This is a genomic window from Antarctobacter jejuensis (genome assembly GCF_052266595.1).
GTDB classification, from domain to species: domain Bacteria; phylum Pseudomonadota; class Alphaproteobacteria; order Rhodobacterales; family Rhodobacteraceae; genus Antarctobacter; species Antarctobacter jejuensis.
On sequence record NZ_JBQQXJ010000005.1, the window covers coordinates 110,093 to 225,435 of the forward strand.

The following is a 115,343-nucleotide window of genomic DNA, read 5'->3' on the forward strand; positions in this document are numbered from 1 at the left end:
CCACCGGCCACGAAACCAGAGCGTAGACCGGGCACGTTGGACCTTTTGCTGAGCGAATGAAAGCTGAGCACACGCTCCGGATCCGCCCCAATTTGCGCCGCCACCTCCAGCGCCCCGGTGGGCGGGGTGTCGCGGTAAAGCTCGGCATAGCACTCGTCGGCGAGAATCTGAAAGTCGTATTTTTCCGCCAGCCCGATCAGGCTGCGCCAATACGCGGCATCCGCCATGACCCCCTGCGGGTTGGCGGGCGAACAGATGTAGCACAGCGCAGTGCGCGCCAGAATATCCTCAGGCAAACCCGCGTAGTCCGGCAAATGCCCGGTCTCTGAGGTGGCAGGCACAAACACCGGCTCTGCCGCCGCCGAAATCGCCGAGATCATGTAGACTTGGTAAAACGGGTTCGGCATCAGCACGACAGGTGTGCCGCCCTTCACCTCTGGGCAAAGGGCCATGCCCGCGTTGTACAGCCCCTCACGGGTTCCGTTCAGGGTCAGCACCTGTGTTTCCGGATCGACACTGGCGCCATACCGACGCTGCAACCAGCCCGCGATGGCCCCGCGCAGCCCGGGCGTGCCTTCGTTCGGGGGATAGCGCCCAAAGTCGCCAGCGTGCTCGGTGATGATATCCGCAATCCACGACGGCGCCGGGTGCTTCGGCTCTCCGATGGACATGTGCAGCACCGGCCCGCCGGGTTCATGCGAATCCAACAGGGCCCGCAAACGCGGGAACGCATAGGCCGGAAGGTTCGAAAACCGTTCAGGGAACATAAGCCGATACTGCCTCAAGGGTGCGGGATCGTTTTTCGCCCCGCGGTTTGGCCGCAGGATACGGAATCCCGGGGGGTTCTGTCCAGAATCAAGGACCTGCAAGAAGGCGCTGTGGCGAGAAAGCCGCACACCTCCCGTTGGATGTGGTCAGTTCAGCGCCGCCTCGGCCGCCACAGCCAGCCGCAAAAGCCTGTGTTCTTCCATCGGACCGGCCATCAGGGACAGGCCACAGGACGGCACGCCGGTGGGCAGGGTGACGATTGCGCCGCCGATCAGGTTGCCGATGCGCGTATTGCGCAGGGTCCGCAGGTTCGCCGTAACGTAAACCTCGCCCAACTCCATCAGCGTCGCCGCCTTTTCCGGCAGGTTCGGCGCCGTGGGGCACAAAACGGCATCGAAACCGGCGGTCCGCTGCGCCCAGATGGCGCGCATCGCGTGCACGTTCTTCCACGCCGCAACATAATCGCTGGCCTTGTGCGCCGCCCCGGATTCAAACCGTTCGCGGATCGGCTTGAACATCAGGTCGGGCTGCGCGGTGATCTCCTTGCCCCACTCTGCCCAAGCTTCGGCGGTATACAGCATCGCGCTGTCCAGATGCGGCTGGTCGATTTCCGGGAAATCCAGCGGCTCGATCGTGGCGCCCGATGCGCGCAGTTTGTCCAGCGCCTCGGCATAGGCGCGGGCCGGGGCCTCATCCAGATCGTCCATCACGATGGTCTGCAGCGCGGCAAAGCGGCGCCCCCGCAGATCCGCGCCATTCAGGTCAGGTGCGGGCATGCCCTCCAGCGCCGACAGCATCAGCGCCGCATCTTCGACCGTGCGGCACAGCGGGCCGACGGTGTCGAGGCTGGTGATCAGCGGCACGACACCGTCCAGCGACAATCGGCCAGAGGTGGTCTTCAACCCGACAAGATCATTCCAGCAGGCCGGCAGCCGCACCGATCCCCCGGTATCGGACCCCACCGCAGTAGGGGCCAGCCTGAATGCCACAGAGGCCGCAGCACCAGAGGAAGAGCCCCCCGCCACAGCCTCGGGGTCATTCACGCAAGGAGAGGTTTCCGTCACCGGGTTCAGGCCCAGCCCCGAGAAGGCCAGTTCCGACAGATGCGTCTTGCCGAGGCAGACAAGGCCGTTCTGTGTGGCGGTCTGCAGCACCTTCGCATCCCGTTCCGGGACGCGCCCCTTCAGAAGCGCAGTTCCCGCCTCCGTGACCGTTCCGGCGGTGTCGTAGAGGTCCTTCCAGCTGATCGGCACACCGTCCAACGGATGCCGACGCAAACGATGCCCGGCGCGGACCTTAGCGGCCTCCGCCTCTGCCAATGCGCGTTCCGGCGTCAGCCGCGCATAAATCCGGTCCCGCATGGGGTGGGCGTTGATTTCGCTCAGATATTGTTCGGTCAGCTCGACCGGATCGATCTCACCCTTGGCAATGCCGCGTCCCAGATCGGCGGCGCTCATCTCGGTCCAGTTGGTCATGCGGCTTTCTCCTGTTCGGCGCGACGGTAGCGGCAGGCGGGCGCATGGACAATCCCGCGCGGGCGATCATATTGCCGGTCATGGAACATGATCTGATCATCGTCGGCGGCGGGCTGAACGGTCCCGCACTTGCACTGGCTGCGGCGCAGGCCGGGCTGCGCTCCTGTGTGCTGGACGCCCTGCCCATCGACACCCGCGCGGCAGAGGATTTCGACGGCCGGTCCTATGCCTTGGCCAAATCCTCGCAACGGATGCTGGACCGTCTGGGCCTCTGGGACGCGCTGGCAGATCACGCGCAACCGATGAATGAAATCAAGGTCTCGGACGGGCGCGTGGGCGATGCCAGCGTCTTTCTGGGCCTGCATTTCGACAGTGCCGAGATCGAAGAAGGCCCGATGGGCTACATGGTCGAGGACCGCTACCTGCGCCGCGCCCTTCTGGTCGCGCTGGCGGCTTCGGACCTGATCGACCACCGGGCAGAGGTGCTTGTGACCGGGCAAGAGGTTACCGCCGAGGGTGTCTCTGTCACACTGTCAAACGGAGATGTGCTGACCGGGCGGCTGCTGGTCGGGGCCGACGGCCAGAACAGCGGTGTCGCCACCCGCGCCGGGATCCGGCGGATGGGCTGGGGCTATGGGCAGACCGCGCTGGTCTGCGCCATTGCCCATGAAAAACCGCACAACGGCGTGGCGCATCAGCTTTTCCTGCCCGCCGGGCCGCTGGCGATCCTGCCGCTGACCGGCAACCGCTCATCCATCGTCTGGTCGGAAATAGAGGGCCGCGCGCAGGCGATCAACGCGCTGCCGGATGAGGAATACCTGCAGATCCTGCGCCCGCGCTTCGGCGATTTCCTTGGCGAGATCTCCCTCGCGGGTGCGCGCTTTACCTATCCGCTCAACCTGTCATTGGCGCGCCAGTTCGTGGCTGACCGTGTGGCGCTGGTGGGCGATGCCGCGCACCGGATGCATCCCATCGCAGGCCAGGGACTGAACGCCGGGTTGCGCGATGTGGCGGTGCTGGCCCATGTCATCACCCATGCCACCCGCCGGGGTGAGGATTTCGCCAGCCCCGGCGTTCTGGACCGCTACGCGCAGTGGCGGCGCTTCGACACGGCGGCGCTGGCCACCTCGACCGACATCTTCAACCGGCTGTTTTCCAACGACAACCCCCTCCTGCGCGCCGCCCGGGATCTGGGCATGGCGGCGGTCGGCGCCCTGCCCGGCCTGCGCCGCGGTTTCATCCGCGAGGCGGCGGGACTGACAGGCGACCTGCCCGATCTGATGCGGGGCTGAGACGGCAGAACGGGGCTTCCCCCCTCCCCTGCCCCCCTGCATAAATGGCGGCAACGGGAATTCGGGAGGACACCAATGGACACCAAATGCGCAATCGTGACCGGGGCCGCGCGCGGCATCGGTCTGGCCACGGCGGACCTGTTTCTGGAACAGGGCTGGAAGGTGGCGATGCTGGACCGCGACGGCGACGAACTGCTGAAACAGACCGCCACCCGCAAGAACGTGCTGCCATTGGTCCGCGACGTGTCGAACCCGCAGGACGTCAACGCCATGGTGCGCGAAACGCACGGCTGGGCGGGCCGCATCGACGCGCTGGTGAACAACGCGGGCGTGGCCGAATTTGGCCCGATCGAAGACTGCGACTTCGAGATGTGGCGCCGCGTCATGGCCACCAACCTTGACGGTGTGTTCCTCTGTTCGCAGGCGGCCATCCCCTACCTCAAGGAACACGGCGGTGCGATCCTCAACATCGCCTCGATCTCCGGCCTGCGGGCCTCGACCCTGCGGGTGGCCTACGGCACCTCAAAGGCGGGGGTGATCCAATTGACCAAACAGCACGCCGCGGAACTGGGCGAATTCAACATCCGCGTGAACTGCGTGGCCCCCGGCCCGGTCAAGACCAAGCTGTCGATGGCGGTGCATTCGCCCGAAATCATTCAGGCCTATCACGATACCATCCCGCTCAACCGCTACGGCAGCGAACGGGAACTGGCAGAGGTGATCGTCTTTCTGTGTTCGGACAAGGCGTCCTATGTCACCGGTCAGATCGTGGCCGTCGACGGCGGGTTTGATTCCACCGGCGTCGGGCTGCCTGCCCTGCGCACCGCGTCGGAATGATCGGCCAAGCCGGTCCGATGGACCGGCTTACCCTTCGCCCAGCTTCGGCGCGGCCCGGTCCAGAACCAGATCCGCGTCGGAAAACCGGAACGGCGACCGCACGCCTGCCACACCATCCGGCGCAATCTGCAATCCGCGCGCCACGACCTGCGGATCGGCAAAGACCTCGGCCATGTCGTTGATCGGCCCGGCGGGAACGCCCTCCGCCTCGCAGGCGGCCAGCAGATCGGCCTTGCTGCGCTGCGCCGTCGCCGCCGTCAGCCGCGCGATCATCGCCTCGCGGTTGGCCACCCGGTCGGCGTTGGAGGCGAACTCCGGCGCGTCCGCCATATCGCCCAGCCCCAGCAACCGGCACAGCCGCTGATACTGCGCGTCATTGCCCGTGGCGATGATGATATGCCCGTCCGAACAATCGAACACCTGATAAGGCGTCAGGTTCGGGTGATAGTTGCCCGTCCGCCCCGGCGGCGTGCCGGTGCTGAGATAGTTCAGCGCCTGATTGGCCATGGCCGACACCGCGCAATCCATCAGCGCCATGTCGATATGCTGCCCCTTGCCGGTGCGGCTGCGCTGATGCAGCGCCGCAAGGATGCCGCTTACCGAATAGAGCCCGGTGAACAGATCGGTGATCGCCACGCCCGCACGCTGCGGCTGGCCATCGGGATCGCCGGTGATCGACATGAAACCGGACATGCCCTGAATGATGTAATCGTAACCCGCGCGATGCGCATAGGGCCCGTCCTGCCCGAACCCGGTGATCGAACAATAGATCAGCCCCGGATTCACCGCGCTCAACGAAGCATAGTCCAGCCCGTATTTCGTCAGACCACCGACCTTGAAATTCTCGATCAGGATATCGGCCCCGGCCACCAGTTCGCGCATCCGTGCCTGCCCTTCGGCGCTGGCCAGATCGACAACCTCAGAGGATTTGCCCCGGTTGCAGGAATGGAAATAGGAGGCCGACCTGTCGCCCTCCCGTTCGATAAAGGGCGGACCCCAGCGGCGGGTGTCATCGCCCTGCGGGGCCTCAATCTTGATGACCTCGGCCCCCAGATCGGCCAGCGTCTGACCGGCCCAGGGGCCGGCCAGGATCCGCGCCAGTTCGATGACCCGCACACCTTCTAGCGGGCCGCGCGGTGCAGATGTCATTCCCCCAGCTTTTCGTCCAGAATGGCCGAGAAATCCGCATAGTTCATGTTCGAATATTTCTTGCCGTCGATGACAAAGGACGGGGTCGAGGTGATCTCATGTTCTGCCGCGTTCTGCTGGAACCATGCCACCAGAGAAGAGATCTTGTCGCTGTCGTTCAGGCAGGCGTCGATCTGCTCGGACTCCATGCCCGCCAGACGGCCGATCTTTTTCAGCTCGTCCACGATGGCGCCCTCGGACCCGGCGCGCGACCATTCGGCCTGCCCCTTATAGATCAGGTCGGTGATGCCAAAGAATTTCTCGGGGCCGCCACAGCGTGCGATCAGCGACGCCCAGACGCCGAACTTGTCGAAATAGACCTCGCGGTAGACGAACTTGACCTTGCCGGTGTCGACATAGTTGTCCTCCAGCTGCGGGATCAGGCTGGCATGGGCGCTGGCGCAATGCGGGCAGGTGTAAGAGGCGTATTCGATCACCTCGATCGGCGCGTTTTCATCGCCCTTGACCATTTCGACGATGGCCGAGGTATCCACCTCTGCACCCTGCGCCGAGGCCGCTCCGGGCAGGCGCACCTCTGCAGCACCGGAACCGCCCGTGCCTTGCGTGAAGTACCACGCACCGCCGCCAATCAGCGCCAGCGCAACCGCGCCCGCGGGAAGGATCTTGTTCATGTCGTTAGCCTTTTTTCTGTCGGTTCTGGCACCCGGGGCTACTCCCGGCCCGCCTTCGATATGACGTTTGCAGCCAGACGTTCAAGCGCCTGCCGCAAGCCCTCGTCTCCGACCCCCTCGGCCACGGCCTTGGCCTTGGCCTGTACTTCGGGGGCTGCCGCGGCCGCGCCGCGCGCCTTGGGACGGTGTTGAAAGTCGACCTTGCCTTCGGAAAATCCGCTGGCGGCGGTCTGCGTAATCCGCACCCGCGAAATCGCATTGTAGCCGTAGACCGCGTTGATCCGCGCGCGGATCTCTTCGCGGCGCATCTCCAGCAGCGGCGCCATCGCGCCCGTGGTCAGAACGGTCAGCGTGCCGCCGAACCCACCCTTGGAATAACTCACCTCGACAGGGCGCGCGATCCGGGCGATATCCGCGCCCGCGATCTCCTCCCAATGGGTCAGCACCCGGGTCTGCGCGAATCCCCGCCCCTCGGCGGCATGCCGGATCCGCCCCTGCAACAGCTTGGAGGCGCGCGAAAACCCGTATGTCGTCGTCTTGCGGTCGGCCACGTTTGACTCCCAATCCCGGAGGCTATTCTAGTGACCCAGCGGGGCGGCGCCAGCCCCCAACCGATCCGGAGTTTCACCCTTGCGTGATGAGCCCTCAGAAACACCCAGCGCAGCGGCCCTGCTGGACTGGTATGACCGCCATGCCCGCGCCCTGCCGTGGCGTGTGGGGCCGCAGGATCTGGCCCGGGGCATCCGCCCCGATCCCTACCGCGTCTGGCTGTCGGAGATCATGCTGCAGCAAACCACCGTCGCCGCGGTCAAGGATTATTTCCACGCATTCACAACACGTTGGCCAACGGTTCAGGCGCTCGCGGCTGCCGAGGATGCCGATGTCATGGCCGCCTGGGCAGGGCTTGGCTACTACGCCCGCGCGCGCAACCTGCTGAAATGCGCCCGCGTGGTGGCGCAGGACCATGCGGGCATCTTTCCCTCCGATCACGCCACCCTTCTGACCCTGCCGGGGATCGGCCCCTATACCGCTGCCGCCATATCCGCCATCGCCTTTGACGCGCCGGAAACCGTGGTCGACGGCAATGTAGAGCGCGTCATGGCGCGCATTTACGACGAACACACCCCCCTGCCCAAGGCCAAGCCGATCCTGACGGACTTCGCCGCCCGCCTGACCCCGGACAGTCGGCCGGGCTGTTACGCGCAGGCCGTGATGGACCTTGGCGCCACCATCTGCACGCCCAAACGCCCCGCCTGCGGCCTGTGCCCCTGGCGCCGCTCCTGCGCGGCATGGGCCAAGGGCACCGCCGCGGAACTGCCAAAGAAGGAGCCGAAGAAACGCAAACCCACCCGGCTTGGCATCGCCTACCTCGCCCGCCGGGTCGATGGCGCATGGCTGCTGGAGCGGCGCCCCGACAAGGGGCTGCTGGGCGGGATGCTGGGCTGGCCCGGCTCGGACTGGGGCGATGCCCCGGCCGAAGATCCGCCCATCCGCGCCGAATGGAAGACCGTGAACGGCGAGGCCCGCCACACCTTCACGCATTTTCACCTTCGCCTGACCGTCAAGACCGCGCTGGTCCCGATGGACCGCCAGCCCCATCGCGGAGAATTCATCGAATTGCCCGAGTTTCGCCCCTCCGACCTGCCTACGGTGATGCGCAAGGCCTTTGACCTCGCGCAAGGTGGCTGATCGCGCCTTGGGTCAGGGTGCAAGCGGCATTAGACTGAACCGGCATCAGATCGGAGCAACGCGATGATCCCCGCTAATCGGGTGGCCCAGCCCACCGCCGCCCTGCCCTTCTACCTGTCCTACCTGCTGATTCCGCTGGTCTGGGTCGCGGCCTCTCTGGGCGGCTGGTGGATCCTGCTGCCCATCGCCGCCACATGGTATCTGTTTTCGGCGCTGGATGCGGTTCTGGGCCTCAACACCGAAAATGCAGACCTGCAGACCACCGACGCGCAGCTGACATGGTACAAGATCATCACCGCCGCCTGGGTACCGCTGCAATTCGTGAACCTGTTTGCCCTGATCTGGGTCGTCAGCGACGCCCCGCTGACACCGCTGGAAAAATTCGGCGTCTTCTTTGGCGTCGGCGTCATGACCGGCACGGTCGGCATCAACTACAGCCACGAAATGATGCATCAGAAAAGCCGCATCGAACGCTTTCTTGGCGATCTGCTGCTGGCCATGGTGCTCTATTCGCACTTCCGCTCCGAACACCTGCTGGTGCATCACCGCTACGTCGGCACCCCGCGCGACCCGGTGACCGCGCGCTACAACGAAGGCTTCCACCGCTTTTACCCCCGCGTGTTGCGCCAAAGCCTGCTCAGCAGTTTTGCCGCCGAAAAGGCCATGCTGGCGCGCAAGAGCCTGCCCTGGCACCACCTGTCGAACCCGTTCTGGCGCTATTGGGGCCTGCAACTGATCATGCTGGCGCTGGCCATTGCCCTTGGCGGCGGCACCGGCCTCCTGCTGTTTCTCGTGCAGGCCGGGGTGGCGGTCTGGCAGCTGGAACTGGTCAACTACGTCGAACACTACGGCCTGACCCGCCGCCACCTGGGTGAGGGCAAATACGAACACGTCCTGCCCCGTCATTCATGGAACGCGGCGCACAAGGCGTCGAACTGGCTGCTGATCAACCTGCAACGCCATTCCGATCATCACTACAAACCGGACCGCCGATTTCCCCTGCTGCAGAACCACGCGCAGGAGGACGCCCCGCAACTGCCCTACGGCTATCCGATCATGACCATGGCCGCGATGGTGCCGCCGCTGTGGAGAAGGGTGATGAATCCCCGCGTCCGTGACTGGCGCAGGCGCTACTACCCGGACATTCAGGACTGGACCCCCTACAACAAGGGCGCAACGCCCCTGCCGCGCTGAGGGTCCCCCTCGCGGATCTTCCGTTCGATCAACGTGATGCAGAAATGGTCCCGCACCTGCTCCTCGGCCCGGACATTTGCACCTGCGATCAGCGTCTTGAGGAATTCGAGCATCTCGCCCGCCATTCAATGAACATCGTGCACGACGGTGGGGCAAAGATGCGCGGCTCCTATCCCGAGAGAACGATCCCATGCACGGAGGAAAACAGCGCCCGCACCATCAGGTCCGTGCGCGCGCCTTCAACCCGCGCAATCCCTCCTCGGCAATCCGTGCCTCGGCCAAGGCCACCGGCTTTTCCCATAGCGCCGCCTTGTGCACGGCCACCTTTCCCGCCATTGCCCCGCCCCGGTTGTGAACATCGTTCAGCGCCACCACCGCGACGGACGCTTCCACAAGCGGCGCAATCCGCTAGGCTGCGGACAACAGGAAAGGACAGCCCATGCAGATCACCCGCGCCGGAACCACCCCCTCGTCCAGGCCCAACCCAGACTACTTCACCGGCACGGTCCGTTTCGACCCGGTGATTTCCGCCCCCGCACCCGCCCGGGTCAATGCGCTGATCGTCACTTTTGAGCCCGGCGCCCGCACCGCATGGCACACCCACCCGCTGGGCCAGACCCTGCGCATCCTTTCCGGCCTCTGCCTCGCCCAGCGTGATGGCGGCCCGGTCATGGAACTGCGTCCCGGCGATACGGTCTGGTTCGAACCGGGGGAACGCCACTGGCACGGCGCCGCCCCCGACGTGGCCATGGCCCACCTCGCCATTCAGGAACAACAGGACGGCAGCGCCGCCGACTGGATGGAAAAGGTCTCGGACGCCGATTACAACGGCCCGCGCGACAGCTGAAAGGAACGCTCCCCCGGTCTTCTTTGGGCTTGAAATACCCTCGGGGGAGGCGCCGCAGGCGACGGGGGCAGCGCCCCCTTCCCCCGCCCAGGCCCGGGCCACCCGTGAGCAGGAGGGCCGCGGCGGCCCCCCCGGCCCCCCCGGCCCCGGGGCGGTCCCTCCCCCCCCGAGCCACCCCGCCGCAACCCCTCTGGCCGCCCTGACTGGCACCGCCACGCCTGCCACGCCACAAGGACGTCATGATCAGCACCCGCCGTCTTGAACGCGCGCTTGGCGATTACGCCCGCGCCCGCCTGCCCCGGGGTCTTTCAGACCTCCTGATGTTCCTCCTCAAGCAAGGCTGGGCCTGCCTCTTCGGCTTTCTCATGCTGGGCGGCCTTCTGGTCACGGACCGCTTCTGGCCCGACGACGCCCCCCTTGCCCGCTACGACCTCATGTTCCTCTACGCGCTCTCGCTGCAGATCGGTTTTTTGATCTTCCGGCTGGAAACACTGAAAGAGGCCAAGGTCATCCTGCTGTTCCACCTGACCGGCACCGCGATGGAGCTGTTCAAGGTCAACGCAGGCAGCTGGGCCTACCCCGAAGCGGCCTTCCTGAAATTCTACGGCGTGCCGCTGTTTTCCGGCTTCATGTATGCCGCCGTGGGCAGCTACATGGCCCGCGTTATCCGCATCTTCGACATGAAATTCGCGCCCTACCCGCCGTTCTGGACCACCGTCCTGCTCGCCGTGGCGATCTACGTGAACTTCTTCGCCCACCACTACCTGCCCGACGCGCGCTATGTCCTGATGGCCCTCACCCTGCTGCTGTTCCTCCGCACCCGCGTCTGGTTCACCCTCAACCGCACGCGCCGCTGGATGCCGCTGCCGCTCGCCGCTTTCCTGACCTCGATCTTCCTCTGGATCGCGGAAAACGTCGGCACCAACACCAATACATGGCTCTATTCGGGGCAAAGCACGCTGGACATCGTGCACCTGTCCAAGATGGGGTCCTGGTATCTCCTGCTCTACGTCAGCTTCGCCACCGTGACATTGATCCTGCGCGACGCGCTGTCTCCGGAACCGCTGAGCTTTACAGAACCAGCACCAGAACCACGATCGACACCGTAAGCACGCCGATCCCCGTCAGTTCGCGCGCCGTCACCTTCTCGCGGAAAAACAGCACAGAGGCCGCCAGCGACAGGATCAGCTCCACCTGTCCCAGCGCATAGACATAGGCCGCGGTCTGCAGGGTGAAGGCGGTGAACCACCCCATCGTCCCCGCCATCGACGTCAGCCCCAGCCAGACCGCCCGCCCCCGCGCCGCCCAGACCGCACGCAACTGCCCCGGCTCACGCAGATGCAGCCAGACCGCCATGCCAAGGGCCTGCATCAGCGTCACGCAGGCCAGCGACACCGCCGCCCGCAAGACCGGATCCTCGCTTGGCACCGCCAGCGTCGTCGCCCGATAGCCCACCCCGGCAATGGCAAAGAAGAACCCGGACCCCACGCCCAGCAGCACCGCGCGGCTCTTCAACCCGCGCCACAGCCCCGCCGCATCCGGCGTCCGCGACAGCAAGAGAACCCCCAGCAGGCCGATCCCGATCGCCAGCCAGCCCATCGGCGAAATCGCCTCGCCCAACAGGACCAGCCCCATCAGCGCCGTCTGAATCACCTCCGTCTTCTTGAAGGTGATGCCCACCGCGAAATTGCGCTCTCGAAAGGTCAGCACCACCAGCACCGTGGCAAGGATCTGCCCCAGCCCGCCAACCACGGCCCAGGCCAGAAAGGCACCGCCAAGATCCGGCAGATCGGCCCCCGTGACCCACAGGTAGCCCGCCAGAACCAGGGCCGCCGCAGGCGCGGCATAGGCAAAGCGCGCAAAGGTGCTGCCCGTGGCGCTCAGCGCGCCGCCGGCCAGCACCTTGTGCAGCATGAAGCGGATGGTTTGAAATCCCGCCGCCGCCAGCGTTGCGATAATCCACAGATCCATGCCGTCATGTGCGACAGGCGCGCTGCGGGCGCAAGCCCGGCTCACTCACCGGGATAAAGCGGATGCGGCACCGGGTCCTTGGCGCGCAGGAAATAGCGCCGGAACACCTCGCCGTAAGAGCCATAGCGATAGCCGCCGTTCCGGCTCAGATAGCGGTCGCGGTCCTGCCGGTACACGCGCGGCAGCCGGTACCACGGCACCATGGCATGCATGTGATGCACCACGTGCAGGTTGTTGTTGAGAAAGATCAGCGCCAATGGCCCACGATCCTCGATGATCACCGTGCGCGCCTGCGCGGCCTCATGGGCGCGATGCTCCAGAAAGGTGCGGATTTTCAGCACCGACAGCGCCAGATAGGTGCTCGCCAGCCAGGCCCAGACCGGCATGACCGCCACCGCCCAGATCCACCAGACCACCAGCAGCACCGCCGGCACATGCAGCGCCCAGCCCAGCATCACCCGCCGGTCCCCGCGCAGCGCCGCCCGCAGGTCCCACAGCACAAAGGCCAGCGTGCCGATCACCGGCCCCAACACCATCCGCCCGGCCAGCGTGTTGTTCAACCGCAACAGGCCACGCGCCCAGCGCGGCAACCGGCCCCAGACCTTGGGATCCATGAAATTGCTTTCCGGGTCGTCATAGGGATCGGTCAGGATCGCGTCGCGGTGATGCGCCAGATGGGTATCGCGGAACCGCAGATAGGGCACCACCAGTGACAGCGCCGGAAACACCAGCGCCGCGTTCCAGACAGGCGACCGGAACGGATGCCCGTGCAACATCTCATGGGTCAGCGACGAATGCAGCGCCGCGCCGATCACCACCAGCGCCATGCCAAGGGGCAGCCAGACCTCCGCCGCCCATGTGGTCCCCAGCGCCCAAAGCGCATAACAGACGCCCAGCAGACACAGCGTCGGCCACTCCAATCCGCGCAACCGCTCAACCATGCCGGCCCCAGCGGATCCCGGCCCAGACCCGTTCATAGACAAGATAGGTCAGGAACCCCAGCACGGCATTGATTGCCGCCATGCCGCCGCCCACCGCCAGCGATCCGGTAAAGGCAAAGCCGACCCCCACCATGACCACCAGTCCCAACAGGGTCCAAAGGATGGATTTCACCAAGGTGCGCGCGCGGGTTTCCATACTGCCTCCATTTCATTGACCTTTTGGCCAAAGGTAACGACGGCGTGCGCGGTGGGGTATTCTGCGTCTGGTTCACAATTCTCGGCAGACGTGATAATAATCACCAAATGATGGAAATTATCGACAAACGCCGCCGCGCCGCCCAGCTGCGCGCCCGTCTGGCAGAGGCGATGCAGCGGGCGGGGTCCAACCAGACCGCGCTGGCGCGCAGCATCGGGGTGGACCGCTCCACCATCTCGCAATTGCTCAAGGATGAGGGCGCGCGCCTGCCCAACGCGCATGTGGTCGGGGCCTGCGCGCAGGCGCTTGGCGTCTCGACCGATTGGCTGCTTGGCCTTTCGGAACGGCCCGAAAGCGCGGCGGACCTGCTCGCCACCTCCATGACCCTGACCGAAGCGCCCCGCGCCCTAGTCGACGAACAGATCTACCAATGGCACCGCGAGGCCGAAGGCTACAAGATCCGCCATGTGCCCGCCGCCCTGCCCGACATGTTCAAGACGCGCGCCGTGCTGGAATGGGAATACTCGCCACATCTGGGCAAGACGACCCAGCAGGCGATCAACGCCTCAGAGGACCGGCTGAACTGGATGCGCGCCTCGCAATCGGACTATGAAATCGCCCTGCCGGTTCATGAAATCGCGAATTTCGCCGCCGGAACCGGTTACTATTCCGACCTCCCGGCAGAGGACCGCCGCAGCCAGCTGGCGCAACTGGCCGACCTGTCAGAGGCGCTCTACCCCCGCCTGCGCGTCTACCTCTTCGACGCCCGCAGGCTCTATTCCGCCCCCGTCACCGTCTTTGGCCCGCTGCTGGCGGTGCTCTACCTCGGCCGCAACTACCTCGCCTTCCGCGACACCGAACGGGTCTCGGCGATCACCCAGCACTTCGACCATCTGGTCAAGGAGGCCAGCATCACCGCCCGCGCCCTGCCCGGCCACCTGCGCGCGCTGCAAGATCAACTCGCCCCCTGACCCAAGACCCAAGGCTCCGCCCCTGCGCGCGTCAGGGCTCCGCCCGTTCACAGTTCGATCTCTCCACTGGAGAGATCGTCGACCCAAGGGCCGAACCACTGTTCACTCCCCCGGAGAGTTTGCCGGTCTTCGACCGGATCGGTGCTCCCTTCGGGCCCGGGCTCCGCCCCTTGCTGATGCCGAAAAGAGACGGACGCGCGGGCAAGGCAAGGGGGCGCAGCCCCGCGCAAAGCGCGGCTTGCCCTTGCCTTGCACGGGCGGCTGTCTCAGGCATCAATCGGCAAGGGAGGGGTCTGGCGGGCGGGCCTGTTCACGGGTGAATCCTGAAGCGAAAACCTCACCCTCAAAAGGGTCGGCGGGCGGGCGATGCGGCCCAAAGGGCCGCGAGACCCGTCCCCGATCCACAGGCCTCAAAGGTTAGCAAAGGGTAAAATCGCCCTCGTAACCCCTTGATCCTGCATTCCCCCTAAGCTGTCCACGCGTGGACACACCAAATTCAATAGGGCATCGGATGCGCCTTGTGGACCGCATCCAACCGCTCCAGCACCTCTTCCGACAGCTCCACCTCGACCGCCCCCAACAGGTGCTCCAACTGCTCGAAAGTCGTCGCGCCAAAGATCGACGAGGCCACAAAGGACCGCTGCGCCGACCAGGCCAGGGCCATCAGCGCCGGATCAAGGCCAAAGTCCCGCGCCACCTCCAGATAGGCGGCCACAGCCTCGAACACCCGCTCGGTCCGCCGCCCGCCCATGCCCTCGTTCAACGACATGCGCGACCCCTCCGGCACCGCGCCGCCCTGATACTTCCCGGTCAGGAAACCCGCCCCCAGCGGCGAAAACGGCAGCAGCCCCACATCCTCGTAGGTCATCAACTCGGCCAGATCCGTATCGGCCATCCGGCACAGCAAGGAATATTCGTTCTGGATCGAGGCCACGCGCGGCCCACCCACGCGGTCGGCCGCCTCCAGCCACATCTGCGTGCCCCAGGCGCTTTCGTTCGACAGGCCAAAGGCCCGGATCGTCCCACGCTCCACCTCGGCCTGCAGCGCGCCCAGACAATCCTCCATATCCGCCACCACCTGCGCCCTGCTCCAGCCCGATTTCGCGGGATCATAGCGCCAGTTCTTGCGGAACATATAGCTGCCCCGGTTCGGCCAGTGGAACTGGTAGAGATCGATGTAATCGGTCTTGAGCCGTTTCAGTGAGCCTTCAACCGTCTCGCGGATCGACTTTGAAGAAATCGGCGCGCCGTCCCGCGCCTTGCTGCCCTCGCCGGAATGCTTGGTGGCAAGGACCCACTCTGCCCGCCGCCCCGAAGCCGCGAACCAGTCCCCGATGATCTCTTCTGTCCGGCCAATGGTTTCGGCCCGCACCGGGTTCACCGGGTACATCTCGGCAGTGTCCATGAAGTTGATGCCCGCCTCCAGCGCCCGGTCGATCTGACGGTGCGCCTCTTCCGGCGGGGTCTGGGTTCCATAAGTCATGGTGCCAAGGCAAAGCTCGGTCACCTGCAGGCCGCTGCGGCCCAGAGGGTTCATTTTCATGGGGGTGCCCCGTTTGATGATCGTTTCTGATGTTCGCTTCGGGGCGCAAGATGACACCCCCCGCCCGGATGGCAAGGGGGAGGCCGCCTGTCACGGACGGATGCGGACATGGTCCCCGAAACAGCAAATGCAGTCCGACAGGACGCATCCGCGGTATTGTGAGCGAACAGCCCCGGCCAGCATCTTGAGAACAAAATGAGAACAATCTACACTGATCAACATGACAATGGCCTCCGCTTCCGCCCTGCTGTCGCGCCGTCCGCACAGCCCACCCCCCGGCCTGCAGCTCTGGGGGGATATCACCCTGCCACTTGCGCGGGTGCATGAGATCTGCGGTCAGGCGCGGCGCCTGCTGGCGTTGAAAATCGCGGCGCAGGCAGAGGGGTCGGTGGTCTGGATCACCCGTCGCCACGGCACCGATCAACTGAACCCCTGCGGCATGGCCGGACTCCTCAATCCCGGCGACGTGCTGTTCGTCAGCGCCGACCGCCCCGATGACAGCCTCTGGGCGATGGAGGAGGCCCTGCGCAGCGGCGCGGTGCCGGTGGTGGTGGCCGATCTGGCCGAACCGCCCGGAATGACCCCGGTACGCCGGTTGCACCTTGCCGCCGAAACCGGCACCGGGGCGGGCCTGTTCCGGCCTGTAGGGCTGCTGCTGACACCGGGCAGCGGCGGTGCGCCGGGGATCGAAACGCGGCTGTCTTGCGATCCGGCCCATGCCCCGGGGCAGGAGGCCTGGAAAATCGAACGACTGCGCGCCCGGATGATGCCGCCGAAACGCTGGCGGCTGGCGCAGGAGCGGCTGACGCGCTGGACCGATCCGGCAGAGGCGTGACCCGCCCCTGCCCTGTCCCGGAGGAAAAGACCGAAACGACACAGAAAATGTCGCGAGCCCACCTGACATCCCGTTCCCGGTGACGCACAAGGGCAGCATGCGCCTGATCGTCTCCTTCGCCGCCCTGTTCCTTTCCGTCATTCTGCTGCAGCTCTCCTCGGGCGGCGTCGGTCCGTTGGACGCGCTGTCGGGACTGGCGCTGAACTTTTCGACACAGGAAATCGGTTTTCTCGGCTCGGCCCATTTCGCGGGCTTCTTCATCGGCTGCTGGTGGGCGCCGCGCCTGATGGGCGATGTCGGCCATTCCCGCGCCTATGCCGCCTTCACCGCGCTTGGGACCATCGGCATCCTGGGACATGTCCTCAGCGACGATCCCTATGTCTGGAGCGTTCTGCGCATCGGACAGGGCATCTGCGTGGCGGGGTGCTACACGGTGATCGAGGCATGGATGCACGCCAAGGTCACCAACGAGACCCGTGGCCGCGCCACCGGGGCCTACCGACTTGTCGACATCAGCGCATCGCTTTGCGCGCAGATGATCATCTCGATCCTGCCGCCCGCGCATTACATCAGCTACACGATTCTGGCGCTGATCTGCTGCGCGGCGCTGCTGCCGCTGACGCTGACCCGGCTGGTCCCGCCGGACATGCCCGACGCGCCGCGTCTGACGCCCGGTCTGGCATGGGCACGGTCGCCGCTGGCGGTGGCCGGTGTGCTGGTGGCCGCCTTGTCCAGCGCCTCTTTCCGAATGGTCGGCCCCCTCTACGGCACCGGCGTCGGGCTGGAGACCGGGCAAATCGCCCTGTTTCTGGCCTCTTTCGTGGCCGGAGGCGCGCTGGCGCAATACCCGGTCGGCTGGCTAGCCGACCGCTATGACCGGCGGCACGTGCTGATCTGGCTGTCGATCGCGGCGGTCGTGGCCTGCACGCTGACCGGGCTGGCCGCAGGCATGCCGACCGCGGCGATCATGCTGACGGCGGCCCTGTTCGGCCTGACCACCTTTCCGATTTTTTCCATTGCCGCCGCACACGCCCATGACTTTGCCGATGCCGAAGAGCGCGTCGCCCTGTCGGCCGCGCTGATGTTCTGGTACGCGGTCGGCGCGATTGCCGCCCCCTGGGTGGCCTCGGCCCTGATCGAGGCCTATGGCCCGCCCGCCCTGTTTGTCCTGATCGCCATCGGACATGCGGTGCTGGTGGTCTTTGGCTTGGTCCGGATGCGGACAGGCCGGACCAAGGCCAAAAGCACCCGTTATATCTATACGCCCCGATCCTCGTTCATGGTTGGGCGGCTGCTGTCGAACTTTCGTGACAACGGCGACAGGCGCAACTGACCGGCTTTGCCCGGAACTGGCGCCACGCCGCGCGACAGACGTAACGATCAGGATGCGTTTGCGACAAAGCCACCGTCCCTCTGGTCCTCGGGCGGCATGAGGGATAAACGATGCGCAAACCTCAGGACGGACAGGCGCGACACCAATGGCACGACATCTCATCACATCCGCCATTCCCTACATCAACGGCATCAAGCACCTTGGAAACCTCGTGGGCAGTCAGTTGCCCGCCGATCTCTATGCCCGCTACCTGCGCAAGCGCGGGCATGAGGTGCTGTTTCTTTGCGCGACCGATGAACACGGCACCCCCGCCGAACTGGCCGCCGCCAAGGCGGGCAAGCCGGTGGCCGAGTATTGCGCCGAGATGTGGGAAGTGCAGGCCAAGCTGGCCGAGGGGTTCCGCCTGTCGTTTGATCATTTCGGACGGTCGTCTTCCGAACAAAACCGCAAACTGACACAGCATTTCGCCAAGGTACTGGATGAACAGGGCCTGATCCGCGAAGTGTCCGAGACGCAGATGTATTCCAAGGCGGACGGGCGTTTCCTGCCCGACCGCTATATCGAGGGCACCTGCCCCAACTGCGGCTTCGAGAGCGCGCGCGGCGACCAGTGTGACAACTGCACCAAGCAGCTGGACCCGGTCGACCTGATCAACCCGCATTCGACGATCTCCGGCTCCACCGATCTGGAAATGCGCGAGACCAAGCATCTGTACCTGCGCCAATCCGCGATGAAGGACCAGATCGAGGAATGGATCGACACCCGCGAAGGCTGGCCCGTGCTGACCACCTCGATCGCCAAGAAATGGCTGAACGATGGTGACGGGTTGCAGGACCGGGGCATCACCCGTGACCTTGATTGGGGCGTGCCCGTGCAAAAGGGCGATGAACCTTGGCCCGGCATGGAGGGCAAGGTTTTCTACGTCTGGTTCGACGCGCCGATCGAATACATCGCCTGTGCACAGGAATGGGTCGACGCGGGCAAAGGCGACGACTGGGCGCGCTGGTGGCGCAATGACAAGGGCGCCGAGGACGTGCGCTATACCCAGTTCATGGGCAAGGACAACGTGCCCTTTCACACGCTGTCCTTCCCGGTCACGATCCTGGGCAGCGGCGAGCCATGGAAGCTGGTCGATTACATCAAGTCGTTCAACTACCTGAACTACGATGGCGGCCAGTTCAGCACGTCGCGCGGGCGCGGGGTGTTCATGGATCAGGCGCTGGAGATCCTGCCCGCCGATTACTGGCGCTGGTGGTTGCTGAGCCATGTGCCCGAGACCTCGGACAGCGAATTCACCTGGGAATCATTCCAGTCCGGCGTGAACAAGGACCTCGCCGACGTGCTGGGCAACTTCGCCAGCCGCGTGACCAAGTTCTGCCGCTCCAAGTTCTCCGAAGCGGTGCCCGAGGGTGGCACACCCGGTGAGGCAGAGGCCAAGCTGATCGCCGATCTGACGGCCAAGGTCCGCGAATACGAGGGCCACATGGAGGCGGTCGAGATCCGCAAGGCTGCCGCTGCCCTGCGCGCCGCATGGGTGCTGGGCAACGAATACCTGCAAGAGGTCGCGCCCTGGTCCACCTTCAAGACCGACCCGGAACAGGCAGCGATGCAGATTCGCCTCGCGCTGAACCTGATCCGGCTCTACGCGGTGATTTCCGATCCGTTCATCCCCGACGCCTGCGCCGACCTGCGCGCCGCCATGCAAAGCGACGATGACAGCTGGCCCACGGATATCGCTGCCGCGCTGGAGGTCATGCCCGCAGGCCACGCGTTCACCGTGCCGGACGTGACCTTCCGCAAGATCACGGATGCCGAACGCGAAGAATGGCAGGAACGCTTCGCCGGGACCCGCGCCTGAGCTTCGCGCGCCCGAACAGAGCAACCCGCAGCAACAAATACTGCTGCCGCCGCATCCATTTGCGGCGGCTGGCGATGCGCGCGGTGATGATCTCCTTTTCCGAAGGTTTCTGCGATGCGGCACGCGGGAGCGCGTGAACAAATAGAACGGTCATGTTTTCACCTTTGGAAGCATTGATTGTGATGCCGCCTCATAGGTGACGCAGTACATCCCTTGAAAACAGCGCTGAACTGCGCAAGCTGTCTTTCATGAATGAAACCCCTTTCAGCCTCGACGATCTGGCCGTCCTGGTCGAGGTCGCGCGCTGCGGCTCACTGTCAGAGGCGTCGCGCCAGTCCGATATACCGCTCCCGACCCTCTCGCGCCGCATGACCCGGCTAGAACAGCAATGCGGGCGCGCGCTGTTTCTGCGCGGCAAGGCCGGGTACACGCTGACCACCGAGGGCCGCGCGCTGGTCGAGCGGGTGGCGGGCCTGAACGCGATCCGGCGCAAGGCCGACCTGTGGCGGGATACGGCTGTGGGGCCGGTTCCGGTTCGCATTACGGCCGGGTTCTGGACCTCTCGATTCCTTGCCCAGCGGCTAAGTCCAGAGGGCGCGCCGCTCTGGCGTCCGGCCTTTCTGCCCTCGAATGCCAATCTGGACCTTGCCCACCGCGAGGCTGACATCGGCATCCGCAACCGCGCACCGGACTCGTCGCGTCTGGCGCGGCAGCGGCTGCGCCGCATCGGTTTTGCGATCTATGCGCGCGGGCCAGAGATCACGGGATTTGTCAGCCTGCCCACCGGGATTCCTGCCCCGCCCTCGCAGCGCTGGCTGCACGAAAACCACGAGGGCGAAATCACAACCACCGCCAGCGACCCGCGCCTGTGCCTCGACCTTGCGCTTGGCGGCTTTGGCAGAGTCGTCCTGCCCACCTTTGCCGGTGACGCCGAACCGGGCCTGATCCGCCTGTCGGACCCGATCCCGGAACTGGCTCATGAGGAATGGCTGGTCTCTCACCACGAGGCCCGTCACGATCCGCCCATCCGCGCCGCTTTGAACACCATCGCCGAGGCGCTGACCGAAGCCGACGGCTGATCCCGCGACTTGCCTTTGACCGGTTTTGCGCCAAGTCCGGCCCATGACTGAGAGGAAGAATAACACTGGCAAGCGCTATCTGACCTCTGGCCCGGTGAGTCGCGCGCTGTGGCGGGTGTCCGCCCCGATGAGCATTGGCATTCTCGGCGTTCTGTCGGTCGGGCTGGCAGACGCCGCCTTTCTGGCGCGGGCGGGCGATACGGCGCTGACCGCCATCGGGTTCATCTACCCGGCGATCGTGGCGCTGACCTCCCTGTCGATCGGACTAGGCGCGGGCACCTCAGCGGTGGTCAGTCAGACCCTTGGCCGTGACGGTGACGACGACAGCCGTGCCGCCCGTCTGGCGTTGCATTCGCTGATCTTTGCAACCCTGCTGGCCAGCGTGACCGCCCTGGCCTTTTTCCTTGCCGCGCCGTGGATTTTCGAACTTATGGGCGCGACGGGAGAGGTGAAAGAGGCGGTTCTGTCTTACGTACCGTGGTGGTGCATAAGTTTCGCGCCGATGGTCGCGGGGATGGGCCTGAACGCCGTCTTCCGTGCCGGGGGAGAGGCACATATCTCTGCCACGGTCATGACGGTGCAATCGCTGATCAACATAGCGCTCGACCCGATTTTCATCTTCGGGCTGGCCTTTGTGCCAGCGCTCGGCACCGAAGGCGCGGGCATCGCAACCTTCATCGCGCGGGTCCTCGGGTTTGCCGGCCTCTTGGCCTTTGCCCTGCGTAGCGGGCGGCTCTCGCTGTCGCGCGATTGCCTGACCGGAATCGGTGACAGCCTGCGCCGCATCGCGCGGATCGGAGGACCAGCAGCGGCTTCGAACGCGATCAATCCGCTGGGCCTGTCCCTGGTGACCTCTGCCGCCGCCACGCTGGGCGATGCCGCCGTTGCCGGGTTTGGCGCGGCCACCCGGGTGCAGTCTCTATTGTTCGTGCCCATGTTGGCACTGTCGGCGGGTATCGGCCCGGTTGTCGGGCAGGCCTGGGGCGCCGATCTCAGAGAGCGCGCGCAGCAGGCTGTGCGCCTGACCTTTACCCTTTGTCTGATCTACGGAGCGGCCCTGTCAGTAGTCCTGTTCCTGATCGCCGACCCTTTGGCGGGTCTCATGACCGGCGGCGGAGCCGCGCAACAGGATGCGGCCACCTATCTGCGCTGGGGCAGCCTCGGCTTTTTCGGCTACGGAATTCTTGTGACTGCCAATGCCGCGATGAATGCGCGCAACCGGGCGCTATGGTCCATGGCGCTGTCGGCCAGTCGAATTGCACTGGTCTACGTTCCGCTGGCGTGGGCAGGCGCGGCGCTGCTCGGATTTGCCGGGATCACCGGGGCTTTTGTGCTGGCCAACCTCTGGGCCGTGGCCGGGGCGGTCTTCCTGTGCCACAGGGCCGGTCTGCTTGCCGTGCCGCTGCCCGGTCACACCAATTCACGCAGGGTCGCCGCGCGCAATTGACAGCTACCCATGCGCTTGCTACCTCGCCGCCCTTATCCGACAAGAGGACCCCCATGGCACGCAAGCGCAAGGGCCGGGACATTTCCGGCTGGCTCATCGTTGACAAACCCGCCGGGCTGACCTCCACCGCTGTGGTCAACAAGGTCCGCTGGGCGCTGGACGCGAAGAAGGCCGGCCATGCCGGAACACTTGACCCCGAGGCGACCGGCGTGCTGGCCGTGGCCTTGGGTGAGGCGACCAAGACGGTGCCCTACATCACCGATGCACTAAAGGCGTACCGCTTTACCGTGCGCTTCGGTCAGGCGACCAACACCGACGACGCCGAGGGCGAGGTCATCGCCAGTTCCGATACGCGCCCCAGCGACGAGGACATCAAGGAGGCGCTCAATGGCTTCGTCGGAGAGATCATGCAGGTGCCGCCGCAGTTCTCCGCCGTCAAGATCGACGGCGAACGCGCCTACAAACGCGCCCGCGACGGCGAGGAAATGGAGATCGAGGCGCGCCCGCTCTGGGTCGAGGAACTGGTGCTGATCGACCGCCCGGATGCCGATCACGCGGAACTGGAAATGACCTGCGGCAAGGGCGGTTATGTCCGCTCCATCGCGCGCGATCTGGGCAAGGCCCTGGGCTGTTACGGTCACGTGCGCAACCTGCGCCGGATCTGGTCCGGTCCGTTCGAGGCTGAGAACGGGATCACGCTGGAACAGATTGATGCGCTGGCGCGCACGCCCGAACTGGATGCGCATTTGCTGCCGCTCGAAGTGGGCCTTGCGGACCTGCCGGAACTGAAATGCACCGCGCAGGGCGCCGCCCGCCTGCGTAACGGCAACCCGGGCATGGTGCTGGCCTCGGACGTGGAATACGGCGACGAGGCCTGGGCCTCTTTCGAGGGCAAACCGCTGGCCGTGGGCCGGTATCGCGCAGGCGAACTGCACCCCTCTCGGGTCTTCAACCTATCGGAATAAGCGCCCCAAGGGACGGTGGGTGGGGCGAATTGGGCCCAAAGGGACCAAGAGCGTCACCCTCCGTCACCCAAGCATCGACAACCATTTGCGCAGGGCCGTCACCGCTTCCGGTTCATCCAGAAACGGAATGTGCCCCCGTCCCTTGACCTCGACCGCGATCATGTCCGGTCGACGGTTCTGCATCTCGGCAAAGCATTCGGCCGTCAACAGATCCGAATTCTCGCCGCGCAGGGCACAGAGCGGCAAACCGGCAAATGCGTCGAACAAGGGCCAGAGATCCGGCGCGGGATTTGCCCCCCCTTCCAGAACCGCCTCGCGCAGCGCCGCGTCATAGGGCAGTTCAAGCCCCTCGGACGTCTGCACGAACAGGCGATCCGCCTCTTCCAGCCAGCGGCTCTCCGGCACACCGACAAATCCGGTCAACACCTCCGCCCGCCTCTGCGCCACCTCGGGCAGCGTCTTCTGCGGCGGTTTGCGGCCCAGATAGCCCTCGATGTATTTCAAGCCCGGCTCCGCAATCTCCGGCCCGATGTCATTCAGCGCCACACCCATCAGACGGTCCTTGGCCGACGCGGCCAGTACCATGGCGATCAGCCCCCCGCGTGAGGTGCCCAAAACAGCCGCTTTTTCGATCCCCAGATGATCCAGAAGTTCCAGCGCGTCGCGCCCCTCGACCGGGATCTGGTAAGTTTCCTTTGGCCCCCAATCGGATTGCCCCCGGCCGCGATAATCCAGACGGATCAGGCGCACCCCTTGCAGATGCGGGGCAACAAAGTCGAAATCCCGCCCGTCGCGGGTCAGCCCCGCAAGGCAGAGCAACGGCAGTCCTTCACCTTCGTCGCGGTAGAACAGGGACAATCCGTCCGAGGTTTCAAAACGCGGCATCACACAAGCTCCGGTATCGATGTCAGATCACTCAGGACATGGTCCGGCCTGGCCATCAGGCGGTCCATCGGCAGGCCCATCCGGTTGACCCAGGCGGTCTGAAACCCGTAGGCCGCCGCCGAACACGCATCCCAACCGTTCGATGAGACAAACAGCACCTCGTCCCGCGCACAGCCGAATTCCTCGGCCACAAGGTCATAAACCACGGCAGCAGGCTTAAAGATGCCCACCTGTTCCACCGACAAAAGCGCCTGCAGGAACTCCCCGATCGCGGCGCTGTCTACCGCGCCCTCCAGCATGTCGCGATTGCCATTGGACAGGATTGCCGACGCAACGCCCTGCGCCTTGAGACGGGCCAGCATCATCGGCACCTCGCGGTAGGCTGGCAATTCCCAGTACAGAGCCAAGAGCCGTTCGCGCAGTTCCGGATCGTCCAGACCGGCGCGTTCCATCGCCCAGTCCAACCCATCTTTTGTCACTTCCCAGAACGGCACATAGTCGCCCGTGACCGCCCGCAACCAGCTGTACTCCAACTGCTTGGCACGCCAGTCGGCGGCCAACTGCGGCCAGACCTCGGCCAGCTTGTTACGGCCCGGCTCCTCTGCCGCGACCCGGGCCGCCCCGGCCACGTCGAACAACGTGCCATAGGCATCGAAGATGCAAACCTTGATGGCCATAAACGCCCCCCTGTTTCGCTTTCGCGCCACCCTGACACGCCCCAACGGCCGCGAAAACCCCGATTACGGGCGGAAAAGCCGCAGATCCTCCTTTGCAATCCAGCAGGCACATGCCTAAATTGGTTGAAATCTCGAGCACCCGGAACGATCCCGGCCTCACCCAATCACCCCCCGACATGACAGGAGTTCCCATGACGCAGGTCAAGACCGGCGATACCGTATCCCTTCATTACACCGGCACCCTTGCCGACGGCACCACATTCGACAGCAGCGCAGGCCGTGACCCGCTGCAATTCGAGGTTGGCTCGGGCCAGATCATCCCGGGCCTCGACAAGGCGATCCCCGGCATGGCCGTCGGCGACAAGAAGACCGTCAACGTCCCTGCGGACGACGCCTATGGCCCGACAAACCCCGAAGCCAAGCAAGACGTCCCGCGCGGAGAGATCCCGCCGGAAATCCCGCTGGAACTGGGCATGCAGTTGCAGGTACAGGCCCCGAACGGTCAGGTTCTGCCGGTGACTGTGGTCGCCATGACCGAAGAGACCGTGACGATCGACGCCAACCACCCGCTGGCGGGCAAGGATCTGACCTTCGATATCGAACTGGTCGAAATCGCCTGAGGCGTCGCCACGCACTTTCATCGCCCTTTGAAGGGCAGATTTACGGGCCTGTTGTTGCAAATGACAGGCCCGTTTCATGACCACGGTTTCCCGCCTCCTCACATCACTGACCCTCATGTCTCTCTGGTCCGGCGTTGGCGGAAAGGTGGAGCAGGCTGACCCCGGACGGGTACGGTGACTGCGCGCTCTTGTTCGATGGGCCTATCGGCAAAGTCGTCCAGAAACCCCGCATCGATGGCGCAGGTCAGGTCACCTTTGCCGATAGGCTCGTCGACACGCCGTACTGAAGCGCGACAGGCCCTTTTCTATTCTTGCCCCTTCGCGCTACACCCTGCTTAACGGAGGGACAGTCACATGCAGATGGCACAATTCGGCGATCTTCGCCTGCACTACAGCGTCACCGGACCAGAGGACGGCACGCCCGTCGTCTTTGCCAACTCGCTGGGCACCGATTTCCGGCTCTGGGACAAGATCCTGCCGCTGCTGCCCACGGGCCTGCGCATCCTGCGGTTCGACAAGCGCGGCCATGGTCTATCGGACGTCCCGCAGGGGCCCTACAGTATGGGCGCGCTGATATCGGACACCGAAAAGCTGATGGAGCATGCCGGCTTCAAGGATGCCATCTTTGTCGGTCTCTCCATCGGAGGGATGATCGCGCAGGGGCTTGCGGCCAAACGGCTGGACCTTGTGCGCGCCATGGTGCTGTCCAACACAGGGGCAAAGATCGGCACCCGTGACATGTGGGCCGAACGGATCGCGGCGGTCAACAACGGTGGTCTGGCTTCTGTGGTCGGGCCGACAATGGATCGCTGGTTTTCCAAGCCGTTCCACGACGACCCCGAGTTTCCCGCATGGCGCAACATGTTCCTGCGCACCCCGGCTGAGGGCTGGACCGGCTGCGCCGCCGCCATTTCCGGCACGGACTTCATCACTTCCACCAGCGGGCTGCGCCTGCCGACGCTGGCCATCGCGGGCAGCGAGGACGGCTCTACCCCACCGGATTTGGTCTTTGAGACGGCGGACCTTGTTCCCGGATCGCAAAAGGAGCTGATCCGCGGCGCAGGCCACCTGCCCTGCGTGGAAAAGCCCGAGGAATACGCGTCGATCCTCACCGCCTTTCTCAAGGCGCAGGGCGCGGCCTGATCCCTTGGCCGATATCCTTCTGATCCACGGCGCGGCGCATGGCGCATGGTGCTGGCGCGACACCATTCCAGCGTTACAGGCGCTGGGGCATGACGTGCGCGCCATCGACCTTCCGTCGCACGGGCAAGACTCGACCCCGGTGAACGAGGTCACCCTTGATCTCTACGGGCAGGCGATCATCGACGCGCTGCAGGGGCCGACACATGTCGTCGGCCATTCCATGGGCGGCTACGCGATTACGCAGGCCGCCGAAATCGACCCGTCCCATATCCTGTCGCTGAGTTATGTCTGCGCCTATGACCCCTGGCCCGGTCTCAGCCTTGCCCAGATGCGGATGGAGGCCCCTGAGCAGCCGCTCCTGCCTGCGCTTCGCATGTCCGAGGACCGACGCAGCTTTACCATCGACCCAGACATGGCACCGGACCTTTTCTATCATGACTGCCCGCCGGAGGCGGTGGCCTTTGCGCTGGATCACCTGTGCCCGCAGGCCATTTCCGCGTCCTCAGTCCCGGTGACATTGTCCCAACGCTCGCAATCCCTTCCGCGCAACTACATCCTCTGCACGCAGGACTGCACCATTCCGCCGGTCTTTCAAAGGCGGATGGCAGACCGGTTCTCGCCAGGCAGGGTTGCGACGCTCGACAGTTCCCACTCTCCCTTCTTCTCGATGCCGGACGCGCTTGCCCGCGCCATCGACACTTTCGTGAAAGCCTGACACCCATGCCCGCAACCCCCTTTGACAGCGCCCACCTGACGCAGCTTTTCGCCACCGGGGATACCGCTCGCCTGTTCAGCGACACGGCTGAGATCCGCGCCATGATGCTGGTCGAGGGGGCACTGGCGCAGGCGCAGGGAGCCCAAGGCGTGATCCCGGAAACCTCTGCCGCCTTCATCCAGAGATGCAGCCTGGAATGCCAGATCGACCCGGCCGGATTGGCAGAGGCCACCGGGCAAAACGGCGTCAGTGTCCCGGCCTTTGTCACGGCCTTTCGAAAGGCGATGGAAGCGCCGGAACACGGGCAATACCTGCACTGGGGCGCGACCTCTCAGGACATTCTCGATACGGCGCTGATGCTACGCCTGCGTCAGGCGCTGTCCCAGCAGGAAGACCGCCTGCGTGCCACGCTCGCCGCCCTGGCACGTCTGGCGATAGCCCATGCGGAAACCCCGATGGCCGCCCGCACCTACGGCCAACACGCCACCCCGATGAGCTTTGGCGCGCAGGCCGCGGCCTGGGGCTGGCCGCTGCTGACCGCCTTGCAGGAGTTGCCGGTCCTGCGCAAATCGGCGCTTCTGGTGTCGCTGTCAGGCGCGGCGGGCACCGCCTCTGCACTGGGTCCAGATCCGGCGGGCCTGCGGGCGGCGATGGCCGCGAAACTGGGGCTCACCGATCCCGGCCGCAGCTGGCACAGCGACCGCACCCCGATCCTGAAGATCGCCGATTGGCTGACCCGCACCGCGCTGGCCGCCGGCAAAATGGGAGAGGACCTTGTCCGCGCCACGCAATCCGGCATCGGCGAAGTGCGGCTTGGCGGATCAGGCGCGTCCTCGACGATGCCGCAGAAACAGAACCCGGTCGTCCCCTCGGCCATGATCGCCCTGGCTCGCCATGCGCAGGGCGTGAATGCGACGCTGCAGGGCGCCGCCATCCACACCCAGCAACGCGATGGCGCGGCATGGTTCACCGAATGGCTGTGCCTGCCGCAACTGGTGCTGTCCGCCGCCGCGGCGATGACCCACGCGCAGGCCCAGGCCGAAACCCTGACGCCGGAGGCCGAGGTGATGGCACGGACACTGGACGCCACCGGCGGGCTGTTGATGGCAGAGGCCCTGTCCTTTGCTCTGGCGGATCACATGCCCCGCCCCGAGGCACAGGCCGTGACCAAGACGCTCTGCAAGACGGCTAGAGAAACCGGCCGACCGCTGGCAGAGGTGGCCCTCGCCGCCCATCCGGATCTGCCGCAGGCGCTGTTCGACCCGGTCACACAGATGGGCACCGCGCCGCAGGAGGCACGGGCCTTTGCCGCTGCGGTGTCGGACTTGCCCGATTGACCGACGCGGATTGTGCCGTAACGTAACACGACGCTCATAGGTCGCTTTCCGGCTTGCAGCGTGGCTCGTGCCTGCGCAGGCTCCCTCAAAAATCGGGGAGCCTTTTCAATGCCACGTATCCGCGCCGCGGTTTGCACCGCACATGACGCCCCGCTCCGGATCGAGGAGCTCGACCTTCGCGCCCCCGGCGCGGGCGAGGTCGAAGTGACGCTCGAAGCCGTCGCCATCTGCCACTCGGACATTTCCTATGCCGAAGGCGCATGGGGCGGGGATCTGCCCGCCGTCTACGGGCATGAGGCGGCCGGCCGCGTTTCTGCCATCGGTGGCGGCGTCACAGACCTCAAGGAAGGCGACCGCGTGGTTGTCACGCTGATCCGCGCCTGCGGAACCTGCCCGAACTGCGCGGGCGGCAAGCCCACCATCTGCATCGGTGACCGCACAACTGACGCCGTCCTCACGCGGCCGGACGGCACACCGGTCGCCTCTGCGATGTTCTGCGGGGCCTTTGCAGAACGCGTCGTCGTCGATCAAAGCCAGGTCGTCGTCATGCCCGAAGACATGCCGGCAGAGGCGGTCTGCCTTCTGGCCTGCGGCGTCATCACCGGCATCGGCGCGGTGATCAATGCCGGTAAGATGCGCCCGGGCGACGATGTCGTGGTTATCGGCGCGGGCGGCGTAGGCCTCAACGCCATTCAGGGCGCCCGTATCGGCGGCGCCCGCCGGATCGTCGCGGTCGACATGAGCGAGGAAAAGCTCGACATTGCCCGCGAATTCGGCGCCACCGACGGCGTGCTGGCCAGCGAAGAGGCCCCGTGGAAAACCGCGATGGACCTGATGGGACGCGGGGCCGATGTCGTCGCCGTGACCGTGGGTGCGATCCCGGCGTACGAACAGGCAATGCGCTATGTCGGCTGGGGTGGTCGCATGGTGATGGTTGGCATGCCGCATTCCGGGGCGACGGCCCGCTATGAGCCGGTGGTGCCCGCCTACATGGGGCAACAGATGGTCGGGTCGAAAATGGGCGACGTGGTGATCCAGCGCGATATTCCTTGGATGGCAGACCTTTACCGGCAGGGTCGGCTGAAACTGGATGAACTGGTGTCGGGGCGCTGGACGCTGGATCAGATCAACGAGGCCATCGCCGACACCAAGGGCGGCGGCGCACGGCGCAACGTGATCCTCTTCGACCCCGCTTGACCACGGCGCCCCGCCCCCGCTTCTTTGGTCTTCAGAATACCTCGGGGGACGCCGCAGGCGGGGGGCAGAGCCGCCACCGACCCGTTCAACGTCAGGAAACAGCCATGAAACTTCAGGACCTCGACGTCATCATCACGGCCCCTCCGGCGCCGGGCTGGGGCGGACGCTACTGGATCCTCGTCAAGCTGACCACCGATGACGGGATCACCGGCTGGGGCGAATGTTACGCCTCTTCGGTGGGCCCCGACGCCATGAAGGCCGTCATCAACGACGTCTTTGCCCGCTATTTCGAAGGCGAGAACCCGGAAAACATTGAGCGCATGTTCCGCCGCACCTATTCCTCCGGCTTTACCCAGCGGCCGGATTTGACGGTCATGGGGGCGTTTTCGGGGCTGGAAATCGCCTGCTGGGACATCCTCGGCAAGGCGCGGGGCCGCCCGGTCTGGGCGCTGATCGGCGGGCTGATGAACGAACGCATCCGCGCCTATACCTATCTATACCCGCTGCCCCGGCACAAAATGTCGGATTTCTGGACTTCACCGAAACTGGCCGCGGAATCCGCCCTGGATTGCGTCGACAGGGGCTATACTGCGGTCAAATTCGACCCGGCAGGCCCCTACACCATGCGCGGCGGCCACCAGCCCGGCATGCGCGACATTGCCCTCTCCGTCGCCTTTTGCAAGGCCATCCGAGAGGCGGTTGGCGACCGCGCCGACCTGCTGTTCGGCACCCACGGACAGTTCAACACCGCAGGCGCCATCCGGCTTGGGCAGGCGCTGGAACCCTACCTGCCGCTCTGGTTCGAGGAACCGATACCGCCCGACAATCTGCTCGAATTCGCCGAGGTCGCCCGCGCCGTCCGCATTCCTATCGCCACCGGCGAACGGCTGACCACCCGCGCCGAGTTTGCTGCCCTGCTCCGCACCGGCGGTGCCAAGATCCTGCAACCGGCGCTGGGGCGCGCGGGCGGCATCTGGGAGATGCGCAAACTGGCGGCCATGGCCGAAAGCTTCAACGCGGAAATGGCACCGCATCTTTATGCCGGTCCGGTGGAATGGGCCGCCAACATCCAGCTGGCCGCCGCTATCCCCAATCTCCTGATCGCGGAAACCATCGAAACACCGTTCCACGATGCGCTGATCAAGGGCTCGATCCGGGTGGAGGGCGGATTTGTGCCTGCGCCAACGGCCCCCGGCCTTGGCATCGAGATGGATGAGGAACTGGCCCGCGCTCATCCTTTTACAGGCGATGGCCTGCACCTTCAGATGCAGGATGCGCCCTGCGATTATGCAAATGGCAACGCGTTCGAAGGTGGTGCACCCGCAACCGAAGCATGACCTCGCAATTCCCATATGGCCGCGCTATATACTGAGGAAAACCAAGCGAGTCCCATGGAAGATCTGACCAAATTCCCGGCACCGCCGAGCGAGATGGAAACCAATGCCAAACACGCTGCGGCGTTTTTGAAGACCCTTGCGCATGAGGGGCGATTGATGATTCTGTGCCACCTCGGATCGGGTGAAAAGTCCGTGGGCGAGTTGGAGGATCTTCTTGGCATCCGGCAGGCAGCGGTCAGCCAGATGCTGGCCCGTTTGCGCGAAGAGGGTCTTGTCACCACCCGCCGCGAAGGCAAGACGATCTACTACAGCCTTGCCAATGACAACACCAGCCGGGTGATCGCGCTGCTTTACGACATGTTCTGCGCACAGGACGATGGCAGCTGCTGAGCGGCCCTTCACCGGCCCCGAGCTGTGCCAACTGACCGCCTGCGAGGCGGTCGACCTGCTGCGCCGGGGTGAGGTCAGCGCAGGTGAACTGGCGGATGCCAGCCTTGCCCGGATCGAACAGACATCCCATGCCGTCAACGCCACGGTGACGCCATGCCCGGACCGGGCGCGCGCCACCGCAAAACGGGCGGATGCGGGCAGCCTGCTGGCGGGTCTGCCCATCGCGATCAAGGATCTGACACCCGTTGCCGGAGTCCGCACGACCTTTGGCACCCCCGGCTTGGCGGATCATGTACCGGCCCAGTCCGATCCCCTGGTCCTGCGGCTGGAATCCCGGGGCGGCGTCGTCATCGGCAAAACCAACACGCCGGAGATGGGCGCAGGCGCCAACACCTTCAATCCGATCTTTGGCGCCACGCGCAATCCGTGGCACACCGTGATGAACGCGGGCGGATCGTCGGGCGGCGCGGCGGCAGGGCTGGCCACCGGCGAAGTCTGGCTGAGCCAAGGCTCGGACCTGGGCGGCTCGCTCCGCACGCCGGCCAGTTTCTGTGGCATCGTCGGCCTGCGCCCTTCGCCCGGCGTCGCGTCCAGCCCCGGCGGTCATGACCTATTCAACGTGATGGGCGTTGACGGCCCGATGGCCCGCACGGTCGAGGACTGCGCGCTGTTTCTGGATGCAATGGCGGGATGGGACGCGAGTTCGCCGCTGGCTTTCCCGGCCCCGGAACGCAGCTATCTTGAGAGTTGCCGGGCCAAAGCTGGAGAAATCCGTATCGCCTATGCGCCGGACCTTGGCGGGCTGGCGCCGGTGGAGCCGGAGATGCGCCGGATCCTTCAGGACGCCCTGACCGGACTGCAGGCGCCGGACGTTCAGGTGACAGAGGACAGCCCGAAGGCGACCGGCCTTGTCGACTGTTTCCGCACCTTTCGCGCCTTGGGCATGTGGACCAGTTTCAAGGCCACTCCTGCGCGCATCTCGGACCAGTACAAGCCCGCGCTGAAGGCCAACATCGCCGAGGGCGGTCGCCTGACCGTCGATGACATCGCGCAGGCCAACCTGACCCGCAGCCGCCTTTATGAAGTCATGCGACACTTCCTGAGCGTATATGACGTGCTCGCCTGCCCGGTGACCGGGATTGGTCCGCTGCCGGTCGAGATCGAGTATCCGCCCGTGATCGACGGCGTGCAAAGCCGCGACTACCTGGATTGGCTCAGCTTTGCCTTCCTCGCCACCGTTTGCGGTCTGCCTGCGCTGTCCCTGCCCGTGGGCCGCGATGCGCGCGGCCTGCCCATTGGCCTGCAACTGATTGGCCGCCCTCGGGGAGAGGCACGCCTGTTGCAAATTGCCCGGCGGTTGGAAGAGGCCGTAGGCTTTGCCGCCACGCCGATCGACCCTGTTATCACGCACATTCCATAACAAAAGGCGCGCGGGTGCTTTGCCCCGCGCGCCCGGAATGTCGCTTCCCCTTGAACGTCAGCCGCTCACTTGCTGGCGTCGACCCATTCCCAAGGCCGGGTGAAATCGCCCAGAACACTGCCGACTTCGCTGTCGCTGGCGCCGTTCGCCACGACCTGCGCCACCAGACCCCGGCTCTTGTCATCGACAACCGCCGTCACCCGCGCCGCACTGCCCGCCTTTTCCAGCGCACCGTTGTAGACCCGTGTAATCGCGTGTTTGCGAAGATCGGGCTTGAACACCTTGCCAACGGCGGTCTTGGGCAGTTCCGGCAGGATGGTCATGTGCTTGGGATGGGCGGCGCGTTCGTGAACATGCACCTTGGCGTGTTCCAGCAATTCCGCCTCCGTCACCTGCGCGCCATCGACCAGTTCGACAAAGGCGCAGGGCAGTTCCCCGGAATGCGCATCCGGCTGGCCAATGGCCCCCGCAAAGGCCACCGCCGGATGGGCCAGCAGCGCCTCTTCGATCTCGGCCGGGTCGATGTTGTGGCCGCCGCGAATGATCAGGTCCTTGGCGCGCCCGGTGATCCAGAGATAGCCGTCGGCATCCAGACGCCCCAGATCACCGGTCCGCAAGTGAGTGCCATAGTGGAACAGATCCTCATTCTTGGCTGCCTCCGTATAGGTGTGACCGGCATAGACGCCGGGATTGGACACGCAGATTTCGCCGATCTCATCGACGCCGCATTCCACCGGTTCACCGTTCGCGACCTTGATGATCTTGACCTCCGTGTACGGAAAGGGGATCCCGACAGAGCCGATCTTCTTCTCTCCATCCACCGGGTTCACGGCGACAAGGCAAGTTGCTTCGGTCAGCCCATAACCCTCGCAGATGGTCACGCCGCAGGCGCTTTCGAACCGTTTGAACAGTTCCATCGGCATCGGTGCCGATCCGGAAAAGGCTGTCTTGATGCGGCTGATGTCGGCATCGACCTTGCGCTGCATCAGCGCAGAAACCGCCGTGGGCACGGTAATGACAAAGGTCGTCTTCCAGCGTTCACACAGCTTCCAGAAATTGTCCATCACCCCGTCGCCGCGATACCCCGCAGGCGTCGGGAACACCACATGCGCGCCCGAACAGACCATCGCCATCAGGATCACGTGGCAGGCAAAGACGTGGAATAGCGGCAGCGGGCACATCACGCTGTCTTCTTCGGAGAATAGCAGGGTATCGCCCAGCCATCCGTTGTAGATCATCCCCTCATAGGTGTGTTGTGCCACCTTCGGCATACCGGTGGTGCCGCCGGTATGAAAATAGGCGGCGACGCGGTCGCCTGTGCTGTCGGCAAAGCTCAGCGTTTTGGGCTGCTTGGCAACCTCCTTGGCGAAACACTTGATATCGGCGTGATGATTGCCCGGGTTCTTGGGGCGGATTAGCGGCACGATCCAGCTTTTCGGCGGGGTGAGATAGCGGTTGAGATCAACCTCCAGCACCGTATGGACATGCGGCGCGTTGCGCACCGCCTCGGCCATCTTCTGCGCGACGTCGGTCTTGGGAAACGCCTTCAGCGTGACCACCACCTTGGCATCCGTTTCGCGCAGGATCGCGGCGATCTGTTCGGCCTCAAGCAGCGGGTTAATCGGGTTCACGGTCCCCGCCACCATCCCTCCCAAAAGGGTTGCGATGGTCTCGTTGCAGTTGGGCAGGACATAGGCGATTACGTCGTTTTCGCCCACGCCCAGACTGCGGAACAGGTTCGCCGCCTGAGCCGTCCGGTCACGCAGATCGGCCCAGTTCAGCGTCTCTGCCTTGTCGGTCGGACCGGACAACAATTGGTAACTGACCGCAGGCCGCGCCGGGAACCGGTCAGCGGTCCTGTTCAACAGGCCCCAGACCGTTCTGGGCAGATCACGCTGATCCCACGGCATTTCATTTTCGATTGCGTTGCGATCGGCCATTCCCGCATAGGTCATGGTCGTCTCTCCTCCCGCCATGTTCTTGTTGCCCGACAGTGTGGAAAGCTTTGCGCCCCCGCGCAAGGGAAACGCACGCAACGGCACAAGGCGAATGACGCTGCGTCCCTGTGCCATCCTTGAAACATCAACCGAATTGCGCGCGCTTTTCCGTGCCTGCGGCGGTAACCTTTCTTTCATCACGATACGGCGTGTGGCATTCAGATTGACATGGACCACCCTCTGATCGACCTCATCAACAGCCGCATTCAGGCGGCGGAACGTGACGGGGCCTTCGACAATCTCGAAGGCGCGGGCCGCCCGCTGCCGCGCTGTGACGATCCGGAAAACGCGGTCATGTCGCGCATCCTAAGGGACAACGGCGCCGTGCCGGAGGCGGTCGCCCTGACCAACGAACTTGCCCGCCTGCGTCAGGAATTGCGTGACACCGCAGACCGCAGCGCGCGGGTGGGTCTGATTCGTGACATTGCCATGACCGAAACGCGGCTGGACATCGCGCGCCGCCGCGGCTGACCGCTGCGCAGATCGTCTCTTGTGTCTCGGCGCGCTTCTGGGGCAAACCCTTTGCCAACCAACGGAGGGGCGCATGGTCACGGTCAAGGAGCAGTACGAAAGCTATCCCTACCCCGAGCGCGATCCGGAAGATGAGAAAAAGCGCCTGATCACCGGCTCCCCCTCTCATCCGATCGAGGTGGACCATTACCTGTTCGAGGGCAGCCGCGACTGGTCGCAGATGACCCGCATCCTTGTCGCCGGCGGCGGCACAGGCGACGCCCTGATCCAGATTGCGCAACTGCTGACCAGTGCGGGCGCGCCGCATGAGATCACCTATATCGACCTGTCCAGCGCATCGCGCGAGATTGCAGAGGCGCGGGCAAAGGTGCGCGGCCTGACGACGATCAAATTCGTCACCGGCAGCCTGCTGGATGCCGCGGACTATGGCCCCTTCGACTACATCGACTGCTGCGGCGTGCTGCATCACCTGCCCGACCCGGACGCAGGCTTTGCCGCGCTGCGTTCTGCCGTGGCGCCGGGCGGCGGCATGGGGTTCATGGTCTACGCCCCCTATGGCCGCTCGGGCATCTACCCGCTGCAAGAGGCCTTTGCCGGGCTGTTCGAGGGGCTGTCGCCGCAGGTGCGCGTGGCCAAGGCCAAACAGCTGGTCGCCAACCTGCCACAGGGGCACCCCTTTGCCACCAACCCCAACGTCAACGACCACAGGCAAGGCGACGCCGGTTTCTATGACCTCCTGCTGCATGGGCAGGACACACCGTTTGACGTCAAACGGCTGATGGACACGCTGGAGCGGACGGGCTGGAAACTGCAAGGGTTGTTGCCGCGCGGGCTCTACGATCTGGCGCGCATCACCGACCGCCCCAAGGGCATGGATGACGTGACCGCCATGGCGCTGGCCGAAAAGCTGCGCGGCACGATCAGGAAACACACCGGCTATCTGGTGCCTTCGGACGAGGAGCGAAAGCTGCCGCGCGGTTCGAAAAACAGCCTGATCCCGCGGTCCCCAACATCTGACATGCGCAAACCGGCCCAGGCGGTGGCACAGGGACGTCCGCTGCCGATCACCTTAACAGAGGCCAAGGTGCAGGTGCGCTTGCCGCGCGAATGCGCCCCGCTGATGGCCGCGATCGACAACCGCCGCACGGTTGGCGAAATTCAGCAGATGTCGCGGATGGATCCCCTGCGGTTCGGCGATCTCTGGGGCAAGCTGGACCGAGAACTGACCGCATGGGGCCTGCTGCATTATTCCGGTATCGGGGTATAGGCGATGTGCGGACGCTTCGCGATCACGCTGCCCAGCGACGCGATGGCGCAACTGTTCGACGCCGCGCCCGCCAACGATCTGCCTGACGTCCCCAACTATAACGTCTGCCCGACCAACCGCATCCACGTTGTAATGCAGGACGATGGCCGCCGCCTGCAGGCGATGCGCTGGGGGTTTCTGCCGCATTGGTACAAGACCCCCAATGGTGGGCCGCTTCTGATCAACGCGCGGGCCGAAACGATTGCCGAGAAACCGGCTTTCAAGGCCGCTTGCCGTGAGAGGCGCTGCCTGATCCCGGTGTCGGGGTTTTACGAATGGACAAAGGATGAGGATGGCAATCGCCTGCCTTGGTACATTTTTCCCGCCGGAGCGGGCCCGCTCGTTTTTGCCGGGGTCTGGCAGGATTGGGAGCGCGACGGACAGGCGTTCCGCACCTGTGCCGTCGTGACCTGTGGCGCCAACACGCCGATGTCCACGATTCACCACCGGATGCCCGTGGTTCTGGATCCAGCAGACTGGGCGCTGTGGCTGGGCGAAAGCGGACGCGGGGCCGCGACGCTGATGAAACCCGCCCCCGAGGACGCGCTGGAATTTTACCGGGTCGACCCAAGGGTGAACTCGAACCGCGCCAGTGGGCCAGAGTTGATTGAACCGATCTAACCCGGCGAATTTTTGGCCCGCCGGCCTTGTCCGGCCGTCAGCCCAACCCGCCAGCCATGGCCAGCACCGGCATAAGCGCCAAGGCCCAGATCAGCCCCATATCGTCAAAGCCCTCGTCATCTCCTTGCTCCTCTTCCTCGTCATAATCCGGGCCGGGCTCTGCCGCTGAGACCGGATCGCCTTCCTGCGACTGTGGGGCGTTGAACCCCAGAACCGACAGCAGTTCTTGGGCGGCCTCGACCGGATCTGCGAATGTGGTGGCCAGCTGTGGGGTGGAGGCGGGCATTGGCTCCGGGCCCGCTTCGTATGCGTCGGTCTGCTCCGTCAGAGCGAATGGGTCCAACCCGGCTGACAAAGGCCTCGCATCCTCCGTTGGAAAAATGAACGGATCCGCGACTGTCGGGGCCAAGGTCGCCGGAACCGGCATTGCGCTTTCACCAGAGAATTCCAGCGCCTGAACCAATTCCAACGGCTGCGGCGGGCCAGATGGCGGGGTCGGAGGCGGGGCCGCCACGAACCCGCCGCTGTCCAGATCGAGGTCCAGCTCAAGAAGGATTTCCGCGTCAGGGATCAACATCTCTGGCAGCGCCGGGTCCGGTCCCGTGGCATCGAAAACCTCGGCAAACCGGGCGGTCGGGGTCACATCGATCAGCCTGACCTGCATGATCTCGCCCGGTCCAAGGACCGCGTCGATCAGGCCACCCGCATAGATGTCCCCGCCGTCCAATTGTTCCACTTCGGCCGTCGCCTCGGTGTTTCCCGGGTTCTGTCCCGGGGCGACCCCCAGCACGCTGGCCTCAACGGTGCCCACGTCCGCCACAAGCGCGCTGATATCGACGCCGCTGTTCACCACCCCCGCCCCCTGCGGTGCGTAGATGTAGAACAGCAGGTCCGCGCCATCGGCAAAACCGTGCACTTCCAAACCGCCCTCTTCCAACTCGCCATCACGGGCATCTGCCGGGGTGAAATCCAGCATGGTCATGCCCGGCAGGTTTTCCGCCAGCATCGTGAACATCTCTCCGGGCGGCGTGGCGCTGGCGAATTCCGAGCCCATGCTGAGGGACGAGGCACTATTCTGGATCAACGGCCAGACCTGCGCGGCATCCACCCCTTCGGCCATGAAGGTTTCGACCAGTTCCAGCATCTCATGCGCCTGATACAGGCCGTAGTCCTCCCCCCGTGTCAGGTTCGACGCGCCAGAGCGCAGGTTCCATTCGGTGACGTGGATTTCCAGTTCGGGATCGATGGCCTGCCATGTGTCCTCGATCTGATCGAGCGCGAAATACCGGGTGTGGGGCAGATCCTCTCCGCGTGAGTAGACATGCGCGATGACGCCGTCGACCGCATCCAGTTCGGCGGCGTCAAACTGTTCGATCACGATGCGGTTGTTGATATCGGTCCAGTCGACACGGGCATTCGGCGCGATATTCAGCCCGTAGGTCGCGTTCACATCAGCGATGATCTCGGCATCGGACATGCCGTCGTAGGCCTCATCCAGAGAGGAGTCACCAAAGTTGGTGCCCATCTGCACCAGGATCTCGATATCGGCCGCCTCGGGGAATGCGGCCTGCAGAGACTGCAGTTCGGAATCGATGATGCGGGTCATCTCGGCGGCGACACGGCCATATTCGACCGCGTTCATCCGCCCCGATCCCCAGTATTCATTGCCGATCTCGAAACTGACGACATTGCCGTCGCCGTAGGTGCCCGTGACCACGTCACGCACGAAGTCGCGCAGCAGATCCTCTGCCACGTCTTCCTGCCGGTCGCCGTTGTCGTCGAAGTAGCGCGGTGAAAGTTCCTGCCGGGTGGGCAGCACGATGCTGACGGGCGCCCCCGTCTGCGCGGAATATCCCATGATGTCCGAAATCGGCATGAAATCGGTCCGCGCGCCCGTCTCGTTGTCGATGGCGAAATTCGCGTCCGGATTGGCGAGGTCGAAATAGCTTTCGGTCAGGGACCCGCCCGGATAGCGCAGCGTTGTGACGCCCAGCGCATCGACCGCCTCTGCATAGCTGCCCGGGCCTGTCATCTCTGCGCGGGGCGCAAGGATGTTGCCGCCGAACAGATCGGGGGTGGCCGCCGCACCAAAGGCGAGCGGAAGCGGAACTGTGGGCATGGAAGGGCCTCTGCCTGTGAGGTTTGCAGGCAGATTGGCGCCAATATGGAAACGAACCGTCTACATTGGCAGAATTGTGCGCCGAAAGTGATTCAATTCGAGGTGGTTCGCCCGCGCAGCAGCGCCGCCGCCAGCATATCGGCAGCCGAAGTGCTGAGCGCCAGCGGGGTGTCGTGCAGCATGGCCAGCCGCGTCAGCGCCTGCAGGTCCACGTCCCCGCCGTGCGGAACTGTGGGATCAGCAAAGAAGATCACCGCGTCCAACTCGCCGGTTGCGATCAGGGCGCCCAATTGCTGGTCCCCTCCCCGGTCGCCCCGTTGCAGACGACGAATATCGAGGCCGGGGACAAGCTCGGCCAATGTCCGTCCGGTGCCTCCGGTACAGATCAGGCGGTGGCCCTGCAGCTCGCGTTCATGGCGGCTGACCCAGGCGCGCAGGTGGCTCTTGCGGGTGTCATGCGCCACCAGTGCAAGGCGGCGCGGCGCGGTGGACAAAGCCCGGGCGCGCGCGGTGATCGACAGGATCGCGCGGACCTGAGCCGCAAACCCGGCGCTTTCCGCCGGGAACACCCCGGATAGCGCCGCGGTACCCACGGTGAAGCCCGACGCACCTGCCTCTGCGCAGGCGGCGACGCGCTCTTCGCTGTCGATGCTGCCCGCCATGATGACAGGTTTGCCGACCGCACCACAGACTTGTTGCATCAAGTCCGGCACATCGCCGTCAAAGCGGTAGGCCAACAGGTCCAGCCCATGCACATGCTCGAAATCCGCCAGCTCCCGCGCAGAGGCGACGATATCGGACACAGGCCCTTCCAGCACGCTGGGGTGACCGGTGATGCGCCCGGGAAAGGGGTAGTAGCGTAACGGGTGATTGCGCGTGACCTCTGTCACCTGCCGCGCGCGCGTGCCGCCCAGCAGGCAATCCACGTCGATCTCGACCGCCGCCCGGGCCGAGGCCAACTCGCTCTCGGCATCCAGGCTGACCACCTCCAGATAGCTGCGCCCGCCTGCGCTGCGGATGGCGGCGGCAAGGCTTTTCAGATCGGACATGGGCAGGCCGACGTCCTTGAACCCGATATGACGCACGCCACCTTCCAATGCCTCTTCCAGCCGCGCGCGGGCGTCGGGGATCGTGCGATCATTCGCGGTCAGCATCAGGATAAAGTCGAATGCCATGGGTCAGTTCTCCGATGCGGTGAGGGGCGTGGCGCGGGTCCATGCGGGTGCCTGGACGATACGCAGGTGTGGGGCATACAAGCTGGCGTCGATCAATGCGGTTAGGTGGCCAAGCGCCTCGCCGGGGGTAAGGCCTGCGGCGATGAATGCCGCAAAGACATCCCCCACCCCATGCGGCACCCCCTTGCGCAGCGCCGTCGGATACAGGTTCGCGCCATCCTTTGTGACCTGCAGCAGGCCGGTGGCTTCCGGTCCGACCGGGGCAGAGGTGACATGGACCTCTGCCGGTCCTGCGCGCATCAACAGGGTGGCCGCCGCCTGTGCCTTGTCCAGCGTATCGACGGCCTGCCCGCTCAGCCAGCCCAGCTCGAACAGATTGGGGGTCAGTACATCCGCCAAGGGCATCAGAGTGTCCCGGAGGGCCAGTGCCACGTCCTTGGGCAGATACAGCCCCTTGGGCGCGTCGCCCAGAACCGGATCAAGGATCACCCGTGGGGGAGTGGGCAGCCCCCGCAGCCGTTCGATCAACGAAACTGCCAAGGCCACGTGACCCGGCGTCGGCAGATAGCCCACCAGCACGGCATCAACCTCGGTTAGCCAACCGTTAGCCTCCAACGCCTCGATCATCGCCGCGATCTGTGCGGGATCGACCGGAGTGCCAGCGACATAGGGCCAACCGGGATGATTGGACAGTAGCACCGTCGGCAAAGCGGTCACTGAATGCCCCAACAGGGTCAGCGCCGGTTCGGCAGCGGACAAGCCGACATGGCCGTGCGCCACCCAACTGGACAGGATCAAAAGCCGTGCCATCAGAGCCAGTCTCACCACATTTCGGAACACCCTGCGCACTTTGGGCGGCCGGGACAGTCATAGCCTAACGGCAAGCCCCACCGCTTCCAAGCACCCGCTTCGGGACATTGATATGCATGCATATCTTTTGATTGACGGAAATTGATGTGTATGCATAATGTTCACAACAATACAAAATCGGGCCATACGGGAGAGGAGACCCAGCATGACCGATCTTCCCATCATCATCGCCGGGGGCGGAATCGGGGGCCTTGCAGCGGCCTGCGGCCTTGCCCGCAAAGGCCAACGCTGCATCGTCGTTGAACAGGCCGCGCAGCTAGGAGAGATCGGTGCGGGCATCCAGATCGGGCCGAACGCATTTCACTGTTTCGACTATCTTGGCGTCGGGGACGAGGCCCGCGCCAAGGCCGTCTATATCGACGCCTTGCGCCTGATGGACGCGCAGACCGCCGAGGACATCACCCATATCCCGCTGGATGAGCCGTTCCGTAAATTCTACGGCAACCCCTACGCCGTTGTGCATCGGGCGGACCTGCATGGCGTGTTGCTCAAATTCTGTCAGGACAGCCCGCTGATCGACCTGCGCACGGATCACAGGGTACTGGGCTATGAACAGGACGGCAGTAGCGCGACACTGTTGCTGGACGGGCGCGACCCGATCACGGGCCGCTTTCTGATCGCGGCAGAGGGGCTGCGCTCTCCCATCCGGGCGCAAATGGTCGGGGATGGAAAGCCGCGCATTTCCGGCCATACCACTTACCGGTCCGTCATTCCGACCGAACAGATGCCAGAGGATCTGCGCTGGAACGCGGCCACGCTCTGGGCCGGACCCAAGTGCCACATCGTCCACTACCCGCTCAAAGGCGGCGAGGTCTACAACCTCGTCGTGACCTATCACCGCGACGTACAAGAGGCGATCGCCGGGCGTCCGGTGTCCAAGGAAGAGGTTGCGCAGGGGTTCGAACACATCCACCCCAAGGCGCGTCAGATCATCGAACACGGCAGCGACTGGAAGCTCTGGGTCCTTTGTGACCGCGAACCGATTTCAAATTGGGTCGACGGGCGCGTGGCGCTCTTGGGCGATGCCGCACACCCGATGCTGCAATACTTTGCGCAAGGGGCCTGTATGGCGATGGAGGACGCGGTCGCCCTGTCCCATTGCGTCGACCATTTTGCCACCGACACCGAGGACATGTTGCAACGCTATCAGGACATGCGCCGCGTACGCACGGCGCGCGTGCAGATGAATTCCCGGCTGATCGGCGAATACATCTACCACCCCGACGACGCCAAGGCCGCGGTGCGCAACAGCATCATGCGCGGCATGTCTCGTGACGACTGGTACAATCAGCTGAACTGGCTCTACGGCTCCAACGGGCTGGACAGCGGCGCGGCGGAATAACTTCAGGATTTTGACAACATGGCCTTCATCTTTGACCCCGCCCCACCCGCCAGCGTGGCCATTGCAGGCAGCGCGGACCGCATCCCGGTGCGGCGCATCTTCTGCATCGGGCGCAACTATGCTGCCCATGCGCGTGAGATGGGCAAGGACCCGGACCGCGATCCGCCGTTCTTTTTCCTCAAGCCCGCCGATGCGGTGGTCGAGGATGGCGCCACCATCCCCTACCCTCCCCAGACCGACAATTTCCACTATGAGGCCGAACTTGTCGCCGTGATCGGCACGGGCGGCTCGAACATTTCCAAAGATCGGGCGCTGGCCCATGTCTGGGGCTATGCCGTTGGCAACGATCTGACCCGCCGCGATCTGCAACTGAAAGCGCGCGAACAGGGGCGGCCCTGGGACCTGGGCAAGGGGTTTGACCGTTCTGCCCCCATCGCGCCGGTGCACCCTGTGTCCAAGGTCGGGCACCTGTCGCAAGGGGCGATCCGGCTGACCGTCAACGGAGAGGTCAAACAGCAGGCCGACCTGTCCGATCTGATCTGGTCCGTGCCTGAAATGATCTCGATCCTGTCGCAGTCGATTGAACTGAAACCTGGCGATCTGATCATGACCGGAACCCCGGCCGGCGTCGGTCCGCTGAGGCCGGGTGACACCTGCGTCGTCTCCATCGAAGGCCTGGGCGATCTGACAACATATATCGGCCCGCGCGCCTGATCCGTTTATTTCGGAGAACTCCATGATCCCCTTCGCCGCCCCTGTCGATGACATCATGTTTTCCATGCGTGACGTCGCCGGGGCCCCAGCCTTGCCGGATTGGGACGAAGACCTTGCCGGGGATATCCTGACCGCCTTCGCCCGCTTCGCCGAAAGCGTCATCGCGCCGCTGGATGAGCTCGGAGACCAACAGGGCGCGCGGCTGGAAAACGGCCGGGTACGCATGCCCGACGGATTTTCGGAGGCTTTCGCGCAACTGGCGGAAATGGGCTGGCAGGGACTGACCGCCCCAGAGGCACATGGCGGCATGGCGCAGGACCCACTGGTGGCGGCCATGGTGTCAGAGGTGTTTTCGGGCGCCAACCATGCGCTGCAGATGGTCTGCAACCTTGTCCCCGGCGCGATTTCCACGCTGCTGCATTTCGGGACCGATGCCCAGCAGGCCAAGTGGATTCCGCGCCTTGCTTCGGGTCAGGCGCTGTCAACCATGTGTCTTACGGAACCGGCTGCAGGCTCTGACTTGTCACGTATCAGCACCCGCGCCAACCGTGACGGGGACGGCTGGCGGATCAGTGGAGAGAAGATCTTTATCTCCGGTGGTGACCAGAACCTGTCAGATGACATCCTCCATCTTGTGCTGGCGCGCACCGGCACAGTCGAAGAGGGCGTCAAGGGCCTGTCGTTGTTCCTGACCAGTCGCAGCGCAGCAGGGGCCACGATCAAGGTCACGCGGATCGAGGAAAAACTGGGGCTACACGCCTCCCCCACCTGCCAGATGGCCTTCGATGCAGCCCCCGCAGAACTGGTCGGAACAGAGGGCGCGGGCCTGAAGGCCATGTTCACCCTGATGAACCACGCACGTCTGGACGTCTCCTTGCAGGGTGTCGCCCATGCCAGCCGGGCCCATGCCATCGCCGCCGCCTATGCCGCCGACCGCAGGCAGGGCCGCAGGGCGGACGGCAGCGACGCCGTTCTGACCGACCATGCCGACGTGCGCCGGATGCTGAACGAACAGCGGGCACTGGCGCTTGGCGCGCGGGCGATGGTGCACATCAGCCTCGTCGAACTGGTGCGCGGGTCCGATCCCGCGCTCGCCGATTTCCTGACACCGCTGTGCAAGGTCTTTTGCACAGAGGCCGGTATCCGCGCCGCCGATCTGGGGATCCAGGTGCTGGGCGGCTATGGCTATCTGACGGAATACCGGATCAGCCAGACATGGCGCGATGCGCGCATCACATCAATCTACGAAGGCGCCAATGGTATTCACGCCATGGCGACAGCGACGCGCGGATTGCATGTGGCAGGCGGGGCGGGCGCGGATGGGTTCGATGCGCTGATCTCACGGCTGAGCAACCATGCTGACGTGCTGGCCCTGCGCGACCGTTGGCGTGCCGCGCGGCAGACCGTTCTGGCAGCAACGGACCCTGCCCCGCTGGCGCATGACTTTACCCAATTGACCTGCGCCTTGTTTTATCGTGCCGCATGGGACCGGATTTCCGCCGTTGGGCACAGGCCTGAACTGACGGCGTTGCGCGACGAGGTTCTGGACTCCCCCCTGCCGGTTTCCACGCGCCTCTGATCCGTCCCCAAAAGACACCTGATCACAGTCCGAATACCAGCCTTGCCAATAGGTTTGGACTTGCCGGCGCATTGGTGCCGGTTAGGCTGATTTCCCTTTTCGCCCCCCGGATTGCTGCCGCGCGGCAATCGGTGCGCCCATCTGCTGTCAGTCGAGCACGAGGCACCTCGTTCGAAAACCGGGACCGTTGGTGGTCCTTCCGTCGCCACCAAAAAATCGATATTTTTTCTTGTTTGAAAAAATTATCGCTGATACCGTTTACGTCAGGGAGGACTCATCATGCACACATTCTTCAAGTCACTCACTGTCGGCGCGGCGATGGCAGCGATCTCCATCACCGCCTCTGCCGAGGAATACCGGATCGGCACCGCCAGCGTCGGCGGCGCGTTTTTCCCGGTCGGCCAGAGCATTTCCAACCTTGTGAACAAATATGTCGACGGGCTGACGATGGTACCGATCGTGACCCAGGGATCGGTCCAGAACCCGCGCCTTGTCGCCATGGGTGAGGTCGAAATCGGCATCACCAATTCCAACCTTGCCAAGGCCGCGGTGGCAGGCGTGGGCCCCTACAAGGACAACCCCATGGACCTCAAGGCGCTGGGGCCGCTGCATCCCAGCGTCCTACACATGGTGGTTCCCGCAGGCTCGGATATCCAGACCTTTGCCGATCTCAAGGGCAAGCGCGTGGCGGTTGGCCCCGCTGGCGGCGGCACCATGGGCTTTCTCAACAACATGCTGCCGGTCTACGGCCTGACACTGGATGATATCACGCCCAGTTTCCTCAGCTATGGCGACGGGTTCAGTCAGTTGTCCGACGGCAACGTCGATGCGGCTCTGGCGCTATCGGGTTATCCGGCTTCCGCCGTGATGCAGGCCGCCGCCTCAGGCAAGCTGCGCATGATCACCATGGCCGAGGACAAGCTGGCGCAGATCCTTGAGGAAAATCCAGCTTACAGCACCTTTGAGGTCGGTGCGGATGTCTATGGCATGGATGCGGATTCGACTGTGGTGGGCGTGACCAACATGCTGATCGTGCCCACAAGTATGGAGGCGGATGTCGCACAGGCCATCACCGCCGCGATCTACGATCACCTCGAAGAGTTCGCGGCAGAGAACGCCAACGCACGCCAGATCGACCCGGCCCGCGCGTCCTCGCTGTCGATCGACCTGCACGAAGGCGCTGCTGCGTACTTCTCCAAGTAACCCTGCGGGCGGGACAAGCCGTGGTCCCGCCCCCCTTCATCCCCGAATAACAAGGAGCGCGTCATGCCCAGCCTGCGCGATACCCTTACGCCCGCCCGCGTGCTGGCCATCGTGGCCTTTGCATTTGGCGCCTATCACCTGCTCATCGTTTCCGGCGTTATCGCCATGTCGACGATGGAAATGCGGCTGACGCACCTGATGCTGGCGCTGACCCTGCTCTTTGCGCGCAAACCCGCCGCCCCGGGATTGGAACTCAACCGGCTGGCGCGCCTCATCGACCTTGGCCTGATCGCCCTCGCGCTCATCGCCAGCGGTTGGCTGCTGATGCGGTGGAAGCCGATCGCCTTCAGCGGCGGCATGACCATCGAACAGGATTACTGGGCCGGTCTTGTGATCGTCGCGCTGGTGTTCGAGGCCGCCCGCCGGGGCATTGGCCTGATCCTTGCGCTGATCACGCTGGTGTTCTTTCTCTATCCCTTTGTCAGCCCCTGGCTGCCGGGCATCCTGAACGGACGCGGCTACGGGTTGGAACGTGTTGTGACCTTTCTGACCACCGACACGCAGGGCATCTATGGCATCCCGATTGGCGTGGCGGCGACCTATATCATCACCTTCACCATTTTCGGAGCGCTGCTGTCGCGGCTTGGGGCCGGGGATTTCTTCTTTGAAATCTCGTTCCGCCTGACGCGCGGGATGCGTGCGGCCTCGGCCAAGTCGGCGGTGCTGTTTTCCTCGCTGATCGGCATGGTCTCGGGCTCTGCTGCGGGAAATGTCGCCGTCACCGGCACCCTGACCATCCCGCTGATGAAGCGCGAAGGCTACAAACCACATCAGGCAGCGGCGGTCGAAGCAGTTGCCTCCACCGGCGGGCAGATCATGCCCCCCGTGATGGGGGCTGCCGCTTTCATTATGGCCGAGGTTGTGGGCGTCTCCTACACCGAGGTCATGGCCACCGGCCTGTTGCCCGCTTTGCTGTTCTTTGGCACCGCCTTTGTCGTCGTCCACCTGCGCGCCGTTCGCAGCGGGATCGAGCCTGTGACAACCCCTTCTACCGATCCGCGCTCCACCCTGCGGGTCCTGTGGGAGGGGATGCCCTTCATTCTGGCCTTTGCCGTACTGCTGGGGCTGATGCTGATGGGCTATTCGCCATTCAAGGCCTCACTCTGGGCGATGGGCACGATGATCCTGGCGACCGTGATCTGGCAGCGGCGGATCGACCGCGATTTCCTTGAACGGGTTGCTGGCGCGGTGACAGAGGGCGCGTCGAACGTCGTCACCATATCTGCCGCCTGCGCAGCCGCGGGGATCATCGCGGGCATTCTGGGCCTGACCGGACTGGGATCGAAAATCTCGGTTCTGATCGACCTCGGCTCTGGCGGCAGCCTGCTGATTGCATTGGTGCTGACGATGATCGTGTCGATCATCCTCGGGATGGGCCTGCCCACAACCGCCGCCTACCTGATCCTTGCGACGGTGGTCGCCCCCGGTTTGGTCAAGATGGGCGTGCCGGTTCTGACCGCACATTTCTTCGTTTTCTACTTTGGCTGCATCTCGACCATCACGCCACCCGTGGCACTAGCCGCCTATGTCGCGGGCGGGATCGCGGGGGCCGACATCAACAAATCCGGCTGGACCGCCGCCGCCTATGCCCTTCCCAGCTTTCTCCTGCCCTTTGCCTTCTGCTTTGGCCCCGGGCTGCTGCTGCAAGGGAACCTTGGCCAGAACCTCACCGCTGTCGTCACCGGCGCGCTGGGTGTGACCGCCATCGCCATCGCCGTGATCGGCGTCCTTCACCGGCCTCTCTCGCTCACGGGCCGGGCCACCGCCGCGCTGGCGGGTGTCCTCCTCCTGTATCAGGACCTTGTCAGCGCGGCGGTCGGCATCGTGCTGATGGCCGGTCTCTGGGGTGTCACCAAATTCCTCGCGCCGCAGCGCGCCACCTGATCTGAAAGGGCATTGCCATGAAAGAATTCCGCCGCGTCGTCACCGGGCATGACACCACCGGCCGCGCCATCATCGAAAGCGACCAGACCGCCACGCAGTTTCTGGAGCGGCCAAACCGCCCCGGCGTGCGCCTGACCAACTTCTGGATTTCAGACGGCACCCCCGCCGAATACGACGGTGCGACAGAGACCTGCACCGGCGATTTCACCCTGCATCCGCCCGCCAATGGCAGCGTCTTCCGCTGTGTCGAGTTTCAGCCTGAAGACCCCGAGGTCATGGCAACGCTGGACGGTCCTTCGGCCTTTGCCGAGATGGGCGCTGCCGCCAATATCGTCGAAGGCGCGCGGCACCCCTTCATGCACCGAACCGACAGCGTGGATTACGCGCTGGTCCTGACCGGTGAAATCTGGATGTTGATGGACGACCCGGCTGATGACGTGCTGCTGAAGGCGGGCGATGTCTGCATCCAGCGCGGCACCAACCACGCCTGGTCCAACCGGGGCACAGAGACCTGCATCATCATGTTTGTCCTGAACGATGGCGTCACCACCCGCGACGCGGAAGGCGATGCTCGGCGCGGCATCCCTGCCCGGCCAAAGGGATGAGTGGTGAAAGCGTCGCAAGACGCTTTGCCTTTGTGCGGGCGGGGGGTAAGAGATGCCCATGACCGTACCCAGCATCGAAACCGTGGCGGCCACCACGCCACAACCCGTTTCGGCCACACAGAATGCCTATCAGGCGATCCGTCAGATGATCATCACCGGGGAACTGCCCCCGGGTGAAAAGCTGAAGATCGAGCACCTGAAGGACCGCATCGACACAGGCGCATCGCCCATCCGCGAGGCGCTGACATTGTTGGTCGCCGATCAACTGGTCGAACGGATCGACCAGCGCGGATTCCGCGCGGCCCCTGTCAGTCAGGACAATTTCGCCGAAATCCTGAAACTGCGCTGCAAACTCGAAGACATGGCCCTGCGCGAGTCCATCGCCCGCGCCGATGATGCCTGGGAAGAGGCGCTGGTGCTGGCGCATCACCGCATGGTGCGGGTCGATCCCAAGGACATCGCCACCTTCGAAAAATGGCACAAGACGTTTCATGTCGCCTTGCTGGCCAATTGCGCTTCTCCGATCCTGATGCGCTATTGCAGCCAGCTGTACGACCTGAATGTGCGCTACCGCTATCTTGCTGGCCGGTCACAGAATTACGGGAAACGCGATGTTCCCCGTGAACACCGCGAAATCCTTGATGCTGCGGTGGCGCGGGACATCGATCTTGCCTCACAACGTCTGCTGAACCACTACCAGCAAACCGGCACCTTCCTGCGTGCCACGCCCGAGGTGCCGAAAGGCTGAACGGGTTACTCGCGCAGCGGCGGTGCAGCCGCGCAGCCCGGAGGAGGACCGCGACGCGCTATGGCCGATGCGTCACAGAGCTCGGCGTATTCAAGCGTACAGCCCACGTCGGCCACGTGGCAGCCAAGGATCGCGTTGCTGCCCGACGTGCCCGCGTAATACCGATAGCCCGCGCCATCGACCGTCATGCCGTTGCTGGCGTCCAACTGGTCAACAAGGTCGTCGCGGTGCGCCATGATCGGGAAACCGTCTGTGGCGATGCCGACCTGCCTTTCCGTTTCAGTAACCTCGGTCGTGGTGGCAGGCGCGTCTTTCAGGCAGTCGGTCACGGCGTGGTAGTGATAGCCGACATGGGTGTTCACCTGGCCGCCGCAATCGTCGAAGGGCGCGATGGTATAGGCACCAAGGATCGCACCCACCGGCGCAGGCCCGTCAAGCCGCACACCGTTGTAGGCAAGGCCTGATCCCGCGGGGCGTTCAACGTGACGCAGGCCAGGATGAGCACCATGACCACCCAGCTGATCGCGGGTGGCTACATCGCGCGGCGGCCAGACCCCGAGAACACGCGCCGCAACCTGCTATCGTTAACGGACAAAGGCCGCGGGCTGTTGTCGGAAATTGACGTGGTCTGGACCTCTATGGATGCCTATGGTGCCAAGGCTATTGGCGCGGACCGGTTCAAGGCACAGGCCGAAGAGGCCGGGGCGCTGCGCGACGCGCTTGGCGGCACACGTCCCGGCGATTGACAGTCAGGCTGTCCCGCGAACGGGCCGGTCCTTGTCGATGTTGAAGATCATGCCATCCAGCAGTTCCTCCAGATCCGGCCGGGCGGCGGGACCGTTGGAGATATCGACCAGCATCAGCGTCCCGTCGGGCCGCAGCGCAAAGGCACCGGGTTCGGCAAAGATCGCATCTGTTTCGGCCTCTGACAGCGGTTCGGAAACATAGAGACCCAGCGCGCGCATCTGCGGCTCTGTCAGCCCATAGCACAGGTCGAAATCCCATCCGAATTCCGCCTTGTCCGCCAGCGCCTTGTCCTCGGGGTCGGCGGAAACAACGACCACGTCCATCTTGGCCGTCCAGTCGGGCAGGGCCGCGTTCAGCTTGGAAAGGAACCGTTTGCAGCGCGGACAATGCTTGCCGCGATAGACGAACAGCATGGTCCAGCGGTCCTTGGGCGCGCCCACGGTGATCGTGCGATCTTCGCCAGCGACGGCAAGCTGCATGGTGTCGACCTTTTGGCCGACGCGGGGTTTGGAGGCTGTCATGGAAAATCCTTATGATGAGGTCGCGGGCAACACATCAGAGTGCCGCTCGCGTGCCAAGGCGCGCGCGTTCACGAATTGCTCAGTGACGCACCAGCTTGAAATCGAAGTTCACCTTGGACCACGCGCCATCCACCTTGCCCGACAGGTCGAAACCCTCCGGGAACGTACCCGCCGGCTGCGGTTCATAGGACATCACCAGGTCGCGACGCACGCCGAACACCGTGTCCTGATCGAGGTAGGGATCGTCGTCGGGGAAGACCTCTGTCACCAACTCGCGGCAGCCGTCCGCCGTGATGATGAAATGCAGGTGCGAAGGCCGCCAGGGGTGTCGCCCTGCGGCGTTCAGAATCTGCCCCACCGGCCCGTCCGTGGGCACGGTGTATTCGACCGGGCGCACGGTGGTGAAGGCGTACCGCCCTTCTGCATCCGCCGTCATCAGTCCGTGAAAGGACATGATGTCCTGATCCGGGTCCTGACTGGAATACAGGCCGTTGGGCGCAGTCTGCCAGATGTCCAGCTTTGCGCCGGGGATCGGCGTGCCCTCCAGATCGCGCACCTGCCCCTGGACCAGCAGCACCTCGCCCTCGAAATCGCCTTTCAGGTCTGCCCCGATCGCGATGGGCGGCGCGTCAGAGACATGGAACGGGCCCAGCACGCTGGAACTGGTGGCGCCGGGGTGGGAATTGATCATGTCCACAAGGGACGACAGACCCAACACATCCGACATCAGCACGAACTCGTTTCGCTCGGGCGTGGTAATCTCTGCCGCCCATTCCATCACCTTCAGACCCGCGCGCCATTCGTCGTGTGTCAGGCCGACCTCCTTGGTAAAAGCATGCAGGTGACGCGCCAGCGCGCCCATCACCTCTTTGAACCGCGGATCGGTGTCGGGGCCGAAATAGCCGGTGAAAACCTCGGTGATATTGTCGGGCGTCACGTCACGCATGGCAGCCTCCTACAGCAAAGCAAGGGAAAGAGAGGGGAAGGCGATCAGAACCACGAGGACCACCAGCATCACCGCCGCAAAGGGCAGCGCCCCAAGGAACACGTCCTTGAGCGTGATGCGCGGGTCATTCAGCGTCGCCTTGATGACGAAACAGGATATCCCCAAGGGTGGCGTCAGCAGACCGATTTCGGCCCCGATCACGGTGATGATGCCGAACCAGACAAGGCTGAGGCCCATCGGTTCGATCAACGGCAGGAACAGCGGCACCACGATCAGGATGATCGACGCGGTATCTAGGATGGTGCCAAGAAACAGCATCAGGATCACGTAGAAGACCATGATCATGACAAAGCTGAATTCGCTGCTGGCCAGCATGCGTTCCAACTCATTCGGCAACCCGGCAAGTCCCAGCATCCGGCTATAGATCGACGCGGCGGTGATCAGGAACAGGATGGCGGCGGTGATATGGCCCGTCTCGATCAGCGTGTCCCACAGCCCGCGCCACGTCATCGATCGGCGCGCCACCGCTATCAGCAGGCCAAGTGCCGCGCCCGCCGCCCCGGCCTCGACCGGGGTGGTCCAGCCAAGGTAGATGCCGCCGATCACCGTCACGATCAGGCCCAGCATGGGCAGCGTGCGGCGGGCAACTTCGCCCCAGCTCATCGGCTCGTAATCCTCGGCCGCACGACCTCCGACAAAGCCGGGGGTGAACCGGCCCATGACCCAGATCGCCCCGATGTAGGCAGCGGCCAGCATCAGGCCCGGGATCACGCCCGCGATGAACATCTCGCCCACCGATTGTTCAGCCACGAAGGAATAAATGATCAGCATGGCGCTTGGCGGGATGATCATGCCAAGCACCGACGATCCGGCCACGACACCCACCGCGAAACGCGGGTTGTAGTCGTATTTCAGCATCTCTGGCACCGCGACCTTGGAAAAGACCGAGGCCGAGGCAATGGAGCTGCCGGTAACGGCGGCAAAGGCTGCATTCGCGCCGACGGTGGCCATGCCGATACCGCCCATGACCTTTCGAAAGGCGGCGCTCATGACCGCATAGATGTCAGAGCCTAACCCGGCTTTGGAGACCACCAGCCCCATGAAACTGAACAGCGGGATCGTGGCAAAGGGATACTCCATCGCGCTTTCGCCGATGGCGATCTTTACCAGGTTCATGGCGAGCGTGAAATTGTCCCGCATCAGCCAGATCGAGACAAAGGACACGGCCGTCAGCGCGATCGGGATGTAGACGCCCAGATAGATCAGGGCCACGATGGCCATGACGGAAATTGCGCCGATTTCGAAGGGGCTCATGGTTTGCTTGCGCTCCCGGGTTTCAGCACCCTCAATGCAAGCACCGTTGCGCAGAGGATGGCACTGACCAGCACGGTCAGGCGAATGGGCCACCAGGGCGCGGTAAAGACACCGGGAATGCCAAAGTAGTCCTGGCTTTCCCACATCTCGATGAACAACGGGAAAGAAGCGACGGCGATCATCGCCATGACGGCGAAACTCAGCAAGTCTATGGCGCGGCGCAGGAAATCGGCGGCGCGCGGTGCCCGATTGTCCAGAACTACAAGAAAGCCGTCAGACCGTGTCAGCCGCCCGGCACGGATCACGTCCGGCAGTTGAAGGAAAACGATCAGCACCATGGCGAACTGCACCAGTTCGATGGCCCCGTGCAGCGGGCGATTGGCCAGCGTCCGGGCCAGCATGTCGTAGTTCACCACCACGACCAGCATCAGCACCATCAGGGTGCCGGTCGCATTGGCCCCCAACGCGATGCCGTGCACCAGCCGCGACGCCGCGCCGTGCAGCCGCCGGTAGCCTTGCGCTACCGGCGAACCACCCTGGCCTTCGGGTTTCGTCAATTGGACAGCCCGGCTGTCCAGTCACGCAGCGCGTTGCCGTCGCTGACCTTGCCCAGGTAGGCGCGCAGCATTTCCGATCCCGGCTTGCCCTTGCCATCAAGGTCTGCGGCCCATTCACCCGCGATGTCCGGCATGGAATTGACCCATGCGGCACGCTGTTCGTCGCTCATCTCGACGATGGTGCCGCCACCGGCAACGTATTTCTCCTTGGCTTCGGCCGCTCGGTCCATCGCCATTTCGGCGAGGTGATCGCGATAATCAACCGCTACCTCTTCGATCACCGCCTTCACCTCATCCGGAAGCTTGTTCCAGAAATCCGCGTTGGCCGTCACTGTCTTGGAGTTCACCGCGCCCAGATCCGCCTCCAGCATGTAGGGGCCGACCTCGGAGATCTTGAAGGTCGCCGCCGCCTCAGGCCAGAGCATGGCGCTGTCCACCAGCCCGGTTTGCAGCATGTTGTAGAAATCGGTCAGACCACCGCGCACGCCCGCTGCGCCTTCGATGCCTTCGACATAGCGCAGATTCATGCCCGCCCCGGCGATCTTGCTGCCTTCGAGATCGGAGAGCGCCTCGACCTTGTCACGCGAGAACAGCTGATAGGTGTCCAGCACGACGCCCGTGGTCAGATAGACTTGGTTTTGCGCCGCGAACTCCTCTCGCATGGTGGGGAATTCCTTGGCGATCTCATCCACTGCCTTGGACACGACCCGCGCGTCAGAGGACACGAAAGGCGTCACGGCCGCCAGCGCCTGACTGGGCAGTTTCGAGCTGTGGAAGATCGTGGTCACGATGCCGATGTCGCCAAGACCCAACTGGATGCCTTCCAGAACGCCGCGCGGCTTAACCACGGTACCGCCATAGCTTTCGTTCCAGGAGATCGTGTAGTTGCCCGCCTCCGCCAGACGCTTGTCGACCTCGGGGATAAAGAAGTTCGTGAATTCCTGCACCCACATCGCGCGCGCCGGATAGCCGTCGATCACGTTGATGGTGATGTTTTCCTGCGCCAGCACCGGCGCCGCCGAGGCCATGAGCGCGGCGAAACTCGCCGAAAGGCCCAGTTTGGTCAAAGTCATGTCTTTCCTCCCTTGGATTGCGCCATTTCGGCGCTTTACTCACCCCCGGCCCGGGAGCGGTCTTGCCTTTTTACGGCGCGGCTCCTCTTCCGCGCCGGACGTCAGATCACGCTGCACACGTCCTCGAACGAAAACCGTGGCAGCTTGCCGAACAAAGCGGTCTCATCGGCGTAGCCCAGATTGCACAGGAAATTCGATTTCCAGCCGTTCTCGGCAAAGAACTCCTGATCCACGACGGCGTTCGAAAACCCTGAAATCGGCCCCACATCCAAGCCCAGCGCCCGCGCCGCAATCATGAAATAGGCCCCCTGCAGGGACGAATTGCGCATCGCTGTCACCTCGGAGTGCTCCGGCTTGTCGCGGAAATGCGGGCGGCGGTCCTCATGCGGAAAGGTCTCCGGCAGCCGGGTCCAGAACATCGGGTCATAGGCGATGATCGTAGTGACAGGCGCCGTCATCACCTTCTGGATGTTCTTGTCCTTCAGCGCCTTGGCCAGCCGCTCCTTGGCCGTCTGACTGCGCACATGGACGAACCGCGCCGGCAGGGTGTTCATGCTGGTCGGACCGGCAATGGTGATTTCGTGGATCTTGCGCAGCAATTCGTCGGAAACCGGGCGGTCCGTCCACGCGTAATGAGACCGCGCATCGCGAAGGATCAGGTCTATGGAATCGTCATCCAGCCGCGCCTTGCGGGCGCGCAGATCGCGGATGTCCTGCTGCGCTGTTTCGCGTGGATCGATCACCTTGGTCATTCCGCCGCCTTTGCCAGATCGGCTTCATCCGTAACCGGGCTTGCGCAGATGCCGATGCCTTCGATTTCGATCTCCACGACCTCGCCCGGACGCAGCCAGCGCGGTTCGGGTTTCTTGGCGTGACCAACGCCCGGAGGCGTGCCCAGCGCGATCAGGTCTCCGGGTTCCAGCGTGGTGAATTCGGACATGATGGCGATGGTCTGCGCCGCGCCCCAGATCATGTTCGAGGTGTTCGAGCTTTGCAGGATTTCGTCACCCACGCGGCTTTCGATCTTCAGCCCCTTGGCACCTGCGGGCAGGTCTTCGGGTGTAACCACAAACGGCCCGATTGCGCCGGTCTGGTCAAAGTTCTTGCCCGGCGTCCACTGGTGCGTCTTGCGCTGGTAGTCGCGCACCGACCCGTCGTTGAACACTGTGTAGCCAAAGACGTGATCCAGCGCCTCCGCCTCGGAAATATGCCGACCGCCCTTTCCGACGATCAGCATCAGCTCGGCCTCGTAATCCAGCTTTTCAGAGCAGTTCGGCCGCACCAGCGGCGCGCCGGCGGCCATGATCGATTGGCGCGTGCGCATGAACATCGCAGGGTAATCGGGAACGTCGTAACCGCCTTCCTTGATGTGCTCGATATAATTCAGGCCAAGGCACAGGATCTTGCCGGGCGCGTCGACCGGCAGTTCCGGCACGATATTGATCACCGCAACGCCGCCGCCCGCGACCGCGGCGGCCTGCGCCAGCAACTCCGGCGAGGCGATCAGCGCCGTCAGGTCGGACCCGACGCCCGGCAGAGCGGCTGTCAGGTTCACGGCCCGGTCCCCGTCGACCCGGAAGACCGACACGGCCCCATCATACGTCCCGACCAGCAGTTTCATGGTGTCTCCTTCCAGAATTTCCTTTCTTTTGGCGATAAAAAATGCCTATGTCAATAAATATCGATATTTTGGAGATCCGAAATGCCGGACTGGACCACATACCGCGAAACGGCCCGCTCTCGGGGGGCGCTGGCACTGGAACTCTTTGCGGTGACGACATTTCCCGCGGAAGGCGGGGCCGACCTGGCAGAGGTCCTGCCGGATCATCTGGCTTATCAGCGGCAACTCGAATCACAGGGCAGCCTTGTCATGGCTGGGCCCCTTTCGGACGAGACCGGAACCCAGATGCAGGGCGCGGGGCTCATTATCTACCGCGCGGCGACCATGGAAGACGCCCGGGCACTGGCAGACGCGGACCCGATGCACGCCCGCGGGGCGCGCAACTATACCCTGCGCCGCTGGATGGTGAACGAAGGCGCACTAACGCTGTCCGTCGGGCTGTCCACCGCCAAGGTAACGCTGGCATGAAACGTTTTAATCTGCGCGGGGCGGGGGCAAAACGCAGATGATCCAGTCCAGCTATCTGATCGACCTTCTGTCGACCATCACACACCGCAACCGCGGCGGCGCGCGGCTGTCGGATCAGCGCTCTGCCAGAGAACTGTGCGAGTTGTTGCTGACGGATCTGGGCGATGTGTCTTCGTCCAAGGTTTCGCGCGCCATGCTGGACAAGTACCGCGATATGGACGCGGCCAAGAAACGCGCGTTCTTCGAAATGCTGGCCGATGATTTCGACATCGATGCCGAACGGCTGGCGCGGCTTGCCACCGAATATGCACAGACGCGCGATCCGCAGACGCTGGCCACGCTGACAACCTGCGCCGAACCACGCAGACAGGAGTTGCTGCGCCGCCTGAACCGGATCAGTGGTGCGACGGCGGATCTGGTGGCGATGCGCTGTGACCTGTTGGCGGAAATGCGCGAGGCCCCGCGCCTCTCCGTGATCGACCTCGATTTCCTGCATCTCTTCAGGTCGTGGTTCAATCAGGGCTTTCTGGTGTTGCGCCGCATCAACTGGGACAGCCCGGCCAGCATCCTTGAAAAGATCATCGCCTACGAGGCAGTCCACGCCATCGACAGCTGGGACGACCTTCGCCGCCGCCTGCTGCCCGCCGACCGCCGCTGCTATGCCTATTTCCACCCGGCCATGCCCGAAGAGCCGCTGATCTTTGTCGAGGTCGCGCTGACTGAGGGCATTGCCGGCAACATTCAGGCCGTTCTGGCCGAAGACCGCCCCGCGCTATCGCCGGACAGGATCAACACGGCCGTCTTCTACTCCATCTCCAACTGCCAGAAGGGTCTGCGCGGGATTTCCTTTGGCAACTCGCTGATCAAGCAGGTGGTCGAGGATCTGAAGACCGCGCTGCCGCAACTGTCGACCTTTGTCACGCTCTCCCCCATCCCCGGTTTCCGCCGTTGGGCAGAGCAGGCCCTGTTCAGCATGCCAGAGGCCGAAGCAACCCGGCTGGCGCAGGCACTGTCACAGGCCGAGAACGGCGAAAGCAGCGACGCCCTGCGCGGCTACGTCGCCCGCTACCTGATCACTGAAAAGGACAAGAGCGGCGCCCCGCTGGACCCGGTGGCGCGCTTTCACCTCGGCAACGGCGCGCTGATCCATGACATTCACACTGGCGCGGATCGGTCCGCGAACGGGTTGCGGCAGTCCTGTGGGGCGATGGTGAACTACCTCTATGACCTCGCGCAGATCGACCGCAACATCGAGGGCCATTCGACCACCGGCGCCGTGGCCCACGCGCGCCCGCTGGCCTCCCTGCTGAAATCCCATGCCTCAAAGTCACAAGGCTGAGACACAAGATGACCAACCACCTGTTCGACCCGCTCTTTGGACGCCACGCGGGGAACACGGCCCCGTTCCTGATCCTGCCGGACGGGCAGAGCCTCAACCATGATAACATGCTGACCGCCTCAGCCCGGATGGCCAACCTCTTTTCGGATCTTGGCCTGAAGAAAGGCGACCGCGTCGCCGTCCAGGTACAGAAATCCGCCCCAGCGCTGGCGATCTATGCCGCTTGCCTGCGATCCGGGCTGGTACTGTTGCCTCTAAACACCGCCTACACGGCCTCCGAACTGGGTTATTTCCTCGGCGATGCCGAACCCGGCCTTGTGGTCTGTGATCCGTCCCGGGCCGACGGGCTCGCGGACCTACTGCCAGAGGGGGCGACCCTGCTGACCTTGGACGCACAGGGCGAGGGCACGCTCACCGACTGCGCGACAGAAGCGTCCCCCGATCACGCCCCCCTGCCCTGCGGTCCCGATGACCTGGCCGCGATCCTCTATACCTCTGGCACCACTGGCCGGTCCAAGGGCGCGATGCTGACCCATGGCAACCTGTTGTCCAACGCCCGCGCGCTGGCAGACCTCTGGCGGTTCACGGACAAGGACGTGCTGCTGCACGCCCTGCCGATCTTTCACACGCATGGCCTGTTCGTGGCGATTAACGTCTGTGCCCTGTCTGGGGCTGCGATGTTGTTCCATCCGGGGTTCAAGCTGGATGCGGCGCTGGCGGACCTGCCCCGCGCGACCGTGCTGATGGGGGTGCCCACCTTCTACACCCGCCTGCTGAGCGACCCGCGTTTCACCCATGACCTGGTATCCCACATGCGGCTCTTCGTGTCCGGCTCTGCACCGCTGCTGGCCGAAACCCATGAGCAGTTCGAGGCACGCACCGGCCACCGCATCCTTGAACGCTATGGCATGACCGAAACCAACATGAACGTGTCCAACCCCTACGAGGGTGAGAGGCGCGCAGGCACTGTCGGCTTCCCGCTTGCGGGCGTCGAACTGCGCATCACCGATCCGCAGAGCGGAAAGCCCCTGCCCGATGGCGAAATCGGCATGATCGAGGTGCGCGGCCCCAACGTCTTCAAGGGTTACTGGCGGATGCCCGAAAAGACCGCAGAAGAACTGCGCGGCAATGGGTTTTTCATCACCGGCGACCTGGGACAAATCGACAAGGACGGCTATGTCGCCATCGTCGGCCGCCAAAAGGATCTGATCATCTCGGGCGGCTACAACATCTACCCCAAGGAAATCGAGGTGCTGCTGGACGCCCTGCCGTGCGTGGCAGAATCCGCCGTGGTCGGTGTGCCTGACGCAGATTTCGGAGAGGCGGTGATCGCCGCCGTTGTTCCCACCCCCGGCACCTCGCCCGCCCCCGATGCCCTACTGGAGGCGCTGCGCCCGCAACTGGCGCGCTTCAAGCATCCCCGCGCTATACGCATTCTGGATGAATTGCCCCGCAACACGATGGGCAAGGTTCAGAAGAACCTGCTGCGCGACCATTTCGCCGCGCAACCCGCCTGACCACCACTCACGTGCTCACGACATCAAGGGAGGAAACCAAGACGACCGAGCCAACCAAGACCTTCATCCGCGCGACGCTGATGGCCCTGCCATCGGACCTTGGTGGGCTGGCGGTCCGCATTGAAATGCCTCAGTCAGAGTAGACCATACTCGACCGACTGCATCGCATCCTCTTTGTCGACGATGGAACCACCCTCGCCCAGATGGCCGAGGAAATCGCCGCCTGCTGGGGCAGTAACTGGGCGTTGGATCAGTCGAAATACTCCGAATGCAGGTCGTGCACTTCGCGAATCGTTTCGTCCAGCCGAGACAGATGACGCGTCATCGCGGCCCGCGCCTCGGCGATGTCTTTCTTGCGCAGCGCCTCGGCGATCAGCTTGTGATCGTTGAGAACGGTCTTGACCTCGTCGCCGCTGGCAAGGCTGAGACGGCACAGACGGTCCACCTTGCGCTTGCTGTGCTCGATCATCTCGAAGGCAAGAGGATAGCCGCACAATTCGCAGATCAACCTGTGAAAACTGTAATCCAGCGCATGAAACCGGTCCGTGTCCCCGGCGTCGATTGCCGCTTCCTGTTCGGCGATGCTCTGCTGCAGGGCGTCGGCGCGGGCGGCATCCCAGACGTCGCAGGCGCGTTCGACCACTTCGAGTTCCACCGCCTTTCGCACGAACCGGGCGTTGTCGATGCTTTCGATCGAAAACCCCCGGACAACCGTGGCCCGCTGCGGCCTGATCCACAGCAGGTCGAGGTTGCTCAGACGGGTAAAGGCATCGCGGACAGGCTGACGCGACACACCGAGTCGCCGCGCCACATCCGCTTCTGAAATTTTGGTCCCCGGCAACAGTGCCAGCGTCACGATCTCTTCCCGGAGCTGGTCAAACACGATGTCCGCCGTCGTGCGCGGCACAAGCGGATCGGGTGAAGTCAACATCGCGGTCCTCCCTGCCAGGCGCTGTTTTCTAGGCTTGGGCAGATACATCCGCAAAAGGAAGATGATCCAGCCCCAACCCGGTTCGTTGACCAGTGAAAAGCTCGCTGTGGCCGAAAGAGCATCGCAAATAATTTGCGCCTTGACAAGACTGGGATACTAGGAGCCTAATATCCTCCAGAGCCGCTACTTATGGATAGCGGTCTGCGCCAAGGCAGGAGGAGCCGGGGCGCCAACGCACGACCAAGGGGCAAGCCGGAGGGCAGACCCCGACACGCTAGGGAGGACTTCATGTTCAATAAACTTTCCACTTCATTGATCGGTGCCGCCACCGCCATCGCCCTCATCGGATCGGCCGCGGCCGCCGATAACTGGCGCGCGTGGAACATCCACAACGACGGGCACCCGAACACCGCTGCAATGGACCGTTTCGCGGAACTGGTTGCGGAAAAGACCGGCGGGGAGATCACGGTTGACGTGTTCCACGGCGGTGTCCTCGGCACCCAGCCGGACGCCATCGAACAGGTGCGCATCGGCGCCATCGAAATCGGCAACTTCAACCTCGGCCCCATCGGCCCGATGGTCAAAGAGGCCAACCTCGTCTCGCTGCCCTTCATCTTCAAGAGCGTGCCGCACATGTTCCGCGTTCTCGAAGGCGAAGCCGGCAACAAGGTGGCAGATGCCATGGGTGAGGCCGGGCTGCTTCCGCTGGCATGGGTCGACGCGGGCGCGCGCTCTTTCTACAGCCAAAAGCCGATCAACACGCCCGCAGACGTTCAGGGCCTCAAGATCCGGGTCATGAACAACGACCTCTACACCGCCATGATTTCGGCCATGGGCGGCAACCCCTCTCCGATGGCCTTCTCCGAGGTGCAGCAGGCGCTGAAGACCGGCGTTGTCGACGGGGCGGAAAACAACTTTCCCTCGTTCAAGAGCGTCGGCCACTACGAGGTGACCACCCACTACTCGCTCAGCGAGCACCTGATCATCCCGGAATGCATCTGCGTGAACACCACAAAGTTCAACGCACTGTCGCCTGAAATGCAGGACGCCGTCCGCGCCGCCGCCGAAGAGGCAGCGCTGTACCAGCGTGAACTCTGGTCCGTTCAGTCCGAGCAGGCGCGCAAGGACGTCGAAGCCGCTGGCATTATGGTCAACGAGATCGCCGACAAGGCGCCGTTCCAGAACGCCATGAGCGCCGTTTACGACGACTATCTGGCGGCAAACCCGGACATGAAGGAACTGGTCGACCTCGCCAAGGCAACCGAGTGACCCCTGCCTGACTGAGCACAAGTCTATCGCCCGGCTCCTCCTTTGGACGCCGGGCGATTTTTGAAGGGAGGGGAGCCATGAGCGAAACGCCCAAACCACCTGCATTCCTGCGCTACATGGACACGGCCTACGATCTGATCACCAAGATCTGCCTCGTTTTGGCCGGAACCGCGCTGGTCGTCATGACAGCGATTTTCGCCTGGCTCGTGTTCGGGCGCTATGTGTTGAACGACACGCCCACATGGGTCGAACAGGTCTCGCTGCTTCTGGTGATGGTCATCGCCTTTCTGGGCGCGGCGGTGGGTGTGCACCAGAACACGCATCTGTCCGTGGTCGTGTTCCGCAACATTGTTCCCAACTGGGTGCGGACCGTGTTTGTCGTGGTCTCCGACAGCCTGCTGGCCATCTTCGGCGGCATGATGTTCTGGTACGGGATCAAGCTGACCATGTTCAAATGGAACACGCTGATTCCCCTGATCCAGTGGTCCGAAGGGCTGCGCTCTCTGCCATTGGTGATCTGCGGCGCGCTGCTTTTCCTGTTTTCCACCGGACATCTGATCCGCCTGTTCCTTGGTCAGGACCAGCGCGTCGACAATATCGAATAAAGGGCAACAATGGGACTTGCGCTGCTTCTTGGGGTCTTTGCCCTCTGTGTCGTGATCGGAACGCCGGTCGCTTTCGCGCTTGGGATCGCCGCCCTCGCGGCCTTCTGGTACGAAGGCCTGCCGCTGCTGATCGGCTTTCAGCGGATTGTTGCGGGCATCAACGTCTTTTCGCTGATGGCGATCCCCTTCTTCATCTTTGCCGGGGACCTGATGTTCCACGGCGGGATCGCCATGCGCCTCGTGCGCTTCGCGCAGGCCGCTGTCGGCGCGGTGCGCGGCGGTCTTGGCATCGTGAACGTGTTTTCCTCGATGCTGTTCGGGGGCATTTCCGGCTCGGCCATTGCCGATATCTCGGCTCTGGGGTCGATCCTTGTACCGGTGATGAAGGACAAGGGCTATGATGCCGATTACGCGGTGAATGTCACCGTCACCTCCTCGATCGCCGGGATCATCATCCCACCCAGCCACAACATGATCATCTTCGCGCTGGCCACCGGCGGCGCGGTCTCAATTTCCAAGCTATTCCTCGCCGGGGTCGTGCCGGGCATCCTGATGTGCATCTGTCTTGCCGTCGCCGCCTATGTCGTCGCCGTCAAACGCGGCTACAAGGCCGAGCGCTTCCCGGGCTGGACCGCGCTGGCCATCAGTTTTGCCGGGGCCATTCCCGGCCTGATGACTGCGGTCATCATCGTCGGCGGCGTGCTGTCGGGTGTCTTCACCGTGACGGAATCCGGGGCTTTCGGTGCGATGTACGCTTTTGTCGTCACGGCGCTGGTCTATCGCAGCATCACCTGGGAAAACTTCCGGACGGCGGTTGTCTCTTCGGTGCGCACCACGTCGATGGTGATGATCCTGATCGCCTGCGCCGGGGCTTTCGCCTACATGCTGACCTTCTACCGGGTGCCCAGCAAGACGGTGGATTTCCTGCTCGACATCTCGGAAAACCCGATCGTCATCCTGCTCATGATCAACGCCGTGCTCTTGCTGTTGGGCATGATCATGGACATGGCCGCGCTGATCCTGATCTGCACGCCCATCTTCCTGCCGGTGATGAACATGCTGGGGATCGACCCGGTCCAGTTCGGGATCATCCTGCTGGTCAACCTCGGGCTTGGCCTTTGTACGCCACCTGTCGGCTCCTGTCTGTTCGTGGGCTGTGCCGTGGGCAAATTGCCGATGGAAAAAGCGGTCAAGACCATCTGGCCCTTCTATCTTGCAATCCTTGTGGCGCTGATCCTGATCACCTTCGTGCCTGCGATTTCGCTGACACTGCCCAACCTGCTCGTGAAATAAGGTCGTAACCAGTTGCGGGCGAAGGGTGTTTTTGCGCACCCTTCGCCCGCTTGTTTTTGGCGATACGCTACCGCGCCCCGCGCAGGGCAAAGGCCGCAAAGACACCGGCCCCCGCGCCCAGCAGATGCGATTCCCAGCTGACACCGGGCTGCCCCGGCAACACCCCCCAGATCATCGTCCCATAGGCCACCGCCACCCCGACGGCGACCAGCAGCGGAATGGGCCGCTTTTCGATCAGACCGCGCGCCACAATAAACCCGAACCAGCCAAAGATCAGCCCCGAGGCGCCCACATGGATCGCGGTGCCGCCAAACAGCCAGACACCAAGCCCGCCCAGAACCACGATTATCAGGGAAGCCATCAGCACAACCTGCCGCGCCGTGACCGCCAGAACTCCGCCCAGAACCGCCAGCGGAACAGTATTGGCGGAGGCATGGGCCACGGACCCGTGCAGCAGTGGCATGAACAGGATCCCGTCCAATCCGCCCAGCGAACGTGGCCGCAGTCCCAGCCAACCGTTCAACGCGTAACCCGTGATCAGGTTCACGGCCTCCACCGCCCAAATCACGCCCAACAGCGCCATAACCCATCCGAACCGTTCCAAAATCCCGCCCCCTGCTTTGCCGCCCCGGGATCGTGGAACAGGCCCCGCAAAAGCACAAGCTGCGGGATCGCGAGGTCAAGAGACTGGCCGTCTTCGTCGCAAAAGGCATCGCTCGTCGGCCTTATCGCACGAAAATGGTCCGACACGATTTTCATCCTCCATGAGAGGTGATGTCGTCAGTTATCAATTGCGAAGACCGGCTTGAGGCGACGCCTGTGGAGCGACGGGACATGACGCCTTCGCAAAAAAATTCCATAACATATCGGCAATTGGTTATACTCCACCCTACGACTCGTAGATTGAGAAAGTTTCTTGTTTGCAGGGCTGCCACGTCCCGCGTCTACCGGGGCAAAATTTGGAATGATGCGTTCGGGCCTTTAGGTCCGCGTGACTTTCCAGGAAATCGATGAGAACCGAAACGCATTCGATTGCTTCGGCAAACGGCGCGTTGTTCGGTTCAAGGGGATTTGTGATGCGTAGATTCCGTCCGATGCCGTGTTTCGACCTTCGTGAGTCACAAGGGTCGTCGGGCGCAATGCCACCAATGAGCCAAGCCTCAAAGGCGGTGGCTAAACCCTTGTTGAGAAGCACCTCCCTCGCAGCGGTCCTGACCAAGCCCAAGGCTCGAAAACAGGATCTCAAAGCCGAGGTCGAGCCGCTGGAACCTCGAATCCTTCTGTCGGCTGATCTTGCGCCATTCGCCGTGGCGATGATGGCCGATCAGAACGACCTGACCCTGTCGCTCGACGTTGCGACGGACATGATCCAGGTCCATGACACCATGACCGGCACTTTGGTTGCCGAGCGCGCCCGGGCGGAAACCTCAGCAGTCGAGATCGATGGCACGGACGAAGACGATGTTCTGCGCATGGATACGGCCGGAAGCTACATTTTTCCTGGCGGCATCTGGTTTTCCGGCGGTGCGGGCAATGACCAGATCATCGGCACCGACAATTTTGACGCGACCTGGATCGTCGACGGGATCGATGCGGGCTCGGTCGAAGGGCTGAACTTCGAAAGCGTGGAAACCCTGACCGGCGGAGCCGACAACTCGGATATCTTCCGTCTCTCCAGCGGCAGCCAGTCGACGGGCGGGCTTGAAGGCGGCGCCGGTGGCTTCGACGTGATCGAAGTGAACACCGGAGGGTTGCCGGTTATTTTCACGCCGACAGCCCCCGATGCTGGCGGCATTACAGTGGGCGGTCTGACGACGCTCTATACCGGCATGGAGCCGGTGGATACCACGGGAACCACCGCGACGGAGTTGGTGTTCAACCTTGGCGGCGGGAACAACACCGGGCTCACGCTCGTCTTTACCTCCAGCTCGATGGGCGTCGATACATTCACGCTCGATGGTCCGGGGATCGAGACGCACAATTTTGGCGTCGCTGCCTCCACGACTTCAGTAACAATAAACCTCGAAGGTGGTGCGGACGAGATCGCGATCAGCGGGATTGCCGGGACGCATCTGGACGGGATCCTGACCATTGTCGCGGGCTCGGGCGATGACACGATTTCGCTGGGAGAGGATTACGGCACGCTCGATATCGACGCGGGCATCGGCGCGGACGTGCTGGAAATCGACCTGCCTGCCGTTCAGGCCCTGCCGCCCGGATCCTATACCACGACAGTGATCGGTGATCAGGTCACAACACAGTTCAACGGCTCGACCATTGGCGTGGCCGACCTGCAACCGCTGTCAGAATTCAGCTCCATCACCGGCGATAGCATCGTGCTGGACGCAACCAACGTCATCGCCGCAGTGGACGAGGTGTTTGGCACGATTGCCGGCGTCCTGGAAACCGCAGGTGACACGCTTGACCTGATCTCGGCCTTGCCGCTGATCGGAGGGTCGAACCTCGTTGGACAGGCGGACGTGACGCTGGCGCGCGCACTGGACCTGTATGACACTATCGACAACGCGCGCGCCCAGATCCTCAAACAGATACAAGACCGCGTCGCCGACGGCCTGACCGTATCCGAGATCGAGGATGCGATTGCTGCCGCGACCACCGTGGTCGAGGGCATTGCGCCGGCCGCGATGAGCGTCATCGCAACGACCGGGGACAATCTGAACACGCAACTGACAGGCAACGTCGCGGCCTTCTTCGGCTTCACGGTCGAAGGCACGATCGACGGATCGCCCATTGCGACCACTTTCAGCATCTCCCGGGCTGACCTGCTGGCAGAGATCGGCGGTGATCCGACAAAAGGTCTGACAGCGCTGAACTCGCTCGTCACTGCTGCAATTTCCGCGACCGACCTGTCCGGTCTGGTTGTGCCGACCGTCACCGCGGGCCGGATCGCCTTCCAGGCGGTTTCAGATACCGTCGAGCAGGTCCGCGTGCGGGCATCTGACGGTAACGCCAATAACCTTGCGGCCTCACTGCTGGGGTTCGATCCGACGGAATACGTTACCCTGACGCTTGACCAGATCACCAACAGGCTGACGTCGCTTGGGGATTTGACCTTCGGCTTCGACGACGTGAACCTGTCAATCCAAGATGCGACGACGCTGTTGCTCGACTTCGATTTCGAAGCTTCCCGGAGGACAGAATTCGCCTTCGATTTCGGTGCGAATGCGGATGCTCTGGGCCTGTCCTTCGATGCTGCCGCGAAGCTTCAGCTTGCTGCCGGTTTCGCCTTTGATGCAAACCTCACAATCGATGCTTCCAATCTGGCGGATGTGACCTTCTCCGGGGCCATTGACGAATTCGGGCTGGGCGCCGAGATTGAGGCGACAGGCCCCAACGCGGTCACCGCCACCGCCAGCGTCGGCGTGATCCAAGGAACCGCAACAGGCGACGTGATGCTGGATATCGCGCTGGTCGACGACGGTTCCGTAGTATTCTCCGACGCGACCTCGGCGGCGGCTCTGCTGACAGAACTCGGCCTGACTTTGGGTGGCTTCGACTACGATTTTGGCACTGACACCTTCGCCTTCCAGGGTGCGGGCCAGCATGGTTATTCGGTCGCACTGAACCTTACTGCGGACGCTGGACTGATTGCGGGAACACTCGACATCGGCGTTACCGGTACTTTCGACGGCACTCCGCCGACTGTCACATTCACCGGTGGCGTAGAACAGGCCTTCCTCGATTTCAACAACCTCAGCCCCACCGAAATTGTCCGCGCCGTCGCGGATTTCGTGCTCTGGCTGCAGGACACGGCCGACAGCGACCTGCTTTCGGGCATCGACATTCCCTTCCTCGAAGGGGCTTTGGATGACGTGACCCGCATCGGGCAGGTCGTCTCGAACGCGCTGCTCTACGACTACGGCGGCGATGGGGTGAAAGACGATACCGACCGCCTCGTGACCGACCTCAACAACTCCCTGCTTGCCTCCGGACTCGATGCCTATCTGCGGTTCGAAGGCGCGGGCGACCAGTTCTTCCTGCGCTTCCTGAACGATTCCATCACCTCGATCGACATTCTGGACGGGGCCGAGCTTGGCAGCCTGGGTCTGTCCACGGGCAATGGCGTTCTGACGGACGGCATGTCCTTCAACGGGGCGACTCTTGGGGCGCTGGCGGGTGATCTTGCACTTACCGGGGCGCTGCTGGCGACGATCCGGGTGAACCTGAGCGGCGGGGGCAAGTTCGACGGCAAGTTCGAACTTCTGGAAAGCGCGCTCGACGACAACACCGGAATTGGCGACGACGTCGCCAAGCTGATTGACCGGTTCAACGCTCCGACCTTCAAGTCCATTCAGGACTTCCTGGTAAGGCTGGACGACATCGGTGTGCTGGACGCCGTCGGTTTCAACGCAAGCGACCTGTCCTCATTCTACGACGAAACCAGCGACCAACTGCTCTATGACATCAGCATCGGCGGGTCCAACCTGTTCGACGTCGAGATACCGACCGATTTCGAACTCGACCTTGGCACGCTGTTGAACATCAACTCGACCTCCCGGCTGGTGATTTCTGGTGGGGCGTCGCTTGATCTCGGGCTGGGCTTTGACCTGTCGACAGGGTCCGGCGGCGGCGGTCTTCCCGGACCGGCCGGCAATTTGGAACTGACGACCCTGCTGACGGATATCGGCGTTTCGCAGAAGCAGGAAAAGGCGATCACGGCAGATGTTGCGCCGGTGGCGCAGACGGACATGGCGTTCACCCTGATCCTGACCGAGGACGGCGGCGCCGACCAGACCTTTGCCGTGGATCTGAACGATATCGACCTGAAGAACGCCACCTCGGCCAACTTCGCTGCCTACCGAACCGCTCTTTTGGCGCAGATCAATGCCGATCTGCCAAGCAGCATAACGGCGTCCTTTGTTGACGAAACCCCGCCAACTGCCACCCCGGCGATCACGGATTACGCCCGCCTGACCTTTACCTACACTGGCGGCGCCGCGACCTACACGATGGAGATCGACAATACGGCCGCAGGCTTTTCGACCGATCCCGCGGCAGCCCTACTCGGATTGTGGAATACCGGCTCCAGCACGGATGCCGCGCTGACCGCCGCCGGAGCGATCAAGCCGTTCGCTGCGGCTGGGGTGATTTCCGAGGCTCTCGTTTTCCAGCTCGACCTGGACGGCACTGTCTACGACATCACGATTCCGAAGACAGCGACCCTATCCGTTCAGAACGGGCAGCTTATTTCGATCAACAGCTCCGTGGTCAGTCTCGTCGCAGATGTAAAGGCGGCGCTGCAAGAAGCACTGGACCCGACCGTTCCGGTGCCCGACCCCAATAACCCGCCATTTGTGGACCTGTCCGGTGACGTGACCGCAGCCTTCCAAGGGACGCGCCTCGTCTTGTCGCTGACCGAAGGATCGGCCTACACGAACATGGAATTGACCAGCGCGTTGCCGGAACTTGGCTTCGACACAACGCTTGTTGCCGACAGCGCTGACCTTTTGATGACGGTGGACGACACTGGCTCCCCGGACGATACGCTCATCAAGGTTTCCTTCGACGGAGCCACCGACATCCAGGGTGCGCTGGACGCCATCGCCGACGCCATCGAGAACGAACTTGGCTTGACGCCCGGGGATGTCACCGGAGACCCGGCAGACGATTACGCCGTGTTCCTGACGCCGGATGACCTGTCCACTCCTCAGAACGAGGAAGGGAAAAGCATATCGGTCAAGATCGCCGACGGCACCTATACCCTCAAGGGTTTGACGGCGATCAACGGGTCACCCACGGCCGTTGACCTTGGCCTTATCGGGACCGACGTGAACCCGACCGACCCGGACGATGTGGCCGACGGCATCGTTCAGGGTGCCGACATCGGCGGAATCCGTCTGATCGACCGGTTCTTCATCAAGTCGGACGTGCCCATGGGCGCAACTCAAAGCGACCTCGCCTCGCTGGAGTTCACTGCCCAGGCCGGTCGGCTGGTCAGTGATCTGCAACTCGCCGGCGATGACATCCTGTTCTCCGCATCGCTGGACCTGCGAGACTACGTCGAAGGCACCACTTTGGCGGAGTGGCTTGAGATCGAAATACTGGATGTGGCAGGCATCGCTGCGGGCACCTACAAGATCAAGGAAGTCGCGTCCGGAACACTCGACGGCAACAGCGTCGACGGTGTGCGAATTGTTGCGACCAGCGGTGCCGCGGTCGACGTTGGCGAGACCGACCAGTCGGGTGGCAAGGCAATCATCAAGACCGGCATCGACGCCAGCGCATCGCTGGGCTTCGTCGGGGTTGAACTGAACGGCGAAGCGACGTTCGGGGCCGAATTGAGCCTTGGATTCAACGCCGGTGCCGGTGCGCCCGCCGAAGACGGAATCGTCACGCTTGGTGAAGTGGTCGACGTCATCGACGCGGCAAGAACTGACGGGGTTTCGGCGCTTTTCGATCTCTTCGTCTTCCCCGAATTGACCGCCACGCCCGGCCCGAACTTTGGTGAGGCGGCGCTTGACCTGTCGTTGGCTGGCGGCTCGTCGGGCTTCCAAGCCATTGCCGATGCATTGCTTGATGGGAACACCAGCATCGGCGCCTCGATCGAGCTGATTGCGCTGGGCGATCCGTTTATGCAGACGCGGTTCGATGCGGCCGGCGGTTTCGACATCACAGATGGCGATACCTTCGTCATCGGCAAGGACTTCACAGACCTGTTGCCCGTCGGCGCAACTCTGCGCTTCGAACAACCGGTGGCAAGCGGACAGACCGAACCCACCGTGTTCGAGGCCAAGATCGAGTCGACCAGCTATTCGGGCGGCACGGACCTGACCACCGTGAATTTGGTGACAGACAGTTTCGTCAAGATCTCCGGAGCCGATGTCACGGCCCTGACGGCCTCGGATGTGCTGACCGACTTTGACGACATCACTTTGCGTCCCTCCGTCAATGTCAACCTGCCGGACTTTGGCGCGCTGTCGGACGTGGGCTTTGGCTCGTTCGATCTCGACACGCTTCTGGACGCCTTGGTGATGCTGGCCGATGCACTTGCCGAGATCGAAGGCTTCGAATTCCTGGACGTGAAGCTGCCAGTGATCGACAAGTCGCTGCATGATCTTTTCTCGCTTGCTGACGATTTGCGGGATTTCGTCGAAGGCCTGCGCGCCAACCCGGCGGGTAGCCTGCAATTCGTCGAGGACGCGCTGAATGATGCAATCGGACTGAGCGCGGACACCCTCGAAGAGGCCTATGATCTGGCCTATGGCACTGGCGGAGGAGACGATGCTCCGGACCAGGCCTTCACCATCGGATACGAGACCTCCAACGGTCAGGAGATGCTGACCTTCTCGCTCAACATCGGCGCGGCCTTTTCGGAAGCGATCAATGTGGGCCTGTCCGACCTGCCCTTTGCCGACGACCTGTTCGATGCGCTAGGCGACATCGGTCCGATCAATTTCTCCGGCTCTGCCGGTTTGGCGGCGAACGGCGGCATTTTCCTGAACATCGGCCTCGGGATCGATCTGGGCGAACTGGCGACCGCCGTCACCGACAACGATGATACGACCACCATCGCCGACACCTTCTATCTTCTCGAAGAGACCGGACTCGCCGCTTCGATCGGTGCGTCTGGAAGCAACCTTGCCTTCAATGCGGGGCTCGGCCCGCTCGCACTTGCAATCGGCAACAATGGTTCTGACCTTGCGGAAATCGCGATCAACGCCGGTGCGGTCCTGTCCACGCAGGGTGGCGTGTTCACCGACGGGCGGTTGTCGCTCGAGGATCTGGTCAAAGGCGATGTGGCTTTGACCTCGGCCTTCTCGCTCGATGGTATCAACAGTGGCGCCTATGGCGAAATCTCGGGCCGCTTGCCGGTCTTCTTCCCGACTGACAGCAATCATATCGGCGATATCCTGATCGGCACCACCTACGGTGACGAGAACGGCGGAACCGGGGCGGACTACGGGGCGCTTGACAGCTTTGCCACAACCGGGCTGTCCGCGTTGAAGGTGCTCACGTCGGACACCGACCCGGCACCGGCCACCACGGACGTCGTGATCGACGTGTCGCAGTTGACATCCTACTTCACTACCTTCGACTTTTCCGAACTGTCGATCTTCGACAACATCCGGCTGGCGGTTGACGGGTTCGACCTGTTCCTCGGCCTGCTCGAGGAAAATATCTTCGGCGAGTTGGCCGATCTGGACCTTCCCATCGTGGGTGAAGGCTTCGGCGATGCCGCAAACTTCATCGGCGACTTCCGCGAGGGCTTTGTCGGCAACCTGCGGATCGCGCTTGACGCGATCGAGGATGCTGCGGATGACTTCGCCGATCCCGACAAGAACATCATTTCCAAGCTGATCTTTGACCTGCTGGGGCCGAACGGTCTCGACCTGCTCAAGGAACTGGACCCCGCCGACCAGACCGGTAACGGTGGTGCGGGCGACTACATCCTGCTCAATGCCCAAGGCTATCAGGACGCACTGGATACCGGTGATTTCAGCCTGGCCGATATTTCCTGGAACTTCGACCTTGGCACGGACGATTTCGAGGAAGTGGCCAATGTGCCGCTTGCCTTCGACATCGGCATTCCCGGCCTTGGGCTCGAAACCACCGGCGCGATCCAATTCCTGATCGACTGGGGCATCGGGCTGGGCTTTGGCCTATCGGCGCAAAAGGGGTTCTACTTCGACTTCGACGAAGCCGAGGACGATGTCTATTTCGAGGCGCAGGCGCGACTCGAGGAAGGAACTTCGATCAGCGGGAAGCTTGGCTTCCTCGGTCTGACGGCAACCGATCGCGACAGCGGGCTGGCCGGTAGCGGACTGGTCGGCACCCAATGGGAGGGAATGGAAACCGGGCTGACCGCCAATGTCGGGCTCGACATCTTGCTCGGCGGGGTAGCTGCCGACCAGATCGGCATGACCGAGCTTGGCGGTATCGGTCTGAACATGAGCATTGACGTGACCGCCGCGGCGGCGTTGGACCTTGTGCTTGGCCTCGACGAGGACTTGGTTGGCGCGGCACTGGCCAATGGCTTCCCCTCGGTCGAGGCAGGGTTCGACTTCCTCTGGACGTTCAGCGACACCTACAACCTGATCGGCGGGTCGACGGACTTGGCCGAGATGGACGTGGGTATCAAGTACCTGGCCTTCGGTGACGTCGGCCTGAACCTTGGCGAGTTCGTGACGGACGTGCTTGGCCCGATCGTGGATGCGGTCGCGGAATACACCGCACCGCTCCAGCCATTTATCGACTTCCTGACCGCGCCGATCCCGCTGGTGGACGTCTTCGGCGTCGACCTCACCATGCTGGACCTGGCTGCGGCCTTGGGCGACTTCGATCCCGGCCTGATCGAGACACTGGCCGAGGTCATCACACTCATCAACGACATTGCCGCTCTGCGAGACGGCGGCGATCTGGACCTGATCATCCCGATTGGTGACTTTGTGATCTATGACGCGGTTTCTGGCGGCGATGCCGGGGACAACCCCTTTGCCGACGGGTTCAGCGGGTCGGAGATGTTCAACGAACGTGACGCGGCGGGCGCCTTCGACGCGGCGGCGGCGACCTTCCTCAGCAATCTGGACGATGCGACGACAACCGGAGGAGACAAGGACAAGAAAGCCGCGAAAACGGTGACCAAGCTCAAGGCAGGCGGTTCCTTCGCCTTCCCGATCATCGAGGATCCGGCGCAGATCTTCGGTCTGCTGATGGGCAACCCCGCGACGCTGGTGACCTTTGACCTCGATCCACTGATCGTCGGGTTCGAGCAGAACTTCTTCTTCTCGATCTTCGGACCGCTCGGCGTTTCGCTGGGCCTTATCGTCGAATTCACCGCCGACTTCGCCTTCGGATACGACACCCAGGGTATTTCCGATTTTGTTGACAGCGATTTCCGCAACCCCCTGCTGCTGTTCAACGGGTTGTTCATCTCCGACACGGAAAACCCCGATGGCTCGGGTGCGGACGTGCCTGAACTGACCTTCCTGGGCGGTATTACCGCGGCGGCGGAACTGAATCTGGGCATCGCGCGCGCAGGCGTGGCGGGCGGTCTCTTCATTGAAATCATGTTCGACCTGTTCGACCCGGACAACGATGGCAAAGTGCGCATCACGGAATTGGCGTCGAACTTCACCAACCAGCTCCGGGCGCCCAGCGACGGCGAAAAGCTGCTGGCACCGCTGGCTATTTTTGATGTGACCGGGGAAATCTTTGCCCGGCTGTTTGCCTTCCTCAAGATAGACTTCGGCTTCTTCGAGGTGGACAAGGAATGGGACCTGGTCGACCCGATCACCATCCTCGACTTCGAGATAGACTTCTTCAGGCCGCCGGTCGTCGCCTCCGAGGCCGACAACGGCGATCTCATCATCAATGTTGGCGATTTTGCGGAACAGCGTCTTCTGGGAGATGCCACCGACTTTGGCGAGGTCGTCTACATCGAGAAGGACGGCCCGATCGACAACGGCTACTACAACGTCAATGTCTATACGAACCCGAACGGCTTTGGCGAAGACAGCCCCTTCAGTGGCAACAAGTTCAGCTACAAGATCAAGGCGGGGTCCTCTCTGGTCGTGCGGGCCGGTTCCGGTGACGACGAGGTGTACTTCATCGGCTGGGACGGCGACGAGGTGTTCTTTGATGTCGAAGGCGGCATCGGTAACGACCGCATCGAGTTCTCCGGTGGCGGCACCGGCAGCAACACCACTTTCAACCGTCTGATCGGCGGGCTGGGCAACGACACGATCATCGGCTCCGGCGGGCGTGACCTCGTCGAGGGTGGCGCAGGCAATGACAGTGTCGACGGCGGCGGCGCTGCGGACCTCGTGCTAGGCGATCAGGTCGACTTTTACACCAACAGCCTGAAGGTCAACCTGCTCGGAAACGCGGGTCGGGACACTGTGAGCGGCGGCGGCGGCGACGACATCGTGATCGGCGGCGGCGGTCAGGATTCCATCCTCGGCGGCGACGGCAATGACCTGATCCTCGGTGATGGTGGTGAAATCAAGTTCCTGACGGCGGGTCAAAAGATACTCTCCAACATCTACGCCCTGCACGAGGGTGGCGTAACCAAGACGGACAAGCTGAACGAGGGCGAAAAGGACACCATCGATGCCGGGGCCGGCAATGACGTTGTTTTTGCGTCGGGCGGCAACGATGACGTCATCGGCGGTACCGGGGCCGATGCGATCTTTGGCGGCGCCGGGTTCGATACGATCTCTGGCGGCGATGGCGCGGACCTGATCCTTGGCGACATCGGCGGCATCCTGCAATCGCTGCTGACCGTTCCGCAGAACGATCTGCTGAGCAACATGAGTGCGCTGAACAACTCCAGCGACATCGTGCAATTGGCACAGCGCATCGCGCTGGCTTCGGGCGGCGCGTCAGACAGCATCACTGGCGGGGCGGACGATGACCTGATCTTCGCACAGGAAGGCAACGACACCGTGCTTGCAGGTGCGGGCGATGATCTCGCCTACTTGGGGTCCGGGGCGGACTCGGCCGAGGGTGGCACAGGCAACGACACGCTGCTGGGTGAAGGACAGGCCGACTTCCTGCGCGGCAACGAAGATAACGACGTTCTTGACGGCGGCACGGGGGCGGACACCGCCTTTGGCGATGGCGGCGCAGACGTTCTGATCTCCGCTCAGGGGGCGGATTCCGTCAATGGCGGCGACGGCAGCGATACCTACCGGGTGAATCTGTCGGGCGGCACGACCGAAAGCCATATCGAGATTTCCGATGGCGGCATCTCGTCGTCCGACGTGGACGTGCTGGAGGTCAACGGCACGGACCGGGCCGACCATATCCTGCTGCGTTCCGACACATCCGGTAACAACGCCTTCATCGCCAACTTGAACGGTCCGTTCAATGTCGAACGGGTCAACTATGACAAAACGCTGGAGCGGATCATCATCTCTGGCGGTGCGGGCGACGACATATTTGCGTCGGACGATACCGCGGCAGAGATCACCATCTATGGCGACAGCGGCGATGACAGCTTCCAGATCGGGCAGTTGTTCCGCGAGGCACGATTTGTCAACGAGGAAGAGAACGGCATCCCGACTGGTATCGCCACCGAGGACTTCTTTGCCACCATCGAGGTCACACGCGGCTGGCTGTCGAATGGCATCAGTTTCCCGATGACCATCAACGGCGGTATCGGCGACGACAACTTTACCGTCTATCATAACAAGGCAGTGCTGACGCTGAACGGCGAGGCGGGCGATGATATCTTCGAGGTGCGTGCCTTTGCGCTTGTCGGATCGCAGGAGCCACAGCGCGAACGCACCGATCTGACCGGTGGTGACGGCGCCGACACCGTTCGCTACGCGGTGAACGCCCCGGTGAATATCAACGGCGGCGACGGCTTCGACACTTTGATCGTGATCGGGACGGAATTCGGCGATGATTTCGTCATCACCGACGATGGTGTCTTTGGCGCCGGGTTGAACGTCAATTTCGTCAACATCGAGAGCCTGCGCATCGACGGTGCCGAGGGCAACGACCGTTTCTTCCTGCAATCCACTCTTGAGACGGTATTGACCGAACTCTTCGGCGGGCTGGGCGACGACACCTTCTTTACCAGCGGAGAGACGCCGCCGGTCGTGTCCAATGATTTCCGGGGGCATTCCGGCATCATCACGCACGAGATGACGGCGGGTGGCGACGTTCGCTATGATGGTCAGACCGTTTTCGGCATTTCGGCCAACGTGGCTGATAACGAGATACCTTTCGCCATCCTGACCGAAACGCAGGGTTCCACCATCGTCACCGAGGGCGACGCGACAGGGGACACCTACACGGTGCGCCTGACCAAGGCCCCGACCGAAGATGTCTTTGTCACCATCGGCGCACCGCTTCCCAGCCCCAGCCAGCGGCAGCAAGGGACCTACGCCTTCCGTGTCGACAGCACACATCCCGACGCGACAACCCGGGGCGACGGGTCCTCGGTGGTGCTGAAGTTCACCGCAGCCAACTGGAACCTGGCGCAGACCGTGCAGGTAATCGCCGATGGCGTGATGAACGACTACCCCGGCGGGCTCTTTACCCGTCAGGACATCGCCGGCGAAACCTTTGCCGATCCGGAGAACTTCGACTTTGACGACACCGCGTACGAAGGGCCCGTGAACGCGGTGATCACCCATACCTTCAGCGCCGGACGGACGGTTCAAGGGGACGAGTCCGCCGGTGATCTGGTTGCGGTCGACAATGTCGCCGGGACGATGACCATCAAGCCGCTTGGAATGGCGCAGAACGAATTGCTCGGCAAGACGATCTCCATCGTGGAAGGCGAGAGCTTCGGGGACTTCCGGTTTATTACCGGCGTGGCGCTCGACGGGGCAAACTACGTGCTGACGCTGAGCAAGCCTTGGGACGACGGAAAGGTCCCGACGGTCGGCGGCTCCGAAAACACGGTCTTCAACATCCGCCTCGACGACTCGATCACCGGTACGCATGCCGCGTCGGTCGAGATGAAGGCCGAGGAGATCTTTGACGACCGCACGATCTTTACTGGCAAGGACAGCAGCGGCGCCGCGCTGGACTTCGAAGCAACCTACGGTGATCTGACCGGCTTCACCCTGCAGATCATCGGCGGAACCGGGGCCGGACAGGAAATGCTGATCCTGGGCACCGATGGTGAGGAACTGACGCTCAACAGCATCTGGTCGATCGATCCGGACTCGGATTCCGTTTTCCGGATCAACCGCTACGAAGGGTTGAACAGCCAAGTCGTCGAAGTCCTGATCAACGACAACGACAAACCAGGCCTGATCATCGACCAGACCAGCGATCTGAACGGCGATGGCACGATCGATACCGGGACCAGCAATAACACCATAACCGCTGTGATCGAGGGTGCGGACGGCAACCAGAACGGCGAAGGCGACGTGCTGACGCTGTCGCTGACCCAGCCACTGACCGGCGGTCAGTCTATGACGATGGACCTCGACTACGACGCCAGCCAGATCAAGGTCGTCGCGCTGGGCGATGGACCGGCCGGCACGGCCCTCACCTCGCTGAACTACGACAGCGGCACGCTCTCGCACCTGGTCGAGGTCTGGGCGGTGGACGACCAGGAACGCGAAGGCGCCCATACCGCGCAGATCAACTTCAGCTTCTCCAACTTCTCGGGCATTGCTGCCACGGACGGCGGCAGCGAGACGCTGATGCTGGAGCTTGATGCCACCAATCCGCAGAGTTCTGTGGGGACAACCTTCGAACCAACGAGCATCACCCACGTCAAGCTGAACACAGTCGATGTGCCGGTCTACGACGAGATCGTTCAGGCGACCGGGCTGCATTACCGGCTGATCGAAGGATCCAACCAGATCCTGTTCTATGACGGTGACGACATCGTCGAAGTCTCCGGCACGGTCGAGATCCAGTACGATTACGAACAGATCACCTATCAGGAAGCCTTTGGCGGTTCGGTGCTCGTCCGCATCGCGGACGATGACGCGCCAACCCTGCTGGTCCGGGAAACGCAGGGCCGTACCGACGTGATCGAAGGTGGACCGGGTGATGCCTATGAACTGCGCCTGACTTCGGCCCCGATCAGTGGCTCGGTGGACATCAACCTGTCCGAGATCATCACCAAGACGACCAAGACGGGTGGACTCCGCTACGACAACATCCAGGTAGAGATCACTGCGGTCTTCCAGGACGGAATCCTGTTCGTACCGACCAAGACGCAGGCGATGGACGATAGTGGCAACCTGTTGTTCGACGAGGCTGGCGATCCGGTGATGGAGTTCACCCTCAGCTTCAACGACACCAACTGGGATAGCCCGGCCATCATTTTCGTGTCCGCAGTCGACGATGCCGTTGTCGATGGCGACGACACTCAGGTCTTTGCCCCCTCACCCGCAACGCTGGCGCAAATTCTTGGCCCGGTTGTCGTGGACGGCGCGGGTGGCAATGGTTCCCTCTTCGGCCTTGCCGATCCACTGATGTTGCCCGGCGAAACCAACGTAAAGGCGCCGGTCGGCGACTTTGACCAAGCAGCCATCGACAACAGCGACGCCAGCCCCTCCCTGACGATCAACCGCGACGACCTGACCGCCGAGGTCATGATCGACCTGCGCCTTCGCTCGAACCCGGATGATCTCGAACCAGGAGATGCGGGCTACCCCGGCAGTGCCGCCACTCTCGACGAAATCGAAGCTTTGATCGGCAAGACGCTGGAAATCACCCGCGCGCCCGCCGCACCCGAGGTCGTCGACCAATTCCGCCTGATCACCGACGTCACCATCAACGGTGACAATACAGTGACCCTGCACCTGAACGCGCCCTATGACCTTTCACCGGTTGGGCCGCTCGCCAAGTTCCAGAGCTTTGATCCGGCAGATGCCAATGACCCCAATAACGCCGGATACCCGGCAGAGGTAGACACGCCGGAAAGCTCGCTGGACGATCCGATCAACCGCTATTCGCTGACCTCCGAAAGCCTCAATTTCTTCGTCAACGAGTTGGTTTCGGTTGATGTGCTCTTCGTCAAGGACGACGACAGCCCGGCCGACAGTTCCGGCACGTTGACGTCCAATCGGCTGTTCGGCTTCAACATGGGGCCTGACACCGTTATCGGAGAACGCGCGCGCCAAGGTGGCATCACCTATGGCGAGCTTGAAGTGGTCGATATCACGCTGGGTGTTGGTTACAATAACCTCAACGTAATCGGGACTGGAACGCGGTCCGATGGATACGAGACCCGCACCATCATCCGCACCGGCACCGAGGTTCCCGTGGATCCGACGCTTTTGCCGGGCAACTCGCTGGTGGGGGCGCCGGTCGGCGACACCGTCACCGTCAACCTGCTGACCACGGATCAAAGCCTGCTGAGCGGGACCACCTACAGCGTGGAAAACCCATCCTCCGGCAATGGCTACGAAACGCTCTTCACACTCGACACCGATCCGGGCCAGCCAGACGACTTCTACCTCGGCCAAAAGCTGATCCTGACCATCGAGGCCGATGGGGAAACCCAGGTCATCGAACGCTGGATTACCGGCTCTTCGGGCGACACGCTCGAACTGGACGACCCGATCACGCTGGATGGGAGTGCCGTTGGCATCGGATGGGAGATCGTCGATCCGGCGGACGGTGCGCTTTCGGTTGACTTGCAAGGCGGCGAAGACCAACTGAGCGCAACCGGCGACCGCGGCATTGTGGTTTTCGGCGGCGAGGGATCGGACACAATCACCACAGCGGCAGGCGACGACATCGTCTTCGGCGACCTTGGCCGGGTGGATTACTTCAACGCGATGTCCTTCCTTCTGAACGGAGATACCGACCCCACCCCGGTCAACATCTTTGGCGGCTTCGGTTCGATCGTGACGCGGTTGGGGGTTGCGCCCGAGGCTTTCCTTGGCTTCGTCGACGGACAATTTACCGATCCCACCAACATCGACACGGACCAGAATATATTCCCGGTCGCAGACGCATCCGCCGGGACGGTTTTCGATCCGTACGAAACCGGCGACATCGGCCTTGCGGGTCTCTTCGTCGACATCAACGACGGTACCGGCTTTGAAACCCCGATCATGCTGATCACGGGCAACACCAACGAGGTGCTGGACATCCTGCCCGAACTCGCCGTGGAACTTGATGCCACCAGCAAGTTCCGCATCTCGACACTCCCCGAAGATCAGGCCGATGGTTTCAGCTGGCAGGCTGGACTGATCCTTGCAATCGCAGGCAACGGCGACGACGACGTGATCGACACGGGCGACGGCAACGACACGGTCATGGGCGGCGAAGGCAACGATGACATCACGCTCGGGGCCGGCCACGATATCGGCTTCGGCGATCTTGGCATGGTGCGCAACAGCTTCCTCGGCGGCGTCGACCCTGTCCCGACCGTGCCGGGCGAGATCGTACCAACCTATCGCGACGGCGTTTTCGCAATCCAGATCGGAACCGGCGGCGACGACACTGTGTACGGTGGCGACGGCAATGACCTGCTGATCGGCGGCGCGGGTTCGGACGAGTTGTCCGGCGACGCGGGTGACGACGTCATCATGGGTGACGTGGGCTTTGCAGATTACACCGACGGTGTGCTGGGCGTGCTCGAAACGTATCGCGGCGCTGGCGCGGCAGATGAGATTGCTGGCGGCTTTGGCAGCGACACGATCCTCGGCGGTTTGGGCGGCGACCTCATCGCCGGAGACGAGATTACTCCGACCGGATCGCCCCTGGACGGCGGCGACTTGATCCTGGGTGATCATGGCCGTGTAGATTATGGCTTCGACGACGATCTGGCGCCGACGACATCTTCTATCGAGCGCATCGAAGGCGTGTTGGAAACCATCGACGGCAAAGACACGATTTCCGGCAACGCAGGAGCCGATACGATTGTCGGCGGCTCGGATGCCGACCTGATCCGCGGCGATGACGAGACATCTGCCTCGGGAGGCTTCGACCTCGGCGACCTGATCTTTGGCGACACGGCAGAGATCGACTTTGCCGTGGTAGGCGGTGCTCTGTCGCTGCTGTCCCGGGTCGCGACGCGCGACACCTCGAATTTGACCGGCGGCAACGACGTGATCGAGGGTGCTGCCGGCGGCGACACAGTGTTCGGCGGCATCGGTCTTGACGTGATCCGCGGCGACGATGCGACGCCGGACGGCGCAATCGACGGTGCGGACCGGCTGATTGGTGACAATGGCGAAATGCTCTACGAGGCTGACGGCGTGACCATCGCATCGGTGCGCAGCTTCGAAGACGGTCTGGGCGACGTGGATGAAATATCAGGCAACGCCGGGGCGGATTGGATCATCGGCGGCTATGCGGGCGACTTGATCCACGGCAACAACGACACCGACACCGACACCGAGACCGCGCTGGATGGCGCCGATGTCATCTTGGGTGATAATGGCGAGATCATCCTCAGCGGCGGAAGCTTCACCGATATCCGGACCTTCGACACCGGCGAGGATCCGCAGGATGCAAGCAACACCCTTCCGATCTTTGCCGCCGACGACACGATCACCGGCGACGCAGGCGGGGACATCATCCTTGGCGGCCTTGGCGCGGACCTGATCCGCGGCGATCACAGTCTGGCCACCGACAGCGCCGAAGATGGCGGCGACGTGATCCTCGGCGACAACGGAGAAGTGGTCTGGGGTCAGGGCGGCTTCGACAGTTTCGTCCGCACCTTTGCCTTCACCGCCAACTCGTCCAGCGAGGAGCGCGGCGCCTCCGACACGATATCGGGCAACTCCGAAAACGACCTCATCATGGGGGGCACTTCGGGCGATCTGATCCTCGGCGGCACGCAGGACGACATCGTGCTGGGTGACCATGGCTTTGCCGGGATCATCGGCGGACAGGTGCAGTTCCTGTCGATCCGCGAAAACGCAGAGGGCACGGACGGCACAAACGGCTTCGGCGGCGACGACACGATCTTCGGCGATGAGCATGAGGACATCATGGTTGGCGGCTACGGTGCGGACGTCATCGACGGAGACAACGTCGAATCCCGAGATGACCCGCTGGGTGCTCTGGCCGGCAAAGACCTGATTTTTGGCGACAACGTCGAACTGGACCGCCGGGGTGCCTTCCTCGGGGACTTCACCGATCCGCGTTACACCACGCTTTCCGGCACGCAACTCTACAGTGTCGACGCCGGTGAAATGTCGACTGGTCATGCTGTCGAAGGCATGCTGCTGGTGGACGGTTCTGCCCTTGCCAATCCCGACGGCGTGGCGGTCTGGGGCGACTTCCAGATCGAACTCCTTGATCACGACCAGAACGGCGCGACCAATGGCCTCTTCGGGGATGATTACATCGCTGGTGGCGGCGAGCAGGACAGCATCTTCGGCCAGTTGGGCGACGATATGATCCAGGGTGACGGTGGCGTACAGGGTGTCTTCTCTCAGATGGCTTACCTGACGACCGCGGCTGTCGACACCGACAGAACCCTCGCGGACGGCATCGCAATGGATGGTGTCCACGCATACCGCGACGGCAACGGTGTTCTGCACGTCAATGCCTCTTTCGAAACCGTCTACGACGATGACGATTACATCGAAGGCAACGGTGGCAACGACGTGATCTTTGGTGGTCTCGGCCAAGACGACATCGTCGGCGACAACTCCTCGCTCTTCAGCCTCGACGCCTCTGAGCGTTACGGCTTGATGGTCGGCGGTGTGGATATTGGCATCGGATCGGACATGATCCTTGGCGGTTCCGGCCAGCGGCTGGACCGCAACGAGTACACCGAGGCGCCGAGTGGCGAAGGCGACGAGGTGGTCGATATCCTGATCGCCGACCGCCATTCGCGCGACGCGGATATGGTGATGGGCGACAATGGTGACATCTACCGCATTTTGGATGCCGCCGGCGCGTACATGTCCTTCACCTATGACCAGATGGACGACGTCGCATCCGAGCACTACGGCGCGGGCGAACTGTCGCGTGGGGCGGACCGGATCGTGATCCGTGGCGCAAACCTGCTGGACTACACCGAAGGGGGCGACGCCTTTGGCCCGACCAGCTATGGCGCGGCCGATGAGGTTCACGGCGAAAGCGGCGACGACAGCGTTTATGGCCTTGTCGGTGATGACTCTCTGTTCGGCGATGCCGATGACGACGACATTATCGGCGGCTTGGGCAATGACTGGATTTCGGGTGGCACGGGCCTTGACGGGGTAATCGGCAGCGATGGCCGCATCTACACCTCGCGCAACCAGGACGCACCCGGCGGCGCCGGTGGGTCGACGCACTCCGAGGCGATCTATGGCATCGGTTTTGTCGATACCAACCGGTTCATCTCGACCCCCGGCAAAATCCAGCAATCCACGATCAATCTGGAGGGCTACCTGAAGAAGACCGTCGATCTGACGCCTTTCTTCCCGGAGAATGCGACGGATGTTCCGGGGCTGACGGATCGGGTGAACAACTCCGCCGATGTTGACAACAATGACAACGACATCATCTTCGGCGGCCTTGGAAGCGACAGCCTGCATGGCGGCTATGGCTCTGATGCGATCTCGGGCGCAGAGGCGATGCGGTACCTGGAGGCCGGACTGCCCCTGCCCTACACCTTCGACAACCCGGGCAACCCGGGTGACATCCTGGCCTATGGGACAGGGGTTGATGGCGATGGAAACCTGCGTCCGAACGAGTTCGCGGCCTATGACGAATTCAACCCGCGCCCCGAGGTCTGGGTTGATCCGGTCACCTTCTCCTTTGTCGATCCTGCGACGCCGGGCGCGGTGCCCTTCGTGCTCAACTTCGACCCGGCTGACGGTGCCGCGACCGATCCGGTTACGGGCGATGGGCCAGCGGTGGCTTCGGATGGTGATGACGTCATCTTTGGCGACCTCGGCCATGATTGGCTGGTCGGCGGCACGGGTCGCGACCACGTTTACGGAGGCTTCGGCGACGACCTTCTCAATGTCGATGACGATCACGACACCGGCGGCGCCAATGACACCCCCGATACGGCGGACAGCTATGCCGACATCGCCTATGGTGGTGGTGGCCGGGATATCCTGATCGGTAACACCGGCGGCGATCGCCTGATCGACTGGGTGGGTGAGTTCAACTCATACATCGTGCCTTTCGCGCCCTTCGGGGCCTTCACGATCAGCCGAAACGTACAACCGCAGATCTTCCAGTATCTGTATGATCTGTCCGAAGCCGACGGCGCAGACACCACGCGGATCGTCGATGGCGACGCATCGCGCAATGGTGAACCCTATGGCGAGATCGGCGCTGTCAAACAGCAGGATCCGTTCTGGAAGGATCAGACCGGTGCGCCGGACGATCCGCAACCCGGCAACATCCCCGGCGGCAAGCGGGACGTAATGGCCGCGGAAACCTTCAACGGCGCCAATGCGCTGGTGGCCCTCGCCGCGGACAGTGGCGATTGGAGCACCGATTCCGGCAAGGCAGTGATCGCACCAGAGGCCAGAGGACTGGATGGCGTGAGCGTTTACCACGTTTCGACATATCTGCCGACGTACTTCGAGATCACGGCGTCCATGGCGGCCGCGAAGGATAAGGCGGGATACGACTCGAACGCTTTCCTGATCTTCGACTACCAATCACCGACGGACTTCAAGTTCGCTGGCATCAATCCTGACACCAACAAGATCCAGATCGGTCACCGCGGTGCGTCCGGGTGGGTCGTTGATGTTCAGGGCAACATGCAACTCAAGGCGGAAACCTTCTATGACGTGCTGGTTGCGGTCAACGGCACCACGGTGACGTTGCTGGTGGATGGCAAGAATGCCATCACACATACCTTTGACCCGCGCATGGCCGATGGCATTCCCGTGGGTCTGAACGCGGGCATGATCGGGGCCGGGTCGAACAACTCCTTCACAAAACTCGACAACCTGACGCTGCAAGTGCTGCCGCCGGAACTGTCCTATGCCGAAACGGAGGACTTCGAAGACGGCGGGGCCGATTACTTCGACGGCGTAACCGTGGGTGACTGGTCGGTGAGCGGTGGCGCCTTTGAGGTGGATGCCGGTGCGGGCTTTGCGCTGGCGGCGACAGACCTGTCGTCGGAGGTCAGCTATGCCGAGGGCACATTCACGCTGTCGGACAATGCCAAGTTGCGTTTGAAAGCGGACGTGAGCACCAGTGGCAAGGCGGGAATCGCCTTCGATCTGGTATCGGAATCCCGGTTCAAATTCGCGGTGCTCGACGCTGTGGCTGACACTGTCGAACTTGGCCACTACGAGGGCAACGGCAAGTGGGTGGTCGACTATGCCATTGCCGTGCCGGGCGGTATCGACGATGGCGCCACCTATGAACTCTCGCTCCTGATTGCCGGCTCGACCGTGGCGGTCTCGATCGACGGGGTTCTCTTTGGCAGCCACGCCTTCAACGCGGTCAGCGTCGACGGGCCTTCGGGTCTGATCGCCCTCGATGGCACTGCTTCCTTCGACAACTTCCGGCTAGAGACGGATGACGCGCGGCTGGCGATCGAGGTGGTCGAGACGCTGCATGCCAGCCAGATCGGAACGGGCGGCGACGCTCTCGACCTGCAGGAAACAGATGCGCTGATGGACGAGGCGATCCGGCGGATGACGCTCACCATGGGGCTGACGCAGTCGCAGGTGTCCCAACTCCAGGGCATAGACCTGACCATCGCCGATCTCGATGGCAGCCTGCTGGCGACCTATGGCGAAGGCCTGATCACGTTGGACATCGACGGCGCGGGCATGGGCTATTTCGTCGACGAAACCGCCCAGGCCGATGAGGAGTTCACGAAGGACGGCGAAGCGCGGGACGACAGTGACGCTTCGGGCCGGTACGACCTGCTGACGATCCTGATGCACGAAATGGGCCATGCCCTGAACCTCGCCGACACGTCGCTAGAGCATGACCTCATGGGCGGCTTCCTGGATCCGTCGCAGCGGCTGGGCCTCATCGACCCGGCCAATAAAGACAACGCTCCGGCTGGTGGGTCTGCATCCGGCAACGGCGACGCGGCCTACTATGACCCGCGTGTCGATGCCATGGTGACCGAAGACGAGGCGCTTCTGCTCGACAGTGTCGATGACATCGAATCCGACCAGATCGTCCCGACCGGCAACGGCCAAAACAAGGGCCGGGTGAAGTGGGCCGCGGAATAAGGTTCGACACCGCAAAAGGAATCCAGTTATCATAGGGTTACAAAACTTGGGGCGGCGGAAGGGGGAAACCCTTCCGCCGCCCGGGCGCGCAGCGAAAATCAAATTGATGATGGAGGATTGTCGATGACCGACGAGACCGCGGATACCCAAGACACCCCCAAGGGAACCCCTGACGAGGTGGGTGCCCCCGCCGCGCCGGTGGTCAACTGGGACGACAGCCAGATGCGGACAACCTATGCCAACGTGGTCAACGCAGCCTCGACGCGCGAAGAAGTGACGCTGTTCTTCGGAACCAACCAAACCTGGAATCCGACTGCCGCCAAGACCTTTGATGTCAAGCTTGAGGAACGCGTCGTCCTCAATCCGCACGCGGCCAAACGGCTGTTTGTGCTGATGGGGGCGGTGCTGGCGCAATACGAAAAGCGGTTCGGCGAGATCAAGCTGGACGGGCTTCAAGCGGCAGCGACGGCGGCCAAGAACGGCCCCCGGAACTGAGCTTGATGGAGGCCGGGGTAGACCATGGCCGATAACCGGGATCAGACCGAGACACGGCAAGAAGCCGAGGTCTCGGTCCTCGATCAGGCGCTCTGGGCGCGTTTTTCCGAAGATCGCGACCTGCGCGAATTTGCACGGGTCTGGCTGGCGCTGCAAATCCGTCAGTTGGGTACCCCCGAACGCGCGACCTTGGTGCTGGAAACGGCGCAGGGCATGATCCCTGTCGCCAACTGGCCCAAGGATAGCCGCCCCACCCGGGTTCTGGCCGATGCCATCGAGGATGCGCTGGACAAAGGGCGCGACGTAGTCGCCGAGGGGCGCACGCTGGTCAAGGTACTGACCGTGGATGGCGAGATCATGGGGGCTGCCGCCTTCGAATTCGCCAAGCCGCCCAAGGATCCCGGCCACGCATTCCGAGTGCTCAACTGGGGCATCGGCTGGCTCAACGCTGCCGTGCGGCGCGACCTTTCGCTATCCGACAAACTGGGGCGCGAAAAACAAGCGGCGGTGCTGGACGTGCTGGGGGCGGCGTTGGACGCCTCCGACGTGCGCGCCGCTTCGATCGCCGCCGCGACGCAACTCGCCCGGCGCCTGGGCTGCAACCAGGTAGCAATAGGATTTCTGTCCCGTCGCCGCATCCGGCTGGCTGCTGTATCCGACGTGTCCGATTTCCGTATGGACAGCCTCTACTCCGAGAAACTCGCCCAGGCGATGGCCGAGGCGACGGACCAGGAGGGAACGGTCCTCTTTCCACGTCGGGAAGGCATGGATTACGCAGTCACCACGCTGCACGCCGAACTGTCGCGCATGAAGGCGACCGGTGACCTGCTGACTGTCCCGCTCTTCCTTCGTGACCGCGTCATCGGTGCGATGCATCTGGAAAAACCGCCGGGAGAAACCTTCGAAGATCTCGATCTGATGATTGCCGAGGCAACGGCGGTCTCGATCGCCCCTCTGCTCGACGAAAAACGAAGGGCAGACCGTTCAGCGCTGGCCATCGGAGGAGCGGCGCTCTGGCGTCAGGTCGTGCGGCTGCTGGGTCCCGGTTACATCGGGCGCAAATTGGTTCTTCTGGCCCTGATCGGCATCGTGACCTTCTTTAGCCTGGCGCGTGGGGATTACAGGGTCCCGGCCGAGGCCGAAGTGCAGGGACTGGTGGTGCGTTCACTGGTTTCGCCCTTTGACGGCAACATATCCGAGCAATTCGTCCGCGCTGGCGACGTCATCCGCGAAGGCGAACCGCTGGCACGTTTGGACGAGCGCGACCTTCAGATCGAGTTGCTGAGGTGGCGCACGGACCTGAGCCGCTACGAGGGCGAATACGACCGCGCCCTGGGAGAGCGCAATGCCGCCTCCGCCCGGATCGCCAAGGCTGAAATCGAACAGGCCCGGTCCAAGGCAACGCTGGTCCAACGTCAGATTGCGCGCTCGGCGCTCATCGCGCCTTTTGACGCGATTGTAATCGAAGGCGACCTGAGCCAATCCGTAGGCCGCGCGGTCCGTCGCGGCGAAGAACTGTTCCAGATTGCCCCGCTCGACAGCTACCGCGTCTCGATGGAGGTCGAGGAAGCGCAACTGGACGACATCGTGGTCGGCCAGACGGGTACATTGGTTCTCTCGTCGCTGCCAGACCGGGGCTTTGAGGTCGAGGTCACCCGCATCACACCACGGCTGGAACCCAAGGACGGCAGGAACGTGGCCATGGTCGAAGGGCGGCTGAAGGAGTCCTCGGATCAGATCCGGCCCGGGATGCGCGGCGTCGCAAAGGTCAATGTCGAAGAGAGGCTGCTCATTCGGGTCTGGGCCCAGCCGATCATAGACTGGTTCCGCCTCGCGCTCTGGCGCTGGACGCCGTGAGGTTGCCATGGCTCTGAGTTTCGAAAGCCAGAGCTGGTATCGTGCTGCGCACCTGCGCCCGGTGCTGGCGCGGCGCGCAGAGGTAACGCGGCAGCAATTCCGCGGACAGGTCTGGTACGTCATCCGCGACCCGCTCACCGGAAAGTATACGCGCATCACCGAAGCCGCTCATTGGCTTGTGGCGCAAATGGATGGGCAACGGACGCTTGGCGAGGTCTGGGATGCGGCCTGCGCCGAACTTGCCGATGCGGCCCCCGCACAGGACGACCTGCTGGCGCTGATCTCGCAATTGGCTGGTCTCGACCTGTTGCACACCAATGGCTTTCCGGATGTCGACGCCATGTCCGAGCGGGCGGGGCAGATGCGCCGCCGCACCCTTGTATCGCGGTTTCTCAATCCGCTGGCCGTGCGCTTTCCGCTATTCGATCCGAATGCGCTGCTGGACGCGCTCTGGCCACTGGCCCGGCCGTTCTTCAGCCTTTTCGGCGGGCTGCTTTATCTCTTGTTGCTCGCTGCCGGAGCGGTTCAGGCGGGGCGCAACTGGGACGCACTGACCGGCAACCTGCTGGACCGCATTCTTGCGATGGAAAGCGTCCTTCTGCTGGTTCTGGTCTACCCATTGGTCAAACTGCTGCATGAATTCGGGCATGGCTTTGCGGTCAAGAAATGGGGCGGTGAGGTCCGTGAAGTCGGGGTCATGTTCCTCGTCTTCATCCCCGTTCCCTACGTCGACGCCTCGGCATCAACTTCCTATACCAGCAAGTGGCGGCGCATTCTGGTGTCCGGTGCGGGGATCCTCGTGGAACTGGGACTGGCCTCGGCGGCAATGCTGCTATGGTTGCAACTCGAAGATGGTATTCTGCGCGCCGCCTGCTTCAACGTCATGCTGATCGGCGGGATCTCGACGCTGCTTTTCAATGGCAACCCGCTGCTGCGTTTCGACGGTTACTTCGTGTTCTCCGACCTGCTGGAAATCCCTAATCTCTCCAGCCGGGCCAATCGCTTCATCGGCTACCTGATCCAGCGTTACGCATTTGGAAATGCGCGGGCCAAAAGCCCGGTACGAGCAAAGGGCGAACGGTTCTGGTTCTTCACCTACGCCATTTCAGCCTTCTGCTATCGCCTGTTGATCTCGGCCACCATCGTGCTTGTCGTGGCGACCCGTTTCTTTGCGCTTGGCGTGCTGCTTGCGCTGTGGTCCTTGACGCTGATTTTCCTGCTGCCGATCATCAAGCACCTGAAATTTGTCGCCACCAGTGACAGCCTGCGCGGCATCCGGCATCGCGCGGTTCTGGCCGTCGGATTGGTGGTGGGGTTGTTGGTGGGTGCGCTGGGCTTCATGCCGGTGCCCTACCGCACCGTGGCACAGGGGATCGTTTACGCCCCCTATGAGGCGACCATTCATGCCACCGAGATCGGCGAGGTCGCTCGCCTGATCGGCACCCCGGGCGACCGTCTTGCCGCGGGGGCGCCGGTTCTCACCATCGACGACCCGCTGGCCAGCGCCCGCCTCGAAGCCGCCGAGGCCGACGCCCGCAAGTACCGGCTGCGTTATGAGCAGGCCCTGAGCGAAAGCGCCTATGATGTGCGCCTATGGCGAGCGCAGGCAGCAAAGGCCGAACAGGAAGCCGATCAGATGCGGGACCGGCTGGCTTCAATGACCCTCCTCGCCCCGCGCGAAGGGCTTTTCGTATTGCCCGACGCGGCTGATCTCGAAGGCAAGTTCCTCATGCGTGGCGATGTCGTGGGCTACATCGTCGACCCGCAGGATCTTGTGGTGAGGGTGGCGGTTCATCAGGATCAGGCCGACCTGATCCGCTCGCGCAGCCTTTCGTTTTCGCTGCGCACTGCAGATGATCTGGGAACGGTCCGAAACGCGCACGTCGTACGTGAGGTTCCTACACTGGGTCATCGGATTGTCTCACATGCGCTGACGCTCGAAGGCGGCGGCCTGTTTGCCCCAGATCCGGAACGCGGGCCCGAACCGCACACGCTCGAACCGATCCTTCAATTCGACGTGGCCACTGATATTCCGCTTGAGAACGCGGAGATCGGTATGCGGGTCTATGTCCGGATCGATCATGGCGAAGAGCCGATTGCCTTTCGCGCCTACCGCCGACTGAGGCAACTTTTCCTGAAGCGTTTCAATGTCTGACGCGGGAGCACATGACCTGAACAGCCGCGCGGCCCGGATGCCGCGCCTGCGCGAATTGCGCCAGATGGCGCGGATCGAGGCCGACCCCCGGCCGGTGAATTGGCAATATCAGGTCACCCTTCGCACCGAACCTCTGATTGGCGCGTTCCGCGATCCGGCGGCTCGCCTTTCCCTACGGCTGGCCGCGCTGCGGGTATCTCGGATCGCGGCGCGGTATCGCGATCGGCCTCTTCCGGAACTGCAACAAGCTCTGGCAGATCTGGTGCCGCGCCTGCGCCCCGACCGGCTATCCAATGGTCCGGCCTTGCAGACGCTTGGCCTGATCTCCGCTATTTGCCACCAAGTTCAAGGTCTGACACCCTTTCCCACGCAGATCATGGGCGCGCTCGCCATCTGTTCCGGGCGGCTGGTTGAGATGGAGACCGGGTCTGGCAAGACCCTGACCGCCGCGCTTTCGGCGGGCCTCGCAGGGCTCAGCGGTGAGAGCGTGCACGTCGTGACTGCCAACGACTATCTTGCGGCCCGCGACCATGAAAGTTTTTCCGCCTTCTACGAGGCCTTGGGCCTGACCACCGGACTTGTGATCCACACTGTGCCGCCCAACGAACGGGCGCCCGCGTATCGTGCCCGCGTGCTTTATGCCTCCAACAAGGAAATCGCCTTCGACTATCTGCGAAACCGGATAACACTGGGCGGCGCGCAGGGCCCCATCAGATTGGCGCTTGAGGCTGTGCATTCCGGGGCGCCGCGCGCAGCTGGGCTGACCATGAATGGGCTTCCCTTTGCCATCGTGGACGAAGCCGACAGCGTCCTGATCGACGAATGCCGCACGCCGTTGATCATCTCAGAGACAGCCTCCCCCGATCCCGACTGGGCGCACAGTGCCCTGTCGCTGGCCGACGATCTGCGCGAGGGTCGAGACTACACCGTCGACGGGCAACGGCGCGTCGTTGAATTGACCCCGCGCGGCGAGGCCAAGCTGGCCGACAGCGGCGAACGGCTGGGCGGCATCTGGCGCAACTCGGTCAGGCGCAATCACGCAGCGGTCCAGGCGCTCAGCGCCCTTCATCTCTTTATCCGCGACGAGCATTACATCGTTCGTGACGGCAAGGTCGCCCTCATCGACGAATTCACCGGGCGTGTTGCCGATGACCGCGCCCTGGGTGACGGGCTGCAACAGATCGTCGAGGCCCGCGAGGGCGTCGAGATCACCGGACGCCGCCTGACCAAGGGGCGGATGACCTATCAACGCTTCTTCCGCCGCTACAAAAAACTCGCCGGGATGACCGGCACCGCGCGGGAAGTCGCCGGAGAATTTCGCGCCGTTTACGGATTGTCCGTGTTGGCCCTGCCACCGCCGAAACGCTCGCGTCGCAAATATGGTCGGGTGCGCATTCACGCCGGGCAGGATGCCAAGTGGCAGGCCGTGGCTCGGCGCGCAGAGCAGGTCGCCCTGCAGGGTCGGCCGCTGCTGATCGCCACGCGTACGATCCGGGCCAGCATGGCGCTTGAAGAGCATCTCAAGGCCGCCGGCCTTGAGGCGACCCTGCTCAATGCAGCGCAGGATGCGGACGAGGCCGCGATCATCGCCCAGGCCGGCGAGCCTGGTCGGATCACGCTGGCCACCAACATGGCCGGGCGCGGCGTCGATATCATGCTGACCGACGCCGTCCGCGCCGCCGGCGGGCTGCACGTCATCCTGACCGAGGTCAACGAGGCGGGACGTATCGACCGGCAGGTTCTGGGTCGTTGTGCGCGCCAAGGAGACCCCGGCAGTTGCGAAATGATCCTCGCCCGGGATGACGGCATCCTGGACAAGTTCGGCTCACGCCGCACGCGCTCACGTCTCGCCACTTGGGCTGGGGCGCAGGCGGCACAGAAGCGCGCCGAACGGTTGATGGCCCGCGCGCGTCTGGATCTCTTGCGCTACGATCTTCGGCGCGACGGATTTCTCGGATTTCTTGGAGGACCGGAATGAAGACCGTGACCCTTTTGGCCTGCCTCGCGGCAAGTCCCACTGTTGCCGCCGAGATGGTGGATTGCGTGCTGGAACCCGCATCGAGAGTGACCATCACCTCCAGCGTTGATGGCGTGATCCGCGAGATCGCCGTGCGACGCGGAGACACGGTGGAGGTCGGTGACTTGCTCTACCGTCTCGACAGCGAAATCGAGGAATTGCAGCTTGAACTGAGCCGCGCGAAGGCGGACTCCGATCTCGACATGCGGGCCCAGCAGACACGACTGGACCTGCGTCAGCGTGAATTCAAACGGATCGAAGAACTCGCCAACCGCCAAGTGGCTGCCGGGGCAACTCTGGACGATGCCGCGATTGAGCTTGCACTGACCGAACTGGCGCTGGAACAGGCCGCCTTCGACCGCAAGCTTGCCGCAATCGAGGTGCGTCAGGCCGAAGCCTTGCTGGACCGCCGGTCGGTCCGCAGCCCGGTTGCGGGGCTGGTCGTATCGGTAGAAGCAACGGTCGGCGAGTACGCCGCCGAGCAGTCGGCGATCATGGAGATTATCGAGACAGATCCGGTCAACGTCGAGGTCTTTGCGCCCGGCACACTCTTTGGCCGGATTGCCGAGGGCGACCTCTACGAAGTGACCCTGAACGCACCACTTGAGGGACGTTACCCCGCCACGGTGGCCATCGTTGACCGGTTCCTCGACGCCGCCAGCGGAACCTTCGGCGTGCGGCTGGAGATCGCAAACCCCGACGGCGCCGTTCCGACCGGGGCGCGTTGCCAGATCGATTTTCTGCCCAAAGGTTGATCCAAAGTCGACTTCAAAGATCCTGGACTGGCTGAAAGCGCCTCCTCACAAAACGCCGGACGTTGGCAGCAACCAGGCGCGGAACATGCCGACCATCGACCCGAGGCCGAACCGCCCCTTGGAAACACTGGTTTTTCAGCGCTCGATTGCAAGGTTCACGGCCTTCAAATCCACATCGCCGAGAGCGGTCACTTGACTGTCCCAAATCCATGATTTACGACGCCCAAACCTGAGCGGGCGTTGTGTAATGGTAAGACCCTTGCCTTCCAAGCAAGAGATACGGGTTCGATTCCCGTCGCCCGCTCCAAAAATCCCGCCTTTCCCGATCACACCGCGTCAAGACGGCGCTTGACCCCTGCGCCACGCATGCCAAAAAGCCCCCTGCACGATCAGGAGGGACGCAGATGGCCGCCAACACGACGCCGGGCACCGGGGAGCAGGAACGCGAAAAGTCGCGCCGGCTGAGTTCCCTGCGCGCGCTCTGGCCCTTCATGCGCCCCTACCGCCTGCTGATGGCGGCTGCGTTGGCCGCACTGGTGGCCACCGCCACGATCTCATTGATCCTGCCGCTGGCCGTGCGCCGCGTGGTCGACAATTTCAACACCGAAGACGGCGCGCTGCTGGACAAGTACTTCGCCGCCGCCCTTGGCATCGCTGCAGCACTCGCGCTGGGTACCGCTTTTCGTTACCTTCTGGTGACGCGCTTTGGCGAAAGGGTCGTGGCCGATATCCGCAAGGCCGTCTTCGACAAGGTGATCGGCCTCTCCCCGGCTTTCTATGAAAAGATCATGACCGGCGAGGTGCTCAGCCGGATCACCACCGACACCACCGTGATCCTTTCGGTTGTCGGTTCCTCGATTTCCATCGCCCTGCGCAACATCCTGCTGTTTTCCGGCGGGATGGTGCTGATGCTGATCACCTCGGCCAAGCTGGCAGGCCTCGTGCTGCTGCTGGTGCCCGTGGTCGTGGTGCCGATCCTCACGCTGGGACGCCGCGTGCGCAAACTCAGCCGCGAAAATCAGGACTGGATCGCCGCCTCCTCCGGCAATGCGTCAGAGGCGCTTCTGGCGGTGCAGACCGTGCAGGCCTACACCCACGAGGCGGAATCGCGGGCCGCTTTTGCCGATGTGACGGAAAAAAGCTTTGATGCCGCGCGCAAGCGCATCACCACCCGCGCCGTCATGACATCCATCGTCATCTTCCTTGTCTTTACTGGCATCGTGGGCGTGCTCTGGATCGGCGCGTGGGACGTGCGCGCGGGCGGAATGAGCGCGGGCACCCTGATCCAGTTCGTGATCTATTCGGTCATGGTCGCGGGCGCGGTCGGCGCCCTGTCAGAGGTCTTCGGCGAACTCCAACGCGCCGCCGGGGCGACCGAACGCCTCGTCGATCTGCTGCAGGCAGAGGATACGGTGCAGGACCCAGCCCGTCCGAAACCCGCCCCGCAACCGGTGCGCGGAGAGATCACCTTTGACAAGGTCAGCTTTTCCTACCCGGCCCGGCCCGAAATTTCGGCCCTGTCAGAGGTCGACCTGAACATCGCGCCCGGCGAAACCGTGGCGCTGGTCGGCCCGTCCGGCGCGGGCAAGACCACCATCATCCAGCTGATCCAGCGCTTTTACGACCCGGCAGAGGGCCGCGTGCTGCTGGACGGCGTGCCGCTGAGCGAGATGGCGCGTCACGACTTCCGCCGCCATATCGCGCTGGTCCCGCAGGATCCGGTGATCTTTGCCGCTTCCGCCCGGGACAACATCCGCTTTGGCCGGCCCGGGGCCTCGGACGCGGAAATAGAGGCCGCCGCCCGCGCCGCCGCCGCGCATGAATTCCTGACGGCCCTGCCCGATGGCTATGGCACATGGCTGGGAGAGCGCGGCGTGATGCTGTCGGGCGGCCAGAAACAACGTGTCGCCATCGCCCGGGCCATCCTGCGCGACGCGCCGGTGCTGCTTCTGGACGAGGCGACAAGCGCGCTGGACGCCGAAAGCGAACGCGCGGTGCAACAGGCCGTTGACCACCTGGCCGAGGGACGCACCACCATCATCGTCGCGCACCGCCTGGCCACCGTGAAAAAGGCCGACCGCATCATCGTCTTGGATCAGGGCCGCATCGTCGCCACCGGCACCCATGACGCGCTGGTGGCCGAGGGCGGGCTCTACGCGCGCCTTGCCCGCCTGCAGTTCACCGAAGGGTTGGCCGCCGAATAACGGCGACGGGGCCAGATCAAAGTGCCAAATCCGGGACCATCGTAAAATCCTCTCGTTAACTAAAGGAGGAGAGGATGATGACACCCCATTGGCTGGCCCGCTTGGGCAAAGTGATCTGTGTGTTCCTGTTCACGTTGAACGCCACGGCTGCAACGGCCGAAACCCCCATTGGCTCCGTCGTTGAAAGCCGCGTTCTGGTGGGTTTGACGGTCGATCCGGCAAAAATGAACGCCGTGATGCCAGAGGGATGGGAATCATTCCCCTTCCCCTCCGGTCCGTTCAAGGGGGCCAACGCGATGGTCTCGTTTCTGGATGGCCACCTCGTTCTGGACACGGAGGGCAACCCTGCCTCACCCGCCCAGCGGACGACCGCCGCGCTATTGGGTCTGGGTAAACCGCCTCAGAGCAAGGATGTGCGCCTGTTCGTCCTGATGGTCTACACCGACAATCCCGAAGCGAACCGATACGGCAGCACGCATACCGCCAGCATCACCCACAGCCGCAGCCTGTCGGGCAACAGCGACGGTACGCGCCTGCAGACCGAGACATGGGCCGTGGCCCCGGAAGATGGCGGAGAGATCAACCTGAGCCTCAGCTACACGCTGGGCACTCCCCGCTGGGGTACCGGCAGTTCCAAAGGCTTTTCCGCGGAAGACACCGATTTCTACGTGGCGCAGACCTACGAACAGATGGCCGATGTCGCAATGAGCGCGGCCATGGGCAAACCGCTTTCAGGGGAAATCACGCTGGAGGCAACCGCTGCGGGTCTGGCCGCGCTTCTCGACGGGCAACAAGAGATCGTCGCCGTGGTCAACATCCCCTACTACCGCCGCGAACTGTCCATTCCCTGACCAACCCGCCAAAACAAAAAGGTCAAAAGAAAAAGGCATGCGGGTCGCCCCCGCATGCCTTCATATTTTCGCCTGACAGGGCGCGTCACTTCATGGTGATGCGTCCGTCCGTATAGGGCTGATACGGCGCGTGATCGGCGAGGTACTCGGCGGTCACATCCGCAAGGTCGGGGCCAAAGTCATAGGCGTTGTCGGCATCCTTGAACATCGCGTAGCCGTCGCCGCCATTGCGGACATAGTTGTTGGACACGGCGCCATAGACCTTGTCCATCTCGACCGGCGCACCGCCGACCATGACCTCGGAAATCCGGCTGCCCGGTTCCGCGCTCGGGTCCACGGTAAAGGTCATGCCCGCCACCTGCGGGAAGCGGCCCGCGCCTTCCTCGATCTGGCTCACGCCGTTTTCCAGCGCCTCGACCAGCGTCGCGCCGGTGATCTGGAAGGTCGACAGCGTGTTCTGGAACGGCAGCACGGTCAGCACCTCGCCCATGGTCACCTCACCCGCGTCGATGGAGGCCCGCAACCCGCCGCTGTTGGCGATGGCGACATCGATGCCCTGCGCCTTGACCCGCGCCAGCATGGCATCCGCCACCAGGTTGCCCATCGCGCATTCCATCGCGCGGCAGACATCGCGGTTGCCCTCGATTGCTTCGGCGGCCTCCGCCACAACCTTGTTGCGGATCTCTTCCAGCGGCACGGCGGCCTCTGCGATGCGCGCCTTGACGGCCTCGTCCTCGGTCACCGAGGCGTCGATCAGGATCGGACCACCTTCGGCAGAGATCACCTCACCGGCGTCGTCAAAGGTGACGTTCAGCTCACCCAGGTACTTGCCATAGGCATAGGCCTGCACGATCTGCACGCCGTTCACGACCGTCGGATAGGCGCCCGCCGCGCCGTCCATGTCACCCAGCAGGGTGTTGGAATGGCCGCCGACGATCACATCGACCCCGGTGGTGTTCTCGGCCACGCGCTGGTCGACGCCATAGCCAGAGTGCGACAGGACGATGATCTTGTTCACGCCCATCTCGGTCAGCTTGTCGACCTCACCCTGCACCGCATCCGACGGATCGGTGAAGATGATGTTGTCGCCCGGGCTGGCCAGTTCATCGGTGTCCTGCGGCGTCAGGCCGATCAGGCCCAGCTTTTCGCCGCCCCGCTCGATCACCGTCGATTTCATCATCACATCCGACAGCAGCGGCTCACCGGACACATCGGCATTCGACATCAGCACCGGGAATTCCACCGCATCCAGGAAACCGCGCAGAACTTCGGGACCATCGTCGAATTCATGGTTGCCGACGGTCATGCCGTCATAGCCCATGAGGTTCATCATCTCGGCGGCCAGCTTGCCCTTGTAATAGGTATAGAACAGCGTGCCCTGGAACTGGTCCCCGCCATCTACGAGGATGTGGTTGTTGGTCCGCGCCTTGGCCTCGTTGATCGCGGAAATCAGGCGCGCCGACCCACCAAAGCATTTGCCCTCGGTGTTGTCCTCTGCCGAACAGCCCGAATCATATTTGCTGATCGGTTCGAACCGGGCGTGAAAGTCATTGGTGTGCAGGATCGTCAGGGAATAATCCGCCTGCGCGGCCCCCGCCATCAGGGCCAGCGCCGCAGCGCCGGTCAGCAGTTTGTACGTCATGGGAAACCTCACTGTGGGTGTTTGTTTATGGCCAAAGCCTGCCCCGGAGCGCGGCCCGAGTCAAAGCCTGTCGTTGGGGTAGCCCATCGTAGATGACAGCGTGATGACGCCAAACCGGTCAACCTGCGGACACAAATCGGGCACGGAACCATCCGCTGGCCGCTTGACCGCCGACAGGCGGCGCGGCATCAGGGCAGCCATGGAAATATACAAGATCCTCCGCGCCGACGAATGGTCGGCCCTGCGCAGCCAAAAGGAAACCAGCGGCGCGCCGATCGACGTGGCCGATGGCTTCATCCATTTCTCCACCGCCGAACAGGCGCGGGAAACGGCGGCGAAACATTTTGCCGGGGCCGAGGGGCTCTACCTTGCCGCGCTCGACAGCAAGGCCCTGGGAGAGGCGCTGAAATGGGAGGTTTCGCGCGGCGACGCGCTTTTCCCGCATCTTTACGGCCCCCTGCGGCTGGCCGACATCCTGTGGTGTCAGCCCCTGCCGCTGGGCCCGGATGGCGCGCACCGCTTCCCTGACAGTTTTGCATGACAGGCAGCGTCGACCCCACGCGCCCACAGTTCGAGGCCTTCAAGGCGCTCGACCGCAATGAGCCCTGCGAGATGCTGAACCTCGTGCGCCTGAATGACCGCGCCGACTATCCCGCAGGCCACGACCTGCACGGCCAGGGCCTCAGCGGGGCCGAGGCCTACGCGCTCTACGGTCGCTACAGCGGCCCTGTGCTGGCCCGCGTCGGCGGCGCCATCCTCTGGCGCGGCGATTACCGCAGCGCCCTGATCGCGCCCGAAGGCGAACATTGGGATCACGTCTTTGTCGCCCGCTACCCCTCGGCCCATGCCTTTCTCGCCATGGTCACCGATCCCGATTACCAGAACGCGGTGGTCCACCGTCAGGCCGCCGTCGCCGATTCGCGCCTGATCCGTTGCGCGCCCGCCCCTGCCGGAAAGGTCTTTGGATGACACCGCTTGAACGCCTCGGCCTTGCCGCCCTGCACCGCCTCGACCCGGAAACCGCCCATGGCCTCGCGCTCAGGGCGCTGCAGGCCGGTGTCGCGCACAGCCCCGGCACCATCACCTCGGACCGGCTGCGCACCACCGTGGCAGGTCTCAATCTGCCCAATCCCGTGGGCCTCGCCGCAGGCTTCGACAAGAACGCCACTGCCCTGCAGGGCCTGTCGCGCGCCGGGTTCGGCTTTGTCGAGGTGGGCGCCGCCACCCCCCGCCCGCAGCCCGGAAACCCGCGCCCGCGCCTCTTCCGCCTGACCGAAGATCAGGCCGCCATCAACCGCTTCGGCTTCAACAATGACGGGATGGAGGACATCGGCGCCCGGCTTAAAACCCGCCCCCGCGACCTGATCCTTGGCTTGAACCTCGGCGCCAACAAGGACTCCGAGGACCGCGCCGCGGATTTCGCCCGCGTGCTGGCGCATTGCGGTGCGGACGTGGATTTCGCCACCGTCAACGTCAGTTCCCCCAACACCGAAAAACTGCGTGACCTGCAGGGCAAGGCGGCGCTGTCCGCCCTGCTCACGGGTGTCATGCAGGCCCGCGATGCGCTGACCCGCCCGATCCCCGTCTTCCTCAAGATCGCGCCGGATCTCGATGACGCGGAACTGGCTGACGTGGCCGAGGTGGCGCTTGCCACCGGCGTTTCGGGCGTGATCGCCACCAACACCACGCTGTCGCGCGCCGGTCTGAAATCCGGCTATGCGTCGGAAAAGGGCGGCCTCTCCGGCCAGCCGCTGTTTGATCGCTCCACCCGCGTTCTGGCCCGCCTGTCACAGCTGACCGACGGTGCGCTGCCACTGATCGGCGTGGGCGGCATCGGCTCTGCCGAACAGGCTTACGCAAAGATCCGCGCCGGGGCCTCCGCCGTGCAGCTTTACACCGCGCTGGTCTACGGCGGCCTCAGCCTTGTCGAAGACATCGCACGCGGCCTTGACGGCTACCTTGCCCGCGACGGTTTCGCCAATGTCGCCGAGGCAGTGGGCACAGGCCGCGCCAACTGGCTCTGAGCCTCGAAAAGCAATCTAGAGGCGCGGCACAGCCTCGGCCGACCGGGCCGCCGCCACAAAGGCGCGTACCTTCTCCGGATCCTTGATCCCCGGCGCGGTTTCCACGCCGGACGACAGGTCCACCTGCGCCGCTCCGGTCATGGCAATCGCGGTGCCGACATTCTCCGGCGTCAGCCCCCCGGCCAGCATCCAGGGACGCGACCAGCGCCGCCCCGCTACCAGCCGCCAGTCAAAGGACAGGCCGTTGCCGCCGGGCAGATCACCCTCCTTCGGCGGCTTGGCATCCACAAGGATCTGGTCGGCCACCTGCTGATACAGGTCCAGCTTGCCCACATCCTCGGCCCCGGCGACGCCAACGGCCTTCATCACCGGCAAGCCATAGCGCGCCCGCACCTCGGTGACCCGCTCCGGCGGCTCGCTGCCGTGCAACTGGATCATGTCCAGCGGCACCTGCGCCAGTATCTCGTCAAGCAGATCATCCCCCGGGTTGACCACCAGACCGACCTTGGCCAGCCCAACGGGGGCCTCCTGCGCCAATGCGCGCGCCACGTCGATGGTCACATTCCGCGGGCTCTTGGGAAAGAAAACCAGCCCGGCATAGCTGGCCCCCGCCGCAGCGACCATTTCCATGTCGCCGGGCCGCGTCAGGCCACAGATTTTCACCCGGACGTCCACCACCCAAGCCCCTGTTTCTTCTCTTGAAAAATACGCCGGGGTGAATGCGCCGACAGGCGCAGAGGGGCAGCACCCCTCCCCCCGGGTCTAACCGGTCAGCTGGCCTGATCCAGGATCGCCAGGACCTCGTCCTTGTCCTTGTCGCGCTCGGCCTGCGTCTTCTTCAACTGACGTTCCAGCTTCTTGACCTCGGTCTTCTTGGTCGAGGCTTCGGCGCGGTACTTGTGCTCGCGCACCCATTCATAGATCTCACCCATGATCCATCCGATCACGAGAAAACCCAGCGCCACGGCAAACAGCGGCACCTCCACCGAAAAACTCAGCCAGCCCAGCTGCGGAATCCGCGCCAGCCCTTGGGGCAGCGTGTTCAGCGTGACCCACTGCAGGTTCGCCACACAGACGACAGTCAGGACAACAATCAGAGCCGCATAGATTGCGTAGCGAATGTAGCGCATCGGTTACTTTCCGTTCAGGCGGTCCCGAAGCAGCTTGCCGGTCTTGAAGAAGGGCACGTGCTTTTCCTCAACCTCGACCGACTCCCCGGTGCGGGGGTTCCGCCCGACACGCGCATCCCGCTTCTTGACCGAAAAGGCCCCAAAGCCCCGCAGCTCGACCCGGTCGCCCCGGGCCATGGCATTGGTGATTTCCTCGAAGATCGTGTTCACGATCCTCTCCACGTCTCGCTGATACAGATGCGGGTTCTCATCCGCAATCTTCTGGATCAATTCCGATCTGATCATGGTCCCAAATTCCCTGAAGGACGAGGCCTTTGGCCTTTCTATTACGAGCGAACTATACGCGGCGATGGCTCAAACGGGAACCGTGTAACTGGGGGGAAAACCCATGTTTTGCAGCAGTTTGCGCAGAATTCACGGGGATTTCGGCGATGATCCGCCATTCGGACAGCCGAAATGCCGGCCGCCCGGCCATACAGCCCTGACACGATTCGCACCCTCCTGCGGCTTATTGGCAGACCGCCGCGAATTTGGTCTGCCCCCTGGAATCGGGGCTCTCGGGCTGGAAATAAACCAGCCGCATTCCCGCCTCGGCGCAGGTGATCGCCGCCCTCTCGCGCACCTCCGCAGGTTGCCACTTGTCGCCAAAGGATCCGCGCAGCTGGCTCTGGTCCTTGACCGTCACCGCCCGCATGGTCAGCCCGGTGCCGCCGCCCGCCGGGGCCTGCTGGACGATGTCGCTGCCGTCATCGGGAATGACGATCTGCCCCTGTCCCTGCGCCCAGAGCGGCCCCGCCGCAATCACCATCAGCACCACATGCAAAACCCGCGTCATGGAATCCCCCCATCAATCCATCTCCGCAGCAAAGCAAAACGAACGCCCCTTGGCGAGTGTTATTCCCGCCGCGCCGGGCCCTCTCAGGCCGGATGCCCGCGCCTCCCGGCAACCAGGACACCTTCGACCAGATGCCACAGCGACACCAGCGTGAAACAGATCTGCGCCAGCACGGCCACCATCATCCCCATCGTGAACAACGTCGGACTGCCCACGCTCACCGGCGCGCCGCTGCGCACATGCAGGAAAAGCGCGATACCGCTCAGCACGAAACAGACGCCCCATGCCATCGCCGTGTCCCAGAACAGCCGGAGCTGCCAGTCGTGCTGCATCCTGTCCCGCGCATCCGCTTCTTTTCGCCAATGGTGGGCCAGCCCTGCGCCCACAAAGGGCGTGATCAGGGTCGGGATGCCCAGCACATAAAGACCCCAGACGATTGATTGTTTGGTATTGGGTCGCATCGGATTACCCCCTTTAAACAAAACTCGATTCAAATACTCCCGCCATGATTGTACCGAATTGCGGCAAAAAAGCGGCAAACCCTCCCCGGAAGTCGCGCCCAACGGAGATAAAGTGAGGTATCGGCGGTCTTTAGCCGATCACCCCGAAACGCATCCTCGGGCCTAGCCCCCCGCACACGGCCCCGCACGCCGCCCACTTACAAAAACGTTCGTTCACCGGATCGAACTGATAACATCCCCTCATGACACAGGCAGACACAATGAAGGCCGTGGTCATTGATCGCTATGGCCCGCCAGAGGTTCTGTCCCTGCAGCACCTCCCGCGCCCTCACCCCGCCGCCGGAGAGGTCAGGGTCAGGATACACGCCTCGACCGTCGGCCGGACCGATACCGCCACCCTGCGCGCGCACCCGTTCTTTGCGCGGGCGATGACCGGCTGGCTGAGGCCAAAGATGCGCACCCTCGGAATGGACTTCGCCGGTGTGGTTGACGCCCTTGGCGAGGGCGTGACCGCCTTCGGGATCGGCGACCGGGTCTTAGGCCTGTCGCCCGACCTGTTCGGAGCCCATGCCGAATATCTCTGCACGCCCGCCGATGGGGCCATCGCGCGCATTCCCCACGACCTGCCCTTTGACAAGGCCGTGGTCGGCGAAGGCGCATGGTATGCGCATGGCACGACAAAGGACCTGACCAGGGACAGCAGGTGCCTGATCTATGGCGCGTCCGGGGCAATCGGCACCGCAGCGGTTCAACTGGCCAAGGCAAACGGCGCCTATGTGGTTGCGGTTGTCGGGGATCGGCATCTCGATCTCGCGGAACGTCTCGGCGCGGACCGGGTGGTGAACTATGAAAGAGAAGATTTCACCGCCATCGGAGACACCTTTGACCTTGTCTTTGACGCCGTGGGAAAGACCTCGTGGTTCGCCTGCCGCCGACTTCTGGCCCCAAACGGCGTGTACTCGGCCACCGATCTTGGCCCAGGCTGGTCCAATATCCTGCTCAGTGCCTGGCACGATATGACCGGGCGCAGGCGTGTGCGCATCCCCTTCCCCGAAGACGCCCCCGGCTTTGTCCGGAAACTGGCCGGTCTGATGGCCGAGGGGCAATTCAAGGGCGTCTTTGACCGCAGCTACCCTCTGGACCAGATCGTCGAGGCCTTCCGCTACGTCGAAACCGGGCAAAAGACCGGGATCGTCGGCATCGACATCGGATAAGCGCCCGGCCCGGACAACCTGCAACCGCAAGGGCCCCCGCATCCCGATAGATGCAGGGGCCTCCGCCTATTTTCGCCAGCGGTAAACCCGCCGCCCAGACCTCACGCCATCGAGTTAAGGCCGAACATATTGCCTTCGGTGTCCATGCACAGCGTCACGAACCCGAATTCGCCGATAGAGAACTTCGGCCGCACCACCTGACCACCGCCGGCCGTGACGCGGGGCTCTTGCGCGGCGCAATCCTCGACCATGAAATAGATGATGGTCCCACCAACACCCGGCGCGCCATGCGGCGACTTGGTCAGCGCGCCACCCGCGCCATAGGCGCTCATCTCTGCCGGAAAGCTCCGCATCTGCGACTCACCCGTGGGATCGCCCATCGGCTCCAGCTTGGCGCCCAGCACGGTTTCATAGAATTCCACGGCGCGATCCAGATCGTCCACGAAGATGTCAAACCAGCCAACGGCGTTCATTCTCGACATGACCAACTCCTGTTCCTTGATATCGATGGTCATGAGGTACCGCCCGGTCAGCCCTCTGTATTGTAGATTTCAGACATCGAACTTTCGCGCGTACCGCGCCGGGGTATAGCCGGTCGCCTTGCGGAACGAATGGATGAAATGGGATTGGTCCGCATAGGCCAGGGACGGCTCCCCGCGCAGCGATTGCTGCAACCGCAGCACCTTGAGGAAATCATGCGGGGCAAAGCCGGTGGTGGCCTTAAGGACCCGTTGCAACTGCCGTGGTGACAGGCCGACCACCTCCGCCATGTCGGCCACGGACATCACGTCATCTAGGTGCTGAAAGATCTGTTCGGTCACCGGGTTCGCCACCACCGCCCGATCCCGGACCAGCCCGTCCACCAATTCGGACAGCACCTCTTGCTGCGCGGCAAACGCCAACCCCGAAAGCCTTTCGTTGATCCCGATGAGCCCCAGACCGCCCGTGTACGCTGTATCGATCAGGCCATAGCCGGCCTGCTCCGCCCCCGATTGCCAGACCCCCGGCAAAAAACGGATGTTCACAAAGTGAAACTCCCGGCCAAGGCTCAACTCCTCGGACGAGGCGCGCAGCCGGGTAACCCCCGCGATCCGGGCGTCGCTCTGATCAAAGACCATGTAGGTGCAGGCATCCGGCAGCGCGTGAAAGCGATAGTCCTGCGACAGTGGCCCCTGCGTCTTCAGCTCCAGATAGCGGTGCACGATGCCGCGCAGGTGATCCGGCGGCTCGGCCTCGATGAACTGGACGGCCTGTTCCGCCCGGTCCTTGCCGTTGCCTTTGGGATCATACATGCGGGTCAGCTTTGTCTGCGCGGTCTGGCCTGTGCCCTAGCACGCCGCGACGCGCGGGCATAGCCATCGCCCCGCAAACGACAAAGGCCCCCGCAATCGCGGAGGCCTCTGCAATTTTCACAAGTCAGTCGACTTATTCGTCGCGCTTCAGCGCCGCGCCAAGGATGTCGCCCAGCGACGCGCCGGAGTCGGACGAACCGAACTGTTCCACGGCTTCCTTTTCTTCGGCGATCTCGCGGGCCTTGATCGACAAACCCAGACGGCGGGTTTTCATGTCGATGTTGGTCACGCGCACGTCGATCTTGTCACCGACAGAGAAACGCTCGGGGCGCTGCTCGGAACGGTCACGCGACAGGTCGGAACGGCGGATGAAGGACTTCATGCCTTCGTATTCCACCTCGATGCCGCCGTCTTCGATCGCGGTGACCTCGACGGTCACGATCGAACCGCGGCGCACGCCGCCGGCTGCTTCGGCGAACTTGTCACCGCCCAGGGCCTTGATCGAGAGCGAGATACGCTCTTTCTCGACGTCCACTTCGGAGACGACGGCCTGAACCACGTCACCCTTGCGGTACTCCTGGATGGCTTCCTCGCCGCGCTGATCCCAGCTGAGGTCCGAAAGGTGGACCATGCCGTCGATCTCGCCTTCGAGGCCAATGAACAGACCGAATTCGGTGATGTTCTTGACTTCGCCTTCGACCTGCGTGCCCTCGGGGTGCGTTTCTGCAAACACTTCCCACGGGTTGCGCATGGTCTGCTTGAGACCCAGCGAAACGCGACGCTTGGCGCCGTCGATTTCCAGCACCATGACGTCCACTTCCTGAGAGGTGGACACGATCTTGCCGGGGTGCACGTTCTTCTTCGTCCAGGACATCTCGGAGACGTGGACCAGACCTTCGACACCGGCTTCCAGCTCAACAAATGCGCCGTAATCGGTGATGTTGGTCACGCGGCCCTTGTGGACCGAACCCAGCGGGTACTTGACGCCAACCAGATCCCACGGATCTTCCATGAGCTGCTTCATGCCCAGGGAGATACGGTGGGTTTCCTTGTTGATCTTGATGACCTGAACCTTGACGGTTTCACCGATCGACAGGATCTCGGACGGGTGGTTCACACGGCGCCATGCCATGTCGGTGACGTGCAGCAGGCCGTCAACGCCACCCAGATCGACGAATGCGCCGTACTCGGTGATGTTCTTGACCACGCCGTCAACCGCGTCGCCCTCTTGCAGCTTGCCGATGACCTCGGCGCGCTGTTCGGCGCGGCTCTCTTCGAGGATCGCGCGGCGCGAGACAACGATGTTGCCACGGCGACGGTCCATCTTGAGGATCTGGAACGGCTGCTTGAGACCCATGAGCGGGCCGGCGTCGCGCACGGGGCGCACATCGACCTGGGAACCGGGCAGGAAGGCCACGGCACCGCCGAGATCGACGGTAAAGCCACCCTTGACCCGGCCAAAGATCGCACCTTCGACGCGGGCGTCGTCGGCGTAAGCTTTTTCCAGACGGTCCCACGCCTCTTCGCGGCGGGCCATCTCACGCGAGATGACAGCTTCGCCACGGGCGTTTTCGGCGGCGCGGAGGTAAACCTCGACTTCGTCACCGACCTGGACGTTGGGCTGTTCGCCCGGCTCTGCGAATTCTTTCAGTTCGACGCGGCCTTCCATCTTGTAGCCGACGTCGATAATGGCTTGTCCCGCTTCAATCGCGATGACCTTGCCTTTGACAACAGACCCTTCGTCGGGCGTGTCCATTTCGAGGCTTTCATTAAGGAGGGCCTCGAATTCCTCCATCGATGCGCTGGGCATATGTGCGTTTGGTCCTTTATCACGGTTTTCTGGCCGAGCGGTTGTCTCCGCCGGTCTTGAATTTGGTCACTCGGTCATCCGCAAAACAAAGAGGGCCGGAGTGTTTCCGACCCTGCTCGATCTCTTTGCCGCGGCGTTTGTTGCCTTGTCGACGTTCGCGCGTATAGAGCACGCAACGTAAGCGGTCAAGCAACAAGGCGCTTGGCAACAGGTGCAGGCCGGGCAATCGCCCGGCCCGCCCTTGCCCCTACCCTTGGGCGAAAACCTCTCCACCCATGGCGGCGGTCATCTTCATCGGCAGCTCCTCTGCCGCCTGTGACCGGATTTCCGCGATCCGGGTCTGCGCCGCCTCTGCCGCAGCCGCGTCCGTGTATTCCGTCACCACCATGAAACTGCGGTCGGCCACCCGCACCATCGACACCCGCAGCGCCCCGATCGACCTGACCAACGGCACGTATTTCTCGCGCGCAAGGGTTTCCATCTCGTCGGTCCAGTCGTCGGTTTCCCAATGTGAAATCGTGAAATGTGCCATTCTATCTCCCCCGAAATAAGCCGCCCCGGACATGGCGCGGCCCCGCCAGTCTGCGCCTTTTTTCGCGAATCAGGAAATCTGCCGCCCGGCGCAGCACGCTGCACCCGCTTTCCCGCCGCTGAAACAGCGGCCCGTCGGCCCTTGGGAGTTGGACAAAAAGTCAAGCGGCACCGCGCCCCTCAGGACGTGCCGATCTCCGCGTTCACCGCTTCCAGCAGGTCTCGCTGGGCCACCGGCTTGATCAGGTGCCGGTCGTTCACCTGCAGGCCAGTGCCGCTCATCGCCGCCTCTGACGTATAACCGGACAGCACGATCACCTGCATATCAAGCAACCGCTCGCGCACCTTCGCGACAAGCTGCGGCCCCTGCAGCGATCCGGGCATGACGATGTCGGTGACCAACAGATCCGGGACGAACCCGTTCAGGATCTCCGCCATCGCGGCATCGCCGCTGGCAGCCTCGGTCACCGAAAGACCCATGTCCGACAGTTGCCGGGACAGCAACCGCCGCACATCTTCCTCATCCTCGACCAGAAGGACCCGCTTGCCGGTGACAAGGCTCAGGCTTGGCTTGCACAGAACCGGTTTCGGCCGATCCGAGTCCACGACTGCCGGCAGATACAGCTTGACCGTCGTGCCCACGCCGACCTCGCTATAGGCCCGCACCGTGCCCTGCGACTGGCGCAGGAACCCAAAAACCATCGACAGACCCAGCCCCGTACCTTTGCCCACCGATTTGGTCGTGTAAAAGGGCTCGAACGCTCTTTCGAGTGTTTCCTCGGACATGCCGGTGCCGGTGTCCGAAATCGCAAGCATGACATAGCGTCCCGGGGCAATGGTTTCGTTTCGCCCGTCCAGATAGTTTTCGTCCAGATGGACGTTGCGCGTTTCCATCGTGATACAGCCGCCGTCGGGCGTGGCGTCGCGGGCATTGTTCAGAATGTTCAGAATCGCGGTTTCATATAACCCGGCATCCACACGCACCTTCCACAGCCCGGCATGGGTGACGGTTTTCAACTCGAGGTTCGCCGGAAACACGCGGCGCACCATGCGGTCGGCCGTGATCATGACGGCATTCAGATCGACGAGGCTGGGCGACAACTGCGATTTCTGACCATAGCTGAGCAACTGGCGTGTCAGTGACGCGCCGCGTTGGACCGCTCCCAATGCGTTCTCGATCAGGGCCATTCGGTCGGGAACGTCGGGATCTGCCTGCAGGAATTCCAGATTGCCCTGAATAACCGCCATCAGGTTGTTGAAATCATGTGCGACGCCGCCGACAAGGCTTCCGATGGCGTCCAGACGATGCTGCTGACGCATCTGCGCCGCCGCCCGCTGCGCCTCGCTGTTGTCGAACATCACCGCAAGCGACCGGACGTATTCGCCGTGATCATCATATTCGGCCATCGCGGACATAAGCACCGGCACCAGCGTGCCGTCGGCGCGCACAAAGTCATACGCAGCATTGTGGATGGATCCGGTGCGGAAGAATTCCGGCAGGACAACTTTCCGCGCATATTCCCGCGACGCGTCGCTCAGAAAATCGGTGGATTTCCTGCCGACCATTTCTTCGACTTCGTAGCCCAGCATGTCGGCCCAGAAATGGCTGACCCGCAAAAGATTCCCGTTTCGGTCGATAGAGTGCATCAGGACCGGGGCCGAGACAAAGAGCGGCTCCATCGGGTCCTCGGACTCCAACGTTTGCCACAACCTCAGGATATTATTTGACATTTCCGGACACGCCTCCTGTGCGAACCATGTGTCAGGGTGGCCCCGCGAACAGAACATCGCTTTTCTGGGCGTCAATTTGCGTAATATTTCATGTATCTTTATTTACAAATCCTTAACGAATGACCCGTCAATCTTAATGCTTCCGCAACGTTATCGTGATCGCCTGCGGCCCCGGTTGCCAAAGGCAGCGGAGCCTGTCGGCGGCGCTTTGTGCCCCCGCTTGGCGTAACTGTTGCCGGGTCAGGGCACCGCATCCGACGACACCGCGCAGGCTGACCCTGGCGTGCTGCAGGGTGTTCCGCGACAGTTTGGCGGGACGGTGTGGCCTGCCATCCCGGGCACCGCCTCTTAACTTTTGCGCCGCAGACCCTATGTTAATGCCATCAACATTGAACCTCCGCCGCCCAAGGACCCCGGAATGAACTACGTCCTCGCCCTGTTTCTGCCGCCGCTCTCGATCCTTCTGACCGGGCGGCCGTTCCTGTCGATCATCGTCTTCCTGATCTGGGTTCCGGCGATCATCTTCTCGGGCGGGCTGACGCATCCGATGTTCATCGTGCTGGCCTGGATCCTGATCTATCAGTCGGGCGAAGAACGGCGCACGCGCCGGATCGAACGCAGCGGACGCGACTACTGAACGCCCTCGATCCGGCCCCCGCCCGCCCCTGCCGGGAAGGGCCAAAGGTTAAGCGGCGGTAAAAACGTCCCTGTAACCCCTTGATCCTGCATTCCCCCTAAGCTGTCCACGCGTGGACACCCCCCTCAGGCCACCTGTTTGCCCCGGCTCCAGACGCCGCGCAAAAGGGGCACATGGCCGGACACCCGGAACCGGATCAGATCCGCCCGCCGCCCCGTCTCCAGCACGCCCCGATCATCCAGCCCCACGGCCTCTGCCGGGGCGCGGGTCACGGTGGCGATCCCCCGCGCCATATCCCCCCAGATCTCGCCCAGCTTGATCGCCGCCAACAGCAGCGCCGCCGGCACATAGTCCGAGGACAGGATATCCAGCCGGCCCAGCCGCGCGAGGTCCTCCGCCGCCACGTTCCCCGAATGAGAGCCGCCCCGGATCAGGTTCGGCGCGCCCATCATCACCGCGATTCCATGGTCACGACAGGCCTCCGCCGCCTCCACCGTGGTCGGAAACTCCGCCAGCCGGATGCCATGCGCCGCCGAAACCTCGACCTGCCCGCGCGTCGTATCGTCATGGCTGGCCAGCACCGCCCCAAGCCGCGCCGCCTCGGCCACCGCCGCCTTTTCATGCGCGTCCCCATTTCGGGCGCGCAGATCCTTCAGGTTGGCCACATGCTCGATAAACTCCGCGTCCGACATGCCCCGCTTGGACTTGACGTATCTCTCCATCGCAGAAAGGTCCCGAAATTGACGCTGGCCCGGCGTGTGATCCATCAGGCTGACCAGCCCCACCCGATCCTCACGCCCGAACTCCGCCAGCTCCTCGACCAGCGTTTCGGAACAGACCTCGGCCCGCAGATGCAGGAAATGGCTGATCTTCAGCATGTCTCCGGCCCGCAAAGCCCACAACTCGCGCGACAGGGCGCGGGCATATTTCAGATACCGGCCCTTGCTGGATGGGATCGACCCCACCCGCATCGCGTCGAACACCGTGGTGATCCCGGTCGAGGCCAGCTCTGCATCATGCGCCACGATCGCCGCAGCATGAGGCCAGTCGACCCCGGGACGCGGTTCGATATGCCGTTCAAGGTTATCGGTGTGCAGCTCGATCAGGCCCGGCGCCACGTAGTCGCCGCCGCAATCCACCGCACCGACTGGGATCTCCCTGCCCTCTCCCATCTCGACAATTGCCCCATGTTCGACCCGCACCCATCCGCACATCTCTCTGTCGGAAAGAACCAGTGTCGCATTGGCAAGCGTGAAGCCATCTGTCACCTGCCCATCACGCGCTTCGGGCACGGGCCCGGCAAGAGTGGAGGTCGTCAATGCATTTCTCCCGCTACGCTGTCTACGTGACGCTGCCCAAGGGGCCGCTTTCGGATTTCGGCTCGGCATGGTTGGGCTGGAACGCTGCGACGGGTGAACGCCCGGATGCACCCATTGTCCCCGGCCTGCCGATGCCCGCGCATGAGATCACCGCCACCCCGCGCAAATACGGGCTGCACGGCACGATCAAACCGCCCTTCCGGCTGGCCGATGGGCACAGCCACGACGAATTGCACGATGCCGTTGCCGCGTTCTGCGCGGCCCGCGCGCCGGTGGTGCTGGACGGTCTGGCGCTGACCCGGTTGGGCAGCTTTCTGGCGCTGACGCCTGTGGGTGAGACCGACGCGCTGTCGGCTCTGGCGGCCGACTCGGTCCGCGATCTTGACCCGTTCCGCGCCCCCCTGACCGAGGACGAGATGGCCAAGCGGCGCAAATCCCGGCTGGGTGCACGGCAGGAGGCATTGCTGGCCAAATGGGGCTACCCCCATGTGATGGAGCACTTTCGCTTTCACATCACCCTCAGCGGCAAGCTGGACACGGCGCGGGCCGAACAGGTACGTGCCGCCCTCTTGCCGCAACTCGAAGATCGTCTGCCGCGTCCCTTCACCATCGACGCACTGACGCTGTGCGGCGAGGATCAAACCGGGTATTTTCACGAATTGCATCGCTACGCCCTTTCCGGCTGAAGCCGGGCAAGGATATCCGCAACCGTCCGCTCCAGCGGGCCTGAGTTGTCGATGGTGACAACCGGCAGACCCGAAGGCAGGTCAGAGCCTTTGCGGCGCAGGCGCGCGGCGATCTCTGCCTCGGTTTCACGCGCCCGCCCCGCCAAACGCTGAGCCAGAACCGCGGCCGGCGCGGTCAGCGACAGGACGGCAAACCGTTCAAACCGGGCATTGGCCGCAACCAGAACGGACCGCGAAAGGTTGGCCAGCACGTCGTGGCCCTGCGCCAATTGCTGGTCCACGAGGACCGGAATGCCGTAGGACAGCCCGTGCGCCTGCCACGACAGGGCAAAGCCACCGGACTCTTTCAGCGCCTCGAAATGCTCTGGCGTTGCGGGTGTGTGGTTCTCTCCTCCGGCCTCTGCGGGGCGGGTGATGACCCGTTTCGCCAGAACGAAACGCGGATCACGGGCGACAAGCGCGGCCATGACGCTGTCCTTGCCGACGCCCGATGGCCCGACAACCGCGATGAAACGCCCCGCCATCAGGCCGCCGCCTGTGGGGCAAAGCCGGAGACATCCACCTCGCGGTCACAAACGCGGGCGCGAGCCTCAGCGTCATGAAATATCCCTACGATGGCCGCGCCGCGCGCCTTGGCTTCTTCGATCAGGGTCAAAACCGTTTCACGGTTGCGGGCGTCCAAAGAGGCGGTGGGTTCATCCAGCAGCAAGGCCGGGTAGTCAAAGACAAAGCCACGCGCGATGTTCACCCGCTGCTGTTCCCCGCCGGAAAAGGTGGTGGGTGACAGGTTCCACAGCCGGTCGGGTATGTTGAGCCGCGCCAGCAGGGCCCGCGCCATGCAACGCGCCTCTTCCCGGTCGCGCCCCACGGTCAGCAAGGGCTCTGCCACCACGTCCAGAGTGGGCACACGCGGCACAACCCGCAGGAACTGGCTGACATAGCCCAGTGTTTCGCGCCGCAGTCGGATGATCTCGCGCGGCTCCGCTTTTGCCACGTCCACGCCGCCGATCAGGATCGAACCGGAGGCGGCAAGGTAGTTGCCGTAGATCATCCGCATCAGCGTCGATTTCCCCGCCCCCGATGCGCCCGTCAGCGCCACACACTCGCCGGGCTGCACCGATAGCGCGGCATTACGCATCACCTCGATCACGACACCGCCCTGATTGTGCAGAGTGAAGGTCTTGGACAGGTCGCGAACGTCGATCATGGCGGTCATAGCCAGCCCTTCCATCTGAAGAACAGGAACGATCCCAGCGCCGATCCGGCCATCAGGCCGGTGGCGATCAGGTACCCATACGGGTGGTCAAGTCCCGGCAGCACCTCGAAGTTCATGCCATAGACAGAGGCGACCAGCGTCGGCGGCAGGAACAGCACCGCGACCACCGAGAGGGTGCGGTTGGCGTTGCTCTGATCCAGATTGACCATGCCAAGGACAACATCCGTCACATGGGCCACCCGCCCGGTCAGGAAGTCGGCGTGCACGACCAAAGAGCGAATGTCCCGCGTGTGCGCCTTGAGCACCAGTTGCAGATTCTGACCGGATTTTTTGGGGATGTTCAGCGAAAAGGTGGTCAGCGCCCGCTCCAGCGTCAGCAGCGACAGCCGGTAACTGGCCAGTTCCTCGCCCCGTTTCCCGACGGTGCGCAGCGTCGTCTTCAACTCATCTTCTGGTTCGTCCCGCTCAAAAAGATCGCGGGCGGCAGAGTCCAACGCGTGACCCGTGCCTTCGAGCAGATCGGCGACGCGGGACACGATTTCCTCGATCAGGCCAAGGAACAGATGCAGCGGCCCGCCGCATCCGGTCGCGGTGAGTGCCGCGTGGTCCGGAAAGGTCTCGAAACTACGCGGCGCATGATAGCGGACGGTGATCATGCGGGTCGGCGTCAGCATGAAGGCGACGGGACCAAAGGTACGGCGCTTGTCCGCATCCAGTCCCGGCAACATGACTGTCAGCACCTCGGTTTCGCCCTCCCGGTAAAGGCGGTTGGAAACCTCGATCTCCTCCATGTCCGCCAGCGACGGGACCTGAATGCCCAGGACCTCGACCGCCTGTACCTCCTCGGGCGTGGGGCGGTAGAGATCGATCCAATGCGTGCCTTCTAGCGACGCGCCGGGATCCATCGCGTGTAGGCGATTGTCTTCTATTCGATAGGCTTTGATCATCAGACTTGCAGCACCGAAGAAACCAGAAGTTGGGTGTAGGCGTGTTGCGGATCGTCCAGCACCTGATCGGTCAGACCGGATTCGACCACGTGACCATCTTTCATCACCATCAGACGATCCGCCAGCAGTCGCACAACGGCAAGGTCATGGGTGACGATGATCGCGCTCAACCCCATTTCGCGCACCAGCCCGCGCAAAAGGTCCAGCAGACGCGCCTGAACGGAGACATCCAACCCGCCGGTAGGTTCGTCCATGAACACAAGTCGCGGCCCCGTGACAAGGTTGCGTGCAATCTGCAGGCGCTGCTGCATGCCGCCGGAAAAGGCAGTGGGGCGGTCGTCGATGCGTGAGATGTCAATTTCGACCCGGCCCAGCCAGTCTTGGGCCTGTTCGCGGATTTCACCGTAATGCCGCGCGCCGACCGCCATCAGCCGTTCCCCAACGTTGCCGCCCGCGCTGACATTCATGCGCAGGCCGTCGCGTGCGTGCTGATGGACAAAGGCCCAGTCGGTGCGCCCCAGCATGCGGCGTTCTGGTTCGCACATGGTGGCTGTGTCTTTCAGCCCCTCCGCGCGGGTGTCGAACAGCACGCGCCCCCGGTCGGGTGCCAGATGACCGGCGAGGCAATTCAGCAAGGTGGATTTCCCTGAACCGCTTTCCCCCACGATGCCCATGACTTCGCCGGGGTAGAGGTCAAAGGACACATCGGCGCAACCGATCCGTGCGCAATAGCTTTTGGCGACTCCATCGACCTGCAACAGTGGACCAAAGTCAGCGCGGGTCATAGGAAAACTCCAGCCTTGTGCCGCCGGGCTCACGGATGATGAAGTGCACCTTCGGTCCTTTGCCGGAAAACTCGGGCGCGAATTCCACAAAGACGCCGGGCCAGTCCTTGACCCGCTGGAACAGGGCGTTCAGCGTCTCCTCGTCCGGGACTTTCAGCGCGGTGTGATGCAGTCCGACGTTGTTGTGCCGGTCAAAATCCGCAGGCACAGGGCCCTTTTGCTGCCAAAGCGTCAGCTTGGCATGGCCGTTGGTGACATAGGCCGCCGGGTAGTCGGGATTTCCGCCGAACTGCTCCCAGCCAAGGCAGGACAGAAAGAAATCGCAAGAGGCCTTCAGATTGCCCACGGTCAGACCAAGGTGGTCAATGCCCAGTGTCGTCATGCGGAGGTCTCCTCAGTCGCGGTGTTGTTTCCGGCATGGCCCGCCGCGCATCGTGTTCTGCAGTAATCGGTGTCGGAACAAACGAACATGCGCCCTCCGTCATCATCCACGATCACCTCGTCCAGGTAACTGTCCTC

General features: G+C 63.4%; 97 protein-coding genes and 1 tRNA gene (2 of these 98 running past the window's edge). 53 read left to right on the top strand and 45 right to left on the bottom strand.

Translation table 11 applies throughout. The features are described from left to right. Together ACTXGA_RS08980 and ACTXGA_RS08985 are read right to left on the bottom strand one after the other, a co-directional pair. A protein-coding gene (locus ACTXGA_RS08980) for an aminotransferase class I/II-fold pyridoxal phosphate-dependent enzyme (RefSeq protein WP_443392850.1) crosses the window boundary here: on the bottom strand, positions 1-767 show its 5' portion. It extends 409 nt beyond the left edge of the window; the window shows 767 of its 1,176 coding nt (coding positions 1-767); it begins with the start codon at positions 765-767; its stop codon lies beyond the left edge, outside the window. A 147-nt stretch (positions 768-914) separates the two neighbouring features. Continuing rightward, positions 915-2,243, bottom strand: a complete 1,329-nt coding sequence (locus ACTXGA_RS08985; protein ID WP_443392852.1) for an amidase — start codon at positions 2,241-2,243, stop codon at positions 915-917. A 44-nt stretch (positions 2,244-2,287) separates the two neighbouring features. Between ACTXGA_RS08985 and ACTXGA_RS08990 the strand changes: the two genes are divergently transcribed. Together ACTXGA_RS08990 and ACTXGA_RS08995 are read left to right on the top strand one after the other, a co-directional pair. Continuing rightward, a complete protein-coding gene (locus tag ACTXGA_RS08990; protein ID WP_443392854.1) occupies positions 2,288-3,535 on the top strand; it encodes an FAD-dependent monooxygenase in 1,248 nt (415 codons plus the stop codon). A 75-nt stretch (positions 3,536-3,610) separates the two neighbouring features. Beyond that, positions 3,611-4,372 (top strand): SDR family NAD(P)-dependent oxidoreductase, encoded by a 762-nt coding sequence (locus ACTXGA_RS08995; protein ID WP_443392856.1) that lies wholly within the window; start codon positions 3,611-3,613, stop codon positions 4,370-4,372. A gap of 27 nt (positions 4,373-4,399) precedes the next feature. Here ACTXGA_RS08995 and ACTXGA_RS09000 read toward each other — a convergent pair whose 3' ends face one another. From ACTXGA_RS09000 to ACTXGA_RS09010, 3 genes are read right to left on the bottom strand one after another with little or no spacing between them, the layout of a single operon-like run. Further along, complete coding sequence (locus ACTXGA_RS09000) at positions 4,400-5,521, bottom strand: CaiB/BaiF CoA transferase family protein (RefSeq protein ID WP_443392858.1); 1,122 nt, start codon at positions 5,519-5,521, stop codon at positions 4,400-4,402. Next, the gene (locus tag ACTXGA_RS09005) at positions 5,518-6,192 is read right to left on the bottom strand and encodes a DsbA family protein (RefSeq protein ID WP_443392860.1); all 675 of its coding nucleotides are present in this window, start codon (positions 6,190-6,192) and stop codon (positions 5,518-5,520) included. The genes ACTXGA_RS09000 and ACTXGA_RS09005 overlap by 4 nt, the downstream gene beginning before the upstream one ends. Before the next feature lie 38 nt (positions 6,193-6,230). Further along, positions 6,231-6,743, bottom strand: a complete 513-nt coding sequence (locus ACTXGA_RS09010) for a DUF721 domain-containing protein (protein WP_443392862.1) — start codon at positions 6,741-6,743, stop codon at positions 6,231-6,233. A gap of 79 nt (positions 6,744-6,822) precedes the next feature. Between ACTXGA_RS09010 and mutY the strand changes: the two genes are divergently transcribed. After that, complete coding sequence (gene mutY, locus ACTXGA_RS09015; RefSeq protein ID WP_443392863.1) at positions 6,823-7,881, top strand: A/G-specific adenine glycosylase; 1,059 nt, start codon at positions 6,823-6,825, stop codon at positions 7,879-7,881. Positions 7,882-7,944: 63 nt separating this feature from the next. Beyond that, the gene (locus ACTXGA_RS09020; protein WP_443392865.1) at positions 7,945-9,075 is read left to right on the top strand and encodes an alkane 1-monooxygenase; all 1,131 of its coding nucleotides are present in this window, start codon (positions 7,945-7,947) and stop codon (positions 9,073-9,075) included. A gap of 219 nt (positions 9,076-9,294) precedes the next feature. Here the strand turns inward: ACTXGA_RS09020 and ACTXGA_RS09025 are convergent, their stop codons facing one another. Next, a complete protein-coding gene (locus tag ACTXGA_RS09025) occupies positions 9,295-9,468 on the bottom strand; it encodes a hypothetical protein (RefSeq protein WP_443392867.1) in 174 nt (57 codons plus the stop codon). 46 nt (positions 9,469-9,514) lie between these two features. Between ACTXGA_RS09025 and ACTXGA_RS09030 the strand changes: the two genes are divergently transcribed. Together ACTXGA_RS09030 and ACTXGA_RS09035 are read left to right on the top strand one after the other, a co-directional pair. Beyond that, complete coding sequence (locus tag ACTXGA_RS09030) at positions 9,515-9,922, top strand: (R)-mandelonitrile lyase (RefSeq protein ID WP_443392869.1); 408 nt, start codon at positions 9,515-9,517, stop codon at positions 9,920-9,922. 239 nt (positions 9,923-10,161) lie between these two features. Continuing rightward, positions 10,162-11,031, top strand: a complete 870-nt coding sequence (locus ACTXGA_RS09035) for a DUF817 domain-containing protein (RefSeq protein ID WP_443392870.1) — start codon at positions 10,162-10,164, stop codon at positions 11,029-11,031. On the opposite strand, the gene ACTXGA_RS09040 is transcribed toward ACTXGA_RS09035, so the two are convergent. Genes ACTXGA_RS09040 through ACTXGA_RS09050 form a run of 3 tightly spaced genes read right to left on the bottom strand, consistent with a single transcriptional unit; the run spans position 10,994 to position 13,030 of the window. After that, positions 10,994-11,893: an EamA family transporter gene (locus tag ACTXGA_RS09040; RefSeq protein ID WP_443392872.1), complete on the bottom strand. Its 900-nt coding sequence runs from the start codon at positions 11,891-11,893 to the stop codon at positions 10,994-10,996. The two genes, ACTXGA_RS09035 and ACTXGA_RS09040, sit on opposite strands and share 38 nt — an antisense overlap. Before the next feature lie 41 nt (positions 11,894-11,934). Next, positions 11,935-12,834, bottom strand: a complete 900-nt coding sequence (locus ACTXGA_RS09045; protein ID WP_443392874.1) for a fatty acid desaturase — start codon at positions 12,832-12,834, stop codon at positions 11,935-11,937. Further along, a complete protein-coding gene (locus ACTXGA_RS09050; RefSeq protein WP_443392876.1) occupies positions 12,827-13,030 on the bottom strand; it encodes a DUF2061 domain-containing protein in 204 nt (67 codons plus the stop codon). Before ACTXGA_RS09050 ends, ACTXGA_RS09045 begins: the two co-directional genes overlap by 8 nt. A gap of 107 nt (positions 13,031-13,137) precedes the next feature. Here ACTXGA_RS09050 and ACTXGA_RS09055 point away from each other — a divergent pair, with 107 nt between their 5' ends. Then, on the top strand, positions 13,138-14,001 hold the full coding sequence (locus ACTXGA_RS09055; protein ID WP_443392878.1) for a helix-turn-helix domain-containing protein: 864 nt from the start codon (positions 13,138-13,140) through the stop codon (positions 13,999-14,001). A 496-nt stretch (positions 14,002-14,497) separates the two neighbouring features. On the opposite strand, the gene ACTXGA_RS09060 is transcribed toward ACTXGA_RS09055, so the two are convergent. Next, complete coding sequence (locus ACTXGA_RS09060; protein WP_443392880.1) at positions 14,498-15,544, bottom strand: aldo/keto reductase; 1,047 nt, start codon at positions 15,542-15,544, stop codon at positions 14,498-14,500. A 220-nt stretch (positions 15,545-15,764) separates the two neighbouring features. On the opposite strand from ACTXGA_RS09060, the gene ACTXGA_RS09065 reads away from it, so the two are divergent. The 6 genes from ACTXGA_RS09065 (at position 15,765) to truB (ending at position 23,061) form a co-directional block, all read left to right on the top strand. After that, positions 15,765-16,379 carry an ImuA family protein gene (locus ACTXGA_RS09065; protein ID WP_443392882.1) on the top strand — a complete coding sequence of 205 codons (615 nt, stop codon included), beginning with the start codon at positions 15,765-15,767 and terminating at the stop codon, positions 16,377-16,379. A gap of 97 nt (positions 16,380-16,476) precedes the next feature. Beyond that, positions 16,477-17,712, top strand: coding sequence for an MFS transporter (locus ACTXGA_RS09070; RefSeq protein WP_443392884.1), 1,236 nt, complete (start codon positions 16,477-16,479; stop codon positions 17,710-17,712). A 145-nt stretch (positions 17,713-17,857) separates the two neighbouring features. Continuing rightward, entirely contained in the window at positions 17,858-19,570 is a 1,713-nt protein-coding gene (metG, locus tag ACTXGA_RS09075) for a methionine--tRNA ligase (protein WP_443392886.1), read from the top strand. A 248-nt stretch (positions 19,571-19,818) separates the two neighbouring features. Next, positions 19,819-20,649, top strand: a complete 831-nt coding sequence (locus ACTXGA_RS09080) for a LysR family transcriptional regulator (protein WP_443392888.1) — start codon at positions 19,819-19,821, stop codon at positions 20,647-20,649. Between the two features lie 43 nt (positions 20,650-20,692). Beyond that, a complete protein-coding gene (locus tag ACTXGA_RS09085; RefSeq protein ID WP_443392890.1) occupies positions 20,693-22,096 on the top strand; it encodes an MATE family efflux transporter in 1,404 nt (467 codons plus the stop codon). Between the two features lie 53 nt (positions 22,097-22,149). Next, positions 22,150-23,061 carry a tRNA pseudouridine(55) synthase TruB gene (gene truB / locus ACTXGA_RS09090; RefSeq protein ID WP_443392892.1) on the top strand — a complete coding sequence of 304 codons (912 nt, stop codon included), beginning with the start codon at positions 22,150-22,152 and terminating at the stop codon, positions 23,059-23,061. 63 nt (positions 23,062-23,124) lie between these two features. Here the strand turns inward: truB and ACTXGA_RS09095 are convergent, their stop codons facing one another. Both ACTXGA_RS09095 and ACTXGA_RS09100 read right to left on the bottom strand, forming a co-directional pair. Next, positions 23,125-23,946, bottom strand: coding sequence for an alpha/beta fold hydrolase (locus tag ACTXGA_RS09095; protein WP_443392894.1), 822 nt, complete (start codon positions 23,944-23,946; stop codon positions 23,125-23,127). After that, positions 23,946-24,623 carry a haloacid dehalogenase type II gene (locus ACTXGA_RS09100; RefSeq protein ID WP_443392895.1) on the bottom strand — a complete coding sequence of 226 codons (678 nt, stop codon included), beginning with the start codon at positions 24,621-24,623 and terminating at the stop codon, positions 23,946-23,948. Before ACTXGA_RS09100 ends, ACTXGA_RS09095 begins: the two co-directional genes overlap by 1 nt. A 191-nt stretch (positions 24,624-24,814) precedes the next feature. Here ACTXGA_RS09100 and ACTXGA_RS09105 point away from each other — a divergent pair, with 191 nt between their 5' ends. The 8 genes from ACTXGA_RS09105 (at position 24,815) to ACTXGA_RS09140 (ending at position 32,782) form a co-directional block, all read left to right on the top strand. Next, positions 24,815-25,243 carry an FKBP-type peptidyl-prolyl cis-trans isomerase gene (locus ACTXGA_RS09105; RefSeq protein WP_443392896.1) on the top strand — a complete coding sequence of 143 codons (429 nt, stop codon included), beginning with the start codon at positions 24,815-24,817 and terminating at the stop codon, positions 25,241-25,243. A gap of 354 nt (positions 25,244-25,597) precedes the next feature. Further along, on the top strand, positions 25,598-26,386 hold the full coding sequence (pcaD, locus tag ACTXGA_RS09110) for a 3-oxoadipate enol-lactonase (protein WP_443392898.1): 789 nt from the start codon (positions 25,598-25,600) through the stop codon (positions 26,384-26,386). 4 nt (positions 26,387-26,390) lie between these two features. Further along, positions 26,391-27,101: an alpha/beta fold hydrolase gene (locus tag ACTXGA_RS09115; RefSeq protein WP_443392900.1), complete on the top strand. Its 711-nt coding sequence runs from the start codon at positions 26,391-26,393 to the stop codon at positions 27,099-27,101. Positions 27,102-27,106: 5 nt separating this feature from the next. Continuing rightward, positions 27,107-28,438, top strand: coding sequence for a lyase family protein (locus ACTXGA_RS09120; protein ID WP_443392902.1), 1,332 nt, complete (start codon positions 27,107-27,109; stop codon positions 28,436-28,438). Between the two features lie 108 nt (positions 28,439-28,546). After that, entirely contained in the window at positions 28,547-29,635 is a 1,089-nt protein-coding gene (locus tag ACTXGA_RS09125) for an alcohol dehydrogenase catalytic domain-containing protein (RefSeq protein ID WP_443392904.1), read from the top strand. Positions 29,636-29,739: 104 nt separating this feature from the next. Continuing rightward, positions 29,740-30,972 carry a mandelate racemase/muconate lactonizing enzyme family protein gene (locus ACTXGA_RS09130; protein WP_443392905.1) on the top strand — a complete coding sequence of 411 codons (1,233 nt, stop codon included), beginning with the start codon at positions 29,740-29,742 and terminating at the stop codon, positions 30,970-30,972. 54 nt (positions 30,973-31,026) lie between these two features. Beyond that, positions 31,027-31,362, top strand: coding sequence for an ArsR/SmtB family transcription factor (locus tag ACTXGA_RS09135; protein WP_443392907.1), 336 nt, complete (start codon positions 31,027-31,029; stop codon positions 31,360-31,362). Then, entirely contained in the window at positions 31,349-32,782 is a 1,434-nt protein-coding gene (locus ACTXGA_RS09140; protein WP_443392909.1) for an amidase, read from the top strand. Before ACTXGA_RS09135 ends, ACTXGA_RS09140 begins: the two co-directional genes overlap by 14 nt. A 65-nt stretch (positions 32,783-32,847) precedes the next feature. On the opposite strand, the gene ACTXGA_RS09145 is transcribed toward ACTXGA_RS09140, so the two are convergent. Beyond that, positions 32,848-34,737 carry an acyl-CoA synthetase gene (locus ACTXGA_RS09145; RefSeq protein WP_443392911.1) on the bottom strand — a complete coding sequence of 630 codons (1,890 nt, stop codon included), beginning with the start codon at positions 34,735-34,737 and terminating at the stop codon, positions 32,848-32,850. A 210-nt stretch (positions 34,738-34,947) separates the two neighbouring features. Between ACTXGA_RS09145 and ACTXGA_RS09150 the strand changes: the two genes are divergently transcribed. The 3 genes from ACTXGA_RS09150 (at position 34,948) to ACTXGA_RS09160 (ending at position 37,177) form a co-directional block, all read left to right on the top strand. Further along, entirely contained in the window at positions 34,948-35,250 is a 303-nt protein-coding gene (locus tag ACTXGA_RS09150) for a DnaJ family domain-containing protein (protein WP_443392913.1), read from the top strand. Positions 35,251-35,323: 73 nt separating this feature from the next. Beyond that, the gene (locus ACTXGA_RS09155; protein ID WP_443392915.1) at positions 35,324-36,517 is read left to right on the top strand and encodes a class I SAM-dependent methyltransferase; all 1,194 of its coding nucleotides are present in this window, start codon (positions 35,324-35,326) and stop codon (positions 36,515-36,517) included. A 3-nt stretch (positions 36,518-36,520) separates the two neighbouring features. Next, a complete protein-coding gene (locus ACTXGA_RS09160; RefSeq protein ID WP_443392917.1) occupies positions 36,521-37,177 on the top strand; it encodes an SOS response-associated peptidase in 657 nt (218 codons plus the stop codon). Positions 37,178-37,214: 37 nt separating this feature from the next. On the opposite strand, the gene ACTXGA_RS09165 is transcribed toward ACTXGA_RS09160, so the two are convergent. The 3 genes from ACTXGA_RS09165 to ACTXGA_RS09175 form a co-directional block, all read right to left on the bottom strand. Next, complete coding sequence (locus ACTXGA_RS09165; protein WP_443392919.1) at positions 37,215-39,296, bottom strand: type I secretion protein; 2,082 nt, start codon at positions 39,294-39,296, stop codon at positions 37,215-37,217. A gap of 92 nt (positions 39,297-39,388) precedes the next feature. Continuing rightward, positions 39,389-40,471 (bottom strand): methylglyoxal synthase, encoded by a 1,083-nt coding sequence (locus tag ACTXGA_RS09170; protein ID WP_443392921.1) that lies wholly within the window; start codon positions 40,469-40,471, stop codon positions 39,389-39,391. Between the two features lie 3 nt (positions 40,472-40,474). Further along, positions 40,475-41,281, bottom strand: a complete 807-nt coding sequence (locus ACTXGA_RS09175) for a bifunctional hydroxymethylpyrimidine kinase/phosphomethylpyrimidine kinase (protein ID WP_443392923.1) — start codon at positions 41,279-41,281, stop codon at positions 40,475-40,477. 205 nt (positions 41,282-41,486) lie between these two features. Between ACTXGA_RS09175 and ACTXGA_RS09180 the strand changes: the two genes are divergently transcribed. From ACTXGA_RS09180 to ACTXGA_RS09210, 7 genes are all read left to right on the top strand, one after another. Continuing rightward, positions 41,487-42,683 carry a 3-hydroxybenzoate 6-monooxygenase gene (locus ACTXGA_RS09180; RefSeq protein WP_443392925.1) on the top strand — a complete coding sequence of 399 codons (1,197 nt, stop codon included), beginning with the start codon at positions 41,487-41,489 and terminating at the stop codon, positions 42,681-42,683. An 18-nt stretch (positions 42,684-42,701) separates the two neighbouring features. Further along, on the top strand, positions 42,702-43,397 hold the full coding sequence (locus ACTXGA_RS09185) for a fumarylacetoacetate hydrolase family protein (RefSeq protein WP_443392927.1): 696 nt from the start codon (positions 42,702-42,704) through the stop codon (positions 43,395-43,397). Between the two features lie 22 nt (positions 43,398-43,419). Further along, positions 43,420-44,976: an acyl-CoA dehydrogenase family protein gene (locus ACTXGA_RS09190; RefSeq protein ID WP_443392929.1), complete on the top strand. Its 1,557-nt coding sequence runs from the start codon at positions 43,420-43,422 to the stop codon at positions 44,974-44,976. 279 nt (positions 44,977-45,255) lie between these two features. Next, positions 45,256-46,179, top strand: a complete 924-nt coding sequence (locus tag ACTXGA_RS09195; protein ID WP_443392931.1) for a TAXI family TRAP transporter solute-binding subunit — start codon at positions 45,256-45,258, stop codon at positions 46,177-46,179. 63 nt (positions 46,180-46,242) lie between these two features. Continuing rightward, positions 46,243-48,123, top strand: a complete 1,881-nt coding sequence (locus tag ACTXGA_RS09200) for a TRAP transporter permease (protein WP_443392933.1) — start codon at positions 46,243-46,245, stop codon at positions 48,121-48,123. Positions 48,124-48,140: 17 nt separating this feature from the next. Then, complete coding sequence (locus ACTXGA_RS09205; protein ID WP_443392935.1) at positions 48,141-48,728, top strand: cupin domain-containing protein; 588 nt, start codon at positions 48,141-48,143, stop codon at positions 48,726-48,728. 58 nt (positions 48,729-48,786) lie between these two features. Then, on the top strand, positions 48,787-49,476 hold the full coding sequence (locus ACTXGA_RS09210) for a GntR family transcriptional regulator (RefSeq protein WP_443392937.1): 690 nt from the start codon (positions 48,787-48,789) through the stop codon (positions 49,474-49,476). A gap of 5 nt (positions 49,477-49,481) precedes the next feature. On the opposite strand, the gene ACTXGA_RS09215 is transcribed toward ACTXGA_RS09210, so the two are convergent. Next, positions 49,482-49,895, bottom strand: a complete 414-nt coding sequence (locus tag ACTXGA_RS09215) for a YHYH protein (RefSeq protein ID WP_443392939.1) — start codon at positions 49,893-49,895, stop codon at positions 49,482-49,484. A gap of 87 nt (positions 49,896-49,982) precedes the next feature. On the opposite strand from ACTXGA_RS09215, the gene ACTXGA_RS09220 reads away from it, so the two are divergent. Beyond that, a complete protein-coding gene (locus tag ACTXGA_RS09220) occupies positions 49,983-50,222 on the top strand; it encodes a hypothetical protein (RefSeq protein ID WP_443392940.1) in 240 nt (79 codons plus the stop codon). A 3-nt stretch (positions 50,223-50,225) separates the two neighbouring features. On the opposite strand, the gene ACTXGA_RS09225 is transcribed toward ACTXGA_RS09220, so the two are convergent. The 7 genes from ACTXGA_RS09225 to ACTXGA_RS09255 form a co-directional block, all read right to left on the bottom strand. Then, a complete protein-coding gene (locus tag ACTXGA_RS09225) occupies positions 50,226-50,744 on the bottom strand; it encodes a redoxin domain-containing protein (protein ID WP_443392942.1) in 519 nt (172 codons plus the stop codon). Between the two features lie 79 nt (positions 50,745-50,823). Further along, a complete protein-coding gene (locus ACTXGA_RS09230; RefSeq protein ID WP_443392944.1) occupies positions 50,824-51,690 on the bottom strand; it encodes a dioxygenase family protein in 867 nt (288 codons plus the stop codon). Between the two features lie 9 nt (positions 51,691-51,699). After that, positions 51,700-53,004, bottom strand: coding sequence for a TRAP transporter large permease (locus tag ACTXGA_RS09235; protein WP_443392946.1), 1,305 nt, complete (start codon positions 53,002-53,004; stop codon positions 51,700-51,702). Continuing rightward, positions 53,001-53,561 carry a TRAP transporter small permease gene (locus ACTXGA_RS09240; RefSeq protein WP_443392948.1) on the bottom strand — a complete coding sequence of 187 codons (561 nt, stop codon included), beginning with the start codon at positions 53,559-53,561 and terminating at the stop codon, positions 53,001-53,003. The genes ACTXGA_RS09235 and ACTXGA_RS09240 overlap by 4 nt, the downstream gene beginning before the upstream one ends. Next, a complete protein-coding gene (locus ACTXGA_RS09245) occupies positions 53,558-54,634 on the bottom strand; it encodes a C4-dicarboxylate TRAP transporter substrate-binding protein (protein ID WP_443392950.1) in 1,077 nt (358 codons plus the stop codon). Before ACTXGA_RS09245 ends, ACTXGA_RS09240 begins: the two co-directional genes overlap by 4 nt. A gap of 101 nt (positions 54,635-54,735) precedes the next feature. Beyond that, entirely contained in the window at positions 54,736-55,386 is a 651-nt protein-coding gene (locus ACTXGA_RS09250; RefSeq protein ID WP_443392951.1) for a malonic semialdehyde reductase, read from the bottom strand. Beyond that, entirely contained in the window at positions 55,383-56,255 is an 873-nt protein-coding gene (locus tag ACTXGA_RS09255) for a fumarylacetoacetate hydrolase family protein (protein ID WP_443392953.1), read from the bottom strand. The genes ACTXGA_RS09250 and ACTXGA_RS09255 overlap by 4 nt, the downstream gene beginning before the upstream one ends. 81 nt (positions 56,256-56,336) lie before the next feature. On the opposite strand from ACTXGA_RS09255, the gene ACTXGA_RS09260 reads away from it, so the two are divergent. The 3 genes from ACTXGA_RS09260 to ACTXGA_RS09270 are packed head-to-tail and all read left to right on the top strand — an operon-like array spanning position 56,337 to position 59,579. Beyond that, a complete protein-coding gene (locus tag ACTXGA_RS09260; protein ID WP_443392955.1) occupies positions 56,337-56,723 on the top strand; it encodes a YciI family protein in 387 nt (128 codons plus the stop codon). Between the two features lie 37 nt (positions 56,724-56,760). Then, positions 56,761-58,062 (top strand): malonyl-CoA decarboxylase, encoded by a 1,302-nt coding sequence (locus ACTXGA_RS09265; protein ID WP_443392956.1) that lies wholly within the window; start codon positions 56,761-56,763, stop codon positions 58,060-58,062. Between the two features lie 8 nt (positions 58,063-58,070). Continuing rightward, positions 58,071-59,579 carry a malonate--CoA ligase gene (locus ACTXGA_RS09270; RefSeq protein WP_443392958.1) on the top strand — a complete coding sequence of 503 codons (1,509 nt, stop codon included), beginning with the start codon at positions 58,071-58,073 and terminating at the stop codon, positions 59,577-59,579. 250 nt (positions 59,580-59,829) lie between these two features. Here the strand turns inward: ACTXGA_RS09270 and ACTXGA_RS09275 are convergent, their stop codons facing one another. Continuing rightward, entirely contained in the window at positions 59,830-60,510 is a 681-nt protein-coding gene (locus tag ACTXGA_RS09275; protein WP_443392959.1) for a GntR family transcriptional regulator, read from the bottom strand. A 288-nt stretch (positions 60,511-60,798) separates the two neighbouring features. Here ACTXGA_RS09275 and ACTXGA_RS09280 point away from each other — a divergent pair, with 288 nt between their 5' ends. The 3 genes from ACTXGA_RS09280 (at position 60,799) to ACTXGA_RS09290 (ending at position 63,677) form a co-directional block, all read left to right on the top strand. Next, positions 60,799-61,779, top strand: coding sequence for a TRAP transporter substrate-binding protein (locus tag ACTXGA_RS09280; RefSeq protein ID WP_443392961.1), 981 nt, complete (start codon positions 60,799-60,801; stop codon positions 61,777-61,779). 77 nt (positions 61,780-61,856) lie between these two features. Further along, positions 61,857-62,384, top strand: coding sequence for a TRAP transporter small permease (locus tag ACTXGA_RS09285; RefSeq protein ID WP_443392963.1), 528 nt, complete (start codon positions 61,857-61,859; stop codon positions 62,382-62,384). A gap of 9 nt (positions 62,385-62,393) precedes the next feature. Next, positions 62,394-63,677, top strand: coding sequence for a TRAP transporter large permease (locus ACTXGA_RS09290; protein WP_443392965.1), 1,284 nt, complete (start codon positions 62,394-62,396; stop codon positions 63,675-63,677). A 67-nt stretch (positions 63,678-63,744) separates the two neighbouring features. Here ACTXGA_RS09290 and ACTXGA_RS09295 read toward each other — a convergent pair whose 3' ends face one another. Then, a complete protein-coding gene (locus ACTXGA_RS09295; RefSeq protein ID WP_443392966.1) occupies positions 63,745-64,281 on the bottom strand; it encodes a rhomboid family intramembrane serine protease in 537 nt (178 codons plus the stop codon). A 580-nt stretch (positions 64,282-64,861) separates the two neighbouring features. On the opposite strand from ACTXGA_RS09295, the gene ACTXGA_RS09300 reads away from it, so the two are divergent. The 9 genes from ACTXGA_RS09300 to ACTXGA_RS09340 all read left to right on the top strand — a co-directional run bounded on the left by ACTXGA_RS09300 (position 64,862) and on the right by ACTXGA_RS09340 (position 96,564). Continuing rightward, positions 64,862-86,230, top strand: a complete 21,369-nt coding sequence (locus ACTXGA_RS09300) for an LEPR-XLL domain-containing protein (RefSeq protein ID WP_443392968.1) — start codon at positions 64,862-64,864, stop codon at positions 86,228-86,230. Between the two features lie 123 nt (positions 86,231-86,353). Continuing rightward, complete coding sequence (locus ACTXGA_RS09305; RefSeq protein WP_443392970.1) at positions 86,354-86,725, top strand: DUF3467 domain-containing protein; 372 nt, start codon at positions 86,354-86,356, stop codon at positions 86,723-86,725. Between the two features lie 24 nt (positions 86,726-86,749). Then, positions 86,750-88,582 (top strand): efflux RND transporter periplasmic adaptor subunit, encoded by a 1,833-nt coding sequence (locus ACTXGA_RS09310; protein WP_443392972.1) that lies wholly within the window; start codon positions 86,750-86,752, stop codon positions 88,580-88,582. A gap of 7 nt (positions 88,583-88,589) precedes the next feature. Then, entirely contained in the window at positions 88,590-90,737 is a 2,148-nt protein-coding gene (locus ACTXGA_RS09315) for a PqqD family peptide modification chaperone (RefSeq protein ID WP_443392974.1), read from the top strand. Continuing rightward, the gene (locus ACTXGA_RS09320; RefSeq protein WP_443392975.1) at positions 90,730-92,715 is read left to right on the top strand and encodes a preprotein translocase subunit SecA; all 1,986 of its coding nucleotides are present in this window, start codon (positions 90,730-90,732) and stop codon (positions 92,713-92,715) included. Before ACTXGA_RS09315 ends, ACTXGA_RS09320 begins: the two co-directional genes overlap by 8 nt. Then, positions 92,712-93,509 carry an efflux RND transporter periplasmic adaptor subunit gene (locus tag ACTXGA_RS09325; RefSeq protein ID WP_443392977.1) on the top strand — a complete coding sequence of 266 codons (798 nt, stop codon included), beginning with the start codon at positions 92,712-92,714 and terminating at the stop codon, positions 93,507-93,509. The genes ACTXGA_RS09320 and ACTXGA_RS09325 overlap by 4 nt, the downstream gene beginning before the upstream one ends. 233 nt (positions 93,510-93,742) lie before the next feature. Further along, positions 93,743-93,816, top strand: a tRNA-Gly gene (locus ACTXGA_RS09330). A gap of 97 nt (positions 93,817-93,913) precedes the next feature. Then, complete coding sequence (locus ACTXGA_RS09335; RefSeq protein WP_443392979.1) at positions 93,914-95,713, top strand: ABC transporter transmembrane domain-containing protein; 1,800 nt, start codon at positions 93,914-93,916, stop codon at positions 95,711-95,713. 74 nt (positions 95,714-95,787) lie between these two features. Then, positions 95,788-96,564 (top strand): hypothetical protein, encoded by a 777-nt coding sequence (locus tag ACTXGA_RS09340; RefSeq protein ID WP_443392980.1) that lies wholly within the window; start codon positions 95,788-95,790, stop codon positions 96,562-96,564. An 85-nt stretch (positions 96,565-96,649) separates the two neighbouring features. On the opposite strand, the gene ACTXGA_RS09345 is transcribed toward ACTXGA_RS09340, so the two are convergent. Then, positions 96,650-98,206: a bifunctional metallophosphatase/5'-nucleotidase gene (locus ACTXGA_RS09345; RefSeq protein WP_443392982.1), complete on the bottom strand. Its 1,557-nt coding sequence runs from the start codon at positions 98,204-98,206 to the stop codon at positions 96,650-96,652. 60 nt (positions 98,207-98,266) lie between these two features. Further along, positions 98,267-98,407, bottom strand: a complete 141-nt coding sequence (locus tag ACTXGA_RS09350; protein ID WP_443392983.1) for a hypothetical protein — start codon at positions 98,405-98,407, stop codon at positions 98,267-98,269. Here ACTXGA_RS09350 and ACTXGA_RS09355 point away from each other — a divergent pair. The 3 genes from ACTXGA_RS09355 to ACTXGA_RS09365 are packed head-to-tail and all read left to right on the top strand — an operon-like array spanning position 98,406 to position 100,230. Next, positions 98,406-98,747 carry a DUF952 domain-containing protein gene (locus ACTXGA_RS09355; RefSeq protein WP_443392985.1) on the top strand — a complete coding sequence of 114 codons (342 nt, stop codon included), beginning with the start codon at positions 98,406-98,408 and terminating at the stop codon, positions 98,745-98,747. The genes ACTXGA_RS09350 and ACTXGA_RS09355 overlap by 2 nt on opposite strands. Further along, complete coding sequence (locus ACTXGA_RS09360; RefSeq protein WP_443392987.1) at positions 98,744-99,175, top strand: DUF1330 domain-containing protein; 432 nt, start codon at positions 98,744-98,746, stop codon at positions 99,173-99,175. Before ACTXGA_RS09355 ends, ACTXGA_RS09360 begins: the two co-directional genes overlap by 4 nt. Beyond that, the gene (locus ACTXGA_RS09365) at positions 99,172-100,230 is read left to right on the top strand and encodes a quinone-dependent dihydroorotate dehydrogenase (RefSeq protein WP_443392988.1); all 1,059 of its coding nucleotides are present in this window, start codon (positions 99,172-99,174) and stop codon (positions 100,228-100,230) included. Before ACTXGA_RS09360 ends, ACTXGA_RS09365 begins: the two co-directional genes overlap by 4 nt. Positions 100,231-100,245: 15 nt before the next feature. Here ACTXGA_RS09365 and ACTXGA_RS09370 read toward each other — a convergent pair whose 3' ends face one another. From ACTXGA_RS09370 to ACTXGA_RS09390, 5 genes are all read right to left on the bottom strand, one after another. Beyond that, complete coding sequence (locus ACTXGA_RS09370) at positions 100,246-100,908, bottom strand: phosphoribosylanthranilate isomerase (RefSeq protein WP_443392990.1); 663 nt, start codon at positions 100,906-100,908, stop codon at positions 100,246-100,248. A 92-nt stretch (positions 100,909-101,000) separates the two neighbouring features. Further along, positions 101,001-101,360, bottom strand: coding sequence for a LapA family protein (locus ACTXGA_RS09375; protein WP_443392992.1), 360 nt, complete (start codon positions 101,358-101,360; stop codon positions 101,001-101,003). Between the two features lie 3 nt (positions 101,361-101,363). After that, positions 101,364-101,687, bottom strand: coding sequence for an integration host factor subunit beta (ihfB, locus tag ACTXGA_RS09380; protein ID WP_504434221.1), 324 nt, complete (start codon positions 101,685-101,687; stop codon positions 101,364-101,366). A gap of 181 nt (positions 101,688-101,868) precedes the next feature. After that, positions 101,869-102,195, bottom strand: a complete 327-nt coding sequence (locus ACTXGA_RS09385; protein ID WP_443392994.1) for a hypothetical protein — start codon at positions 102,193-102,195, stop codon at positions 101,869-101,871. 83 nt (positions 102,196-102,278) lie between these two features. Next, on the bottom strand, positions 102,279-102,656 hold the full coding sequence (locus ACTXGA_RS09390; RefSeq protein ID WP_443392996.1) for a hypothetical protein: 378 nt from the start codon (positions 102,654-102,656) through the stop codon (positions 102,279-102,281). A gap of 242 nt (positions 102,657-102,898) precedes the next feature. Here ACTXGA_RS09390 and ACTXGA_RS09395 point away from each other — a divergent pair, with 242 nt between their 5' ends. Beyond that, the gene (locus ACTXGA_RS09395) at positions 102,899-103,870 is read left to right on the top strand and encodes an NAD(P)-dependent alcohol dehydrogenase (RefSeq protein ID WP_443392998.1); all 972 of its coding nucleotides are present in this window, start codon (positions 102,899-102,901) and stop codon (positions 103,868-103,870) included. A gap of 101 nt (positions 103,871-103,971) precedes the next feature. Here ACTXGA_RS09395 and ACTXGA_RS09400 read toward each other — a convergent pair whose 3' ends face one another. The 5 genes from ACTXGA_RS09400 to ACTXGA_RS09420 all read right to left on the bottom strand — a co-directional run bounded on the left by ACTXGA_RS09400 (position 103,972) and on the right by ACTXGA_RS09420 (position 109,234). Continuing rightward, on the bottom strand, positions 103,972-104,385 hold the full coding sequence (locus ACTXGA_RS09400; protein WP_443393000.1) for a VOC family protein: 414 nt from the start codon (positions 104,383-104,385) through the stop codon (positions 103,972-103,974). A gap of 36 nt (positions 104,386-104,421) precedes the next feature. After that, complete coding sequence (locus ACTXGA_RS09405) at positions 104,422-105,162, bottom strand: helix-turn-helix domain-containing protein (protein ID WP_443393002.1); 741 nt, start codon at positions 105,160-105,162, stop codon at positions 104,422-104,424. Between the two features lie 133 nt (positions 105,163-105,295). Then, positions 105,296-106,972: a 30S ribosomal protein S1 gene (gene rpsA, locus ACTXGA_RS09410; RefSeq protein WP_443393004.1), complete on the bottom strand. Its 1,677-nt coding sequence runs from the start codon at positions 106,970-106,972 to the stop codon at positions 105,296-105,298. A gap of 247 nt (positions 106,973-107,219) precedes the next feature. Then, a complete protein-coding gene (locus ACTXGA_RS09415; protein WP_443393006.1) occupies positions 107,220-107,504 on the bottom strand; it encodes a hypothetical protein in 285 nt (94 codons plus the stop codon). Positions 107,505-107,683: 179 nt separating this feature from the next. Beyond that, on the bottom strand, positions 107,684-109,234 hold the full coding sequence (locus ACTXGA_RS09420; RefSeq protein WP_443393008.1) for a hybrid sensor histidine kinase/response regulator: 1,551 nt from the start codon (positions 109,232-109,234) through the stop codon (positions 107,684-107,686). Between the two features lie 418 nt (positions 109,235-109,652). Between ACTXGA_RS09420 and ACTXGA_RS09425 the strand changes: the two genes are divergently transcribed. After that, on the top strand, positions 109,653-109,871 hold the full coding sequence (locus ACTXGA_RS09425) for a hypothetical protein (RefSeq protein ID WP_443393010.1): 219 nt from the start codon (positions 109,653-109,655) through the stop codon (positions 109,869-109,871). A 125-nt stretch (positions 109,872-109,996) separates the two neighbouring features. Here the strand turns inward: ACTXGA_RS09425 and ACTXGA_RS09430 are convergent, their stop codons facing one another. Beyond that, positions 109,997-111,139: an alpha-D-ribose 1-methylphosphonate 5-triphosphate diphosphatase gene (locus tag ACTXGA_RS09430; protein ID WP_443393148.1), complete on the bottom strand. Its 1,143-nt coding sequence runs from the start codon at positions 111,137-111,139 to the stop codon at positions 109,997-109,999. 50 nt (positions 111,140-111,189) lie between these two features. On the opposite strand from ACTXGA_RS09430, the gene ACTXGA_RS09435 reads away from it, so the two are divergent. Continuing rightward, complete coding sequence (locus ACTXGA_RS09435; RefSeq protein WP_443393012.1) at positions 111,190-111,876, top strand: DUF1045 domain-containing protein; 687 nt, start codon at positions 111,190-111,192, stop codon at positions 111,874-111,876. Here the strand turns inward: ACTXGA_RS09435 and phnN are convergent. The 6 genes in view from phnN to ACTXGA_RS09465 are tightly spaced (at most 5 nt apart) and all read right to left on the bottom strand, a layout consistent with a single transcriptional unit that may run on beyond the window. Further along, the gene (phnN, locus tag ACTXGA_RS09440) at positions 111,858-112,400 is read right to left on the bottom strand and encodes a phosphonate metabolism protein/1,5-bisphosphokinase (PRPP-forming) PhnN (RefSeq protein ID WP_443393014.1); all 543 of its coding nucleotides are present in this window, start codon (positions 112,398-112,400) and stop codon (positions 111,858-111,860) included. The genes ACTXGA_RS09435 and phnN overlap by 19 nt on opposite strands. After that, on the bottom strand, positions 112,400-113,083 hold the full coding sequence (gene phnL / locus ACTXGA_RS09445; RefSeq protein ID WP_443393150.1) for a phosphonate C-P lyase system protein PhnL: 684 nt from the start codon (positions 113,081-113,083) through the stop codon (positions 112,400-112,402). Before phnL ends, phnN begins: the two co-directional genes overlap by 1 nt. A 5-nt stretch (positions 113,084-113,088) precedes the next feature. Next, on the bottom strand, positions 113,089-114,039 hold the full coding sequence (locus ACTXGA_RS09450) for a magnesium transporter CorA family protein (protein WP_443393016.1): 951 nt from the start codon (positions 114,037-114,039) through the stop codon (positions 113,089-113,091). Then, positions 114,039-114,824, bottom strand: a complete 786-nt coding sequence (gene phnK / locus ACTXGA_RS09455) for a phosphonate C-P lyase system protein PhnK (RefSeq protein WP_443393018.1) — start codon at positions 114,822-114,824, stop codon at positions 114,039-114,041. Before phnK ends, ACTXGA_RS09450 begins: the two co-directional genes overlap by 1 nt. Continuing rightward, complete coding sequence (locus tag ACTXGA_RS09460; protein WP_443393020.1) at positions 114,811-115,206, bottom strand: VOC family protein; 396 nt, start codon at positions 115,204-115,206, stop codon at positions 114,811-114,813. Before ACTXGA_RS09460 ends, phnK begins: the two co-directional genes overlap by 14 nt. Beyond that, positions 115,203-115,343, bottom strand: the 3' end of a protein-coding gene (locus ACTXGA_RS09465) for an alpha-D-ribose 1-methylphosphonate 5-phosphate C-P-lyase PhnJ (RefSeq protein ID WP_443393022.1). The gene runs 735 nt beyond the window's last position; only the last 141 of its 876 coding nucleotides appear in the window; its start codon lies off the right edge, out of view — the gene reads right to left on this strand; its stop codon occupies positions 115,203-115,205. The genes ACTXGA_RS09460 and ACTXGA_RS09465 overlap by 4 nt, the downstream gene beginning before the upstream one ends.

Coding starts and splice junctions, on each gene's coding strand:
- ACTXGA_RS09310 (WP_443392972.1), top strand. CDS start 86,750: ATGGCCGATAACCGGGATCAGACCGAGACACGGCAAGAAGCCGAGGTC.
- ACTXGA_RS09425 (WP_443393010.1), top strand. CDS start 109,653: ATGAACTACGTCCTCGCCCTGTTTCTGCCGCCGCTCTCGATCCTTCTG.
- ACTXGA_RS09230 (WP_443392944.1), bottom strand. CDS start 51,690: ATGCGTGACGTGACGCCCGACAATATCACCGAGGTTTTCACCGGCTAT.
- ACTXGA_RS09095 (WP_443392894.1), bottom strand. CDS start 23,946: ATGCCGCGTTTTGAAACCTCGGACGGATTGTCCCTGTTCTACCGCGAC.
- ACTXGA_RS09260 (WP_443392955.1), top strand. CDS start 56,337: ATGCCGGACTGGACCACATACCGCGAAACGGCCCGCTCTCGGGGGGCG.
- ACTXGA_RS09285 (WP_443392963.1), top strand. CDS start 61,857: ATGAGCGAAACGCCCAAACCACCTGCATTCCTGCGCTACATGGACACG.
- ACTXGA_RS09250 (WP_443392951.1), bottom strand. CDS start 55,386: ATGACCAAGGTGATCGATCCACGCGAAACAGCGCAGCAGGACATCCGC.
- ACTXGA_RS09435 (WP_443393012.1), top strand. CDS start 111,190: ATGCATTTCTCCCGCTACGCTGTCTACGTGACGCTGCCCAAGGGGCCG.
- ACTXGA_RS09255 (WP_443392953.1), bottom strand. CDS start 56,255: ATGAAACTGCTGGTCGGGACGTATGATGGGGCCGTGTCGGTCTTCCGG.
- ACTXGA_RS08995 (WP_443392856.1), top strand. CDS start 3,611: ATGGACACCAAATGCGCAATCGTGACCGGGGCCGCGCGCGGCATCGGT.
- ACTXGA_RS09375 (WP_443392992.1), bottom strand. CDS start 101,360: ATGCGCTACATTCGCTACGCAATCTATGCGGCTCTGATTGTTGTCCTG.
- ACTXGA_RS09035 (WP_443392870.1), top strand. CDS start 10,162: ATGATCAGCACCCGCCGTCTTGAACGCGCGCTTGGCGATTACGCCCGC.
- ACTXGA_RS09080 (WP_443392888.1), top strand. CDS start 19,819: ATGAATGAAACCCCTTTCAGCCTCGACGATCTGGCCGTCCTGGTCGAG.
- phnN (WP_443393014.1), bottom strand. CDS start 112,400: ATGGCGGGGCGTTTCATCGCGGTTGTCGGGCCATCGGGCGTCGGCAAG.
- ACTXGA_RS09275 (WP_443392959.1), bottom strand. CDS start 60,510: ATGTTGACTTCACCCGATCCGCTTGTGCCGCGCACGACGGCGGACATC.
- ACTXGA_RS08990 (WP_443392854.1), top strand. CDS start 2,288: ATGGACAATCCCGCGCGGGCGATCATATTGCCGGTCATGGAACATGAT.
- ACTXGA_RS09050 (WP_443392876.1), bottom strand. CDS start 13,030: ATGGAAACCCGCGCGCGCACCTTGGTGAAATCCATCCTTTGGACCCTG.
- ACTXGA_RS09325 (WP_443392977.1), top strand. CDS start 92,712: ATGAAGACCGTGACCCTTTTGGCCTGCCTCGCGGCAAGTCCCACTGTT.
- ACTXGA_RS09390 (WP_443392996.1), bottom strand. CDS start 102,656: ATGCGACCCAATACCAAACAATCAATCGTCTGGGGTCTTTATGTGCTG.
- ACTXGA_RS09030 (WP_443392869.1), top strand. CDS start 9,515: ATGCAGATCACCCGCGCCGGAACCACCCCCTCGTCCAGGCCCAACCCA.
- ACTXGA_RS09040 (WP_443392872.1), bottom strand. CDS start 11,893: ATGGATCTGTGGATTATCGCAACGCTGGCGGCGGCGGGATTTCAAACC.
- ACTXGA_RS09360 (WP_443392987.1), top strand. CDS start 98,744: ATGACAGGCAGCGTCGACCCCACGCGCCCACAGTTCGAGGCCTTCAAG.
- ACTXGA_RS09415 (WP_443393006.1), bottom strand. CDS start 107,504: ATGGCACATTTCACGATTTCACATTGGGAAACCGACGACTGGACCGAC.
- ACTXGA_RS09225 (WP_443392942.1), bottom strand. CDS start 50,744: ATGACAGCCTCCAAACCCCGCGTCGGCCAAAAGGTCGACACCATGCAG.
- ACTXGA_RS09170 (WP_443392921.1), bottom strand. CDS start 40,471: ATGGCATTCGACTTTATCCTGATGCTGACCGCGAATGATCGCACGATC.
- ACTXGA_RS09350 (WP_443392983.1), bottom strand. CDS start 98,407: ATGGCTGCCCTGATGCCGCGCCGCCTGTCGGCGGTCAAGCGGCCAGCG.
- metG (WP_443392886.1), top strand. CDS start 17,858: ATGGCACGACATCTCATCACATCCGCCATTCCCTACATCAACGGCATC.
- ACTXGA_RS09340 (WP_443392980.1), top strand. CDS start 95,788: ATGATGACACCCCATTGGCTGGCCCGCTTGGGCAAAGTGATCTGTGTG.
- ACTXGA_RS09235 (WP_443392946.1), bottom strand. CDS start 53,004: ATGAGCCCCTTCGAAATCGGCGCAATTTCCGTCATGGCCATCGTGGCC.
- ACTXGA_RS09100 (WP_443392895.1), bottom strand. CDS start 24,623: ATGGCCATCAAGGTTTGCATCTTCGATGCCTATGGCACGTTGTTCGAC.
- ACTXGA_RS09450 (WP_443393016.1), bottom strand. CDS start 114,039: ATGATCAAAGCCTATCGAATAGAAGACAATCGCCTACACGCGATGGAT.
- ACTXGA_RS09320 (WP_443392975.1), top strand. CDS start 90,730: ATGTCTGACGCGGGAGCACATGACCTGAACAGCCGCGCGGCCCGGATG.
- ACTXGA_RS09175 (WP_443392923.1), bottom strand. CDS start 41,281: ATGGCACGGCTTTTGATCCTGTCCAGTTGGGTGGCGCACGGCCATGTC.
- ACTXGA_RS09020 (WP_443392865.1), top strand. CDS start 7,945: ATGATCCCCGCTAATCGGGTGGCCCAGCCCACCGCCGCCCTGCCCTTC.
- ACTXGA_RS09345 (WP_443392982.1), bottom strand. CDS start 98,206: ATGACGTACAAACTGCTGACCGGCGCTGCGGCGCTGGCCCTGATGGCG.
- ACTXGA_RS09355 (WP_443392985.1), top strand. CDS start 98,406: ATGGAAATATACAAGATCCTCCGCGCCGACGAATGGTCGGCCCTGCGC.
- ACTXGA_RS09220 (WP_443392940.1), top strand. CDS start 49,983: ATGACCACCCAGCTGATCGCGGGTGGCTACATCGCGCGGCGGCCAGAC.
- ACTXGA_RS09210 (WP_443392937.1), top strand. CDS start 48,787: ATGACCGTACCCAGCATCGAAACCGTGGCGGCCACCACGCCACAACCC.
- ACTXGA_RS09460 (WP_443393020.1), bottom strand. CDS start 115,206: ATGACGACACTGGGCATTGACCACCTTGGTCTGACCGTGGGCAATCTG.
- ACTXGA_RS09045 (WP_443392874.1), bottom strand. CDS start 12,834: ATGGTTGAGCGGTTGCGCGGATTGGAGTGGCCGACGCTGTGTCTGCTG.
- ACTXGA_RS09155 (WP_443392915.1), top strand. CDS start 35,324: ATGGTCACGGTCAAGGAGCAGTACGAAAGCTATCCCTACCCCGAGCGC.
- ACTXGA_RS09060 (WP_443392880.1), bottom strand. CDS start 15,544: ATGAAAATGAACCCTCTGGGCCGCAGCGGCCTGCAGGTGACCGAGCTT.
- ACTXGA_RS09195 (WP_443392931.1), top strand. CDS start 45,256: ATGCACACATTCTTCAAGTCACTCACTGTCGGCGCGGCGATGGCAGCG.
- pcaD (WP_443392898.1), top strand. CDS start 25,598: ATGCAGATGGCACAATTCGGCGATCTTCGCCTGCACTACAGCGTCACC.
- ACTXGA_RS09290 (WP_443392965.1), top strand. CDS start 62,394: ATGGGACTTGCGCTGCTTCTTGGGGTCTTTGCCCTCTGTGTCGTGATC.
- ACTXGA_RS09065 (WP_443392882.1), top strand. CDS start 15,765: ATGACAATGGCCTCCGCTTCCGCCCTGCTGTCGCGCCGTCCGCACAGC.
- ACTXGA_RS09055 (WP_443392878.1), top strand. CDS start 13,138: ATGATGGAAATTATCGACAAACGCCGCCGCGCCGCCCAGCTGCGCGCC.
- ACTXGA_RS09005 (WP_443392860.1), bottom strand. CDS start 6,192: ATGAACAAGATCCTTCCCGCGGGCGCGGTTGCGCTGGCGCTGATTGGC.
- ACTXGA_RS09070 (WP_443392884.1), top strand. CDS start 16,477: ATGCGCCTGATCGTCTCCTTCGCCGCCCTGTTCCTTTCCGTCATTCTG.
- ACTXGA_RS09335 (WP_443392979.1), top strand. CDS start 93,914: ATGGCCGCCAACACGACGCCGGGCACCGGGGAGCAGGAACGCGAAAAG.
- ACTXGA_RS09420 (WP_443393008.1), bottom strand. CDS start 109,234: ATGTCAAATAATATCCTGAGGTTGTGGCAAACGTTGGAGTCCGAGGAC.
- ACTXGA_RS09400 (WP_443393000.1), bottom strand. CDS start 104,385: ATGACCATCGATATCAAGGAACAGGAGTTGGTCATGTCGAGAATGAAC.
- ACTXGA_RS09125 (WP_443392904.1), top strand. CDS start 28,547: ATGCCACGTATCCGCGCCGCGGTTTGCACCGCACATGACGCCCCGCTC.
- ACTXGA_RS09365 (WP_443392988.1), top strand. CDS start 99,172: ATGACACCGCTTGAACGCCTCGGCCTTGCCGCCCTGCACCGCCTCGAC.
- ACTXGA_RS09270 (WP_443392958.1), top strand. CDS start 58,071: ATGACCAACCACCTGTTCGACCCGCTCTTTGGACGCCACGCGGGGAAC.
- ACTXGA_RS09405 (WP_443393002.1), bottom strand. CDS start 105,162: ATGTATGATCCCAAAGGCAACGGCAAGGACCGGGCGGAACAGGCCGTC.
- ACTXGA_RS09150 (WP_443392913.1), top strand. CDS start 34,948: ATGGACCACCCTCTGATCGACCTCATCAACAGCCGCATTCAGGCGGCG.
- phnK (WP_443393018.1), bottom strand. CDS start 114,824: ATGACCCGCGCTGACTTTGGTCCACTGTTGCAGGTCGATGGAGTCGCC.
- ACTXGA_RS09305 (WP_443392970.1), top strand. CDS start 86,354: ATGACCGACGAGACCGCGGATACCCAAGACACCCCCAAGGGAACCCCT.
- ACTXGA_RS09145 (WP_443392911.1), bottom strand. CDS start 34,737: ATGACCTATGCGGGAATGGCCGATCGCAACGCAATCGAAAATGAAATG.
- ACTXGA_RS09280 (WP_443392961.1), top strand. CDS start 60,799: ATGTTCAATAAACTTTCCACTTCATTGATCGGTGCCGCCACCGCCATC.
- truB (WP_443392892.1), top strand. CDS start 22,150: ATGGCACGCAAGCGCAAGGGCCGGGACATTTCCGGCTGGCTCATCGTT.
- ACTXGA_RS09200 (WP_443392933.1), top strand. CDS start 46,243: ATGCCCAGCCTGCGCGATACCCTTACGCCCGCCCGCGTGCTGGCCATC.
- ACTXGA_RS08985 (WP_443392852.1), bottom strand. CDS start 2,243: ATGACCAACTGGACCGAGATGAGCGCCGCCGATCTGGGACGCGGCATT.
- ACTXGA_RS09205 (WP_443392935.1), top strand. CDS start 48,141: ATGAAAGAATTCCGCCGCGTCGTCACCGGGCATGACACCACCGGCCGC.
- ACTXGA_RS09120 (WP_443392902.1), top strand. CDS start 27,107: ATGCCCGCAACCCCCTTTGACAGCGCCCACCTGACGCAGCTTTTCGCC.
- ACTXGA_RS09315 (WP_443392974.1), top strand. CDS start 88,590: ATGGCTCTGAGTTTCGAAAGCCAGAGCTGGTATCGTGCTGCGCACCTG.
- ACTXGA_RS09265 (WP_443392956.1), top strand. CDS start 56,761: ATGATCCAGTCCAGCTATCTGATCGACCTTCTGTCGACCATCACACAC.
- ACTXGA_RS09105 (WP_443392896.1), top strand. CDS start 24,815: ATGACGCAGGTCAAGACCGGCGATACCGTATCCCTTCATTACACCGGC.
- ACTXGA_RS09190 (WP_443392929.1), top strand. CDS start 43,420: ATGATCCCCTTCGCCGCCCCTGTCGATGACATCATGTTTTCCATGCGT.
- ACTXGA_RS09130 (WP_443392905.1), top strand. CDS start 29,740: ATGAAACTTCAGGACCTCGACGTCATCATCACGGCCCCTCCGGCGCCG.
- ACTXGA_RS09135 (WP_443392907.1), top strand. CDS start 31,027: ATGGAAGATCTGACCAAATTCCCGGCACCGCCGAGCGAGATGGAAACC.
- ACTXGA_RS09180 (WP_443392925.1), top strand. CDS start 41,487: ATGACCGATCTTCCCATCATCATCGCCGGGGGCGGAATCGGGGGCCTT.
- ACTXGA_RS09245 (WP_443392950.1), bottom strand. CDS start 54,634: ATGACTTTGACCAAACTGGGCCTTTCGGCGAGTTTCGCCGCGCTCATG.
- ACTXGA_RS09395 (WP_443392998.1), top strand. CDS start 102,899: ATGACACAGGCAGACACAATGAAGGCCGTGGTCATTGATCGCTATGGC.
- ACTXGA_RS09185 (WP_443392927.1), top strand. CDS start 42,702: ATGGCCTTCATCTTTGACCCCGCCCCACCCGCCAGCGTGGCCATTGCA.
- ACTXGA_RS09385 (WP_443392994.1), bottom strand. CDS start 102,195: ATGACGCGGGTTTTGCATGTGGTGCTGATGGTGATTGCGGCGGGGCCG.
- ACTXGA_RS09000 (WP_443392858.1), bottom strand. CDS start 5,521: ATGACATCTGCACCGCGCGGCCCGCTAGAAGGTGTGCGGGTCATCGAA.
- rpsA (WP_443393004.1), bottom strand. CDS start 106,972: ATGCCCAGCGCATCGATGGAGGAATTCGAGGCCCTCCTTAATGAAAGC.
- ACTXGA_RS09085 (WP_443392890.1), top strand. CDS start 20,693: ATGACTGAGAGGAAGAATAACACTGGCAAGCGCTATCTGACCTCTGGC.
- ACTXGA_RS09140 (WP_443392909.1), top strand. CDS start 31,349: ATGGCAGCTGCTGAGCGGCCCTTCACCGGCCCCGAGCTGTGCCAACTG.
- phnL (WP_443393150.1), bottom strand. CDS start 113,083: ATGATCGACGTTCGCGACCTGTCCAAGACCTTCACTCTGCACAATCAG.
- ACTXGA_RS09160 (WP_443392917.1), top strand. CDS start 36,521: ATGTGCGGACGCTTCGCGATCACGCTGCCCAGCGACGCGATGGCGCAA.
- ACTXGA_RS09165 (WP_443392919.1), bottom strand. CDS start 39,296: ATGCCCACAGTTCCGCTTCCGCTCGCCTTTGGTGCGGCGGCCACCCCC.